The following is a 115,343-nucleotide window of genomic DNA, read 5'->3' on the forward strand; positions in this document are numbered from 1 at the left end:
CGCTTGAGAACGGAGGGGCCATTGGATGCCTTCGCGACCTGATGCATCGATCGATTAGATGTCTTACCTGGCTGGCGCTGAGGCCTCCTGCACAAAGTCCGCCACATCCGCGAACATGCGGTCAAGATTGAGTTCCTGTTGGTAGCTGCCGCCTCGGACAGTTGCTTCAGCCTGACCGCAAATCGCAAGAACAGGCGCGTGGTCCAGCTTGGCATCGTATAGGCCGGTGATGAGGTGGGTGGCGCCAGGACCGCCTGTGGACAGACAGACGCCGATTTCGCCCGTGAACTTGGCGTGCGCAACAGCCATGAACGCAGCCATCTCCTCGTGTCGGACCTGAATGAACTCGATCTTGTCGGCCCGCTGCAGGGCTCCTATCACGCCGTTGATGCCACCGGGATATCCGTAAATCCGCATGATCCCCAGGCGTACAGGCGCTCAAGGACGAAATCGCCGACTTTCATGGGTAGCTCCGATGTTCACACGACGCACATTGGGGATGTATTATCAAACCACTGCTGGCCGGAGTTCGTGTTCCAACGCCTCATTCTGAGGCGATTTCCAAGGATAATGGATAATTGTCGTACTGGACGGCCACGAAGCTTTGCCGGGAGGATATCGCTTCAATACGGAACGCTGAGGCTCGACCGCAATTGAAATCTGAGAAAACCTCAGGAGGATCACCATGCCCGCCGACTATCCAAAGCCGCCGTATCCGAGTCAAAAGCAACCGATGCCGGGATCGACTGCCAAAATGGATCCGCGCCCCGACCACGGGGAGACCAGCTACAGAGGTTCAGGCCGCCTGAAAGGAATGAAGGCGGTCATCACGGGCGGCGACAGCGGCATCGGGCGGGCCGTCGCGATCGCTTATGCGAGGGAGGGCGCCGATGTCTTGATTGCGTATCTGAACGAAAACGACGACGCCAAGGAAGTCAAAGATCTGATCGAAAAGGAGGGACGCAGAGCGGTCCTGCTCTCAGGCGACCTTCAGAAATCGGGGCATTGCCGTTCGGTTATTCAGAAAGCGGTCGACGAATTGGGCGGCATCGACATTCTGGTGAACAACGCGGCGCACCAGGCCACGTTCAAGGATATCGGCGATATCAGCGACGAGGAGTGGGATATGACTTTCAGGGTAAACATTCATGCGATGTTTTATCTGGCAAAGGCTGCGGTCCCGCACATGAAACCCGGCAGCGCCATCGTAAACACGGCGTCAATCAACTCGGATATGCCGAACCCGATCCTGCTCGCCTATGCAACGACGAAGGGAGCCATTCAGAATTTCACCGGCGGGCTCGCTCAGATGCTGGCGCACAAGGGCATCAGGGTAAACGCGGTGGCGCCTGGACCGATCTGGACACCGCTCATTCCCTCGACCATGCCTGACGAGGCCGTCGCTAATTTCGGCGAGCAGGTACCCATGAAGCGGGCAGGGCAACCGGCCGAACTCGCGACCGCCTACGTGATGCTTGCCGATCCGCTATCCAGCTACACGTCGGGAACTACGGTTGCCGTCACCGGCGGTAAGCCATTTATCTAAGCGATGATGGATGGAAGCAAACTGCAACTGGATGGCCCGATACGACAGCAGGTTGCGGATTGGGCAGTTGAAGGCTACCCAAGCACGACCTTATGAAGATTGCGATGAACTGACCAACCCATCGAGCATCAAGGCCGTCTGCATCTACATCGTGGCTGCTCTCAAATAACTCGGTTCCTTAAGAGCATTACCAAGCATGCGGATGGTGATCGTCCAATGGTTTGTTTGGCGTCTCTCCTCGGTCAGGGAGGAAAAAAAGAGCGCAGCGTCGCCAATTTTGGCAATGATTCTGTCGTCCTCAAGGTTCAAAGTGAACGGAAGGGGCGAGTTGTTATTTAACTCCTGCAAGCTCACTCCATGAAGGTGCTAAAATTATCTTACGCCCTCGAAGGCAAATAAGTTCCCATTCAATATTTCCCGGCTGGTCAGCTGTAACAGCGGCGGCATCAGATCCCAGATCGCCGGCAGCGGAAGCGACGTACCGGCGGGCTCCGCTCGATTTGGCCCACGCCATTACGGCCAGCACTTTCAGCCAAAGGTCGCTCTGAGTAGTTCCGTGAAAATCCACGCCAAGAAAGACGCTATCGTAGCAAGAATCAATGTTTGATTGCGGGCCTTAGCAATCTCATTCCTGATATAGCGCCATAAGGAACCCATTGCCCGCGTCGCTCAAGGGTTCAACTTTCCGGACCGATCTGAAGTTCGAGCAGGGCTAACCGCTGCAGCACCTTTGGATCGCGTTCACCGTCACGGGTGACCCGAAGGATAGTTTCGGCCAAACGATGGATGACATGAGAACTCACCGGCTCCGGAAGGGTATCTACTGAATCCTGAAGAGCCTGCGACATCAATTGGATTGCTTCCGGAGAAAATGACGTGTCCGAAAAATCCTTCATTTTACTACACGGCAAGAGTTGAGAAGCCTGTACAACGGGAAAAAGTGGCAATGGTTCCCCAACGTATCGCGTTTGACGTAATGGGCTGGTCGCAGGCCTCGCGCCCTCGGCAGTCCGCGAGAACCTCAAGGCTCCCACTCCTGGCCGTTGGCAAAGTGAGTCGTCGACAGGCTTAGATAATCCTCGTCGAGTAGCGGAACGCCGGCTTGACGGCGGGTCCAGCGTGAGCTCGGTCAGGAAGCGTGCTCGCGAAGGATATCCTGATGCGATTTGCTCGAGGGGAGCAAATCAGCCCGCAGCCCCATGCTCGACTGCACGCCGCTGCTAAGGACTGAGGGTTCAAGGTACGCGGTCGCCGTCTTCACCCTGGGTATCTATTCATGGGCCTGCATAGCGATGGTCGTTGGTTCCTGCCATGATTGTGACCCGGATCTCTGCCGTCATTGACTTAGGCTTGGCTGCAAAGGGCCGCGGGGTCACCACGGCCCTTTCTCCTGGAAGGGTTTGCCGTTACTCCGTGCAGACCTTGGTCTTCTTCATACCGGCTTCGGCTTCAGTCTTGGTTTTGTAGACGCCGTTGTCGACGACCGTAGTGGTCGTAGCGGTCGGCTTGGTCTCGACCACCGTGCACTTCTTCGTGGCGCTGTCGCGAACGACGTAGAATTCGGCCGCCGAGGCGGTTTCGGCCATGGTGGTTGCGGCAAATGCCAGTGCGCCAATCATCATAAATTTCTTCAAGGTGTCCTCCTCCAGTTTTTTGCGATGCGAGTGGCAACTCGAAGACAAACCAATTGTTCCGCTTATTCCCGATCGGAACGCGGTGAGACCGTGACAAGAAACCTAATCCGGCGAAGCCGCGCCGGATTGGTCGAGCTTCTTGAGATCTTTGAGGCCGTCGACCACCAGCAGTTCTGCCTCCTCGACGCCCGCATCGAGCCTCTGCCGGATAAGGCGCTTTAGCGTCGTGGCCCGCCGCGCATCGTTCTCGTCGACATCCTTGTTGATCGGCAAGTAAACGTTTCACGCGCGCGCAAAGGCTATTCCAGCGACATCGGGTCAACCATCGATTTTCCTCCGCAGAACACATCCAACAGCCTATTGCCACGTTTTCCGATATTGTTGCCACCCTGACAGCCTGCCCTCAAATGCGCGTTCTTGTTTCAGGGAACCATTGCGTTGCACCGGGACACTTGGGGTTGGTCGTAACAACGGTGGTGGGCATGCCCCTCGGTCGATACTTCTTCTATATGGGCACCCTGCTGCTCGCGCTGCTGTTCCTCGCGGACTGGTACATGCCGCAACCGGCCGCGCCAACGGCGCGCCCGGAGGTCGATCGAACCGTCATCCGTCTTCATTCCCGGGATAAGTGGCCCGAGCGGATCGTGATCGATACAAGTCTGCCGACAATCGTTCCACCGCCTGCGAAGATTGCCGAAAATCCGCCGGAAAGATCGCCGCCCCCCGTTCGATCGCTGCGGGCGGCTTTCGCGCAGGTAACGCCGCCTCAGGCCGCTGCACCGGCGATCGCTGTCAAATCTGCTCCGAAGCGCCGAACCCGAACGGTGCGTGCGGGTGCCCTCCTCACCAGCTTCGAGGCGGAAGATTTCCGCCCACTCCAGATGAACTGGTAAAGCGACGGGGCTGGGCGCCGTCTGAAAACGGGAAAAATTGGCAATCCGACGCCTTCAGCCCAACCCCATCTCGACGGCGATCCGGATCAGATCGGAATGATTCTTGGCCCCGAGCTTCTGCTTGAGCAGCGACGTGGTGTTGGCCCCCTAGCGCATCGGCGACTTCCACAATCTTGTCGCCCCGCCGATGTCGACGGCTTGCTCTCGCAGACCGCTTATCGAGTGATCCAGGAAGGTGTGACCAATGTTCTCTGGCACGCCAATGCGCATGCGCTACGGGTCTGGGCGTCGCTCGAAGACGCGCACGTCGCGGTCGAGATTTCCGACGACGGCGACGGATTTCCGCCGAGCCAGCCGTTTGGCCGCGGATTGACCGGCATGCACGAGCGCGTCCGGGCCCTTAGCGGGACTTTTGAATTCAAACGGGAGAACGGTCGAACCTACGTCCGTTGCCGTTTGCCGACCACGGTGTGAGGCGCAACGTTCGGCAGCGGATTGCGCCGGAACGGCGATAAGGGCTCAGGCCGGCAGCTCGGACGTTCAATCTTGCCCGCCGCGTCGAGCTGAAATGAGGACCCGGACCGGCGGTAGACCAATGCGATCCCGCTTGCGTCGGGCCAGCGCTGCTCATGTCTAAAGGGACCGCTCGATGATCCTCAACGCACGCGGCAATTTGTCCGCCCTGGCACCGTAAGTCGCGGAAGGGTCGGCCCTTTCAGCAATATCTGGCACGTAATGGTCGAGCGGGAAAAATTGGCAAGTAGGTTCGTAAGCGGGAACCGTTAATGCTGCACTGCGTTGCTCATGGTCGCCGTCAGTAACAGTAGGCCATTTTGTGAACCGCAGACACTTCCTCGCAGCCTCCACCTTGCCGCTCCTCTCCTTGGCGGTGCCAGGAGTGGTGGCCTCCGCCCCCGCGCAGCCGGCACCGTTTGACAGATCCGTTGTGCGGCAAATGGCGCGTGACCTGGCCGGCAAATCGTTTAAGGCCCCAGATAATAAACTGCCGGATAATCTGAAGGACCTGGACTACGATCGTTACCGGGCGATACGGTTTTTGCCGGAACGCGCGCTCTGGCGTGGCGAAAAGCTACCTTTCGAGGCGCAATTCTTTCATCGCGGATTTTTCTATAACAATCGAGTCGACATCTATGAGGTGAAGAACGGCCAAGCCACGAAAATCGCCTATCAACCCGACCTTTTTTCATTCGGGGACTTGGCGCCTCCAGGGGCAGGTGTCGACCTCGGCTTTGCGGGCTTTCGGCTCCATGCACCGGTCAACAAACCCGACTATTATGACGAGGTTTGCGTCTTTCTTGGCGCGAGCTACTTCCGGGCTGTCGCCAAGGGCCAATTGTATGGTCTTTCGGCGCGCGGGCTTGCGATCAACACCGGCGAAGCCAAGGGCGAAGAATTCCCGTCGTTCAAGGCATTCTGGATCGAAAAGCCGGCAGCCAACGCCAACTCCATTGTCGTGCACGCCTTGCTCGACAGCGAAAGCGCGGCGGCGGCCTATCGCTTCACCATTCGGCCCGGCGATACGACCGTCTTCGACGTGGAAATGGCGATCTATCCCAGAATAGATCTGGAGCGCGCCGGCCTCATGCCGATGACCAGCATGTTCTTTTTCGGACCGAACGACCGCAAGGATGTCGACGACTTCCGGCCGTCGGTACATGATTCCGACGGGCTGGCCGTGTTCAACGGCCGCGGCGAGGAGCTCTGGCGGCCCCTTCACAATCCAAGAGATCTTCAGATCAGTTCATTCGCTGATCTCAACCCACGCGGTTTTGGATTAATGCAGCGTCAGAAGGATTTTTTCGCCTATCAGGACCTCGAATCCAGTTTCGAACGCCGGCCAAGTTTGTGGGCGGAGCCAATCGGAGACTGGGGTGAGGGTGCGGTCAAGCTAATCGAAATTCCGACCAAGGAAGAAGTACACGACAACATTGCGAGCTTCTGGCAGCCCAAGTCAGCGCTGCAGGCAAAGGGCGAGCACACCTATACCTACCGGCTGCACTGGGGGCCGGACACTCCAAAACCGACCGCGCTCGCGCGATTTTCCCGAACCGGCATCGGCGCGAGAGGCGATAACGCGACGCTGTTCGTGCTGGACCTGATCGGCGACAGGTTGAAATCCGTCGACCCAAAGACTCTGCGGGGCGTTGTGACCGCAGAGAAGGCCAAGATCCAGAATATCGTCACCCAGCCGAATCCAGCCTCCGGGGGCTGGCGCCTGAGTTTCGAGCTCTTGAAAGAGAAGAATCCCGTCGAGATACGCGCATCGCTCATGCAGGAGAACGAGCCGATATCGGAGGTTTGGGTATATCGATGGACACCCTAGGGAAAGCCCACGGATCGGTTCAGCACAGCGATCCTCCACTGAACCAATGCCTTCCTCGTGAAGCGCCCATGGAAATGGCGGTGCAGCCATTGCCGACGTCCCGGCCGCAAGCTCAGGTTTCAGAGTTTGCGCGGGCATGGCCGCGACGTACATACCTCCTTGCGGGCACCTTCTTTCTGACCCTGGCGGGCAGCTACGAGATGTACGAAGTACTCCAGGTGGGCGGCGTGACGATCCTGGAGGCGATCATCCTCGCTTTGTTCGTCCCATTGTTCGCATGGATTGCGTTTTCCTTCATGTCGGCCATTGCCGGTTTCTGCGTGCTGCTGTCGCGACGGAAGGACGAACTCGGCATCGATTCCAGTTCGCCCCTACCGGCGATCGAAAGCCAGACCGCGATTTTGTTGCCCACCTACAACGAGGACCCCTATAGCGTTCTGGCCCGGCTGCGGGCTGTCTATGAATCGGTCGAGGAAACCGGATGCGTCTCCAAGTTCGACTGGTTTGTTCTGAGCGACACGACCGATCCCGCCATCTGGATCGCTGAAGAAAAGTGTTTTCTTCGACTCCGAGACGAAGCTGGGCCAACGGCGAGAATTTTCTACCGTCACCGTCCGGAAAACACCGCGCGCAAATCCGGCAATATCGAGGATTGGGTCAAGCGGTTTGGTTCCAGCTATGAATACATGCTTATCCTCGATGCAGACAGCCTGATGACCGGCGACACCATCGTGCGGCTTGCCGCTGCGATGGAGCAACATCGAAACGTAGCGCTGATCCAAACGCTGCCAATCGTGGTCAACGCCAAAACATTATTCGCTCGGTGGCAGCAATTTGCTGGGCGGTTATATGGTCCGCTGATTGCCGCCGGCATTGCATGGTGGCATGGATCCGAAGGCAATTACTGGGGGCACAACGCCATCATCCGGGTCCGCGCTTTTGCCCGGGACGCCGCCCTTCCCGAACTGAGGGGCCGCAAGCCGTTCGGCGGGCACATCCTCAGCCATGATTTCATCGAGGCTGCGTTCATGCGACGTGGCGGTTGGGCCATCCACATGACGGCAACGCTCGGCGGCAGTTACGAAGAAAGCCCGCCATCGCTGCTGGATTTCGCCGCGCGCGACAGGCGATGGTGTCAAGGCAATCTGCAGCATCTGGCAGTGCTTCCGGCGCGCGGCCTTCATTGGGTCTCGCGGCTCCATCTCCTGACCGGAATTGGATCCTACCTGACGGCGCCGCTCTGGTTCATTTTTCTGGTCGTCGGAATCCTGGTATCGTTGCAAGCGCAGTTTGTCAGGCCCGAGTATTTTCCAAAAGGGTTTTCGCTATTTCCGACATGGCCCGCACAGGATCCAATCCTGGCGGCGTGGGTGTTCGTTGCCACGATGGGCATGCTAATCCTTCCCAAGATGCTCGCCTACATCGTCATGCTCACCCATAAAGACGAACGAAAAAGGTTCGGTGGCAGCTTTCGTGCCTTTGCCGGCATCCTTGCCGAGACGTTTCTTTCAGGCCTGACGGCACCGGTGATGATGATCTTTCAATCGTCCGCGGTCGTAGGAATTCTGCTAGGACACGATGCGGGGTGGCAGGTTCAGCGCCGTGACGACGGCGCGGTGTCATATGAGGACACGCTTCGGAAATACTCGGTTCCGACGCTTTTTGGGATTGCCATGGCCATCAGCGCCTACGCGGTATCATTGGCGCTGCTGCTATGGATGATGCCGGTTATTCTCGGCCTCCTGCTCGCCATTCCGCTTGCCTTGCTGTCTTCCTCAGTAAGCGCAAGGTCGACTTTGTTCAAGACACCGGAGGAGACCTCACCACCGCAGGTCTTGCTGAGGGCTAACGAGCTAGCCAACACCTTGCACCGGACGGTTTGCTGCCCGCTTCTCGAACTCCACCGCGATGCCGACCTGCGCGCGGCGCATCTCAATAATCTATCCGGTCCAAAACCGCGAAATCGTGGCGAGGTCGATCCTCACCTCGCGATTGCGCGCGCCAAAATCGAAGACGCTGAAACCTTCGACGAAGCGGCCGCATTCCTCACCCCGCGCGAGAAATTTGCCGTCCTTAATTCGCCGACCGTCCTTCGCGCGCTGTTGGCCTTGCCGCGCTCCTAAACGGCACGGCTGGCTGAAGTTGTTTGGCGGCGTCCAGTCGGGACTTCGTGGAGGAGTCCACGGGGCTCCCTGCGACCCGCTTGGTGCATCAGCTCGAAATTCGATTTCCGTCAGACTTTCGGGTCCATCTCACTTCAAGGCGAAGGAAACGCCTGCCGCCGTCAAGCGGTGCCGTTTGCGCGGCGCTCAAACACATCGCTGAATTCTAAAGGTAGAACTACGAGCGCCCAGGCGCTAGCCCCGATCGCAGCCTTCATCTTCGTTATGCGCATGTGAGAAAGGCTGCAGATTGCTCCGCAGCCTTTCGTTTGCTCTCGGCTTTTTCGCGCGAAACGTTACCAGCGCGGGCCCACGCCAAAACCGACGCCCACGCCGCCGGGTCCCACGCCGATACCGACGCTCGGACCATTGTCGTAGTAGCCGCCATCATAGTAGCCACGGCGTTCAATGTAGCGCTCACGCGGGAGATAGTTGTAGCTGTCGCCGTAGTCCTGCTGAATGACGACCCGCCGACCACCGCGCGTACGGTAGCAGCGACCATAGTCATCGCAGACCAATCGCACGTTCTCGACGCCGTTATCCGGCAGTACTGAGGGGCTGACCGACAGCGGCGCGGCATTGGCGCCGGATGAAAGCAACGCGCCGACACCGATAGCGAGAGAAATAACCACATATTTCATGACCTGACTCCTTCCGCTGAGAATGCGGTCAACCCGTCGGATTGCCGAATGTTCCCGAAGGAACTCAATCCAATCGGGAACGATAGCCAGCCTGCGAAGCAACGGGATAACTTCCACTGCACGACAGTTGCCACGTGTTGTCATTGGAACCATGCGGCCCCTCCGGTCGTTCAAGCAAAACCGCCACCCGAGGAACCTAACGGAGGAACCTAAGATGAGAACACGTTTTCTGATAAGCACGGCCGTGGGCCTTGTTTTCGCTACGGCAGCATTCGCCCAATCGCCGAGCTCGACGACGACCGCCCCGACCACGTCAGAAACCCAGACACCCACCACCTCGGCGCCGGCGACCCAGAAGGCGCCTGACACGACAACCCAGACGCCGTCCGTTTCCACGACTACGGCTCCCGGCGCGTCCACCACGTCTCCGCGGGCGCAAACCACCACTCCCACGTCTCCGACCGGGACGTCCCAGCCGACGCAAGCGCAGACGAACACCGCGACACCCGCCACCGGCCAGCCGCAGCAGCCTCCCGCCAGCAGCCAGGCCCAGCAGGCTCCCGCCAGCGGCAACGCGAACACGGCCGCACAGCAGCCGGCCACCCAGCCGTCAACGGCGACAAATTCGGCTCAGTCGTCTACTAACGTGAATGCTTCCGTCAACATCAACGACCAGCAGCGCACGCGTGTAGCCGAGTCGATCACACGGCTGAACGTGCAGCCCCTCACCAACGTCAACTTCTCGTTGACCGTAGGAACCGCCGTTCCCCGCGACATTCGTCTGCAGACGCTCCCGGCCGACGTCGTGGAAGTCGTGCCGCAGTACCGCGGGTATAGCTTCTTCGTGGTACGCGACGAAATCGTCATCGTCGAACCGTCCACCTACCAGATCGTGACCGTGCTGCCGCGCAACGGCGGAGCGACGGCCGCTGCGCCGGCGCCGTCGCATTCAAAGGTCTCGTTCACCGACAAGGACCGCGACGTCGTGCGCAAGCACGTGAAGACGAGGGCGACCGAGCGCCAAACGACAGGCAGTACAGCAAAGGTCGTCATCCGTCGCGGCGAGCGTCTGCCTGACTCGGTCGAGGTCGAGGAATTTCCGGAAACAGTATACCGGGAAGCTCCTTCACTTCGTGAATACCGGTATATCCATCGCGAAAACCGGACTTATCTGGTCGACCCGGGTGAGCGCAGGGTGATCGAAGAAATCGACTGAGGCGATTTCACCAACCGGTGCACGAAGGCGGCCCGGTGGGCCGCCTTTTCGTTTGTTGCTTCATTCGGCGGAGCCAAGATTCGGGAATTTTCGGCAATGCCAGAAGGACGTCTATATTGTGCATTGCCCAACGCATTTCTCTGCCGCAAGGAGTTGGCGGCGGGTTGCATCTCCAACGGCAACGACCTAGTCGGCTTTGCTTCCATCAAACCCAATGAGGACAAGACCCTCCAAAGCGGAGACATGATCGCCCGGGAAACGATACCGGAAGTCGTCAAGGGCGTCGACGAAGGCAATGTCCGACCAAGTCCCGAACGTCGATGCGTTCAGCGGGTTTCAGAGGGGAGGAACTTTCGTTTCATTTGCGCATTTTCTGGGCGGCCAATCTCGGCTGCTGGGAGGATCATATGGAACAGGCAATTCGGCAAGCTACGCAGGCAGACCTCGTTGAACCGTCGGTACCGGGAATTTCCTGGGCCGCTGTCCTTGCGGGCGCGGTGGCATCCCTCGCGTTGACACTGGTGCTCATTTCCTTTGGCGCTGGTATGGGCTTCTCCGTCGTCTCGCCATGGGGCAATTCCGGCGTTTCGGCATCGACCTTCAAGATCGGAACAGGCCTGTACTTCATCGTCATGGCGATGATTTCGTCTGCCATCGGGGGCTATCTTGCGGGACGCCTCCGCACGAAATGGCTGGGCGTGCAGACCACCGAGGTGCACTTCCGCGATACGGCGCACGGCTTTTTGGCCTGGGCAGCCGCGTCAGTTCTCGGCGCCGTCCTGCTCGCCTCGCCCGCAAGTTCGCTGATAGGCGGAACGCTCTCGGGCGCGACCCAAGCCGCGGCTAATTCCGCGCAGTCATCCCCGATGGACGGCTATGTCGATCGGCTGCTCCGCTCCGACAACCCATCGGCGCAAGGCCAGCAGAATCCGTCTGACGCGCGGGGCGAAATGGTCCGCCTCTTTACGAGCAGCTTCCACAATGGAAACGACCTCAATCCCGCCGACCGGACCTACGTCGCCAAGGTCGTGTCTACCCGAACGGGATTAAGCCAGGCCGATGCCGAGAAACGCGTCAACGACGTCGTCACCCAGGTGAAGGCCGATCTAGATGCTGCACGTAAGGCCGCCATGCAAATCGCAATCTGGCTGACCTTATCGTTGTTCATTGGCGCGTTCTCCGCATCGCTGGCCGCTACCGAAGGCGGCGGCCTTCGCGATGGCACCTGGGGCAAGAAGGCTTATGGCACCCCCGCAATCAATCGCTAACCCCTCGAAAACGAAAGGAGAGACCCCATGCCTATTTTGCTTTGGCTCGTCGGAATTCCGATTCCGCTGATCATTCTCATCATGCTGCTGCAGCACTGAAACAGGACGACGTGGGCGCCTGCAGCGCCCACGTCGCCGAGACGTTTCATTCATCTTCAACGGAGGAAACATGACCAAATATCTCGCAACCGCTTTGCTGACAACGGCCCTCATCACCGGAGCAGCTTATGCCCAAAACAAGACTGCGACGACCGACAGCGCCGCCACGATACACCGGGAGGGCGAATGGCGCGCTTCCAAGCTCGTCGGTGTCAACGTCTACAACGAGGCCAACGAGAAGATCGGCGACATCAGCGATGTCATTCTCGACAAGTCTGGCAAGGTCGAGAATGTTGTTCTGGGCGTCGGTGGGTTCTTGGGTATGGGCGAGCATTACGTCGCCGTCGCCTATGACAAGCTGAAGTGGGTAAACGAGCCGGTTCGTACATCGACCACCACGCCCTCGGCCGACAAGCCCACAGTAGGTGTTAACAATGCCGGCGCGGCGACGGGAGAAGTCAACCGTTCCAACCGGCCCGTGCGCGCAGCTAACGAAAACTGGTATCCCGACCACGTCGTCTATAACGCGACCAAGGACCAGTTGAAGGCGATGCCGCAGTTCAAATACTGAAGCTGAGCAGCCGCCTCGGCAACGCGTGTTGAGGCGGCTGCTCATAAACAGGTTCCCGACATGGCCTTCGAAATCGAACAACCGGGTGATCTCGATGGCGAAAGCGCTGTTGTCGAACCGACTAAGCCGCGCTTGCTCGGGGTCTTGGGTCCCGGCCTGATCACGGGTGCTTCTGACGACGACCCCAGCGGGATCGCGACGTACTCGCAAGCGGGTGCGCAGTTCGGGTACGCGCTGACGTGGACAATGCTCTTTACCTATCCGCTGATGACGGCGGTGCAGATCGTAAGCGCCCGCGTGGGGCGCACTACCGGGCGAGGCATCGCAGGCAACCTGCGGCAGCATTGTCCGCCTTGGCTACTGACAGCAATCGTCACAATGCTGCTGATTGCCAATGCCATCAATATCGGAGCGGACCTCGGCGCAATGGCCGACGCTTCAAGACTGGTGCTGGGCGGCCCGCAGATTCTCTATGTCCTGCTGTTCGCGGCTATCTGCATCGCACTTCAGATTTTTCTCCAGTATTCCCACTATGTGTCAGTGCTGAAGTGGCTGACCCTGTTCCTGTTTGCCTACGTGGCCACCCTGTTCATGGTGAAAGTCTCGTGGACGGAGGCGCTGCACAGTCTGGTCGCCCCCTCCTTACATTGGGACAAGGATTACCTGACGACCGTCGTCGCCGTGCTGGGCACCACGATCAGCCCGTACCTGTTCTTTTGGCAAGCGTCCCAGGAAGCCGAAGACGTTCGAACCGCCCCGGCCCGGCAAATCCTCAAACGGGCGCCTCATCAGGGTGAAGGTGCCCTCAACCGAATTCATCTCGACACCTTGGTCGGAATGGGATTTTCGAATTTCATCGCACTTGCGATCATGATCACGGCGGCGGCGACGTTGCACGCCAATAACGTGACTGACATCCAGACGTCCGCCGAGGCTGCCCAGGCGCTGCGGCCCATTGCAGGTTCGCTTGCCGAAACGATATTCGCCCTTGGTGTCATCGGCACCGGCTTGTTGTCCGTTCCCGTCCTAGCCGGATCGGCGGCGTACGCGGTCGGCGAGGCGCGCAAGTGGCCGACGGGCCTCGCCCGCCAGCCTATGGAAGCCAAGGCTTTCTACGCGGTCATTTGCTTCGCGACGATCGTGGGCATGATCATGAACTTCACTCCGATCGATCCGATTCGGGCCTTGTACTGGAGCGCTGTTGTCAACGGCGTGGTCGCCGTTCCGGTCATGGGGCTCATGATGTGGCTGGCAGCAGCACCGAAGGTCATGGGCGAGTTTGTCATTGTCGGTTGGGTCAAGGCGCTCGGTTGGGGGGCAACCGCGATCATGGCGCTCGCGGTGGGGGCGATGTTGGCGACTTCGTAAGACCAATGGCCCGGCTGCTTGCTCCAGAAAAATCTCCGCGGGGCCGGCCGCGAAACCTGGAACGAAAACTTGAAACCGAAGTTGGGAGCGCATTGAAACTCACGTATGAGGGAGACAAACAATGGCGGACAAGGATCTGAACGACCTCTTCTTGGATACCCTGAAGGACATCTATTTCGCGGAAAAGCAAATCTACAAGAACCTGCCGAAGATGGCCAAGGCCGCGGCTTCCAATCAGCTTCGGGCGGCCTTCGAAAAACACCACGGCGAAACTGAGGTCCAGATCGAGCGGCTCGAGCAGATCTTCGAACTGCTTGGCAAGCCGGCGAGGGGAAAGACCTGCGATGCGATCCAGGGAATCCTTGAGGAAGGCAAGGAAATCATGGACGAGTACGAAGGTACGTCCGCGCTGGACGCCGGCTTGCTGGCCGCCGCGCAGGCCGTCGAGCATTATGAGATCTCCCGTTACGGCACCCTGAAATCATGGGCCGGAAAGCTGGGCATGAAAGACGCGGTCCGGCTTCTCGATCAGACGCTGTCCGAGGAAAAGAAAACTGATGATGCGTTGACCAAGCTTGCCGGTAGCGAAGTGAACGCTGAGGCGGCATAAGGGCGACGAAAACAGGCGCCCCTCAAAGAGTAAAGGCGGTTGACGGGCGGATGTACCTCGAAGGACTGCCGGCAAGGTCCCGGAGCAAATCCGGGACCTTGCTTTTTACGTTGCAATTTTCTTGACCGGGACTTGCCTCTGAGCGGAGCAGATTATTTCACGAGGCTGGTTTTCCGCCTGGTTGTCCCCGACATTCATCGTGCACCGACAGGCGGCGGCCCGATGTCGTGATTTGAGTTCCAGCGGAATGACGCACCAAACACCGTCATCACCAGCCAGCCGAGACCTGCAATCGACGTCGAAATTAAATTCGTGAGAACCTTGTCGAATACGACGTAGAGTTCGGCCGCGACAGCCAGTGCCAGGAGGATCGGCGGCATAATGAGAGGTGTGCTGCCTAGCCTCAGGAACGTCTCTGAGTCCTTCCCGCCGAACGAAAAACGGTGCGGCGGCGCCCTTCTCCTACCGGCGAACTAGCAAAGCGTTTCCACGCGAAAGAAGCGGAACGATAGGTCAACCCGCCGGTTGCTTTACGGAATTTGGACGCTTCGAATGACCGCAAGCGAAAAGCCGTTTTTCACCCGCCAGCACATTGGCGGCAGTGCCGGAGTTGGATTGGCGGCTTCGGTCGCACCCGCATTAGCGCAAGGGGCCAAATCAATGAAAGACCAAGGATTGCAAAATCCGGCCGACAAGTATCCCAAGCCACCCTACAAGAAGCAGTCGCAGCCATGGCCCGGGCTCGCAAGCGGGATGGAACCACGTCCAGACCATGGCGAGACCAGTTACAAAGGGTCTGGCCGGTTGGCCGGGCGTAAGGCGCTCATCACCGGCGGTGATTCCGGCATGGGTCGCGCGGCGGCAATCGCCTACGCGCGCGAGGGCGCCGACGTCGCCATCAATTATTTTCCGACCGAGGAGCCCGACGCGAAGGAAGTTATCGACCTGATCAAGGCGGAGGGCCGAGTTGGTGTGGCAATTCCCGGCGATCTCCGGGACGAGAAATTCTGTCAGGAACTGGTCGCCCGCGCAATTGATGGCCTCGGCAGTCTGGATATCCTTGTCTGCAACGCAGGACGGCAACAGGCCCATGACTCGATCCTCGACATTTCGTCCGAAGATTTCGACGCGACGACGAAGACCAACATCTACGCTCCGTTCTGGATCATCAAAGCGGCGCTACCGCATCTCAAGCCCGGTTCGGTCATCATCGGCACCACGTCCGAACAGGCCTACGATCCGTCGCCGGATTTGTACGACTATGCGCAAACGAAAGCGGCGACGATGAACTACATCAAGGCGCTAGCAAAGCAACTCGGGCCGAAGGGCATCCGGGTGAACGGCGTGGCGCCTGGCCCGATCTGGACGCCCCTGCAAGTTTCCGGAGGGGCATCGATGGAGAAGCTTGAGAAGTTCGGCGGCCAGACACCTTTGGGACGCGCTGGCCAACCGGCGGAGCTTGGGTCGATCTACGTTCAGCTTGCGGCAGCGGATGCCAGCTACGCCACGGGTCAGGTCTACGGTTCGGCCGGTGGTTCCGGGCAGCCCTGAGCGATTGCGTGGGTCCTAGGCTGTCTCCATCAGCGCGCGATCCTGACCGGCTTCCTTGAGCTCTTCGGTCGTCACATTGAAGCGGACCAATTGTGCGGGACCGAAGGCCGTGGAAATAGCGACGTCGGCCGCATCACGTCCCCTCGCAATCAGTATGCGCCCAATTCGGGGATGCTTGTGCCTCGCATCCAAAGTGAACCAACGACCATCAAGGAACACCTCGTACCATGCGCTGAAGTCCATGGGGGCGGGATCAGCGAGAACGCCGATGTCGCCGAGGTACCCTGTGCAGTACCGCGCCGGGATGTTCATGCATCGGGAAAGCGTGACGGCAAGATGCGCGAAGTCCCGGCAGACGCCGCGACGTTCTTCGTGGCCTTCCGAGGCGGTCCGGTCTCCCCGCGCGTGATGGTAGCCGAACTCGATGCGCTCGTGAGCGTAGTTGCAGATCGCCTGTGCTCGCTGCCAGCCGCCCTGGATGCCGCCAAAGAGCGACCATGCCAGGGTCGACAGCTTTTCGGTGTCGCAGTAGCGACTAGCCAACAGGAAGGGAAGAACCTCACCGGGCAATTCGGCTACGTCCCACTGTTGCGCCGCGGGGCATACCTCATCCGGCAGTCCGCTGTCCTCCACAACGAATTCGCTGCGGACTTCGAGCAGTCCGGGTGGGGCTACGAGCCGGGTGCAGATGTTGCCATAAGGATCGAAATAGTCGCGCGCTTCGACACGCGGCGAAAACTGCATCAACTGATCGCTGAGAATGTTCCCATCGCGCGACGGGTGAGTGGTTAGCATGAGGACCATGGGAACCGCGTAGGGACATTGAAAAGCGATGTCGTAACCTGCCCGAATCTTCACAGACGCCTCCGTTGAAATAGCTGCGCTTGGAAAGCGCAACCGGCGAGGTTCGTTCCGATGAGCAGTGATTGAATTTTAGGCCAATTCTGGACAGACCCGATTTGTAAAACCCGATCTAGTCCAAGGGGTGCGTTGGCGGATTTTTATGTCGAAGATCCGGTCGCATTCCAAGACCTGGACGCGTCACCTGAAATGCCGCGCCTTCACCTCGATGCCGTCGATGTGAAAGAACGTAGATGTCACTCGGCTTGGACCCCTCGGCCGCAAGCTGCGTACGGGTACTGCCATGATGGAATTCGTTGCGGCGCCCGTGCGGCACGGGAACCGTGGTCGCACGCCGATGGCGGCGAGATCGGCGGGCGGGTTGGTCAGCCGGTTGGCGACCAGAAATTGCGTATCGAAAGGGACCAAGTTCGAAACCTGTGGCGGCCAAGCGGTGCCGTGCTATCAATTCCAGGGCGGCAACGCCGGGACTCCAATTGAACGGGACATTTCATGGCCACCCCTCCGGGGCAGGAGTCGGTATTGGCTCCCGTCGCAGCGACCGCCGTGACAAGGCAGGAACTTCCATACCGTTTGCGGCAACAGTCCTTGCTGGGCGAGTTTGGCCGCTCGGCGCTACAAACCCGCGATATCGGACAAATCCTGCAGCGCGCCACCGAACTTTGCACCCAAGGCCTCGAAACGCCTTTTGCCAAGGTCCTGGAATATATGCCGGATGAAAAGCGGCTGCTGTTGCGCGCGGGGGTCGGCTGGGCGCCAGGCACGATCGGCCAGGTGTCACTTGGGATCGATATGGAGTCCCCCGCCGGCTACGCGTTCCATACCGGCCAAATCGTGATTTCCAATCACCTCCAGGAGGAAACGCGCTTTCGAACGCCCAAGCTGCTGTCGGATCACGGGATCAAGCGGGCGATCAACGTCCTGATCGCGCGGGGCGGCGAAGGCAATCTGCCGTTCGGCGTCCTCGAAGTCGACAGTCCCGACTCCGGCCAATTCGATCTCGCGGATGCGGACTTCCTTGCCGGCTTCGCGGGGTTGCTTGGCATCGCCATCGAGCGGCAACGTGCTGATGCGGACCTCGAGCAAGCCCTCGAACACCAGGCGATGTTGACGCGCGAGATGAGCCACCGCGTCAAGAACAGCCTCGCATCGGTCGTGGGGCTGCTCCGCCTGCAGGGCCGCAACGCCCAGTCGGAGGAAGTCCAGAACGCCCTCAAGGACGCCGCCTCGCGCATCACCACGATAGCCCAGGTCCACGACCATTTATGGCGTAGCACCAGGATCGGGTTTGTCGACATCGCCGACTTCGCGGGCGAGCTTTGTAGGAAGCTACAGGAAACCGTTGCGCATAAGGTAAGCTGCACCTTTGGTCATCTGATGATTTCTGCCGACAAGGCGATTCCGCTGGGCCTTCTGGTCAACGAGATTGTGACGAATTCCGCCAAGCATGCATACCCCGACGGATCCGGAGAAATCCAGGTATCGGGCGAACGGCGCGGTGCGGACTTGCATGTGGAGGTGTCGGATCAAGGAATCGGTCTTCCGAATGATTTCGATATCGACCAACCACGGGCGAGCCTGGGCTTCAAGGTGATCAAGAGCCTGCTCGCACAACTCGACGGCCGCATTGCGGTGGCCTCCAACACGCCAAAAGGCGTAACCATCCAACTTGATGTACCATTGGAAGCCAGCGCCGATTGAGCCGCTGAAGCGCAGTGAAGGTTCAAGGCTTAAGCCGGCGTTACGGCGCTGGACATCCTTCAACGTAAACCCAGTATTGCTCTGCTGTTCACTGATCTCGGCCTACCGCGCGAATGGACGGAAAACTGGGAGCGAAGACCAGGGGGCAGGGCCGTCTGCGGGCGTCTTTGCACTGCAGCTAATGTACGGGGATCGCCTTGGAACTTTTCCTGCGTATCTGCGTTGGGAAATGTTTTAGCTATACGCCGGCATAGCGGGATCTTGGCGGAATACGCGAAGTTTCCGTATACTGCGGATGGCAATCACGGTGTCGGGTTCGATGCAACGAAAGAGCAGTGGATGAACGTACAGCAGCCCTTTCCAAGGTCGAGTGTATTGAACTCCTTGGAGCGTACGAATGGCGAGCCCCTTGTCACGCCTCCTACGAGTCCTAATGATTGGATTCAAACGCGAGATTCGAGGCTCGCGGCAACCTACGAACACGTAGGAGCCGGCATCGTCGAGGTCGACGAAGACGGGCGAATGTTGCGTGTCAATCAGCGACTCTGTTTGCTTACCGGTTATTCGGCGCCCGAACTTCTAGGTCGAATAATTTTTCAGGAGACGCTGCCCGAGGATGCCGATGCCGACCGGGAGCAGTTTCGGCGGCAGTTAGCAGGGGAAATCGATCGCTATACGATTGAGAAGCGAATCTATCGCAAGAACGGCGAACACTTCTGGGCGGAAGTCGCTTCTTCCAGCGTTCGAGACGCCGCGGGCAAATTTCTGTACGCCGTGCGTGTTCAGCACGACATCACGGCCCGGAAGCGCGCCGAACACGAACTCGCACGCCGGACGGATGAGCAGGCCGCGCTCTTTCAATTCTCGGAGCGGCTTCAACGCGTAGCTGATCGCCGGGAGATCCATGAATTAGCCTTGGTTGCCATCATGCGCGCGCTCGCATGCGAACGGGCTTCGATCCTTCTTTTTGATTCTGGCGGCGTGATGCGTTTTGTGGCATGGCGAGGCCTTTCGGACGCCTATCGTATGGCTGTGGAAGGGCACTCACCGTGGACAAAGGAAGAAAAAGATCCTCAGCCGGTCTATTTCGAAGACATCGCCGCGTCTGATTTGTCCGTTGAACTGAAGGAAACGATCGCGGTAGAAGGAATTTGCGCCGTCGCTTTCATTCCCATCGTTGAAAATGGTCAGCTCGTGGGTAAGTTCATGGCTTACTACGATAGGCCGCATCAGTTTTCTGATCCTGAGCTGGAGGTCGCTCTCACGCTCGCGCGCCTCGTGAGCTTCGCCAGTTCCCGTCTCAAAGCGAGGGAAGCGCGAATTGCGACAGAGCGAGACCTCCTCCAGTTAGCGTCGATCGTGGAATCTTCGGATGACGCTATCATCAGTAAGGACCTCAGCGGCATCATTCAGACATGGAACGCATCGGCCGAGCGGCTCTTTGGTTACACGGCAGAAGAGGCCATAGGCTGGCCGGTGACGATGCTCATCCCCGCCGATCGCCAAGACGAAGAGCCAGGAATTTTAGCGCGCATTCGTGCCGGGGAACGCATTCATCACTATGAGACGGTTCGCCAACGAAAAGATGGCGGCCTCATCAATATTTCGCTTACGGTTTCGCCCATGCGCAACGGAGAAGGCCGGATCGTCGGCGCTTCGAAGATCGCTCGGGATATAAGCGAACGTATACACGCGGAGCGGAAGCTTCGGGCAAGCGAACGGCATCTTCAGGAGCTGCTTGAGGCGATCCCTGCGGCGATCTACACCACGGATGCCGACGGCAAGATCACTTACTTCAACCAAGCCGCCGTTGATCTTGCGGGCCGCACGCCGACCCTCGGCAGCGACGAATGGTGTGTGACGTGGAAGCTCTATTGGCCGGACGGAACTCCATTGCCACATGATCAATGTCCCATGGCGGTGGCGCTCAAGGAAGGGCGACCGATCCGCAATGCCGAAGCCATCGCAGAGCGGCCTGATGGTTCGCGGATTCCCTTTATTCCCTTTCCAACGCCGCTGCGCGACGCCGCCGGAAAGGTCGTTGGCGCCATCAATATGTTAGTCGATATCAGCGAACGGCGTCAGGCTGAGACTCAACAGCGGCTCCTCCTCAACGAACTCAATCACCGCACAAAGAATAATATGCAGATGCTGCAGTCGTTGCTGTTCACAGCAGCGAAAAAAGCCACGAGCGACGAGGCGCGTCACGTTCTCAATGAAGCAAGCGGGCGCATTGCTGCGATGGCGGCAGCCCAGCGCGTTCTCTATGGAACGTCGGACACGACCCGCTTTGCGGCGGACGAATTCCTGCGGTCGGTGTGCGAGACGGTACGACAGACGTTACCCGCCAGTGTCACTCTAACGTGCCAGCCGGCAAGTGGGGTCTTATCGACAGATGCCGCAATGCCACTCTCCCTTATTCTCAATGAACTCATCACGAACGCAGTGAAGCACGGTGCCAAAAATCAAAGACCCGCTGGCATTCGCGTCGAGATGATGAAGCGGGGTGTAGAAGTCGAATTATCGGTCGAAGACAGCGGCGAAGGATTTGAGCTTGCGACAGTGCGCAAAACATCGTCGGGTTTGCAACTTGTTCTTGGGCTCGCGCGCCAGATTCACGGAACAATCGAAGTAACGCGCGATCCATCTCGTGTTACGCTACGTTTTTCCGCGGAACGCGCATCATGACGTCACAGCCCGATACACCCACGCGGTTGGCCTTTCCGCAGCGATCGCCCGGGACGGGCGCGCCGCTTTCCGACGACGCGCGATCGGCGGACGCGAAAGTAGAGCCGGCCCGGATTTTGATCGTCGAGGACGATTATCTCATCGCGATGCAAACCGAGGCGGCATTGACGGCGGCGGGATTCAATGTGGTCGGAACGGCGACGACAGCCGAGGAAGCCGTGGCACTTGCCAGCGACGAACGTCCATTCCTCGTAGTCATGGATATTCGTCTCGCCAGCAGAAGGGATGGGATCGATGCCGCGCGCGAACTGTTTCACAACCTAGGCATCCGTTGTATTTTCGCCACTGCTCATGACGACCCAATCACACGGGGTCGCGCGGAGCCTTACGCCCCACTTGGGTGGCTTGCCAAACCTTATACGATGGGCTCTCTCGTGGCATTGGTCACCGAAGCCTTGGCGAAGCTAGATTGAGGCGGGCAAGCGGGCCTTTCGTATAAAAAGGGCCCCGGAGCTATTGCCCCGAAGCCTTTTTGCAAAGGGTACATCCGCCCTCGTTATGCGGCGTTGGACGCTTTCGTATTTACGCCCTTGCGCAAAGCGACGGTATTCAGCTTGGTGTTAGCGGCATGCTCCTCGTTAAGATTGGTGGTGAGAAAGCGTACGATCTCATCGTGTCCAAGGGACTCTGCCCATGCGATCAGCGTGCCATACCGACAGATCTCATAATGCTCGACAGCCTGCGCGTTCGCGACAATCGCCGCATCAAGCACGGATTTATCCTCGATCTCGCCGGCGGTTTCGTCGGCTTCCTTGATCAAGCCATCAATCGCGGGGCACTGCGTGCCGCTCGGTTGCTTTCCAAGCTTGGCGAAGACGTTTTCCAGACGTTCGATTTGCTTTTTGGTCTCTTCGAGATGATTCTTGAGGCTGGTCGAAAGGTCACGGTTCGTCGCCGTATCGATCATCTTCGGCAACGCCTTGGTAATCTGCTGTTCGGCGTAATAGATGTCCTGCAGGCCGTGAAGCAACAGGTCGTCCATCGTTTTAATATCTTTGGTGAATAGTCCCATGGTCTCTCTCCTCAAGTGCGGGAACTATGAGGCCTTAACTGAGCGAAAGCGTCTTTGTTCCTGGACCGTTCAATGACAACTTGCTCACTCTACCTCTGGATGTCCGTATCCCGTCACGACTCGCAAGGTTCGTTCAAGGCCAATGCCCACCGCGAAGCCGACGGCGACGTCACTGACCCAGTGGGCCAGCAAGACCACGCGCGTGAGCACCAGCGCCCCGCTTAGCGCCCAAACAGCGTTCCGCTCGCACGGCGGAAGCTCCGTCGCGGCAGAGGCAAGCGCACCCATATGAACCGCATGGCCTGAGGGAAACGCGTCATATGTTTTTCCGGAGAAGGGTATGCCGCGGAAATGCCCAAACACGGTCTCCCTGTCGGGCCGTTCTTGGTCAAATATCCGCTTCAGGAGGTGCGGCAGGAGCGAGGACGCGATCGTCGTTGCGAGAACATGGGTGCTAGCGCGCTTGAGATCAGGGCTTCTGTTTCGGCAATACAGCCACCAGGCGGCGGCCAATACGCCGAGCACGTGCTCGTCAGCGCCCCAAGTTAGGGCTTGTGCGGCTCGTTCCGTGCCCCCGCTCGTGTGCTTGGCAAGGACTTTTGCAACCTGTCGATCGGATTTCGTGGGTGGCACCGTGATCCAAGCCATATAGCTAGACTCCTTCTATCCAGTGCAGATCATCGTGACCTGGTGGAGGCCTTGAGCTTTCTGCCGCCCACCGGGCTGCGGTTTCGCGAAACCCGCAAAACGATCGGAAGCGCGTACCAGCAGAGCGCAATAGCAAGGAACGTCGCGCAGGCACCCCCGGCGCTCCACCTGGCGTCCTCGATGACTTTTTGAAGCACGACATACGCCTCGGTCGCGATGCCGCCCGCGAGGAAGATGGGCGCTGCGATGACGAGGGCCGAACCGATGCGCAGGAATTCCCCGGACTCGCCACCACCATAAGACAACCGGTGCAAAGCCGCCGGCATCATGAGAAGGACGATATTTATGGCGATAAGGCCAAGCGCGAGCGCATGCATGACTTTTGACGCTTGGGGCAGGCGATCGAAGCCAGCGGTCAGCATCGCGACGAATTGAAACCCAAAAAGCGCTTGAGCGCCGGGGATGATGACCCGTGCTTCGGTAAGCAACTGTTCGATTTTGGTTCCAAGCGGGGTTTCCGTCGTGTCCATGATTTGGTTCTCCGGTGCTAGCCCAATCAGATATTCCAAACCGAACCAGGCTATGGCGGACAAGATGCCAAGGCCGAGGCCACCGATTAGTCCGGCCGCAACGCCGAAATGTCGACCGATGACAACGTAGGTCGAAAGGGTGAGGCTCAGGGCCAAGGGCGCGAGACCAAGTCCCGCGTAGAAACTCGTGGCTCCGATAAGCCGTGTTGAAGAGCGTCCTTGTTCTACCAGCCGATGTTGCATCGATGGGACAAACAGGAAGGTAACCGCAAGGACGATGGATACGAGGCCGAAAAGGCTGAGATATCTGGAGTGCTGGCTTAGCTCTGAGAATCCGTCCTGAAAGAATGCCTGAAACTGGAAGCCCAGGAGCACCTGCGCACCTAGAATCAGAAGCCGCGTTTCGTTCAGGGCTGTCTTTAGTTTTTTGTCCAACTCTCTCGACATGTTGTCGGTACTCGCGCGCACAACGATAGACTTGTGAACCCAGTGTCCCGCCCTCGAGTTCCCTGGAAAACACGTATCCGCGGCCCGGCGCTGAAGCTTCGTGCAGTAGAAAATACGGGAAGCCCCATGCTCCCTTTCGCCGCGATGCACGGCTCAGGAACCCTTCGCGTCCATACACGTTAAGCGACATGACAAGCCCGCGGAAATGGCCCGGCATCCTTCCACCGGTGTCGGGCGTTTTCTCTACGGGCCCGCCTGTCTATTTGCATCACGTAGAATTTGATCAACGGTGATCCTAGTCGACGAGGACCCCCTGGGATGACCACTCCGAGCCCCAACCAAACAGTAGAACGAGACGGGGATATGAGGCCGGCCAAGGCGCAGATTGAGCCGATTTCAAGCGCGGTCCATGTTTGCATCGATATGCAAAACATTTTTTCCAAAGGAGGGCTTTGGGAAACGCCATGGATGGAACGTGTGCTGCCGACGATCGTAACTCTGACGGCTTGGCAAGCGGAACGAACGATTTTTACGCGGTTTATCCCGCCTGAAACGCCTGACCAGCGGCCCGGTCGATGGCAGAAATACTTCCGCCGCTGGGCCCAAGCCACCCGGGCCCATCTTCCCCTTTGCCAGCTTGAACTGGTTTCCGAGCTTGCCCGGTTTGCCCCGCCGGCCCTGGTCGTCGACAAACCTGGTTACTCGGCATTCTCCGCGCCTCAGCTTTATTCGCTGCTGACCGAGAGACATATCGGAACGGTCGTTCTTTCCGGGGCGGAGACAGATGTTTGCGTGTTAGCGACCGTGTTAAGCGCGGTCGATTTCGGCTTTCGTGTGGTGATCGTCGAAGACGCCCTATGCAGTTCGCTCGATGTGGGCCACGACGCGCTGATGACGCTCTACCGCAATCGGTTCAGCGAGCAAATTGACTTGGTGACACTCGATGAGTTGAATTCTCTTTGGCAGTGCGAAGAGCACACCTCTGTCGCGTAGCAATAAATCCGACCCCCCCTATCACGTCGAGCGACGCCTATTTATTTCGGAGGCTGGAGCCCGGGCGAATTGACCCATTCGCTGACATGGGCGGTCGTGTCAGTTTGACTCGCCCTTTTCACGAACGCATCGCGCTCCTTGCCGGGCGGCACGATAAGCGTGGGCGCTTTTCAGATGCGATACGACGCCATCCTGGAACCTTTGGTCACACTGCACATTATTGCGCCGCTTGTTGCGCTATTTCATTTCGCCATTTTTGAGGAGACCATTTCTTGATGGACACTGTGTCGTCGCGCCGACCGCTCAGACGTCGCGCGGGGCGGGCGCGCGGTATATACGAGGGGTAACAGCATGTCCAGCGATCTTGACGATCGTATTCGCAACCGCGCGCATCAGCTCTGGGAAGAGAGCGGCCAACCCGAAGGGCGCGAAATGGATTTCTGCCTTCAGGCCGAGAAAGAAATTAGGGAGACCGATCCCCCGCCAACCAATGCCTCCATGCCTCTCGCCCCTGATTAGAAAGAAACAGGCTCATTTTTCAATTGGAGCTTCTAATGGACCATAAAAAGGAGACGCCGGATCGCAGCAAGATCAATATGAGCGATCCTCGCGAGCTGAAGTACTGGTGCAAGGCGCTAGAGGCGTCGGAGGAGCAACTTGCGAAGGCAGTCGATAAGGTGGGAAATTCGGCTGCGACGGTGCGAAAGGAATTGGCTATGTCCACCAAGCAGGCCGACACCGCCGAAAATGGACGGACGTAGTCCTGAACTGCAAAGGCGCACTACATGCGCTTCCCGCACTTCGAAAATGCCGTTGTTCAGGCGGACCAATCAGTTGGCAGACCGGTCTAAGGTCGCGCCCCGTGTAGGTCCCAGCATCGGGGCCGAAAGTCGCAGGCACTCGCGCCCCGTGCTGACCAGAATGCTGCTCGGCTGGCGCGAATTGCTGCGGGTCAGCTGGAGCGCGTCCTCGTTAGGTGGCGTCCAAACGCCAACCAACCCTGATGTCCACCGGCGACCGAAATTGAAGGTTGGCCAGTACTTGGATGAGCCACGATGGATTTCATGAAAGGGATTGGAGGCGAAACGCCAGTCTTTGGCCGTAGCCCAAATGGTGGGTTTTGGCCTAAGAAGGTCGAAAATGCTTGATCTTTCAATGGGGATTGACTGACACTCTCTCCGCCGCTGTCCTCATCGCCTTTGTATCCGATCGTTCGAACCGACAACAAAATAACGAGTAGCGCGACAAAGGTTTTGCGGTTAGTTCCGCGATGTTACCCCTGTCACCGCGCTAACCGCAGCTTCTGAGCGTGGGGTCGGAGGACGGATTTCGCGAGTGGGGTCAAAGCTCAAGCCGCTCGACGTCGAACGCCGAAATTCGGGACGATCTCTACCTCATCGTCTTCAGCGCCCACATCGACTGGAGCTACCGGTACTGGAAGCACGGCAGGCAGTGCTGGCTATGCTTAGGCTCCCACTTGGCTCCCCTCGAAAGCGCGAGCGCGAAACGAGGAGCATTCGATTTTCTCCGCGCATTCGATCTCGCGCCCTACGAATGACAGCACGCCCTCGACCAGGCAAAGGGCAACAATCCGTATGTCGGAAGCGGTATCGACGAGGTGATGGATCGGGCGTGGCCGTGGTCGTCAAGTTTTATCCCGACGACCTTTTGCAGTTGAAGGAGCAGTTGCTGAAGCCCGACGATGGCCCGAACGAGCGCGAGCCCTCAGGGCAGGCCGGTCGAACGTGCTGTTCGAGGCTGGGCTGGCGATGGGGCGGCGTCCCGCCAAGACGGTAATGGTCAGGCCTGTCGGCCATATCTCTCGGTTACCGCCGCCGCGACGAACTCTCTGCGTCCGGCGCTGCCCGGGCTTGTGCCATGGGCGAACAGACAGCAGAGAACGACGGCCCAAACAATGGGGCGTCGCCAGTTGGCTATTGAAAACATGCATCTCGATATTGACTTTCTGCCGAACCCCTTCCGGACTACTTCCCCACTAGTGGAGGAGTGGTTCCGGACTACTTCCCCACTCCGTGGAAGGAATGGTTCCGAACCAATGGAGTGCCCGGTTGATGGCCCGTAAGGCCTCGCAGGCGTTATTCAGTAGGTGCGGCCGTCTGGTTGTTTTTCAGCCCCTGTCCGTCTGGTTGTTTTTCAGCCCCTGTCCGGCCGCACGCCGTCAGTCGAGGGCAGGCCCAGCGTCTCTCTCAGGTGGGACACGGACCCCTTTCCGAGATCCTGTAGGCCCAACAGCGTCTCGTCGGAAGCCTCACGGATTTCGCCGACGGTTTTCCAGCCCGCGGCCGTCAGCGCGTTGCGGATCCGGGTAGAAAATCGGACCTTTTCAATTGGCGTGTCATCCGGCAATTCGGGCGCGGGGTAAAGCATTGGTCCTTCTACCGCCTCCCGCGCCAGGCGTTCTGCCTTCAGCCGTTCGCGGTTGTTAGAAAAAGCTTCCTCCGCAGTCTCGTGCTCGGTCATTGCCGCCTTAGCATCTCCTTCGCGAAATGCCTTTCGCGCTTCGCGCTCTGCTTTGGTGACCAATTTCGGCTGTTCGAAGTTGCCCGGAGGCTTAGTCATCTTTTCACCTGTATGCGGCAAAGCCGACCACTTAGTCGCCGACCTCAATCAGTTTCGTTTCCTTTTGCTGACCACGAAGCTTTTTGCCCCCCGTTTTCTTGGATTTCTTTTTCGCGTTCGCAATGAGCCGGTCAGGTTTCCGCTCAACCTCAGCGATGAGCTTTTTCATAACTTCGTCGCGAGCTTTTTTGCTCAGTGCATACCCGCTGATTGTTATCTTCAGCTTGTCTTTGCCGGCATGATACTCGTGCTCGATCTTCGGCTTTTTTTGACATTTCGATTCCCCGCGGCGCCAGGCGACCTATTAGCGTTTCACCTTCGACTTGGTAACGCGAGCCGGTCCGGTCTTTGGCAGCACAATGTCGGATTTAACGGCCATCTTGCGAATGCCCTTCGGTGTCCTACCGGTACGATCAACAATCTCCTCAAACGACTTCGACGTCATGGCAATTTCCAAGAAGCGGCGCTGTTCCGCAAAGGACCATCGGGCCATCCTTCAGCCCGAGCTCGACCAGCGGGAGGCATTCGCTAATATGTCAGCGGCAGCACTCGTTGCACAATCGCACCGAGGCAAACGAGCACCACGAGCAACTTGAGCAGATTTGCTAGTCGACCGTCGGTGGCGAACTTGTCGATGGCCCAAAAGCAGATTGCGCCGACGACGACGATAATTAAAACCCCTATCAGAACTGAAATCATGGTGCCCTCGTTATGCTGTCAAACTTTATTTCGTCTTCACCTTCGGCTGATCCACGCGAGCCTCGCGAAACTCTGTCGGCCCCTTGGTGAGCCGTCGCCGGCGTAGGGCTCGTTCTTCCGGCGGCGCGGCGGGATCGATAATCTTTTCGATGGCCTTTGTGGCGAGCTCCTGAGCGCGCAATCTCCGACCGGGCTTGCCGATGGGCTGTCCTGACGTCTTGACCGTGAGCCCGAGCTCGACCAGCCGGCGGATGGCTTCGGGGCGCGAAAGATCTGGCTCTTTCTGTTTGTCTATCCAGAAATCCAATGCAGCCAAAGGCGCGTCGAGCATCCGCACGCCGATCGTTGTGCCCGTCCCAGTGGTAACGGGGCGGCCTTTTCTTTTCGCGCTAGCGCTAATTGACTTTGCCATCATTTAGCGCTAGCACAAAATCAAGCCGAGGGGAAGCAGCGAACGTCCGCCCCGGCTCGGCGGCTCGGCCTGTGTCAGCGTGATGCGGTCGAGCGGCTCATGACTTGCTGGATCGTCTTTGTGGCGACGCGGGTATAGAGCGCCGTGGTGTCGAGCTTGGCATGGCCGAGCAGGACCTGGATCACCCGGATATCGATGTTCTGCTCGAGCAAGTGAGTGGCGAAGCTGTGCCGCAAGGTGTGGAGCGATACGCGCTTGTCGATCTCGGCTCTATCGGCGGCGGCATGGCATGCGCGGTTGAGTTGGCGCATCGTCAGTGGGTTCAGCCGGTTCTGTCCCGGAAACAGCCAGCCTTGTGGCCGCGCCAGCTTCCACCAGGCCCGCAGCAGAGCGAGCAGATGCGGGGACAGCATGACATAGCGATCCTTGCGGCCTTTGCCTTGCTCGACCCGGATCACCATGCGCTGGCTGTCGATGTCGGATACCTTCAGTGCCACCACTTCAGAAGCACGTAATCCTGCTCCGTAAGCCACGCTCAACGCCGTCTTGTATTTGAGCGATGGTGCCGCATCGAGCAGGCGCGCCACTTCCTCCGGACTCAGCACCACCGGCAGCTTGCTGGGTTCATGGACGAATGCCGTGCGCTCCACGATATCCGGCCGCCCGAGCGTGACCTTGAAGAAAAACTGCAGCGTCGAGATGGTCTGGTTGAGAGTAGGAACACCGGCGCCGCTCCCCGCCAAATGGAGCTGGTAGCGACGGAGGTCTTCGAAGTTCGCCGTATCGGGCGAGCGGCCGAGATAGGCGGCGAAGTTCTTGACCCTTTGAAGGTAGTCATGTTGGGTCTTCGGCGCGAACTTCCGGATCGTCATGTCTTCGATCATGCGCCGGCGTAACGGGCTCATTGCCTGGTCGGTCATGGGGAGGCTCCTGTCTGGAGTGAGGGTTGCAACTCCTCATCTTCAGACAGGACGCGCCTCTTATCTCTCCCCACCCCGCGCGGTTGGCTGCGGAGCGCTACCGCGCGAGCGGTTTAGACCGTATGTCCCTTTCCATGTGAAGGCGACTCGCCCTCGATGTGATGACGAGGGTTGCCCGGATAGGCCGGGTAGAGCCTCACACAAGGAGGGCGAGTCATGGAGCATCATAGCGAAGCGTTCGTGGCGTTGGACACTGCGAAATTGCGCAATGCGGTGGCGATTGCCGATGCCGGTCGAAACGGTGAGATTCGCTATCTCGGCGAGATCGACAATACTGAAGCCGAGACACGTAAGCTCGTGGCAAAACTCGCGAGCAAACATGCTCGATTGACGTTCTGCTACGAGGCTGGCCCGACAGGTTACGGTCTCTACCGCTTGATCAAGAGCATCGGCCATGACTGCATTGTGGTGGCACCGTCGCTGATCCCATCCAAGCCAGGTGATCGGGTCAAAACCAATCGGCGCGACGCCGTCAATCTCGTGAAGCTGCTCAGGGCCGGTGAGCTGACGGCGGTCTGGGTGCCTGATGAGCGTCACGAGGCGATGCGGGACCTCGTGCGGGCTCGCGATGCCGCGGTTAAGGACTACAGAATCAAGCGCCAGAACGTCTCCTCGCTTCTGCTTCGTCTCGGCCGTCACTATCCGGGCAAGAAAACCTGGGGGCGGACGCACATCAACTGGCTCACCGGCCTCAAGCTTGAGCATCGCGAGCAGCGCATCGCCTTCGAAGAAATGCTGTTGGCTGTACGACAGGTCCGGGAACGGATCGAGCGGTTGGAACAGGCCATGCGCGAGGCCGTGGCGGACTGGACTCTGGCACCAGTCATCGAGGCAGTGCAGGCGATGCGTGGCATCGACATGGTCGGGGCGATCGCGTTCTTGGCCGAGCTTGGCGATCTGTCGCGCTTCGAGAACCCCCGTCAGTTGATGGCCTATCTTGGCCTTACCCCGTCAGAGAGATCGACCGGGGAGAGCGTCAAACGCGGTGGCATCACCAAGGCCGGCAACACGCGTGCACGACGGCTGCTCATCGAGGCTGCGTGGAGCTACCGATTCCCGCCACGCGTCAGCAAGGACATGCAGACCAGGATCGGGGCCGCGCCACGGACGGCCCGCGAGATTGCCTGGAAGGCGCAGATGCGGCTTTGTGGCCGCTTCAGGACACTGACGCGGAAGGGCAAGCGGCCGACGATCGTGGTGACTGCGATCGCCCGCGAGCTGTCAGCCTTCATCTGGGCGATCAACCGTGAGTTCGTAGGATCTCATGCGACGGCGAACCGGTAGACCGGGGTCATGGACCGCTCGAGCTATGAAGGGCTCGACCGGCCCACAACCCCTCCCGTCCTCACACGTAGCAACAGGCTAATATCAGCGGAGCATCATCGAACATCAATCGTGCAGCAGCGAGGGCGGGGCCACGGCAGGGGAACTCCCGCTTGGACTATGTGGCCGATCGCAAGATCGATGCCCGCGTTTAGACAGGGACAGCCCCGGACGAACAAACGGAAATGCGGTACCCAACCCGCGAATCAGAGTTTGATCACCGACGTCTTCAGGTCCCGCCCTCACCCCTGCACGATCTATCGCCCAGACCCTCAAGCCAGAATGGCAGTAAGAGGGCGATCAATCGCGCGTTCGGCGCTTGACGAGGGACATCAGAGTCTTTTGACCCCAAGCCGACATCGGCGCGGACAAGGAAATCCGTCCTGCTCCGCTACCACGCTGTTGGTGCTCTCTCTAAACCAAGTTCCCAAGTTCCCGAAGGCTCGTCACCGTAAGGGACCTCATACTTTCCATCGAGCAGCCTTGCTTTGGTCAAACCGGCATGGAGTGTAACAGAACGTCGTCCGACCTAGCGTAAATCCGCCGGCCACCTCATGGCGGTGACATTGAACTGGGTACCGAATGGATACCACGCTGAACCCGAAGCAAACCGATATGCGCCATGGCCTGGTCGCTGACGCGGATCAAGAGCTCGCGCGGGCTTATGAACAGATCACGCGTGCGGATGAACAGCTCGTGCGCGCGGAGGAACAGCTTTCCAAACTAGAACACGATGCCGCGCCTCGACATCGGCTGGCCCGCATGAATCGCCGTGGGCGGGCGGTACGCGGCTTCACTGGCTTGCTGTTGGCAGCCTTCATCGGTATCGCTGCCATGGTTTCGCAATCTTCCTATGGCGATACAGCTAGGCCGATTATCGCGAGGTGGGTGCCGCAATACGTCCCGAGTTCATCGCTGGCGCTCGAAAGCCGGGCGCTGCCCGCGCAGCCAGGCCTAGCTACCGTTCAGGCGGCGGCCGTGGACACAGCATCTCCACAGCCAGCGGCTCTGGCTCAGAGCGCACCGGAAGGCGCGGCGCCGACCACCGCCGGCCTGTCGCCCGAGTTGACGCAGCTGCTTCAGTCGATGACGCGCGATCTCGCAACCGTGGGGCAAGGAATCGAGCAGCTCAAGGCCGGCCAGGAACAGATGGCCCGCGAAAATGCGAACGCCGCCGAGCAGCTCAAGGCCATCCAGGAAAAAATGGCCCGCGTCGTTGCCAAGGCTTCCGAGCAGAATCTACGGCCCACATCGGCGCCTCCACTGCGGCCGATTGCCACCCCGACGCGTAAGCCTGTGCTGACGCAACAGTCGCCGCAAGCCAGGGCGCGGCCGCAGGCCCCAACGCAGTTGCAGCCGGACGACCAGTAGTAGTTGTCCTTCGGCGCTGCGACGGAACCGGGTCGGATCAAGACAAAGACGAAACTTCAGAAGCCGTGAAGCTTCTCTGACCAGTATGGCGTGAATCACCAATCAGTCTGGCAAGGGCTGTTACGTGCAAGTCCGTTCCTGGCAGATACTGTTGAAAAAGTCGAAAATCGAACGACCCCAAAAATCTCGCAAATGCTGATTTTTGGACAACTCTATCGTTAAGATGCGCCGTAGCGCCGATACGAAAGGCCGCGGTCGTTTTTCAGAGATGCGACGAGGCCCCTCACATCGTCGCGCACGAAGCGCATCAGCGGCTCTAGAAAATTTCGTCCGCCGCCCCCAAAAGACTTTTTCAACAGTATCCGCACGAAGCTGCCGAACCGGGATGTCCGCAGTTCGGTCGCTACCGAGAGGAAAGCGGACGTTTCCCTGATGGCCCAATTTGGTCGAGAATGACCCAAGGCAGACCTCCGCGAGTCTTTTGTCGCCGGCTCATGGACCCGCTTAATCAGTCGCCGGCGTCGACCACATCAGCCTGGTTGCGTAACGCTGCGAGCGGGTTCCAGCATTGCTGCCGAAATCGGGCGCGTACAGCAATCCCACCGTTCTCTTCATGCCATGCCCTGCTTGGTACGGGTACTGATCACCACCTTGGCAAAAATCGAGGGGCCAGCCGCAGCCGAATTGCCGCAAACAAGACGTAATATTGCGACAACGTTTCTATTGCTGTGGTCCAAAATTCGGCTAGCCGCTAACCAGACAGTCGGTGGAGCCAATGCAGCAGATTGCGGACTGGCTCGAGAAGCTTGGGCTTGGGCAATACGCGCTGCGTTTTGCCCAGAACGGGATTGATCTGAGTGTCCTTCCCGAACTAACGGACCAGGACTTCGATAGGCTCGGGGTCCTGCTCGGCCATCGTCGTAAAATGCTGCGCGTGATCGCCGAACTCAATCAAGCCGAATTGGTCGCCGAGCCGGCGCGTCGGCACGATGCCGAGCGACGCCACCTCACCGTAATGTTCTGCGATCTGGTAGGCTCGACTGCACTCTCGGCGCGCCTCGATCCCGAGGACATGTGGGAGGTGATCCGTGCCTATCGGGCCGCTTGCGCGAGGGTCATTGCCACTTATGACGGCATTATCGCCAGGTTTGCGGGCGACGGAATACTCGCCTATTTCGGCTATCCCCGCGCACACGAGGATGACGCGGAGCGCGCAGTGCGAGCGGGGCTCGACATCATCGCCGCGATAGGTCCGCTCGAAACGCGCGCGGAAGAACGGGTTGAGGTGCGGATCGCCATTGCGACCGGGCTTGTGGTGGTAGGCGACCTCATCAGCGGAGGCGCGTCAGAGGAGCAGGCAATGGTCGGCGATACACCGAACGTCGCTGCCCGGCTCCAGAGCTTGGCGGAGCCGGGGGCGGTTGTCGTTGCTGATTCGACGCGCCAGCTGCTTGGCGATTTATTCACTTTTCACAACCTCGGCCGCCGCGAGGTCAAGGGCATCTCCCAACCCATCGCGGTCTGGGCGGTCGAAGGTGCAGCCGCATCGGAGAGCCGCTTCGAGGCGGTGCGCACCGCGCGCTCGATGGGCTTTGTCGGCCGCAAGGCAGAGATCGCGTTCGCGCTCTCGCGCCAGCGGCTGGCGTGGCAGGGCCAAGGCCAAGTGGTGTTGATTTCTGGCGAGGCAGGGATCGGCAAATCGCGCATCGTGGCAACGCTCTCCGAGAGCCTCGCGTTGGGGTCGCACCGCCGGGTGCGCTATCAGTGCTCGCCCTACCACACGAACAGTGCGCTTCATCCCTTCATCGCTCAGTTCGAGCGCGCTGCCGGCATTAGGTCACAGGACACGCCCGGGCAAAAGCTCGACAAAGTTGAAGCAACGCTGGCGCTTGGTACGCAGCAGGTGGCTACAGCGACGCCGCTCATTGCCGCGCTTCTTTCGATTACAACCGGCGAGCGCTATCCGCCGCTCGGCTTGAGTCCAGCGCAGCAGCGGCGACAGACATTCGCCACCCTTCTCGACCAGCTTGAGGGCTTGGCACGGCAGCAACCGCTGCTGATTGTCTGCGAGGATATGCATTGGGCTGATGCTACGACGCTCGAGCTGTTCGACCTCTCGGTCGATCGGATCAGGGGACTGCCGATCCTCGTGCTCATGACATTCCGGCCCGAGTTCGAGCCGCCTTGGACCGGCCTTGCCAACGTCAGCCTGCTGCGGCTCGATCGGCTCGACCGGCAGGACACGCGCGCTCTGGTCGAGCAGGTGACCGTCGGTCGGCAGCTGCCAGGCGAAATGATGACGCAGATCATCGACAGGACAGATGGTATCCCACTGTTCGTCGAGGAGTTGACCAAGATGGTGCTGGAGTCCGGACTGCTCGTGGAAGATACCGGACGCTATCGCCTCGATAGTCCGCTACCACCGCTCGCCATTCCCGCGACGCTGCAGGACTCGCTTATGGCGCGGCTCGACCGGTTGGCGCCGGTCAAGGAGGTGGCACAGATAGGCGCTGCCATTGGCCGCGACTTCTCATACACACTGCTGCGATGTGTGGCGGGGCGCGATGATCTGGCGCTGAGCGCCGCACTGGGGCAGCTCGAAGAGGCCGAACTGCTATTGCGCCGCGGAACGCCGCCGGAAGCGAGCTATAGCTTCAAGCATGCGTTGGTTCAGGAAGCGGCTTACGAGAGCCTGCTCAAGAGCCGCCGGCACCTGCTTCATAAACACATTGGCGATGTCCTGCGCGATCGGTTTCCAGTCATCGCCGAGACCGAGCCGGAAGTCGTGGCATACCACTTCACCGAAGCGGGGCTGAGCGAGGTAGCCTTCGAGTGGTGGCGCAAGGCGGGCCAGCAGGCGTTGAAGCGCTCGGCATATTCTGAGGCAATCGCACATCTCGCTAAGGCGGTTGCCATCGCCGATGAGTTGCCTGATGAGCCGGGCGGGCCCATGAACCGGCTCCATCTTCAAATCGCATATGGCCGCGCGCTGCGGGGCAGCCTTGGGTACAGCGCCCCCGAAACGGTGGCCGCATGGACGCGCGCCCGACAGTTCGCAGCTGACATCAATGATCCGGTTGAACTGGCGCCGATCAATTCGGGCCTATTCAATGCCAGTTTGAATCACGGCGAGATCGCACCGATGCGGGAGTTGGCGGAGGCAATAATGAGCGCCGCCAACCGGCGACCGGAATCGCCGGTGGCCGCAGTCGTCGCACACTGGACAAGCGGGGTGACCTGCTGGTTCGGGGGCGATTACTTGAACGCGAGAGTGCATCTTGAGCAAGCACTCGCGATCTATGGTGCCGAGCCGAATCCCGCGACCTTCAAGGCGTCGACGCTGGACCTGCCGTCCGTTATCATCCGGTTTCTTGCTCTGGTGCTTTGGCCGCTCGGGAAGATTGATCGATCGCGCCGGCTCGCCGAGGAAGCGGTGAGTGCTCCGGGAGAAAAGCGCGCGCTTGCTCAAGCCAATGCGCTCGTTCATAAGGCCGTTTTCGACGGACTATGCGGGGTGCATCCTCGCATGTTGCAACAAACAGAGACGATCCTTTCCCTCGCCCGCGAGCACGCGATGCCGCTGTATGTGGCCGCTGGCACGCACCTAAGCGGCTTGGCAAAGTGGCGTGCCGGCGACCGAATGGGTGGACTCGCGGAAATGCGCCGAGGCTGGACATTACTTCACGAAAATGACTGCTACCTTTGTGAACCATTTTGGGGGATGCAGGTTGCCGTGGCGAACACAGAGGCAGGGCAACTCGAGGCTGGGCTGCAAATTTTAAGAGACTTGATCGGCTGGGCGGAACAAACCGGCCAGCATTGGCTGGATGCCGAACTGCATCGTGTTCGTGGTGAGCTTTTGTTGCGTAGTGACCAGCCGAACGTTTCCGCCGCCGAAGCTGCCTTCAATAGAGCCTTGGAAATCGCTCGAAGCCAACAGACGAAGACTTTCGAGCTGCGCGGCGCACTTGGACTTGCGCGCCTTTACATCACAGATGGCCGAGCGGCGGCTGTATCCGAGGTGCTCGCGCCAGCCCTCGTCGATTTCGATACGGGGCAAGATCTCCCCGAAATCGAAGAAGCGGAGAAGCTGCTCAAGCAAATGTCCGGTATTGGCAGATAGTGTTGAAAAAGTCTTTTTGGTGCCCACGAAGTGATCTAATGATTTCGACGACTTCCGAAATTGGCGTGCGCCGTGACAAGGCGGGCGCTTTCCAGTGGGTGCAAGCCCCACCCGGCAACCGCTCCAGCCGGAAGCAATCGGAGCAGGCATGGAGGTAACGAAGTGGCTGAAGCCTTCGATTAGCGTGTCACGAATTGGTGACAGCGCGAGTGTGCAGGCCGCAACGCGAGTGAGTGCGCCGGGAGACTGGCAAGGAGTATGTGGTGAAAGTCCACTGCGATGAAGGAGTAGCAACCCACGTCGCCCCCGATCCGTGCGCAGGCGTCCGCGAGGACGTCGGCGAAGCGTCGGTAGGGGAGCGTATAGGCCAGCCATTGAGCCGCGAAACCGTTATCAACCCGGTTGCCGACGTTGTTCACTTGACGGAAGGCAAAACCGGCAGGCGCGTTATTGCGAGCGCCTGTCGGATCCGGCGTGGTCTGAGACCCTGGCATGTACGGACGCTCCTTGTTGCGGGAACCGGGAGATCTCTGGATCGGCCGTAGGCCCTGTTGGGGTCGGATGGTCCGTAGCGGGAAGGTGAGGAGCCGTAGCCGTTGATGCACGATTCAGAGAAGTCTGACTCCGGCATAGTAGTGACGAAGCCGACGAACAAAGCCGGGCGACCGGTGGCGGAGCCGGTGGAGCCAAGGCCGGGGACCAAGGGGAACGCGGATCAGCAAAGCACGCACCGGGCGCAGAGCCGGGCTCGCGTGACCCAGGCGCTGGGCCGTGTACGGCAAGCCGCAAGGCAGAGGAAGAAGGAGAAGTTCACCGCGCTCCTCCACCATATCAGTGTCGATACGCTCCGGACGGCGTTCTACGCGCTTAAGCGCAAAGCCGCCCCCGGTGTGGATGGTATGACGTGGCAGGACTACGAGGCGGACCTCGAACTCAGGATCGAGGATCTGCATGGACGGGTCCACCGAGGAGCCTATCGGCCGCAACCATCCCGCCGGGCCTACATAGACAAGGCGGATGGAAAACAACGGCCGTTAGCGATCGCCGCGCTTGAGGATAAGATCGTCCAGGGCGCGACCGTCATGGTGCTCAATGCTATCTACGAAGGCGACTTCGTCGGCTTCTCTTATGGGTTCCGACCCGGACGAGGACCGCATGATGCGTTGGACGCACTTTCGACCGCGATCAAAACAAGAAAGGTGAACTGGATACTTGACGCCGACATCCGGAACTTCTTTGGGGCTGTTAGCCAAGATTGGCTAGTTCGCTTCGTTGAACATCGGATCGGTGACAAGCGCATCATCCGCCTGATCCAGAAATGGCTGAGAGCGGGTATACTCGAAGATGGGGTCGTAACAGTTGATGACCGGGGAACTGGCCAAGGCTCGGTGGTCTCGCCGATCCTAGCCAATATCTACCTGCATTACTGCTTCGACCTCTGGGTTGAGCGCTGGAGACGGCAGGAGGCCCTGGGCGATATGATCGTCGTGCGATATGCCGACGATCTGGTTGTCGGCTTCGAGCATGAGGGCGACGCCCGTCGCTTCCTTGATGCGATGCATGACAGGCTCGGGGAATTTGCACTGTCGCTTCATCCGGACAAGACACGCTTGATTGAGTTCGGCCGCTTTGCTGCGAACGATCGCAAGCTGCGCGGGCTTGGAAAACCGGAAACCTTCGCGTTCCTGGGCTTCACCTTCATTTGTGGTCGATCTCGCCGCGGCAACTTCCAGCTTCAACGGAAGACCCGACGCGACCGCATGCGGCGGAAGCTTGGGGACATCAAGGCGGAGCTACTGCGCAGGATGCATCAGCCAATTCCAGAGCAAGGGAAATGGCTGAGGCAGGTCGTAGCTGGCCACTTCGCCTACTACGCGGTTCCGACAAACAGTCGGGCGCTCTCGGCGTTCCGGCATTATGTGACCGATCTCTGGCGACGAACGCTTCGGCGGCGCTGTCAGAAAGATGGGTTCACATGGGAACGCATGACGAAGTTGGTCGCTCACTGGCTCCCCCCGCCGCGTATCCTTCATCCCTGGCCTGACGACCGCTTTGACGTCAGACACCCAAGGTAGGAGCCGGATGCCTTAGTCGGGCGAGTCCGGATCTGTGCGGGGGGCGGCCAGCAATGGCCGTCCCTACCGCGATACGTCGAGCAAGCCTCGAAAAGGAAGATGTGTAGGCCGATCCGACTGCCATATCGGGGAAGGCTGAAACAGCTGGACGAGTTGAGCGAAGAGTACGGCCAGTTGCTACACCGGGGTATTGGCGGCGGCATGTACACAAGGAAAGCGTACGCAACACGGGAAGCCCCAAGGCGAGGTCAGCGATAACCAACCGAACGCCCGCGAGGGACAGGTCGGTCGCCATGGGGTGGCGGAGAGGTTCGTATTACCGCTGAGACCGGGTAACTCCGGTGGAGGGAAGGGACCTCAGTTCAAGACAGACGCAACAAGTGGTGAGGGATTTGGAGATTGGGCAACCTATCAACTCCGAAAACTGTTCAGAAACTGCAGAAGGCGTTGCACGCGAAAGCGAAGGCAGAAGCCGGCTATCGCTTCTACGCGCTGTACGACAAGATCAGCCGTGAGGACATTCTGGCCCATGCGTTTGCCCAGTGCCGTTCCAACAAGGGCGCACCGGGGGTCGACGGTCAGGACTTCACGGACATTGAGACGTATGGCGTAGGGCGATGGCTTGGCGAACTGGCGCTTGCGCTCCGGGAGGAGCGCTACCAACCGGATCCTATCAGAAGAGTGTTCATCCCGAAGGCCAACGGCAAGCTCAGGCCGCTGGGCATCTCGACCGTGCGGGATTTTCCGCATACCGAACTTCTAAAGTCGGTAGCGCGCCGGATTGTTGATCGGCGCGTGCTGCATCTGATCAAGATGTGGCTGGAATGCCCCGTGGAAGAAACCGATGATCGAGGAAGGAAGACACGCACGACCGAAGCCCGGGACAACCGGCGCGGCATTCCGCAAGGCTCACCCATCTCACCGTTGCTGGCGAATATATACATGCGCCGGTTCGTACTGGGATGGAGGAAGCTCGGACTGGAGCAACGCCTCGGCAGTCGTATCGTAACCTACGCCGATGATCTTGTGATCCTGTGCAAGAAGGGCAATGCCGACCAGGCACTGCAGCAATTGCGCAAGATCATGAGCAAGCTGAAGCTCACGGTCAACGAGGAGAAGACACGAATCTGCAGGGTCCCGGAAGGGGAGTTCGACTTCCTGGGTTACACGTTCGGACGGATGTTCTCAGAGAGAACCTGCCAGGCGCGCCTGGGTTACCGGCCATCGAAGAAGAGCATCAAGCGCATGGTTGAGAAAATCCACGCACTGACGGACCGAACGGGGACATGGCAAGAAACCACAAAGCTGGTGGGCAAGGTGAACCGCACGCTGCGCGGATGGGCGAACTACTTCCAAGTAGGCACCGTCAGCAAGGCGTATCGGGCACTCGACAGCTACGCAGCGATGCGGTTGCGCCGGTGGTTGCAGTTCAAGCACAAAACCAGGCGTCGCAAGGGCGGGACCTATCCACTCCCGCATCTTTACGGGCACTTTGGGCTCGTACGCCTGACCAGGCTTGGGCACGACGTGCCGTGGGTGAAGGCGTGAAGTTTTGTCCGAGAGCTGGATGCGGGAAATCTGCCTGTCCAGTTCGATGAGCGGGGTGTGAAAACGGGGCCATGGTGGAACCAGTGAGGCACCGCCAAACGAAAAGGGCGGAAACAGATATGTTCGAACCTAAAGCTACCGCGTCACACCTCGACTCTACACGATACGGACCAACCGAGTCGGTCGGATAATGTCCGGTTGTTGGGTGCCGGGCAAGACCGGAAGCAGCCGACGCATGGTCAAAACGGCGCTTTTGACCGAAAGTCGGCCTCTGGGCAATGGTCACAGCGGCGCCGATGTCCCGCCGCTCTTTGAGCCGAACCTTTTTGGAGCCCCGCACGACGCATGTTTGAGGTCCCCCCATAACCTCACAAGCCCATCGACAGAAGGCCCCGCTTTGGCGGGGCTTTCGCTTTTGCTCCCGGCAACGAAAAGCCCGGCAAACCGGCCGGGCGATCGCAGTAAAACCCGGTAATCGCAACGCGGATATTCAAACGTCCGCGACTCGATTCCGTCCGTTCCCTTTTTAACGACGAACCAACATTGCCTTAAAATTGCTAGGTTGACTCCGCCCGGGCCGGCGCCAATCGCAGTGACACGTTTCACATGGCTGCGTCATCGTCGAGACGTGAGGCTGTGGCCTACCGCCGCGCCGCGAGTCGGTTCGAGGGTGCCCGCTTGCAATGCCGCGCGCCTCTCGACGATGGCGTGATTGAACAGTTCGAGCACCAGGCCAAAGGCCGCCAGTTCCTCTTCCTCGATGGCGCCGTCATCGTAGCATTCGAGCGCTTCACCGATGATGGCGTCGACCTCGCGCTGCATCGCCAGCAGTTCCTGGTTGGATTCCGCGGTGCGCACCCTGGAAACTATGGCCAGGATTCTGTTGCGATGGCTGGTGTTTTCCTCCCTTTCGTCCCGATTCAAATAGTGGCGCAACCAGGCGCCGGCCGAACCGATCCCGGAGAGAAGCAGGAGCGCAAACCAGAAGTAATCGCCGTACCTGTCGAGAAAGGTGCGTTCGGTGCCGTCGATGACGGCCGCCGCTCCCCGATGTACCGGCAGCTCGGCGTCTTTCTCGGTGTCCGGCTTGGTGATGTGCGCAGCGCTAGGCGCTTGCCTGGCAATCGCCTGACGGAGGGCGAATAGTTGCCGGAAAAATGCCGCCACCGTCGTTTCAGACAAAGCCTTCCGCGCCACGATCAGGTGGCTGACGCTGACCGTCTCGACCTTGTCATCCGGCCAGGCCGGATTCGCATTGAAGACGCTGGGTGGAATTTCCTCGGATTCATAACGCGGGTGCTTCAGGGCGATGGCTTCCGATGCCTCAATCGCGAGAAACTTCGGCTCGCCTCGCGCCCGAGCCGTCGCGGCGATGGCGTCGGAGGTGATTTTGCTGTCGAGTGGACCGACCGCCATGAATGCATCGAGGGTCGGGTCGCGCGCCAGCTCCTCGATTTGGTCCGTTCCAAATTGCGTAACCGCGACCTTGTCCGCCTCCACGCCGGAGGCGCTCAGGATGACCCGCAGCAACGCGGCGTTCGCCGGCGTCCGGCCGATCACGCCGACGGTGTGCCCTGCGAGATCGGCGATCTCCTTGATTTTCGGCGCGGGCTTTCTTTTGGAATTCTTGCCCGCAAGTCCGGAAGGCGACCACAGCACAAGGAAGTTCTTGCGCACGATGGCGACGGTCTGCGCGTCGGCCGGCATCTCCAGATCGCCACGACCGACTGCAAGGTCGGCCTTGCCAGCACCAAGCAGGGCGAGGGCTTCGACCGCTCCGTCGGACGTGATCAGAGACAGCCTGACGGTCCTGCTTTCGCTGGCGAAGGCCTCGGCCATCGCCTGAATCACTTTGTGATCGTCGCTTCCCGGCGGTCCGACGGCAATCCGGAGAGTTACCGGCCGCAACGCATAATACAGTGCGCCCGCGGCGGCGCCAAAAACAAGAAATCCAACGGCCAAGACCAGCAGTAAGGAATTGCTCCTTTTCCGCCGTCGGCGGGCTGCGTCACTGGTTTCATTTGTACCATCGGACGAGGACATTGCTGCTGCCAGTCGGAGATCAAAAGCGCTTCCTGCTTTGCAGGAATACCACGTTTTTCCAAGGGTAACGTCGGAGCAGCGGCCCTGGTTTCAAGAGCGGAATACCACCTGGCAGCCTGAAAAATGCGATCAAGGTGCCAGCTCTCTTGGTGAACGGCACATTAGCCGCGCGTGGATGGCCAACGTGAGCCAGTTTTACTGTGGTCGCTTTAACGGCTCAGATGGCTTTGCTGATTGAATAGCTTTAAAACTATACGCATGTAGGTATCCAACCTCAGCGGCGCGGCCATCCGCTCTTCAACAGCATTCTCCACTGGTGGGGAACTGGTTCGCTCCAGGTGCGGAACGGGTTCGCACGCGACAAGCCGTTCGGAATGCGACAGCCAAACGGAAATGGCGCTTCCGTTGTTGATGCTGTGGACGGCTCCTCCACCGGCACGAGAGTGCCACGGATGTGGGGGCTGTTAAGGCTCCCACGATTCAGAGGAGCGAGCCATGCAGACGGTTACGACAATCGGTTTAGACATCGCCAAGTCGGTTTTCCAGGTTCACGGCGTTGACGCTGGCGGCCAAGTAATTGTTCGCCAGCAATTGAAGCGTCGCTATGTCTTGACGTTCTTCCGGAAGCTGTCGCCGTGTCTGGTCGGTATTGAAGCCTGCGGCTCGGCGCACCATTGGTCACGCGAACTCCAGGCACTTGGTCACACCGTCCGGCTAATGCCGCCGGCCTACGTGAAACCCTACGTCAAGCGGCAGAAGAATGACGCGACTGACGCAGAGGCTATTTGTGAGGCAGTCACCAGGGCCAACATGCGGTTCGTGCCGACCAAGACTCCCGAGCAGCAAAGCGGCTTGGTATTGCACCGCACGCGTCATCTGTTCATCCGTCAGCAGACCTCCGTAATCAATGCGATCCGGGCTCATCTTGCCGAGTACGGGATAGTTGCGCCGGTCGGGCGTCAAGGTGTCGTAGAACTGCTCACTGTCGTCGCCGATCCGAACGACAGAAGGGTTCCGGAGATCGCTCGTGCGTGTCTTGCGGCACTCGGGGCTCAACTGCGCAGGATGAAGGAGCAGATCCTGGAGTTCGACCGGTTGATCAGGGCATGGCATCGGTCCAACGAAATGAGCATGCGGCTCGAAGAAGCCCCCGGCGTCGGTCCAGTGCTGGCCACTGCTTTGGTCGCTGCCGTTGCTGATCCAAAGTCCTTCCGATCAGGGCGCAACTTCTCGGCCTGGATAGGTATGGTACCGAAACAGCACTCCAGTGGAGGCAAGAACAGGCTCGGCAATATAAGCAAGCAAGGTGACCGCTATTTGCGCGGCCTGTTTGTGGCCGGCGCGCTTTCTGTCATCCGTTACGCCAAGATCCACGGCGCCAAACACCGGCCCTGGCTCACGGCCTTGCTGGCCAGGCGGCCGACCAAGGTTGCGGCTATCGCGCTCGCCAACAAGATCGCGCGGATGGTCTGGGTCATGATGGCCAGGGGCGAGCGATACAACGAACCCGTCGCGCTTGCGCGATGAACGAGATCGCGCCGGGCAACTGGCGTGATGTGAAGGTTGGGAGGGCGAACAGCACGTAATGCAGAGCCGGTCGATCCGGCGATCAGGACAACCCACATGTGCCAAGGCATTCTTGAATGCGAGTTGTTGGTCGGGACCTGATCCGCGGAGGGCATTATGGCCAGCGGTCATGTGAACCGCGTCTAAAGGCCGAACACATGGCTGCACCGACCAATGCTGCAAAACGTGAAAAATCTCTTGCCAACACGGAGCCAATGGTATGGACCCCGCCCTCCAGGCGAGTGAAATCTCGAACGCCAACTGCAACGAAGGAGGATATCATGCAGATCGTTCGAATAGGTCTGGATCTTGCGAAGTATGTGTTCGAGGTTCATGGCGTCGACAGTCTCGGAAAAGCCGTGGTGCGAAAGACGTTGCGTCGCGATGCGGTAGCCCATTTTTTCGCCAATCTGCCGCGATGTCTGGTTGGCATGGAGGCCTCGAACGGAGCGCATTACTGGGCAAGGGTGCTTTCCGATCTCGGCCATGAGGTTCGGCTGATCAGCCCTCAGTTCGTGACACCATATGTCAAGTCGAACAAGAACGACCGGAACGATGCGGAAGCTATCTGCGAAGCGGTCGGCCGGCCATCAATGCGTTTTGTGCCGCCGAAGTCGACTGATCAACTGGCGGTTCAGGCAGTTCATCGAATTCGTCGGCGTCTGGTCGCCGACCGTGTCAGACTCGTCAATCAGATTCGTGGCCTCCTTTCCGAGCATGGGATTGTCATTGCGCGTGACATCTCGCAGCTGCGACGCAACCTTGCGGTAATCGTCGGGAATGGCGATGACGGCCTCAGCGGCATGGTCCGCTCGCTCATGAAAGAGTTGCAGGCGGAAATGGCCGAAATTGATGATCGCATTGCAACCTATGACCGGCGGATACGTGAAATCTTCCGGACCAGCGAGCAGTGCCAGCGGCTTGGAAAGATCGAAGGCATCGGCCCTGTGACGGCAACCGCCTTGATTGCTGCCGTGGGCGATAGAACCTGCTTCAAGAACGGCCGTCAGTTCGCGGCTTGGCTCGGCTTGGTGCCGAAACAACGATCCAGTGGGGGGCGAGCCCGCCTGTTCGGTATCAGCAAACGTGGCGATCGCTATCTGCGCACATTGATGATCCATGGCGCTCGCGCTGTGCTCGGCAAAGCAGCCGGCAAGCAGGATCCCCGAAGCCTCTGGCTTGGGAAGTTGCGGCAAAGGCGGCATCCCAATGTCGCGGCTGTCGCGCTCGCCAACAAGAATGCGAGGATCGTGTGGGCCATGCTCTCGGGCGGCACATTCTACGAGCACGCACCGTCGGTGAAAGCAGCTTGAGGTGAAACAGCAAACGAAAGAATAACAGAAGGAGGTCTCGCCCGGCAATTGCAGCAAAATGGCAGGAGATGATGAAACGGTCATTCCGTCGCTTCCCGAACCTGGTGTGTGGACCGGCATGGCTTCGGCCAATGTCTCGGGGCCGATGAGGTGGAAGCGCGCGAAAATCCATCGGGGCTCGCGGCGAAGACGTTGTCCAGCCGCATAAAGAAGCCGGATATACGTCAGCAGTTGTGACCGAGGATCTTGATCCAGCCGACCTGTTGCAATCGGGCGGGGTCCATATACGTCCACACATGGCACCAACCGGACCAACCAGGCGCGTCTGGCGATGTCCGTTCATAGGGGGTAACTCGGAGTGCGCCGGGAGACCGGCAAGGAGTAGATGGTGGAAGTCCATCACGATGAAGGAGTAGCGAACCGCATCGACCCCGAGTCATGCGCAGATGCCCGCGAGGGCCTCGGCGAAGCGTTGACAGGGAAGCGCATAGGCCAGCCATTGAGCCGCGAAAGTACCCTCATTCTGGGTGCCGACGTCGTTCCGGTGACGGAAGGCAACACGGATGGGCGCGATAACGCGAGCGCCCAGACGGCCCGGCGTGGTCTTAGACACTGGCATGTGCGCACGCTCTTTGCTTGGGAACCGGGAGATCTCATGGTCGGCCAGCACCAGTATGCGTGCTGCACTGGCCCGCGTCGGGAAGGCGAGGAGCCGTAGCCGATGATGTACGATCATGAGAAGTCTGACCCCGCCATAGTAGCTGTGAAGCCAACGAACAAAGCCGGGCAACCGGCTGTGGAGTTGGTGGAGCCAAGGGCGGGGGCCGAGGGGAATGTGCGTCAGCAAAGCACGGGCCGGGCACAGTACCGGGGAACCGTGTCACAGGCGCTGGAGCGCATACGGCAAGCCGCAAGGCAAAGGAAGAAGGAGAAGTTCACCGCGCTCTTCCATCACGTCAGTATTGACCATCTCGCAGAGGCATTCTCTGAACTCAAGGGGAATGCTGCAGCTGGAGTGGATGGGCTGACATGTCGGGATTACGAGCAGCACCTTGAGCGCAATCTTGAGGACCTGCATGCTCGCGTCCATCGGGGAGCGTATCGGGCACTACCGTCGCGGCGGGTTTACATACCCAAACCGGATGGTCGGCAACGCCCGATCGCGGTCGCCGCCCTTGAGGACAAGATCGTCCAGAGGGCCACGGCTGCGGTGCTGAGCGCGATCTACGAGGAGGATTTCCTCGGGTTCTCGTATGGGTTCCGACCCGAACGCAGCACGCACGATGCGATGGATGCGCTCATGGTCGGGATCACCAGCACAAAGGTGAACTGGATACTGGACGCTGACATCCGCTCGTTCTTCGACACGGTGAGCCAGGAGTGGCTCATCAGGTTTGTAGAACATCGCGTCGGCGACCGACGTATCATCCGCCTGATCCAGAAATGGCTCAAGGCAGGCGTCCTGGAAGACGGAATCGTGACGGTCAGTGACAAGGGGACCGGGCAGGGATCGGTGATCTCACCGCTTCTGGCCAATCTCTACTTACACTACGTTTTCGATCTCTGGGCCGAGCGCTGGCGACGGCGTGAGGCAGCGGGCAATATGATCATCGTGCGCTACGCCGACGACCTCATTGTTGGCTTCGAGCACGAGACCGACGCCCGTCGCTTCCTCGACGAGATGCGTAAGCGGTTACAGGAGTTTGCACTGTCGCTTCATTCGGAAAAGACCCGGCTGATCGAGTTTGGACGCTTCGCGGTGGAAAACCGCAAGCGGCGCGGGCTCGGCAAACCGGAGACCTTCACCTTCCTGGGCTTCACCTTTATCTGCAGCAAAACTCGTCGGGGCAAATTCCAAATCAAACGAAAGTCCCGGCGCGATCGCATGCAGGCAAAGTTGCAAGCCATCAAACAGGAACTGCGACGGAGCATGCATCAGCCGATTCCCCAGCAGGGAAGATGGTTGCAGCAGGTCGTCACCGGTTACTTCAACTACCACGCGGTGCCGACAAACAGTTCGTCACTGTCCGCGTTCCTATTCCACGTTACCAATCTCTGGCGGCGAACGCTGCAGTGGCGGAGCCAAAAAGATGGGATGACCTGGGAGCGGATCAAGCGGTTGGCCGACCACTGGCTCCCGAAACCGCGAATCCTTCATCCGTGGCCAGAGAGTCGCTTCGCCGTCAGACACCCAAGGTGGGAGCCGTATGCCCGAATTGGGCCCGTACGGATCTGTGCGGGGGGCGCGAGGTAACTCGCGTCCCTACCGCGGAAGTCGCGTTTGGAGGCCGTCAGGACCGCCTTTGACCCAACTAGGACATCGATGTCATAGGAAGGCCCACTCGTTTCGTTCCACTTGCGGCCGACGTAGGCGAACTCACGGTCAGTCCGGAAGGCCTGCATTTCGGAGACCCTTGGCGAACGTTGCGAGGTCCTCTGCTCGGCGAAATGGTGTTGAATTTATCAGGTTCGAGGCGCGCAAATCGGGACTACGTTCGAGTACCCGTACCATGGCTTTCTGTGCTGGCTCAAGCCGCCCGGCGAGCGCATTGCTGGCTGCGGAAATGCACATCGCCAGAACGAAAGTCGGATTGTCGCGCGTCGCCTTCTCGGCGCATGACGACGCCATGTCATAACGGCCCGCGAGAAAATGCGCATACGCCATGGCTCCGTGCATGCTGAAGATGGACGGATCGAGTGGGCTCAGGCGCATGGCATGCGCAACGTGATCGAGTGCGACGTCGGGCTCACCTCTCCAAACTCTCAGCCAGGCACTAAGATTCCAAGCTTGAGCTAAGTTCGGATTGACCGTCAGTCCCCGATCCATGAAAGCCACAGCGTCGTTGAACTCATGGGCTACAAAGGCGAGTGAATATCCGCCCATACACAGCGCTACCGGGTCATCTCCACCGAGATGAACTGCTTTCCGGGCCAGCCGCGTAGCTTCGGCGCTCTCCTGCACATCCTCGATCATCCAGCCGCGCGCCTTGCGCTGCATGTAGCACCAAGCGGCCATGCCGTAGGCGCAGGCTAGATGAGGGTCAAGCTCGATCGCCTTGCAAAAGAGCTGGAGCGCCTCGCTGTTCGCGTCCCTGTTCCAATAACGAGCTTTCGCCAGCCCACGCAGGTAATAGTCGTATGCGTCCAGATTCTCGGTTGGTTTGCGAGTGGCCCGCTTGATATCCTCACTCTGCAGCTTCGGGGCGATTGCACCCACGACGCTGGAAGTCACATGGTCCTGTAGATCGAACATATCTTCGAGCGCACCATCAAACCGGTCCGCCCAGAGATGCGCTCCGGTTTCGGCATCGATAAGCTGCCCTGCGATTCGAATACGGTTTCCGGCCTTGCGCACGCTGCCTTCGAGTACGTAGCGCACACCAAGCTCGCGGCCAATCTGCTTCACGTCCACGGCACGGCCTTTGTAGGTGAAACTCGAATTACGTGCGATCACAAACAGCCAACGAAAGAGCGACAGCGCCATCGTGATATCCTCCACGACACCATCTGCGAAATACTCCTGCTCCGGATCGGCACTAAGGTTCTGGAAAGGTAGCACGGCAATCGAGGGTTTGTCCGGGAGCACCAACGTGGGTCTTTGTTCTGCTGCCGCAACACGATCCTTCACTCTGAAAACCCGGACTGGTCGCTCAATGTTCTTGAGCTTCTGCTCGCCGGCATCATCAAAGACAATATCGATTTTGTCGCGGAGTTGCCGGTAGGCATCATCCGAGACACAGATGCCGCCCGGCTCCGCCAGTCCTTCCAGCCGTGCCGCCACGTTCACGCCGTCGCCGAAGATGTCGCTACGATCAATGATGATGTCGCCGACATTGATCCCAACGCGAAACTCGATCCGCTTCCCCTGCGGCACGTTTACGTTGCGCTCCACCATGCCACGCTGAACATCAAGAGCACAGCGCATGGCGTCGACCACGCTGCTGAACTCGGCCAGCATTCCATCACCGGTGTTCTTGACAACACGGCCGCGGTGTTCGGTAATCTTGGGATCGATGAGGGTGCGTAGATGATCCTGGAGCTGGACGTGCGTGCCCTCTTCATCCAGGCCAGTTAACCGACTGTAGCCAGCCACATCGGCTGCCAAGATCGCAGTGAGTCGACGCTCGACGCGCTCGCTGGCCAAGGCACGCCTCCGAGATAGGTGGGATACAGTTTACGCCTTCCAGTTCCGAGAGCCAAGTAATGAGAGACAGTGTTTGGCATCCACTGAGCCCAGCGCCCTGAGGGTCCGTCCGTGGCTGATCATGTCCGGCGTTGGCACTAACAGACATGAAAGCCGATCCGATTGATGTCTGCTTTCGCGGACCGTACCCACCAACCGGATTTACAAGCCGACGCGCCCTAGCCCTTCGGGAAATCCTTGCGCATCGCGATTTCGGCGGCGACGCCGGGCGACAGTACGTTGCCGTCGAATGCCGGCTGGCGTTCGGTGACGATGTCGTAGAGCGAAATCTGCTTGATCGGCTTGGCCAGCAATTCCCGGATGCAGTCCGCCAAGGTGCCGTTGTAAACCATATACGGCGTCTTGCTGGTGACCCGCTGGTTGTTCAGCGACGGCCACTTCTTCAGGTCGGCAGGTGCGTCATAGGCAATCGCGATGTTTTCCGCGAACGTGCCCGGTTCCGGTATCTCGAACATCCCCCCGAGGCTACCAACGGAATAGTAAACAGATCCCAAACCGGAGGGGCCGTGGCCTTACTTCCGGTGCCGGCTGCCCAGCGCTTTTGCGATCGATTCCGGGTTTTCGATGCGTTCGATCAGGAGGTCGATCCGGTCGCCGCCCCAGAACAGTTCGCCGTTGAAGACCATGGTCGGCACGCCGAACACGCCGAGCGCTTCCGCCTCGTCGATGATGCGGTCATGCTCCGCGCGGGCAGGTCCCCGAACATAGGTTTCGAAGTCCCTTGCCGAACCTCCGACCGACGCAATCACGCCCGCAATCTCCGACAGTTCGTCGATTTCGAGGTCGTGGCTCCAGAACCGCCGGAACACCGTATCATGATAGGGGCGGAACAGGCCGTGCGCCTGTGCGAACAGCATGCCGGCGCTGGAATAGAAGGCGTCATAGATGCGCCGCGGGCCTTTCATGGTGAGGCCCTGTGCGTTGGCATAGCGCCGGGCGTCCATATAGGCGTAGCGCACCTTGCGCCAGAAATGCGGCGTGCGCTCTTCCACCGTTCCCATGAACTCGGCAACGCGCAGCGTGTAGGGCAGCCATTCCAGCTCGACGCCGTACTGTTCCTCGAGTTCGAACAGCCGCTTGTTGGCAACGAAGGCGTAGGGGCTCTTGTAGTCGGTGTAGACGCGTACGCGCGGCTTTTCCATTGCGGGTCCTTGTTCGGGCCATTGTTCTTGGCATTCTTCTTGGCCGAATAAAGCACGGAAACATGCATTGGGTCACGTGCCCAAACCGGCAACGCCAGTCGCACGATCGAAATCCTGACGACTGAATTTGGTGACTCAAAATTTGGTGATTAAAACGAGTGGGCCCCGGTGCATCTAAGGCATCGCGGGGCCCTGCTTCTTCGTTTTAGCGAAGGATGGCTGGTAAAAACCAGTGAGACCCAAGGATCCGGAAAGCGCGTGGCCTTTGCGCTCCAGTCCCGCCTGTATGTTTGAATTTTAGACGGTGCAACGAGGTCAGCAGCTGCCGTTCACCTCATCCGCGCCGGAACCTTGCGTTGAGCAAGGTCACCAACTGATCCGGTGGCGTCATGCTCCTCTCCAAGAGTTGACCGACGGACATGCGTCCGTTGCCGCTGCGTGCCGTCACGACCACATGATCGAACGTCAATTCCTGTGAAGCTCGGAGCCCGCGCGCTCCGTGACTTCGAAGGGTGCAGCGAGGAAATGCTGCGGCAGATGTCGGCGAGTGTCAAGCGGAGTCGCTGCCGGTTCCGCTATGGCTTTTGGCCAAATGCTGCAGGGGTCCTGACCCAATGCAGCGGCGATCAGATTTTGGTTTGCCGGTATTGAGTGAAATCCGGATCGTGCGTCATCGACCAGTAATCGACGAAGCGCCACGGCATCGCCGAGAACACCCGGCCTTGTCCGTTGCGGTAGTAGGTGGTCATGCCGGGATGGGTCCAGATCAACTGCTCATGTTCGGCATCGACTTTTCGGATGTACTGATCGTGCGCGGCGGGATCGACATCGATCGCGGCGACGCCTTGCTCGATCATCGCGACGAGACATGACGAGATGTAACGGCTCTGGCACTCGGACTGGAAGATCACACTGCCGCCATGCGCCGGGCCGGAATTCGGTCCGAGCATGACGAAGAAGTTTGGAAAGTCCGGTACGGTCAGGCCGAGATAGGCGGTCGGATTGTCGTTGGCCCAGGCCACTTTCAGATTCTTGCCGCCACGTCCGCTGATGTTGAGGCGCGCCGCCATCTCCGTGACCTTGAAGCCGGTCGAGATGACGATGATGTCGGCGGGCCGCAATTTTCCGTCTGACGTGACGATGCCGTCGGGCACAAAGCGATCGATGCCGTCGGTGACCAGTTCGACATTCGGCCTGGTCAGCGTGCTGAACCAGCCATTGTCGAGCAGGATGCGCTTGCCGTAGGGCGGATAGGTCGGCACGCATTTCTCGATGAGGTCGGGACGGTCTTTCAGTTCGGAATGGATGAAGTTCGTCAATTCCTCGCGATGGCGGTCATTGCCCTTGTTGACGGCACGATCGGGATGCGGCCAGTCCGGATCCTTGCGCAGGAATGGCAGCAGGCCGTCGCCATAGCGCCAGAACATGTTGAAGCGGTACCACTGCACATAGAACGGCAGATGCGCGAGCAGCCATTGCGCGCCGTCGGAGATGGGGTCGTTCAGTCCTTCGACCGGCCGGGCCCATTGCGCGGTGCGTTGATAGACGGTGACCGATGCGACACGGTCGGCAATCGCCGGCACCAGTTGCATCGCGGTCGCGCCGGTGCCGATCACGGCGACGTGCTTGCCGTCGAACTCGATGTCGTCGGACCACAAGGCCGAGTGCAGCGTCTCTCCCTCAAAGGTTTCTTCGCCCTTGAAATGCGCGGGCGAGGGGTCGTTGAGCTGGCCGATCGCACTGACGAGCGTGGTCGATTCGAAGATCTCCTCGCCGCCCGCTGTCTTCAATATCGAAATCCAGCGGCGCTTGTTCTCGTCCCAGCGTGACGACGTCAGTTCGGTATTGAGGCGAAGATGCTTTCGGATGTCGTATTCGAGCGCGACCTTCTTGAGGTAGTCGAGCAGCTCCTGCCGCTTGGCGAAATATCGGGTCCATGGATTTCGCGCGCCGAACGAGAACGAATAGGAATGGTTCGGCGTATCGACGCCGCAGCCGGGGTAGCGGTTGACATACCAGGTGCCGCCGAGTTCGGCGTTCTTCTCGACAATGGTATAGGGGATGCCGAGCCGGCCGAGCGCTACGCCGAGCGCAATCGCGCAGACGCCGGCACCGACGATCAATACGTGTTGTCCGGCCAGCTTTTCGCTTTCCGGAGGTTTGCTCCACCGTGCCTCGCGCGGAACAAATCCCATTTCCTCGCGCATCAGCGGCGCGTATTCGGGCGCTACATTCTCGCCGCCGAGCGTCGCGCACATCATGCGCAGCATCAATTTGTTGCCGGGGTCCGTCATCACCGGTTGGGGCGCGCCGTTCTCGAACAGCTTCAAAACAGCGGCGCGGATTTCCGCCTGGATTTCCGGCGGGACGCCGGCTTGCGGATCGGGGATCAGGCGAACGTCACGCTTCGGCTTGTACGGCGGCTCCAGCCAGCGCTCGTCGCCGGTCATGTGCACCAGCACCATCAAGAGCACGCGGATATCGCCTTCGGCGATGGCCGATGCGAGATCGAGCTTCTTGCGCGGCAATTCCACGTTCATGCTGACGCTCCCGGTGCTTTCGGCAGGCCGCCATAGGCGGCCCAGGTCGTGCCTGCGATATAGCCGGCATCGACCGGTAGGTTTACCCCGGTGACGCCGCTGCTCATCGGCGACAACAGCCACACGATCGCCTGCGCGACCTCTGACGGTTCGACCAGCCGGTTCATCGCCGTCGGGCTTTCGAGCAGTTGCCTGTTCAGCGCACCTGAGGCGATGCCGGCTTCGAGGGCGGCGGTGCGGGTGAAACCCGGCGACACCGCATTGACGCGCACGCCGGCGCGGCCCCATTCGGCGGCGAGCGTCTGCGTGATCTGGATGACGCCGGCTTTCGCGGCGGTATAGGCGTGGATCGGGCCGGAGCTCATGCCGGCCACGGAGGCGACATTGACGATGGCGCCATGGCGGCGTTCGGCCATTTTTACGCCGACGCTGCGGGCGACCAGAAAGGTGCCGCGCAGGTCGATATTGACCTCGCGGTCCCATTGATCCATCCGCACCCGTTCGATCGGGTGCATCTTGCCGAACACGCCGGCGGCATTGACGAGGCCGCTGATCGGGCCGTGCGCGGCCTCGATATCGGCGATCCCGTTCACGACGGCGCTTTCGCTGGCGACATCGAACGGCGCGGGCCACAGGATTGTGTCCGTCCCCGCAAGCGTTTCCGGCTTGATATCCGTGATCACGACGCGGCGGCCTTGCTCGGCCAGCAGCACCGCGGTCGCAGCGCCAATGCCGCGGCTGCCGCCGGTGACGAGAACGATACCGTCAGCGGTCATGGCGGTTGCCTTTGTCGGATGTCGTGAAGAGCCCGCGTGTCATCAGCTTTTGATAGGCCGAGATGACATGGTCGGGGACGGCGGTGACGGCGCCGCCGGAATAGGAATAACGTTGGCTGAGATAGCCGCGCGCACCCATCAGCATATAAACGACGGCCTCGAATTCCTGGTCGCTGAAATCCTCGATCGCGCCGGCGTCGCGCGCCCGCTGCAGAATTCGGACGTAGGCGGTGACGATATTGTCAAGGTGTTTCTGGTAGCCGGTTGGCGCAAAGAATTCGGCCTCGTTGAGGATGCGCAAAAATTCCGGCACCTCGCGAATGAAGTCGAAGAACGCGCCGAACCGTTCGATCTCCTGCCGCGCCGCCTGCGCGGTGCCGGTGCGCTCGCGGATGAAGCGCACCATGTCGATGCCGATCTTCGGCAGCAACTGATCGAGCAGTTCCTGGCGGTTTTCGAAATGATTGTAGAACGTGCCCTGGGCGACGCCGGCTTGCTCGGTGATGCGGGCCACGGAGGCTTCGGCGTAGCCGTGCTTGCCGACGATCTTGGTGGCGGCGTCGAATATCTTGCGCTTGGTCCAGGCGTTGCGCTCGACCCGGTTGAGCTTTGCCACCTTGCCCGATACGGCTTGCGAAGTTGGCGTCATGCGTGGGCCTCCAGTTCGGCGCGCAGCACGCGCTTGAGCACCTTGCCGGACGGATTGCGCGGCAGGCTGTCGCGGATGATCAGGTGTTTCGGCACCTTGAAGCCGGCGAGGCGCGCGCGGCAGTGGTCGGCGAGGGCGGTCAGATCCAGCGCGGCACCGTCGCCGAGCACCACGATTGCGACCGGCTTCTCGCCCCAGCGCGGGTCGGGCATGCCGATGACGGCGACTTCGCGCACCTGCGGCAATTCGTAGATCACGCGTTCCACTTCCGAGGACGCGATATTCTCGCCGCCGGAAATGATCATGTCCTTCTTGCGGTCGGTCAGATAGAGAAAGCCGTCGTCGTCGAGATAGCCGACATCGCCGGTGCGAAACCAGTCGCCGAAGAACGCGGCCGCGGTCTTTTCCGGATCCTTCCAGTAGCCCTGCGTGACCTTCGGCCCGCGCAGGCAGATCTCGCCGTTCTCGCCCGCGGCCAAACGATGGCCGGCATCGTCGCGGATCTCGATCTCGACATGGGCAATGGCGCGTCCGGTCGACCCGATCTTCTCGATCTCGCGGCCGGCGTCCATGAAAGTGTCGCCGCCGCAGCTTTCCGTCAGCCCGTAGGCGTCGATGTAGCGGGCATTCGTAAAATACTCCGAGAAGGCGCGGATGCGCACTTCGGGCGTCTTCTCGCCGCCGCCGATGGCCCAGCGCAGGCTCGAGACGTCGTAGTTGTCGCGGGCAGGGCAGGTGAGGATCGCGGTGGTCATGACAGGCGCGAACCACGCCGCGTTGAGTTTCTCGGCTTCGATCGCCGCCAGTGCTGCCTCCGGTTCAAAATTGCGATGAATCGAAAGCATGCCGCCATGCCAGAGCACGGCGATTCCCGGCAGATCCAGCGCGCCAACGTGATAGAGCGGGCCGACCACCAGCAACCGCGTGTCCGCGTTCAGTCCTAGCACCAGCGTCTGGTCGGCTGATTTCCAGTAGATGTTCTCGTAAGTGAGCATTACGCCCTTGGGCCGGTCCGTGGTCCCTGACGTGTACATCAGCCGCATCAGGTCACGCGGTTGGCGGACGTGCATCGGGGCAGGCGCGATATCCGGCGCCAGCCGCGTGGCGGTCGATTGCGCTGATACATCGAGCAGCACCACCGGTGCGCCGCCGGCCGCAATATCGGCGAGTTCTTCATCCGCCATCAGAAGGCGCGCGCCGGAATTGCCGACGATGTAGCCGACCTCGTCGGCCGAGAGGCGGTAGTTGATCGGCAGAAACACTGCGCCGATATGGCTCGCGGCAAACACCAGTTCGAGAAATGCCGCGCTGTTCTTCATCAGCACCGCGACGACGTCGCCGGGACCGATGCCGCGCGAGATCAACCAGCCGCCGACGTTCCGGATGCGGGCATCGAACGCGGCATAGGAGATGTCTTCGCCGCGGTATTTCAGCGCGGCGCGATCCGGCGTCCGCCGGGCGTGAAAGGCAATGAAGCTGGATAGGTTGATCATTATCCCACGCAAAGGGCCGGTTTCCGGCTCATTCCTCCCTGAAGTCCGGTCCTGACCGGGCTTCCATTTTTGTTTTGACGCGTTTTCCTGGGGTGAACCGGTACCCACTTCGCTTGAAAACGCTTCCGATGAATTATGAGTCGTAATTCATCTTTGTCTTGACGTCACCCCCCTTGCTCTGAAATCTTGTGCGCACGGAGGCAACACGATCTCCGGCAGGATTTGGGACCAGAAACCCGACAGGGAGGAAACAATGACGAGAACCCGCAAGCCGGGCGTCAGCCGTCGCGCGACGCTCGCGATGATGGGCGCCGGTGCCATGACCTTTGCTGCGCCATGGGTGGCGCGCGCGCAGGCCAAGACCATCAAGATCGGCATGCCGACCATTCTGTCCGGGCGCGTCGCGCAGCTCGGCACGTCTTCGCGCAACGCCGTGATGATGGAAGTCGAGAAGGTCAACGCCGCGGGCGGTCTCGCCGGCCGGCAGATCGAAATGGTGATCCGCGATTCCAAGGGACAGCCGCAGGAAGCCGCCCGCATCGCGCGCGAACTGGTCAACACCGACGGCTGCGAACTGCTGTTCGACGGCGAGGCCTCGTCCGGATCGTTCGCGGTCCATGAGGTGGCGCGCGATCTCGGCGTGCTCTGCATCCATACCTGTTCGGAAGCCTCGTCGCTGACCGCCGATCCCAAGCAGCACATTCCGAACGCGTTCCGCTCGGTGCGGCAGGGCATTCACGATTCCATCGTCGGCGGCAGCTATGCGGCGGCGATTGCCAAGGCCAAGGGCCTGAAGAAGTGGGCGACCTGCGCGCCCGACTACGCCTATGGCCGCGACACCACGGGCGAGTTCACGCTGTACCTGAAGCGGTTTGCGCCCGACGTCGAGATCATCAGCGAGTCCTGGCCAAAACTGTTCCAGCCCGACTACACCGAAGTCGTCACCAAGATCCTGCAGGCGAAGCCGCAGGCGCTGTATTCCTGCCTGTGGGGCGGCGATCTCACCTCCTACATCGATCAGGCCAACATCTATGCGATGTTCAGCGCGATGGAAGTGTTCGCAGTCAACATGGCCGATTACACCGCGCTCACGGTGGTGAAGAATCTGCCGAAGGGCATCCATTCCGGTAACCGCTACATCAAGACCTATCCGGCGACGGCGGAGAACGCCGCCTGGGGCGATGCCTACAAGGCCAAGTACAACGAATATCCGACCAACTGGTCGTGGCAGAACGCCACCGCAGTCATGCTGTTGTCGGAGGCGGTGAAGAAGGCCAACTCCACCGACGGCAAGAAGATCGCCGACGCGCTGCGCGGCCTGACCATCAAGTGCCCGTTCGGCGCCGACGGCACCGTCACCATGCGCGCCGAAGACCAGACCCTGGTCGGCTACGCCATCGGCTGGGGCACCACGATCCCGCAGGAACCCTATGTGCCGGAGGTCAAGCCCGGCGACTGGAAGACCATCTTCGAACTCGAAGCCGAGTGGAAGAAGAGCAAGGGCTACACCTGATCGATCGACAAGCGCGGAGGCGGCATCGGCCGCCTCCGCCTTTTACTAGTTGGCTTTTCGCGCGCGGAAAATTCCGGCGCGCCGTAACGGATATCACCCCTTGGATCTCGACGCGCTCACCGGCTGTCTCGCCAGTTCCGCCTGCCTGGTGACGCAAACCACCAGTGGCTTCATCATCGGCATGCTGCTGTTTCTCGTCGCCGTCGGGCTGACGCTGATTTTCGGCGTGCTCAAGGTGGTGAACTTCAGCCACGGCGCCTTCTATATGTTCGGCGCCTATTTCGCGATGACCGCCTATCAGTTCACCGGCAGCTTCGCGCTGGCGATGCTGTGCGGCGCCGCCGGCACCGCGCTGCTCGGCCTTGTCTTCGAGCGCGTGTTCATGAGCCGGGTCTATGGCGGCGACGTGCTGATGCAGCTCCTGGTCTGCTACGCCTTCGTGCTGATCTTCGACGACGTCGTGCGCATGGTCTGGGGCCCGGAATTCAGATCGATGGGCATGCCGGCGGCGTTCCAGGTGATGCCGCTGTTCATCGCCGGCGGCGTGGTGCCGCCATATTATCTGCTGCTGATCGGCGTCGCACTGGCGATGGCCCTGATCCTCGGGCTCGGCCTTGCCCGCACCCGGCTCGGCAAGGTGATCCGGGCCGCGGCGCATAATCCCGGCATGGTGTCGGCGCTCGGCATCAACACCGGGCTGATCTATGGCGGTGTGTTCGCGCTGGGCGGCATGCTGGCGGGCCTTGCCGGCGCGCTCGCGGCCCCGGTGCGTTCGCTGACCCCCGGCATGGGATTTTCGGTCCTGATCGAATCCTTCATCGTCACCGTGATCGGCGGCATGGGCTCCATCTTGGGCGCACTGATCGGTGCGCTGTTGATTGGCATGATCCGCTCGTTTGGATCGCTCGGCTTTCCGCTGTTCACCGAAGGCCTGATGTACCTGTTCATGGTGATCGTATTGGTCGCGCGGCCCACCGGCCTGTTCGGCAAGGAGGTCGCATGACCGAATTGCAGGCGGGGCAGGCGGCCGCGGTTCCGCGCATCGAGGTCAAGGCGCGGCGCCTGCGCTATCGCGATGTGCTCATCGCGCTGATCGCTTTTGCCGTGCTGGCCAGCCTTCCGATGTTCTTCGGCAGCAAGGCGCTGCTCGATTTCGTGATTCGCTGCTCGGCCTTCGGGTTATTTGCGACCTCGCTCAACCTCTTGGTCGGCTATACCGGCATGATCTCGTTCGGCCATGGCATGTTCTTCGGCCTCGGCGCCTACGGTTTCGGTCTGATCATGCAGCGCACCGGCGTGCCGGTTCCGGTCGCCTTTGTCGCGACGCTGATCCTGACGACCATCATTGCGGCCGTAATCGGCGCGATCTGCGTGCGGCTGAAGGAAATCTATTTCGCGTTCGTGACGCTGGCGTTCCAGATGCTGATCCACTCTACCATCCTGTCCTGGGCCTCGCTGACCGGCGGCGACCAGGGCCTGCGCGGCGGCATTCCCCGGCCGGTGTTTCTCGGCATCGATCTGTCGAACCACGTCCATCTCTATGTCACGAGCTGCGCGCTGCTGGTGATCGGACTGCTAGCCATGCGCCAGATCGCGCAATCGCCATTCGGCTATACCTTGCGCATGATCCGCGACAACGCCAACCGCGCCAGTTTTATCGGCATCGATGTCTGGCGCGCCAAGCTGACGATCTTCGTGCTGGCGGCGCTGTTCGCGTCCACCGGCGGCATCATCATGGCGCTATTCGTCTCGGGCGCCTATCCCGAATTCGCCTACTGGACGATTTCGGGCGAGGGCATCTTCATCAACATGCTCGGCGGCGTCACCACCTTCTTGGGGCCGATGGTCGGCACGGTCTTGCTGTTGATCCTCAACGATACAGTGACCCGGCTGACCGAATATTACGGCATCGTGCTCGGGATCGTGATCCTGTTCTTCGCCATCGGACTTCGAAAAGGCCTGATGGATTTTGTGGTCGAATGGTACGCGCAGCGCCGTGTTGAGCCTGGGGAGCGCACGCCATGAACTCAAAGCAGCGGATCAGCGTCGTCACCGGCGGCGCCAGCGGCATCGGCGAAGCCTGTGCGCGTGAACTCGCAAGCCAGGGCGATCTCGTCGTCGTTGTCGACCGCGATCTTTCGAAAGCGGAAGCCGTTACCGCCTCCATCGGCGGCCGGGCTTATGTGGCCGATGTCGGCGACGAACTCGGCGTCGAGGCCTGCGCCGGCGTGATCGAACGCGAATGCGGTCCGGTCGAGGTGCTCGTCAACTCTGCCGGCATTATTCAAGTGCCGGTGCGGCCGCACGACTTGCCGATGCGGACCTGGGACGACGTCGTTCGCGTCGACCAGCGCGGCACTTACGTGGCTTGCCTTGCGTTTGCTCGGGCCATGATCGCGCGCGGGCGCGGCAGCATCGTCAATATTGCTTCAATCGCCGGCATGCGCTCGATGCCGTTGCACGCCTATGGGCCGGCGAAGGCCGCGGTGATCGCCATCACCGAATGCCTCGCCGCCGAATGGGGACCCTCTGGCATTCGCATCAATGCGGTATCGCCGGGCTACACCCTGACCCCGGCGCTGAAGAACGCCATCGATAAAGGCGAGCGGGACACCTCTGCGCTAACAGCCAACGCCGCGCTGCGCCGGCTGGTTGATCCTGCGGAAATCGCGCGCGTGGTGGCGTTCCTGGCCTCCGATGCGGCCTCCGCCATGACGGGAGCCAACGTGCCCGTCGATTGCGGCTGGCTCGCCGGCACGTCGTGGAGCACCTATGGCGGCCTCCGGGAGGCGGGTAACTAGCCATGCTGGAGATTCGCGGGCTTTCCAAATCATTCGGCGGCGTCAAGGCGACGGATAACGTGTCGCTCGACTTTGCGGACGGGTCGCTGACAGCCGTGATCGGCCCGAACGGCGCCGGCAAGAGCACGTTCTTCAACCTGATCACCGGCGCGCTGAAGCCGGACTCCGGGCAGATACTGCTTGATGGCGTCGACATGGCCGGCCGCACGCCGCCCGATATCGTACGCCATGGCATCGGCCGGGCGTTTCAGGTCGCCAGCATCTTTCCGTCGCTCACGGTGCACGAGACCATGCTGGCCGCGGTCTGTGCCGATCAGCGCCGCGCCGGCGTGCTGCACCGGCGTTTTCCATTGGCCGAAACCCGCGACCGCGCCGAGCACGCCATGGAATTGCTGGGGTTGGCTTCTAAGCGCGACCGCACCGCCGCGACGCTGTCGCATGGCGACCAGAAATTGCTCGATATCGCGCTGGCGCTGGTGCTCGAACCCAAGGTGCTACTGCTCGACGAACCCACCGCCGGGATGGGCACCGAAGAGCGCTGGCGTATGATCGACAAGGTCCACGAGCTCTGGCAGAAGCAGAAGATCACGGTGGTGTTCATCGAGCACGACATGGATATCGTGTTCAAGATTGCACCTGAGATCGTCGTGCTCTGTTACGGCCGCATTCTTGCCACCGGCACGCCGGATGCGATCCGACGTGATCCAGCGGTCATCGAGGCCTATCTCGGTACCGAGCATCAAGCCGAGGCCGCGCTATGAGCGCGCCGGCGATCGTCCAGGTCGAGGATCTCGACGTCTATTACGGCACCAGCCAGATCCTGTTCGGTGTCGGCCTGTCGGTACGGCAGGGCGAGACCATGGCGCTGCTCGGCCGCAACGGCGCCGGCAAGTCGACCACTATGAAGGCGATCATGGGGCTGGCGCCGGCCCGCCGCGGCAAGGTCACCCTGAGCGGCAGGGTCGTGTCCGGGCTGAAGCCGCACCACATCGCCCGCGCCGGCCTCGGCTTCGTGCCGGAGGACCGCCAGATTTTCCCCGAACATACGGTCGAGGATAATCTGGTCATCGGTGCCAAGAAGGGGCCCAATGGCGAGGACGAATGGTCGATCCGGCGTATCTATGACGTGTTTCCGCTGCTTGAGCCGCTGCGATACCGCATTGCGGGACGGCTGTCGGGCGGCGAACAGCAGATGCTGGCGATTGCACGGACATTGATGGGCAATCCGGCGTTGCTTTTGCTGGACGAGCCGAGTGAGGGGCTGGCGCCGATCATCGTGCAGCGGATCGGCGAATTGCTGCGCCAGCTCCGCGGCACCGGTGCCACGGTGTTGATCGCCGAGCAGAACATGCATTTTTGCCTTGGCCTTGCGAGCCACGCGACGGTTATCGACAAGGGCCAGATCGTCTACACATCCGGGATCGAAGAGCTGAAAGCCAACGATAACATTCGTCAGCGCTACCTCGCGCTGTAGCTTTCAGCCCGCCCGGGAGAAGAAATGGTCAAGGAAAACAAGCTATCGCCGACGCATGAGGCGCCGTATCGCGGGCTCCGCGTGCTGGATTTCGGCCAGGGGATAGCCTCGCCCTATTGCGCGATGCTGCTCGCCGTCTACGGCGCCGACGTCATCAAGGTCGAGCCGCCGGAGGGCGACTGGTCGCGTTTCCTCGGCACCACCTATGGCAGCCATACGACGCTTTCGGCGGTCTATAATCGCGGCAAGCGCAGCCTCTGCCTCGATATGAAGCACAAGGACGGCATCGCCATCGCACAGCGGCTGGCAAAGGACTGCGACGTCCTGATCGAGGGCTTTCGGCCCGGCGTCGCCGCGCGGCTCGGGATCGGCTACGAGGAACTGGCGCGCGACAATCCCGGCCTGGTCTATCTCTCGGTCAGTGCCTTCGGCCAGAGCGGCCCTTACTCGAAGCGGCCGGGCTCGGATTCGGTGGCGCAGGCATTTTCCGGCCTGGTGTCGATCAATGTCGGCAACGACGGCACCCCGCACCGGGTCGGCACCACGATCTCCGACGTGGTCACCGGCGTCTATGCTTTTCAAGCCATTGCGACCACGCTGTTCGCGCGTGCCACTGTCGGCACCGGGCGCTGGATCGACGTCAATCTCTGCGCGTCGACCTCGGCCCTGCTCGGCCACAAGGTCGCCGAACATATTCTGGAAGGCGGCGCGCCGCGCGCGCTCAACGTGCCCGCGGGCTCCTACCAGACCAGTGACGGCTGGATGATGGTCACGCTGGTGAACGAGCCGCAATACAAGCGGCTGTGCGCGGCCATCGAGCGCGACGATCTCGCCAGCGATCCGCGCTTTGTCGATTTCGCCAGCCGAGCGGATTCCGCCGATACATTGATCTCGCAGCTCCGCGAGGTGTTCCTGACCCAGCCGACGGATATCTGGCTGTCGCGACTGCATGCGGCCGATCTCATCGCCGAGCGAATCCTCAATCCCGGCGAATGGCTGCGCAACGCCCATGTCGAGGCGACCAGGGCCGCGGTATGCCAGGACACGCCGGGTATGGGCCCGGTCTATACGCCGCGCACGCCGGGTATCGCTAGTCTTTCGGAGGACCATCTGCGGCCGTCGCCGGATATCGGCCAGGACAGCTACGAGGTGCTGCTGCAGGCTGGCTTCGAGCAAAGCGCCATTGACGATTGGGTCAAGGCCGGCGCGGTACGTCAGGCAAAAGGAGCCGGGGCATGAGTGCGGATCTCGTTCGTTATTCGGTATCGGGCAATATCGCTGATATCATGCTGGACCGGCCGCCGGTCAATGCGCTGAGCATGGAGCTGATCGATGCGCTGCTGGCGGCGCTGGCCAGGGCGAGGGACGACGACGCGGTGCGCGCCATCGTCATCGGCAGCACGCACAAGGTATTTTGCGCCGGGCTCGATCTCGACATCGTCAGGGGCAGGCCCGGCATCGAGACCAAGAAATTCCTCGAGCGATTGTATTTCGCGCTCAACGACACCCAGTACCGCATGGGCAAGCCGACCATTGCCGCCATCGACGGCGCGGTGCGGGCCGGCGGCATGACGATTGCGATCTCCTGCGACATGATCATCGCCGGCGACGGCTCGACCTTCGGCTATCCCGAAATCGACGTCGGCCTGATTCCGGCGATCCATTTCGTGCAACTGCCGCGGCTGGTCGGCAAGCATCAGGCGTTCGGGCCATTATTCCTCGGTGAACCCTTCGATGCCGCGACCGCATTCCGCATGGGGCTATTGAGTGAAGTCGTGCCCAAGGGCACCGCGCTGGAGCGCGCCCGCGAGATTGCGCGAAAACTTGCCGCCAAGTCGCCGATCGTGATGAAGATCGGCCGCGACGCTTTTATGCGCGCGATGGATGCGGATTTTCGCCGATCGGTCGAGAACGCCGCCGAGAGTTTTGCGCTGGTGGCGACCACGGAAGATTGTCAGGAAGGCCTCAACGCGTTCGTCGAAAAGCGAACGCCCAACTACAAGGGACGGTGATGGCGGGATTATATTTCGAAGAGTTCGAGATCGGCCGGGAGTTTCATCATGAATTCTCCCGGACGGTCACGGAGATGGACAACACGATGTTCAGTCTGCTGACGATGAATCCGCAGCCGCTGCACATCGACGCGCATTTTTCCGAGAAGACCGAGTTCGGCCAGCGGCTGTTCAACAGCCTCTATACGCTCGGCATCATGATCGGCATGAGCGTCTACGACACCACGCTGGGCACCACCATCGGCAATCTCGGCATGACCGACGTCAAATTCCCAAAGCCGGTGTTTCACGGTGACACGTTGAAGGCGCATACCAAGATCATCTCCAAGCGCGCCAGCAAGTCGCGGCCGACACAGGGCATCGTCGAGTTCGAGCACACCATGACCAATCAGCGCGGCGAGGTGGTGGCAAGCTGCCGCCGCACCGGGCTGATGCATTGCAAGCCGAAGGCTTGAGCTGATGAGATCGTTCCTGTTCGTTCCCGGCGACAGCCTGCGCAAGTTCGAGAATGCCAAGAAGACCGCGGCTGATGCGCTGATCCTCGACCTCGAGGATTCGATTGCGCCGGACGAGAAGATCGGCGCGCGGAGCACGGTGCGCGAGATGCTCGCCGCGCGGAACCCGAGCCAGAAGATCTATATCCGCATCAACGCGCTCGATACCGGCATGACGCTCGGCGACCTCGCCGCCGTGATTCCCGGCCGGCCCGACGGCGTGGTCTTGCCGAAATGCGCAGGTGCTGCCGACGTCAACAAGCTGTCGCTGTATCTGGATGCGTTCGAGGCCGCTTCAGGTATCGAGAACGGCGCCACGCGCATCGTCACCGTCGCGACCGAAACGGCGCGGGCGGTGCTCAAGCTGATGGATTTTGAGAACATGAGCCCGCGGCTGTGGGGCATGATGTGGGGTGCGGAAGATCTCGCGGCGTCGCTTGGCGCCTCCAAGAACCGCACCGGCCGCCGCTACCACGGGCCGTTCCTGCTGGCGCGCGATCTCTGCCTGATCGCTGCGGCGGCCGCAGGCGTCGTCGCCATCGATACCATTGCCACCGACATCAACGATCTCGATGCGTTGCGCGAGGAGGCGATTGCTGCGCGGCAGGACGGTTTCCTGGCGAAAGCCGTGATCCATCCCAAGCATGTCGACGTCGTCAACGCCGCCTTCCTGCCGACCGACGAGGAAATCGCCTGGTCGGAGCAGGTGGTCAAGGCCTTCAACGACAATCCGGCCTCGGGGGTCGTGAAGATCGACGGCAAGATGATCGACAAACCGCATCTGCGTGCGGCCGAGAAGATTCTGGCGCTGCGCGCAAAGTAGGACACGTAGGGTGGGCAAAGGCGCCCTTGCGCCGTGCCCACCATCTATCCCCCGCGACGGTTTGAAGGGTGGGCACGCTTCACTTTGCCCACCCTAAGAAACAAGACTCACCAGGAAACAATCACCATGCGACTGACCACCCCACGGATACACCCCGTTACCGCCGAAAAATGGACCGAGGAACAGCGCGAGATCGTAGCGCCGATGCAGGCGCGCGGACGGATCATCAACATCTTCCGCACCATGCTCACCCATCCCGCCGCGGCGAAAGCCTTCCTGACCTGGGGCGGCTATATCCTCAGCCGCAAGTCGACGCTGCCGCCGCGCGAGCGCGAGATCGTCATTCTGCGCACCGGGTTCCTGTGCAAGTCGGGCTACGAATGGACCCAGCATGTGCCGATCGGGCAGAAGGCTGGCCTGACCGATGCGGAGATCGCCCGAATCAAATTGGGCGCCGATGCGCCCGGGTGGAGTGCGGCCGACACATCATTGCTGCGTGCCGCCGACGATCTGCATCGCGAGTACTTCGTCACCGAACCGGTCTGGGCAGAACTGACAAAGCATTTCAACGAGCAGCAGCGCATGGATATCGTGTTCGCGGTGGGCCAGTACACCCAGGTTTCGATGCTGCTGAACACATTTGGCGTCCAGCTCGACGAAGGCCAGACGCTGGATCCGGACTTGAAGGGATTTTGAGCGCCGACCTAATCCCGAGGAGCGGCGCAAGCGGCGTCTCGAGGGGTGGGCCGGCGGCCAGCCACATGGTTCGAAACGCGCGGAAGATGCGCTCCTCACCTTGAGACATCGAGATTGAGTTTCCTAAAGATGGATGTTGATAGCGACCGGTTTTTCTGTCGGCCCGTAGGCATCTGATAGACCGGTGTTTGCTGCGCATTACTTTGGCGCTGGGCCTCTAGGAAAGCGCCGACCGCGGCGCGCTGATTAGCGGCCCGCTGATTATCTAGGTTCATCCGGCATTGGACGTAGGCGTCCCAACCAGGTTTTGCTCCGTATGAAGCGCAGCGAGCGTCGTCGGAAGCAGATATTTGAGCAGCTTGTTCTGCCTGATACTCGGCGCAGCCTACCAGAGACAAGCCAGCAACCAACACAATCGAAATTCCACTCCGTGAGTTAGGACACGCCCGTTTCGGGAACGGATTGTGAATGTCTAGGAACTCCCGCACTGCGGGATGCAATTTACGAGTGTCTACCGTGATTGGAACACTGGCGACAGGGAATCCCAGTCGTGCAGACGCACGCGAAGGCACAAGATGCAGGCGGGGCCGCATTTCCGAAACAAAGCCGCCGCAGGCTGCTCTGGCCACACGGCGGCTCGTCGGAATCACTCCAATCAGAGCGATTTCGGGATGCTGTAACTTAGACGCCCGACGCTCCGGGTCAGGGACCGGGGAGCCTTAGCGATCAATCGCAGACGAGTACCCGCCGCGGCCCGAAGTCGGTCCAAACGGTGTGCCTGCAAAGATTCTGCCTACAACGATGACGCCGCCCCGGGCCCATCTACACTCACTTGGCGAGTGGCCTCGCTACTAGCTTCACATCTAAGGCCAGCAGAACTTCCATCACCCTGTCGACTCCCGCAGACTAGGAGACCTCCGGTCTACCCTCGACAGACTGACATGGTCGGGCTAACGCTGAGGTCCGCTTGGTGCCAACTTGCAACGTCGACGAGGGCGCAATCGTTCACTCGAAATAAGCCGCCCGAAGGTGGCTTCGATTTAAAATCCCATGATCGTAAATCAGGCAGCCATCAACGCCGGTTTCAACTTCCGGTGACTTCGCATGCGCGATTTTCCGATGAGACGCTTAGGTCGAATCTGGAAGTCCTCGAGCGTTTTCCCGGATCTGAGTTGAGCAGTTACCCACCGCGGCTGCTTACCACGGCCCGCCCAAGTCTCCGACGGTTTGTCGGGGTTTCGGTACTTAGGCAGGACTCGCGGATAGGGACGCCGTTTTCGCCCAATTTTTGCTTCAGATGCACCTGACTCTAGTAGTCGCAGTCGCTGGTCAAGTTGATTTGTTTTCGCAGGTATCTTGCGTGTCAGAACCGCATCAATTTCGAGGTGAAGAGCCCAAAGCTCGTCGATAGACATCAATTCGAAATTGGTGAGTTTCATGTTCACACCAAAAATAACGGGTCAAGCAAAGTGGCTCGGATTTATCTGTCTAGCCGAATACAACAGCTTCGGAGCACGGCTCGGTCAATAGCTCAATTGAGTTAGACTATTAGCCAAATGAACTACCCCCAACGGATGAATCGCCAACGAAAGCGCGAAAATCCGTTCGTTAGACGATGGTCAACCAAGCCGACCTCTCGATTGTTAGTTATGGTTCGCCAACTTTGACCAGCTCATTTCCGCTAAGGGTTCAAAAGCTGCCCTGACCGTCCCGAACTGCGGCTTCCGGTTTCCCCAGGAACGGACATCTTCAGACGGACGCGACATGTCCGGTTGGTGCTGGCATTCAGCGCCTTCCAACGATCTATTCAAGTGTCTGGCGACAGTATTAGCGCTCCGCCGCGCGTAATACGGGCTGGGCAGCGCGCGAAGGCAACCGGCTAGAAGAATTTGGAGGCGCGCATGCGTGGGAATGGCCGGGCGGCGGCTTGCCCAACTATAATGCGCTCATTGCGGAATGAAGCATTGCAATTTCGAGGTCGCATTGCGGAGTGTCCAGCCGTAGATCGAAACGATGGGACTGTCCGACCAGAATAGTTGATTGGTTTTCCACTCGGAATCAGAAACTCGTGCTCCGAGTTGGAAATCAGCGGGGCCTCGGACGACCCGACAGATCCGCGCATCGTTATCGAGCCAAAAAAAAGACCGCTGCGAAAGCAGTCTCTATAATCGCGCGTTCGCGCTCAAGGCAGATTGCGGTTCAAGGCGCGTGACGAAGCGCGCACCGCTCCACAATTCAACAGGAGCGTCGTCGAGCAATTGTTTGGCCCATACAATTGCATCATCATCATTCTCGCTTACGAAGGCTCGGTGCCGGCCTAAGTTGCCGGCTTGATCAACAGTTACTATGCGATAATTGGGCATTGCGCGCGCTTTAAACAAAGCCGCCAGGCGGAGTATGATCGCCTGACGGCTTCGCTGGTGTGGGCCCGGACGCTTGGGGAAAATGTCCGGTACATTGATCTTAGAGGGTTTGGCAAAGTCCGCCACCGAACTCGCGTGTTAAGCTGAATGTCGAGCGCGCGAGTTAATTCTGGAACCGAAACAAGAGAACCGCCCGAAGGCGGTCTCCGTGCAGCTGCTGATCGGGGCTGGTGATCAGGCTGCGGGAAGTGCGGGGCTCTGATTGCGACGACGGTAGGCTGCAAAACCGACGCCAGCGAAGCCGAGGATCATCATGGCCCAAGTGGAGGGTTCTGGGACTGCCGGTGCAAGATTGCCTACCGCAGGACTGGTCTCAACAAAAAATCCATCTGGGACGCTGAAAAACGGATCGACTGAGGCTGACCCGTGCTGATTTTGCATCGATACAACAAAGGCCTGCATTGCGATAAAGTAATTAACATTGGTAAGAACCGAAAAAGTCTGATCTACCGAAAATGTCGTACCACCAGAAGTGCAGGAGCTGCACGCAACATAGTTTGAACCAAATAAAAAAAGTGAACTAGAAGCGGCGCCATTGATACCCGGTGTTGAAGTACTCGCGCTTCCGGCAGCTTGAACATGCACGGACACATTAGCGCTCGGGCCCGAGAAGCGAACGTAATAATCCAGTTCAGTTTCAGCGGTTGCCTCGATCATACTAGAGCTGGATGCAAAAGTTGAAACAGACGGTGTGGCGAAGTTGTTGCTGATGCTTGCTGTCGCCCCGGAATTACTTACCGTCAGATTTGTAAGCGGCGTATATACGTCGTTGCCGACCGAGTTAATTTCCGCGAGGTTAAAGTAGGATGCTGGCGGAGGTAAAAGTACAGGAGTTGCCTTGGCGTTTCCGGCAAAGATCTGTGCGGCTAAAACCGCGGATACGAATAAAATAGGCTTCATAGCGCCCCCCAAAAAAAGAAAAATGTTTCATTTTAACGCTGCGCTGTCAAATGGTTTGCAGCGCGAAACGCAAAATCAGCAAATCGCTAGATTTAATTGTTTCGATTTAAAAGAACTGCGTGCTCTCGATAAGGCACCAAGCGCTCCCCGGGCGATCTGCCCATAGATCACCCCCTCGGGTCATGGCTCGCCCGCCGAGGTTTCGCGTCATTTAGCGCTGATAACCGGCCGTGCTTGCCAGCAAAAGTGCCGAGAGACCACTCAGAGCAAGTGCTTTCTTGTCCATCGATTCTTCCCAATTGATTTCAGCTATTCAGATGGTTTCGAGTAATCTTGACGCCCGCTAAGCACTTTAGTTCTAAAACAGTCCATCCGGTCCAACGGCAGCGAGATTCAAAAGAGGAGCACTGAGGTAGCGCATTGTCGCGAGGTCGTCGGTTTATTTCGTTCGGGTGACCGTCGCTTTAAAATTGGCGTCAACTGTTATCGTAGTAACTGTTGGCAGCCCGAATAGCAGGGGGTCATCCCGGAAAAGCCGCTCGAACCGAATAAATTCTCCGCCCACCGTGCCGGCAGGCGTACCGAAATAGGATACGCGCTGCGAAGAAAGAATCATTGCGCGCCTTCGGGCAATCTCGACTACTGCACCGTTAGCGCATGTTCCATCTAGTGCTCTTAATCCAGGGCATCGTTGGGTTTGAGCCGAGACGACAGAAGACGCGGCGACCCACAACACGGTGGTCAGGACGAGACATTCAAGCAATCGCCGTGCCCGCTGCATGCGCGAGGCCCCTTCCATCTTTTTAGAATTGACCATGAGCAGCTAATCCTCCTGACCAACCGGTATAATGAAGGCCTGGCGGCTCCAGCATTCGTTCGCTCACGAACTGTGCGGGAAAGCCAAATTTCTGAAATTCGACAGGCAGAAACGGACCATCTTGCTGCACCACCCAAAAATGAGCCAGTCGAAAATCAAACTTCAATTTATCGGTGGCTGCGTATGCGAGCGCGATACCCGCGGACTGCTTGAGCTTGGCGGGTACAAACTGCTCTTGCACAGCATCGTAAGAATTGGCGTTTCTATATAGCAAGCTATAGTTTACTCCCACTTTGAAACGGTTTGTCACCATGTAATTGGGCTGCGCGGATAGGATGAATACATTGCTGTTGGAGTTTTTGAGTTCGTCGACGAGCGAACCGAGTACCGGATCTGCCACTTTATCGCGCCCGAGATAGCTCCACGACAGGTTGCCTTCAAAGTTCCAGCGGTCGTTGATCCCGTAAACGGCCACGGCGTTGGCGACGAACCGATTGCCCTTCCGGCCCACTGGGGCTCCATTCTGCAACAGGTCGGTCTGCCATGTATGCAAAGGATCCGGCAATCGTGAGGTTTTGTATTGCTGTTGTGATCGTGCCGTTAGCGGTGAATGTATCGCCGGGCTTGACGCGCTCCATCGCGTCGAAGATCCCTGTCGTAAGATCGACTGCCTCTCGCGTGCCGGACTTGAGCCCCATGACATGGGGCACGCTCCGTTCCCACATCAGGAGGTTGCCGTCGAAACCTAGACCGTAGCTTACCCCGACGGGCGAACGCGCGGCAAGCCGCGCAGGGGATGCACCAGCACCCGCAGGCTTTCCGCAGGTTCGAATCGTATCGGGCGCGCCAAATTGCCACCATTCAGAATAAAACCGCGAACCCGGTTACTATGCGGCCCTGAGATCCTTCAACAATGAAGCGGCTAGAGCTTCTTCAGCTATGGAGAGTTCATGTCGCTGCATGGCCGTCATCAACCCTTCGTCCCAAAGGGCGCGGGCAGCCTTTCCCGTGAGAGCCTGTCCAAGACCTGAGGCCCCTTCGACGGCGGCCTCGTAGTCGCTCGCCCCAAAGCGCCAGGGTTGGGCGCCGTGCTCGCACATGACGTGGTTGCCGATCCGCACTCCCGGCCAATCGAAATCGCCATGATAGAAAAGCTGCGCCCGCGCTTTAGCCAGTTGCGACAGCAGGCATCGCTGTGCTGCGGCGGGCATGCCGTCAGTGCAGACTAGCGGCGCGCAATCGGAGCCCCAGTGATCCGCGGCGATCGCGACCAGGTTGGGATTCTCACAGACATAGACCCTGCAATCCGCCACGTCCCACGACGGTGGAGAGCGCAACAGCGACCGCAGCGAAGCGTAAACTGGTTCTCCCGGCGACTGGTAATTTCCCGCGTCGCGCACGGGAAGGTTCAGGAACAGCACCGGGCGCGCCAATTCATTGACCAGCACGCCGGCCTTGGCCCAGACGTCGCGATCGCGCTCAGCACCACCGCCCAGCTCCAGTTCGCCGTCTCCCGTCGGCTCGCTATCGACGTCATCATTGCTGTAATCAGTCCGAGCGATTACCTGACGCCAGACCGTCAGTGCCAAGGTTGCCGTGGGCTGTCCGCTGTCGAGCGCGTGGGCGTCGCCCAGCACGTCGGCTGCCAATTGCGAACGTGTGATGCCGCTCGCGGGCAGGCGCTGCAATACTGCTTCGACACGGCGACAGAGTTGGAGCGCCGCCGGTGGGCTCTGTCGTGCAAGGCGCTTGAGAAGCCCGATGCCCGCCGGGGCCTGGAGCAGTCCGATCAGTTCGCGGTGAGTGCAGCCGCCCAGCACATCCGACCACATCGTTTGCAGCTCAAGGCGCGTCGTGGCGAGATTCGCAATCGGGCCATCGAGTTGTTCAAGTGCGTCGCGCAGCGAAGCGGCGATGCCGGCATTCTGGAAGGCGGTATCGATGAGGCGAACGTCGACCTGTAAAGAATTGGTGTAACGGAGCGGACGACCGAGTAGAGAAGCCAGTGCGGCATGTTCCTCCGCGGTGAGCTTGCCGATGCGAAAGTTTTCAACCGTGGCGTCGAGCGGTGCCCGTTCGAAACGCTGACGCAGGCGCTTGCGCAGCAAGGCGTAACGGTCACCGCCAAGCAGGCGTTGCAGGCGTGGGTCGGTCGAAGAAATCATGTCGGCGCAAACCTGCGATCTGGATCGTCTTCGCGTGTCTTGGCGCGACCGTCCCAGCTCCAACGCGACACGAACACCGCGTCGATGCCTTCACGCCGCTGCAACTGGCAAATGGCGACGCCGGGCAGTTCGGCATAGCAGGCCCACTCACGCTCACTGGTGATGACGAAGTCGAGATCGAACTCGCGGATCAGCCCCATGCAATGGGCGCGTGCGGTATCATCGATGCCGGCGAACGCTTCATCGAGTAGCATCAGGCGCGGCGCCAGCGCGTAACTGCCCTGACTGTAGAAACTGGCGACCGCGGCGAACAGCGGCACGGTGAGGCCGAGCGCCCGCTCTCCGCTGGAGGCCGGACCGGAGAGTTTGCGCCAGTGCCCGTCCTGCCAGCGCTCGACGCGAAAGCGGTGCCAGCGGCGATAGTCCAGCGCGCGGGCGAGTTGCTCGATCAGGCTGCCGCCCACATCCTTTCCGGTGCCCGAATCGGCGCGCTCGCGCTCGGCGGCGATGCGCTGCTGCAACATCGCGCCGACCACTCTCCGGTCGTCAGCGGACCAAAGGTCTGCACTGGTGTTGAGTAGGCGTTTGCGCGCTGCTTCGAGGCCGACCGGAGCACCTTCTTCTTCCGCCAGCGGCTGCCAAAGCAGACGATAGCGTACCCCGGTGGATGTCGGGCGATCGTGCAATTCTCTATTGATCGCATCGCGCTGAGTTTCGGCCGCCTGCAGCAGGCGCTGCACTTCGGAGGCGATTTCGGCCTGCAGATGGTTCTCCAGCACCGCGCGCTCGTTCGCCGTCAGCAGTTCACTGCGCTGGGCAATCTCTTCGGCGAGGCGCGCGGCAAGGCGGTCCGGCGGTTCGGGTCGGTTCTGATAGACGACGCGGACGATAAGCCCCCAATCGCTCTGTTCTGCGTGCGCCTGGTGGCCGAGTGCGCTGAGGGCGCGTTGCAGCTCCGTCAGGTCTTCGCCGATCTGCCGTTGCAGGCGTGTCCAGGCGTCGTCGTCGTCCTTGAGTTCGGATAAGGCCTGTTCCGCGCGGCGAGCCAGAGTAAGCGCGGGGTCGATCGTCCACGGGCCGCCCATGTCAGGCAGGTCGGCTTGGGGTAGCGCAGCCGCGAGCAGGCCGGTGGCCGAAAAGTGCTGGAACTTCGCGATCGCTTCGGCGCGCGCGTCGCTGCGTTGTCCGAACACAGTGCTCGCAGTCGCTGCCTGTTCGTGCGCGACCGCGCGCACCTCGCCGGATTTGCTTAGGACGTCGCGCGCGAGCGTTAGTGCGGAATTGCTGGCCTCGACGGCGGTGCCGGCATCGGCCAGCCGCCGTTGCAGCGCCTCGACCCTGGTGCCGACGGATCCGCGCAACACCTCGAACCGGACGGCGGCTTCTCCCGCCTCAATGCGGGCAGCCGCAAATTGTTCATCCTGCTTCTTCAGATCGTCGCGGGTTTCGTTCTCGCGGTTGCGTTGCCGCTGCAACTCGGGCAGCGCCAGACGCACCTCGTGAACAGCCTGGGTGAGGCGGAGTTGGGCATCGTGATAGTGGTTCAACGCCATCTCGACCGCCGGCAATTCGGCTGATAATGCGGGAAGGCGCAGATCGACGGCGTCGGCGGCGAGTCGTTGCCGCACCGTCTGCAGGGCTTGTGCGGCCTCTTGGTATCGAAGATCGGCCTCGCTCAATTGCTGGCGGGCGGTCCGGGCCTCGCGCGCACTGGCGGCCGCAGCAAGATGGGCGTTGCGCAACGCCTCTTCGAAGGGAACCAGACGCCATTCATCGGCGGCTTGGTCCTGATCGCGCGTGAGTTGCGCGTCCATCGCCTGGATCGCAATGAGTTCATCGGCGATTTGTATTAGGCGGCCGGCCACGTCGGCCAGTCGCTGCTTGCGGGCCGCGGCGCGGGCCGCACGGCCGATATAGACCGCCGCCGGTTTGGCCCAGGCTCCGACCAGCGCGGCAAGCCGAAAGCGACCGTCGGGGGCGACCCAAGCTTCGCTGTCCGCGGGATCGTCGTCGGTGCAGGCGATGCCGGACAGCAGGCGTTCGACGAGCGCGGCCGGTACGGCGCTATCGGCGGGCGTGTCAGCGTGCAGCCAACCAACGAGCGAGAGCTCATGCGACCGTCGCTGCAGCATCTGGGTGTCGTGCAACAACTCCACTCCGTCGCCGGCCTGCAGGTGGCCGTCGGGCGAGACCCATGCGTCGAGCAGGCCGGCGGCTTCAAGCGCGGCCTCGAGGCCGGCGCGCTGAGCGGCCGTGACCTCTTCGCGAAAATCGACCAATTGCCAGAGCGGCGCACCCTCGCGTGCACCTCTGGCATCGGCGCTACGCGTATGCGGGTGGGGCGGCGTCGCATCGACGCCGGCTTCGAGACGGCGGCGTTCGTCTTCGAGGGTGTTGAGCTCTGTCTCCAGCGTCTGGCGTTGGCCGTCGAGCAACACGCGACGCTGCGCCAGACGCAGGCTGGCGTGCTGCTGCGCCGTTTGCACGCAATGTCGCGCCGGATTGTCGCCATCCAGCCCAGCAACCCAGTCGGCGAGGGCCGTGAGCGCTGCGCGGCTGTCGTCGTGGCTGACCTGCAGTTGCTTCAGGCTGGCGAAGTAGCGCTCCCATGCCTGAATCAGGTTGCTGCCCTCGTGATCGACTTCCGTATCGGCTTGCTCGCGTCGTTTTGCCGTGGCCTCTACGGTGCCCTGTCTTTCTTCACGCGTGTTCTGGCATCGTGTATGCAGGGCTTCGGCCTCCGTCACCTCGGCATGTCGTCGCCGCAACAATGCGATCTGTTCGCGTCGATCAACGATCAAGGTACGAAGGTCGCCGCATGCATTGTCGAAGGCTTGTGGCGTCAATGCGACCAGATCGGCGGCGGCGAGCGTTGCGAGCGGGCTACCGGCGTGCAGGCCGGCGATACCTGCCGCCTCGGCATGCGTCGCGCTGTTCTGACGCAACTTCGTCATCACACGTTCGGCTTGCGTCATGCGCTGGACGGCGTGCCCGGTCTCCTCAGTGCTGCGCTTTAATCGCCGTCGCACCTCATCGACCGCCGCGGTGGCGACTTGCAGCGCATGCTGCCGCGCCAAAGCGTCCCGCTCGGCGGATTCGAGACGGTTCGCGTCCTGCATGGTCGGGTCGGCGCGCAGTATATCAAGCCGAGCCTGCTCGCGCTTGAGCGCAAGTTCCGCGTCGTCGTGAGTTATCCGGGCGAGCGCTTCCGCGGTCTCGGCCGTCTCGAGCCGTGCCTGCGCATCGGCGCGCGCCCGGCTTGCGCTGTCGAACTCGGTCTGGGCCTGGCGCAGCGCGCGGGCCTGCCGCCGGCTCTGGGTGCCGGCGTAGATCCGGTAGCGCTGGTCGAAGCGCTCGACGGCTCTTGCCAGCGCCTGGTATTCTTCGAGTTGGCGGCGATCTTCCTCCAACTGGCCCAGAGCCTCGGCGACGTCCCCAAGCAGTTCGGGTGCGAGCGGCGGCAAGGCCTCGGTGAGTGCGTCCGAGAGCGCGGTTTCGTCGGGCTTTTTCGACAATTGCGGCTGACGCAACTGAATCAGCGTATCCATCAAGGCGTCGTAACGCCTGGTGCCGAGGTGGAACAATCGCTCATCGACCGCGCGCCGGTAGCTGACGGCGGTATCGAACACCTGGCCGCGGCCGTGCAGCGCGTCGCGCAGGCGTTCCCGGGTCAGGACCACGCGCTGATCGCTCATCAGCCAGATATCCTGATTGATGCGCGGAGCGCCAATGGAATCCTCCAGCACGAAGAACCAGCTGTCCACCTGGGGACGCGCAGCGACCGCGGCAAGCCCGGCGCCGAGTGTGAGGTAATGCGGCGTTCCGTCGTCGGCGAGGCGGCCGAATTCGATCCAGGCGTAGCCGATGCGCCGGTCATAGCTGCCCATCAACAGATTCCAGGACATCTTCTTGCCGCTGTCGCCGTCAGGTTCGATGCGCGAGGACTTGAGCTGTGCATCGAGCAAGAAGGGCAGCGTCAGCGACAGCACCTTGGATTTGCCGGTGCCGTTGTTGCCCCGCAGCAGCAGATGCCCGTCGCGAAACCAGAACTCCTCGCTGTCGTAGTGAAACAGCTCCACCAGTCCAAGGCGCAAAGGCTGCCAGCGTTGCCGCGTCGGGATCGGCAGCGCGGGTCTCTCGGAGAGTGCAGCAAATGAAGCCGGCCGGTCGTTCATGTCGGACCGACCAGGGCATTGTCAACCGCGGTCGGTACGCCGCGTGTTTCACGAAAGTTGCGGACTTCGGCATCGCCGAGCGCGAAACGGGCGAGCGCCGGGCGCGGGTAGACCGTCTCGGCATCTCGCACTATCAGTTGAAGCTTTTCCAGCCGATCAAGGGCGATCTCGGCAAGCTCGCGTTCGGCGCCGGGTTCACGCGCAGATTTGCGCCAATATTTGCCATAGCGGGGCTTGCTCTCGCGCAGGTAATCGACGACGTCTTGTTCCCTGATCACACCAGAGAATGGTTGGGTCGCGCCAGCGGGATCCGTCTGCCGCTGCCTGTAAACGGTGGCCAGGAACTCCGCGACCAGCAGCGTGACATGGGCATCGGTGCCTTCGGCGGGCATCGCCACATCTGTCAGCGAGCCAGCCTCATCGACCAGCGCCAGACCTTCGGCGCGTTGCTCCGCGACCAGGCCGGTTGCGTCGGACAGGCGGGCCGCCATGGCGCCACGCTGGTTGACAAAATAGGCCCGGGACTCCGCGTCTAGTGTGTCGGTATAGACTACCGGATCGTCGAGCAGCCGCCGTGCCAGTTGGCGGCGCAGAACAGTGCGTCGGCCCTCATCGCTGTCAGCCACATGCTCGTCGGCCAAGGCATGTAGTCGCTGGTCGAGCGTGACCGGCGCATCCTCCGGCCGGAAAGTCGACGGCCCGCGCACGGCGGCCAGCATACCGGCGAGCGCGCGGCGCTGCACGTCGTAGAGCGCATCGGCCTGATCGCCCCCGGCATGCACGAAGGCGTCTTCGTCGCCGGCGATACGCTGCAGCACGCCCAATTCGAGCAAGGTGCGGCAGACCGCCACCAGTTCACGCCGCTCGTGAGGAGCGCCGAGCGTGAAGCCGAAGCCGGAAGCCGTCAGCGTCGGTTCGGCGGCGAATTGCAGCAGCCGCTCACCCAGCAGTCGCAACGTGATCTGCGGGTCGGCGCGTTCGAGCACCGCGCAAGCCAAGCACAGCAGCACGTAACGGCGGCGATCATAAAATGGCAAGCCGCGCATCGTGCTGGCGAGGTCCGCCGGCCGCTTATAAAGTCGAGCACCCTCTTGTTCGACGTGCAGCGCCCAGCCGGTTTCGCGCCCAAACCAGTCGCGCAGTGCGTCGGCCTGACGGCGGATCGCCGGAAAATCGTCGTGGTCCGGACTCATCAGCGGTGTCATCAGCAGGGCGCGCACGGCGCTGCGAAATTCCTCGTTCTGGAACCGACGCTGTTGCTGGTCGATGCTGCGGCTGTCCCTACCAACGCTGGCGGCCATCGGCTGTCTCATGTCGGCGTGATAGTGATCAAATGGTCGCGCCCTGCAAATACGCCCCGCGGCGTACTGATCACAGCGCGGCTATCGACTGCGAGTGGCGTGAGGTTGATATGCAATAATCCGTCGCCGGTTCGCCGTTCGGCGCTAGTGTTCGGACCGGCCTGTTCGGTCAGCACCTCACCGAGCAATCCCAGGAACAGACCGAAGGCATGGATGTCCAGCTCGTCGAGATCTGAAAGGCGTGTGGGCTTACCGGTGGCGAGGTGCTTGCGCGCCGCCTCGACCTGCAGCGACTCCTCGGCGAGTTCGCGCGCCAGATGTGCGCGGGCCTCACCGCGATCACGCACCCGGGGCATCGCGCCGCGCGGCGCGGCCTCACCGTATTCGCGTAGCCGCGGGTGAATCGTCAGCGGTGGCGCGTCGGCCCAGCGTGTCGAGGCCGGTAGATCGGCGTCGGCGTCGGGATTCAGCGAGAAATGTCGTGCCGGGTTGAGCGCGAAGGCTGCGCGCGCCAACCGGTGCGCCTCGCCGTCGTTGCCGCAGGCAGCGAACCAGCCGGCGAGCATGCGGAAATCCGCGGAACGGTCGCTGCGCCCGCTGCGGCGCTCGTTGAGCGCGGCGATCGCTCCCAGCAATTGCGGAATTGCCGACCGTGCCCTCGCCCGCAACAGTTCGGCTTGCGAGGGTTCGTGGCCGGTACGGAAGAACCAGCCGCGCAGACCTCTCCAGCGTTCGCGCCAAGCATTCAAGTGAAGGGTCCGCGCGTCGGCCCGATCCTCCGCATCGCCGGGGGCTGCATCGCGTGCATCGCGCGCGGCGACCTGCTGCAGTAATGCGTCAATGCTCGGTTCCAGGGCGAGGATATGTCTGGCGATGGTGTCGGAGCGGCGCACCAGATCGCCCATGAACCGCTCCAAATAGTCGATCAGCTGGCGTTTGTAATTCGCCACCGCAATCGCCTCGGCATGCTGCAACTCGATGCTGCGCGCGACGCCCGCCATGAAAGCCTGCGCATTTTCAGCAAGACCCTCGAAAACGCGGACCAAATCCCGCAGTGTTTCGTGGATCTTCGCGACGTCGGCTTCGGTTTCGTCAGCCAGCGTTTGAAGCGCCTGCAACCGGTTCGCTATGTCTTCAAGCGCGACCGTTTGCAGTTCGGCGCGCCGTTGCAGTGTTTGCACGAAAAGCACCAGCGCCGCTTCGACAGCCTCCCCGCCCTGCGAGAGACGATACAGGAAGCGTGCGCGGTAGAAATCGCTGAGGCTGGAAACCCGCGCCGTGTCAGGATGCGACTCAAGATTGCCCCAGGCGGCAAGCTGGGCGAGCGCGGTGTTGACGTCTTCGATGCGGGGCGGAGTGTCAGGCCAACGGGCTTCGGCAAGCACCTCGTCGGGTCGGAGCTGCAGGCGATATTGCCGTTTGGCCGCGGCGAAGACATCCATGATGCAGCGGTAGAAAGCGGCTTTCTCGGCACTCACATGCCTGAACAGCTCGGCTGAATCGCTCACGGCTCGCATGGGCTTTTTCCCAAGGGTCTGCCACTGGAATTGCCAGTTCGCACGATATGTTAATGCATTTGCCCGTTCGCTGCAGCCATATTGGATTACGTCCACGGTTCCGGGGGTGTGCGCGGCCGAGATGCACTTTGCTTCGGTCAGACCCAGTTCTCAGCCCTGATCCCTGGCATGCGCACAAACTCGCGCATGTTGTTGGTGACGATGATCAACCCTTCGCTGCGTGCGTGACCGCCGATCTGCATGTCGTGCGGGCCGCAGGGCGTTCCCGCACGTTCCAGCTCCGCTCGAATCTGGCCGTAGTGCGCCGCCGCTTTGGCCTCGAACGACAACACTTCGAGACGCGCCATGAAATGTTCAATGGCCGTCAGGTTCTCGATGCGACTTGCTGATTTCTCCGCACCATAGTGCAACTCGCCGAGTGTGATGCTCGAGATGCAGAGTTGCTCGGCCAGTGAATTGAATTTCTCCCGTAGGTTCAACGGATAATTCTTCATCACATATATACAGATATTGGTGTCGAGCATGTAGGTGAGCATCAGAGCGGCTCGCGCTCCTCGGCCGGTGGCTGCTCGCGCTCGGCCATGAAATCCTCACTCGCGCGTGGACCGTTCTGAAACAGATCGTCCCACCGTTTGCCCTGCGGCACAATCACTCGGCTGCGACCGATCTTCAAAATATCGACCTGATGCACGTCCTCCGGAAAGGCGACGGCCTTGGGCAGTCGCACGGCCTGGCTGCGATTGCTGGTAAACACCGTGGAGCTTGTCATGGTGTCCTCCCCTATGTATATCCAATTGGGATATACATATATGAGCTGTTGTATTTTGCAAGGGGCGCTTAAGGGTCGGGTTGTTGGGCCTGCAATGGCTCTCAGGCGATTTGTTGTGAGATATCGGGTCCGTGCGATTTGTTATTCGGTGAGGTTAGTCACTTCGAACGCCCCCTCAAGCGCTGCACGATAATCAGGGCGTCATTAATTACAATGTAATTTCAATGACATAAGGGTTCGCTGTTTTATTCTGAATGGCGCGCCAAATTGCCACCATTCAGAATAAAACTGCGAATCCTGCGCGGATGTGGTTCGCGGTTTAGCCCGATGCGGCGAAGGTCGCGTCGCTGAAAGCATTCGCGGCGGGAGGATATCTCGCCGTCTAAACCAGGCTTTGGATGTCGCATCGGGTATCAAGCTATAGGCTGCAAGATACCCGGTACGCGCGATTTGCGTCGCTCTCACGCCGCCTCGTAAGACGCAATCTTCCTGATCTGCGGCGCGAGCACCTCTTCGGCCGTTTCGAGATCGAAGCGCGCCTGAATGTTCATCCAGAACGCAGCGCCGGTCTTGAAGTACTTGCCGAGCCGCAGCGCGGTGTCGGCCGTAACGGGCTTTTCTTCGCGCGCGATGCGTTCGATCCGGGTGCGCGGCACGTTTAGCGCGGCCGCGACCGCGTAGGGTGTCAGCTTGAGCGGAACGAGAAATTCTTCCCGCAGGATTTCGCCGGGATGAATCGGCGGAAGTTTCTTTGCCATGCGATTTCCTATTCGGCGGCCACATTCGGCCGGGTCTGGCGAGTGATAGTCGATTATCTCCACGTCTTCGGGACCCGCATCGGTCCACTTGAATACGACCCGCCATTGATCGTTGATGCGGATAGAGTGCCTACCGGCCAAATCGCCCTTAAGAGCTTCAAGGTGGTTGCCGGGTGGCGAGTTCAAGGCCTCAAGAAAGGCGGCGGCGTCCACCATAATCAGTTTCCGGCGCGCTACCCTGGCGAGATTTGCCGGGAAACCCTTCGGGACCATGCGGCCCTGAAGGATCGGCTCGGCAAATTTCCCCTTGAAGCTCCTGATCATGGGCGCAACGTATCCCATCAGGATACTCATTGCAAGACCTTCGTATCTCGATGAGATACCACTGGCGACGCCAAGGGCGCCGATTTTGTGAGTGGATATCGCCGGCTCTGAAAGGAACGAGGCCAACTCCCGGCTATCATTGCAAATGATTCGCGGAGGCGCCTCGATGAGCCGAGCCCAGACAAAATCCTCGCCGACGGATGAGCATGCGAGACGGATCGCGCAGGCGATCGCCAAGGGGCGGCCGCCCCCATTCAATGATGCCCTCGAGCGGTACTGCGAAAGCTCCCCACGCGAAATTTTTGCCGCTTTCACGGGCGCGGCTCGCCACATGCCTCCGGCCGGTGACGATGAGCCGCTTGCGATCGGTTATCTGTTTCTGCTGCAGCGGCTGCTGGAGCATCTACGTTATCGCACCGATCGGGGCTACGCGGACGCAAGCCAGCTGATCGCGGATTTTCAGGCGGACGTCGTCGCGCAAGTCGAGGCAGGAAACGTCGATGGGCGCATGCTCGATTTCGTGGGAGGAGCCCTGCATCAGTCGAAAATCCCCACATCGCCGGAGTTTGCCGCGGCGTTGGCAAAGCAGCCCGTCGATCGGGACGAGGACGGACCGCTTCCGGCCGACGTCCACGGCGCTCTCGCCGGCATCCTGGATGCCTGCGACGGCGATCCGTTCATGACCGTCGGAGCGCTAACGGAAAGCGGTCATTCCATGCCGGAGGACGCCCGCGGCGCTCTGGCCGGCGCCTTGGCGCTTGCTGGTATCCCCAAAGCGCGCAGCGCCGCGGTTCTGTTCCTGCTCGATCCAAATTCGACGGTGCGTCGCGCGGTTGCCGGAGCGCTTGCGCAGGTCGGCGCCTCGCTGACGCCGACAGAGGTTCGGCGGTTGATCGCGATGCGCAACTGGCGACCCGAGAACGAGCGAACCGAAGTCGACGCGATCATCCGCAAGGCGCGGGCGGCTGGGATCGATTGCGCGCCATGGGAGGCGGGCAGCGTCGAGGCAATCGTCGCTACGACCGTCGATGGCGCCGCAACGCAGGGATTCCTGCTGATATCCCCGGTCGGACGGAAAAAGCGGATCTCGTCGGTCCTGACCAAAGGCGGGATTGCGGATGCCTGGAGCGGCGAGCCGGAATCGCGCCGCCAGATCGAGATGAGCCTCGCCGCCGCCGGGATGGAAGCCCCTACGCTTGCCGTATCCCGTTCCTATCTCGACCGTTCCGTGGCGCACCATCTGGCGCTCAGCATCGAGAAACGGGAAGCGCCGCCGTTCGGCCTGCTGCAAGTCGCCGAAACGATCGGCGGTGCCGATTGGCAACCCGCGCGTATGGCCTTTGGTGAAACGCTCGCCGGGCTGATCGCCGAGGTCCCCAAGGCGATGTGGGAACCCGCCACGCTCGCATCGGTGCTGCGGAAGAGCAACGAACTTGCCGAGCTGGAGGCCGTCTCACAATCCTGGTTCGAGGACGACTCGCAGGTCGCCCAAGCGGTGGAGCACGCCCACGGCCGTGGTCGCGCCAAACTTGCGACCTATCTATTGCAGAGCGTCATTGCGCGACATCGCGATAGATGGGCCGACGTTGTTTTGCGCACGGCCCTATGGATGCGCGAGGCTCCTCCGGAGGCCGGCCTGTGCTGGCGCCAGCTCGCGATCGTTGCAAAAGCGCTCGCGGACGGACGGGATATGACCGAGATCGGATTGATGCGCGATATCGCATTGCGGACGATCGCGGTGCTCAGGGACGCTGGGCGGATGTGAGCGAGCCGCTGACGCGTTTTGCGCCGCCTATTCGCCGAGTTGAGGGACGTGGCAGGTGAGGTGGTGCTCCCAACGGTATCGACGCAAAAATTATAGAGCAATTTCAATTACATATGAGTTCGCAGTTTTATTCTGAATGGCGCGCCATCATCCCATGAAGCTCTGATAATTCAAAAACATACGGCAACAGAAGGCTTTGACTGCTCGCTGGTGGTAGCACCCGGGGGTCATATTGATGCGTGCGCTGATGGGGCTGATCAAGGATAGGCATGGCACTTGGTGCGCTCAGCAGAGGGTGCCTAAGCGCTTGCAAGTCGCGGTGGCGCGCCTACTCGGCAAGGGGAAGCCAAAGCAGGTCTATCTCAAGAGGTCGCTGGCCACTAAGGACCTCCGTTCTGCGAACATTCGCGCAAAGCCCGTACAGATGGAATTTGATCGCATCCTCAGGGATGCTGGCGCGACAGTGCGAAAACCATCTGGCGCACCCCAAGCGCGATCAAGCCTGAATGCGACGGAGATAAGGTTGATGGCGGACTACGTGTACGCCACGACGCTCGCGTGGGACGAACGGTGGAGAGTTGGTGGGCGGGAGGAGTTGAGGCGCTCAGAAGCGGAACTTCGAGAGATACTCAAGCACGACGGTCGTGAGCTGGGCGCGTTGGCGTATTCCTATCAAGAGTTGCCACCGCATGGCTGGTCAGGCTCTCAGCTTGCGAACAGCCGTGCAGAGCTGGACGAAAGCTTACCCTCGATGCGAGAAGCGCTCGCGCTAGGCGACGTATCGGCGGTGCAGGATGAAGTTCTGCTGGCGCTACACGCGTTCGGGATTGATCTCGCACTGGACAGCCTGTCACGGCCGTTGCTGGGTATTGCCATCTTGCGCGCATACGTTCGGGCGTTGCAGGCGATAGGACAGCGGAATGATGGCAGTCCTGTTGAGACGCCAGAGGTGCTCATAACAGCCAAGAGCGCTCCTGAGGCCGGTGGAACCTCGCCGAATTTCTTGATGATCGTTGCATCACCAAAATCACCGGTGGCCGGATCGCCCGTCCGGCTGAAGGCCACGGCTCCAACATGTCCCGGCTTGCGCGACAAGGCTCCGCGCATGACGACCGCGGTCGGATTGAAACACTCGGTTGGTTCGCCGGCCGCAATGCCGTCGTCGGCCGCGACGAAGGGCAGCGCTACGAAATAGGTCACTTCCGCCATGGTATGCCCTAGCCGGTATAGGTATGAAATATCCCTCGCACATAGCCGTGAGAGACGGCCTTCATCAGCTCGCTCACCTCAGATTCCAAAAACTCGTTCGCGACAATCAGCGCGCGGTCCAACCGCGAATGTTTCGCAAAGACGGCGGCAGTTTGCACGTGCGTGCGTCGCGTCAGGGACAGTGAGATCAACCTCAGTACTCTTCCCCTCCGCGCATCACCAGGCCCTCGGCTGAATACCGATGGACAAGGAAGCGTACACAATGACGTCCTGCTCTAAGCCGCGCGGCTATACCCCTCGTCGCCGAACAGATGGACCTTGTTGCGGCCAGCGGCCTTCGCATCATAGAGCGCGGTGTCGGCTTCTGCGAACAGTTCGGCGATCCGCCGGCGATGCGGGCGCCCGACGAGGGCAGCTCCGATCGAAGCACCGACCTCGAGGCGAAGACCGTTCCAGAAAAGCGGTCGGCTCAGCATTACGACGGTCTGCTGCAGCACGTGTGCGATCCGGGCAGGGTCTGCCGGAGCGCGCAGAATGAGCGCGAATTCGTCGCCGCCGAGCCGGGCGACCAGGCCGGCATTGCGGAAGGCCCGCCCCAGACGCAGCGCGACCTCGCACAGGCATGCGTCTCCGGCCGGATGGCCGAACGTATCGTTGAGCTCTTTGAAACGATCGAGGTCGATCAGGACAAGTGCCGACGCGAAACCATGATTCAGGCTGTCGCCGACAACCTCGCGATAGCGCGCCTGGAAAACGGAGCGATTGGCGAGCCCAGTGAGCGGATCCGTTTCGGCTTGCCGCCGCAGGTTCTCCATTGCCTGGCGGTCGGAGGTGATATCCTGTTTGGAGCCGAAGATCCGCGCCCGCCGTCCGTCCCCGCTGTCCTTGTTGATCAAGAGGCGCATCCAGCGCCTTTCACCGCGCCAGGTCCTGATCTCGGCATCGAGCGTCACCGCGCGGCCGCTCCGGATCACTTCGGCACGAGCGAGTTCCATGTTGCGCCGCGACTCGTCGATATAGAGATCGACGATGCTCGCGCGCCGCAGCGGGTTGCCCATCGGATAGCCGAAGATGTCATAGACGCCCGGAGTCCAGGTCAGGCGCTCCGTCTCGAGTTCACATGCCCAGGCGCCGATGCGAGCGAGATTCAAGGCCTGATCGTAGAGGCGTACGCGAACCTCGTCCGACAGAGCCGTGGCAGCATGGTCTGCTTCATCTCTCATCGATGATCCGGCAGCATTTCTGGATTTTTCCCGGTCTATGGACTAGGGCTGCAGTGTTAACGAACTCTATACTTCCGCCCGCAGCCGACCGGTTCGGGCCGCAGATATCGAGGACGGACGCCTTCCTTGACCACCGCTTGGCCGCAATGAGTGTGCCGAATTCTACCAGCGTCTTTCAGGAGGAAGCGGGGTTCCAGTCGCTGGCCGCGACCGCAGCCGGCCAGCGAACCAAAGCTCGCTCTCGCCCCGGCAGAAAATGTGCTGTCTTAGATTATATTTCAATTATGAGTTCGCAGTTTTATTCCGAAGGGCGCGGCAAATTGCCACCATCCAGAATAAAACTGCGAACTCGTATAATCAGGCGATTTCGATCTCTACAACGCCGGCAGGTTCGGGATCTTCTAAAATCGGGAATACCTCGGTCGAGGGTAAACCAGGCTTTCCGTGATTTTAGTACGCTGAGCGACGCCTGTCCGGGGCGACGAGACTTTGTAGCGGTAGGTGGAGGTGTCGACCTCAAATACACGGCAGGTCCGGCGGATCGAAACGCCCCACTCGCCGCGCATCTCGTCAACCAGCTTGCGCTTCCGGACAGGCTTCAAAGCTTTCGGCGGACGGCGTCCTGAAGCATCTCTTTGTCGAGGCTCAGATCGGCAACCATCCTCCGCAGCTTGGTGTTCTCATCCTCAAGCTGCTTTAAGCTCCGCATCTCGGTCGGCAACTAGCCGTCGTACTTCTTCTTCCAGTTGAATTACGTCGCAGGGCTGATCCCGGCCTTCCGGCAAATATCCGCCACCGGCATTCCATCGGAACCCTGCTTCAAAATAAACGCCTTCTGGGCGTCTGAAAACCTCGATGCCTTCATCGCTCTTCGCTCCTCCCAGGCGGGATTTGAAAAGCTCTAACCAAGAACGATCCAGTTTGTCGGCCTCAGGTCAGCACGCAGATTGAGTCAGGATGCCTTTTGCCTCAGTTTGCGGGTTTGGAGAACAGTAATTAACTCATCCCGGGGCGTCGGCTTGGCGAGCAGATAACCTTGCGCAAGATCACAACCCATACCATGCAGGGCTCGCAGATCAGCCGCTGTCTCTACGCCTTCCGCGACGGCGAGGCTGCCGAAGCCATGAGCAAGATCAACGATAGCTTGACACAGGGCTTTGTTCGTCGGGTCGCTCGCGCAGTTCGTCACGAAGCTGCGGTCCAGCTTGATTTCCGCGAACGGGAGCATCTTTAGGCGAGCGAGCGATGAGTAGCCCGCACCGAAATCGTCGATGGCGAGTGTGGCACCGTAGATCCTCAGTTGCGTGGCGGCTTCGTGTGCGAGCCCCACGTCGCGAAGAAACTCGTCCTCCGTCACCTCAAGAATAATACCCGGCCAGCGCGGGTCTCGGGGACGTTCTGCGCGCAGGATGGCCGCTATCGGTGCCTTTAACAGAGCACAGACCGGTACATTGATAGCCTGCTTAACAAAGAGATCGGCGGCAGTAAAGTTCTCCCAATCGCGATGGGCCGTCACCAGCGCCCATTCGGTCAAAGCGATAAGAGCCTCCTCACCGGCATTCGGTAGGAAGGAAGCAGGGGATAGGACACCGTGCTTCGGGTGGCGAACCCGAGCCAGGCCCTCGGCGCCGGAGAACTGCATAGTCCTGAGATCGATTTTCGGCTGATACCAGAGTTCCATCCAGTTTTGATCAAGCGCGTGCTGGAGATCAATGCGGCGCGGTGCAGCGCTCCTGCGATCGATCCCGACGTCATTGGCGACCGCACGGATGGCTTCGAGCCGAAACGGCTTCTGAAGGGGTGGCAGCATAACGAGGCCGTGTCGCTTACCCACCGTTTCGATTTCAGTAAGCAGGGTTGTGTCGCGACCGCTCATCAATTGTACGGCGCCACTATAGCCCGCTGCGCCGAGCTGCCGAATGACGTCGATCGCATCGGAACCATCCAGCGCGACGTCCAAGAAAACTAGCTTCGGCTCGTCAACTTCCAGGCCCGCAACGAGGTCTTTGGCACTCGCGAACTCCTTCGGCCTTCGCTGCAGCTGGCCGAGGGCCGAGACGATCATGCGTCTGAGCTCGGGCTCGTCGTCCACGATGAAGACATCGCATCCTACGCCTCGGTCAGCTAACCCCGAGGACAAAGCCTCTGGGGGACTTTGCGATGACTGATCGCCGAAGCATCGCAGGATCCGGTCGATCATCTCTGATATCTGCATCACGACACTTTTCGTTAGTAGCGAACCCAAAGATGACAGCGTAAAGCTTAAAGCTTGGTATAATAGAAGATTGCACGGACGCCGGATTTACACTCAGAAGACGATTTTGACCCTAAGCACCGTTCTGGCGTTGCGCAGCCGGAGAGCGAGAGAGGGCCGCCTGTATCGCCAGCGCAAGTTCGCTCCGCCGGTAGGGCTTGCAGAGAACGGGCACCCCCAAACCGACGCCGCCGTGCGCGGGCAGCACATCGTCCGCATACCCGGAAGTGTAGAGAACAGGAAGATCCGGCCGCAGCGCCGCAGCCCGGTTTGCCAATGCGACGCCACTGATGCCATTCGGCATGACGAGATCCGTAAACAGCAGACTGATCGCGGGATCGGCCTGGAGCCGATCCAGCGCCTCGTTGCCGTCGCCAGCTGTAACCGACTCGTATCCGAGGCTTGCCAATTGCGTCGCGACAAAAGATCGGACGTCCGGCTCATCCTCCACCACCAGAATGCGCCCTTGTCCGTTCAACGTTGTGGAAGACGGCTTCTCCGGGGCCAACGCGACGGAGTCGGCACACGGGAGCAGCAGCGAGATCGATGTACCCTTGCCGAGGACGCTGTCGACGTCGACACGGCCGCCGGATTGCTGCGCGAAGCCATAGACCATCGACAGGCCGAGGCCTGAACCTTTCCCGACCGGCTTTGTCGTGAAGAACGGCTCGAAAGCGCGAGACAGGACCTGCTGCGACATGCCGATTCCACTGTCGATGACGCTGATCCTGACGAATGCTTCGTTCGGCTCCGCCAAGGAGCGCTCATCACTCGCACGCGCGTCCGACGCCCGGATGGTCAATAACCCACCGTTCGGCATCGCGTCGCGGGCATTCAGGGCGAGATTGACCAGGGCAGTTTCGAGTTGGGTCCGGTCGACATAGGCGCGGCGAACGCCGGGGTCCACCTTTATACGAAGCGTGATGTGTCCGCCCAGCGTGCGTCTCAAGAGCCCGCTAACATGCGCAATCGCCTCTGCGAGATCCACCGGCTCGGGCAGCAGGGTCTGCCGGCGGCCAAAGGCGAGGAGATGCTGCGTCAGGTTCGCGCCCCGTTCCGCGGCGTTCTGGACCGTCAGGGCGAGGCCCCTTAGTTCGGGATGATGCTGCGCCGCTTCAACCAGGAGTTCCGAATTGCCCAGAATGATCGTCAGCAGGTTGTTGAAGTCGTGGGCGATCCCGCCGGTGAGCTGCCCGACGGCCTCCATCTTTTGCGCCTGCCGCAACTGCTCTTCCATCACTTTGGTAGCGGTGTTGTCGGACATCGTCCCGCGATAGCCGGCGAGGCGGCCGTTCCCATAGAAGAACGGGCGACCGCTCACGAGGGCGTGCCGAACGCCTCCTGCTTCATGAGGAAGCTCGTATTCGAAGTTGCGATAGGGTCGATGCGCCTTGTGGTCCCCGATGTGCTGCGCCCAGCGCGGCGAACTGACATCGGCACCCGCGACTTCCCATCGCGTGCGCCCGATGACCGCGGATGTCGGAATGCCGAGAACATTCTCGGGATCTCCGATCAATCGAGTGAAGCGGAACTCCTCGTCCATCTCCCAGAGCCAGTCCGAGGATACCTCCGCGAAATCGCGGAACTGAGCTTTCTTCTCCCGCAGCGACGTCTCGAGCTCCTTGCGCTGCGAAATGTCGAAGCAGACGCCCGCCAGTCGCTGCGGCGCTTCCGGCTCCGCCGTGGTCAGACGGCCGGCCTGGGAGAACCAGCGCATTTCGCCGTCGGGTCGGAAGAATCGAAACTCGATCTGATAAGGGGTGCCGTCCCGCATCGCCAGCTCGAGGGCGTCCTCGACCACGGATCGGTCTTCCGGGTGAACGAGATTGACGAAATCCGTGAAATGCCCGGACTGGATGCCAGTCGCTTCATGGCCGTGATCCGACAGCGTCGTCAGTCCGGTTTTGAGGTCGATGTCAAACGCGATCATCCGCCCGGCCTCGAGCGCAAGGCGCCATCGCGCTTCGTTGGCGCGCAGCACCGCCGCCGCCGCATCATGTTCGGTGACGTCATGCACGATGCCGGCGGCGCACACTGGCCGGTCCTGATCTTCCTTCAGGACCTCGCCTCTGGACAGCAGCGTTCGAATTTCGCCGTCCGGACGACGGATTTTATATTTAATATCGAACGGACGTTTCTGCTCTCTGGTCGCCGTACAGAATGCCTTCACCGTCGGAAGATCCTGAGGGTGAACCGCCTCAAGGAATCGTTCGAGGGACGGTTCGGTGCGCTCAGGGTCGAGGCCGAGCAGGCGATAGATCCCATCGGACCAGCGCACGCGGTCCGATTCAAACTCCCACTCCCAATGCCCGATCGGCGCAATGCCCTCGGTCTGGGACAAGGCGGACCGCTGGCAACCCAGTTCGATCTGTTGCGCCTTGACGACAAGCGCTGTCTTGCGATGTCGAAGGGTGTCCACGGCGAGAGCAGCGAAGTGCCGCAAGGTTGTGCGTTGGTCGGAATTCAGCGGGCGGGGTCGGTAGTCGACGAGGCACAATGAGCCGACGCGCAGGCCTGGCTGTAGCGAAAGAGGCACGCTTGCGTAGAACCGTATGTGAGGTTCGCCGATTACCAGAGGATTTTCCCCAAACCGGGAATCCTTGAGCGCATCCTCGACGACAAAAACATCGTCCGAAATGATGGTATGGTTACAGAAAGCTATATCGCAAGGAGTGCCAGACGCGCCGATGCCACATCGGTCTTTGAGTACCTGATCGTCGCTGTCGATGAAGTGGACAAAAGCGATCGGGACACGAAAATGATCCCGCGCGATTTCGCAGAGGGCATCGAACCCCGGTACGCAATTTCCGTCAAGTATTTTGAGGTCACGCAGAGCTTTGAGGCGCTCGGCCTCGTTTTGTGGGATCGGAAAGCTCATACTAAGGCACCCGTTCGGCAACAGAGGTCGCTCTTGCACGATGGTAGGCGCAAAACCCTTAATGCTCCTTGCGTTGTCAGCGCAACTCCATGGACCGCAACTAATTTCGTAGTCTTTCTTAGTCGGTTTTGAATTAAATCGCGTGCAACGCCACAGGCATATTCGAAAGCTTTGCGTGCGGCTTCAGCTTCGGTCAACATTCCTGCACCTTTTTATTTTTTTAAGTTCAGCAAACATAAACGCAGATTCGAGTTGTGAATGGATGGTAGATTTCATTCGAGTTTTTCTAATATTAAGGTCCGAAGTCGTCATTCGAAGAGAGAGTACAACCAAGGGGGACATAGCATTTTTGCGCAGAGCCCCGTTTTGGCCCAAGAGGCCGTAGCTCACGTGACCTGCCACCGCAAACTTCCTCCACGCGGAGTTAGAGTCCGGCCTTGTGAAGGACGGACAGATGAAGCGAGCCAGGTTTACGGAACAGCAGATTATTGGCGTGCTGCGGGAGCATGAGGCGGGCGCGAAGACCGCCGATCGCACCGCAACATCGGATCGGCTGCGCAACCCGGACCAGCTCCGCCGATCGCACGTTGCTCTACCCGCGCCAGACGGCGTAAAATCCGCCGAGACTCTAATCGCCGCTGGATGAAAGTTCAGTGGCAGGTCACCCTGACGAGCATCATCCGCGCGCCGCATCTTGCGCAAGGCGTCCCCCCAAGATTAGCGCGCACTTTCGGGGAAACCTTTATCGAAGGCACGATCGCTGGTACATGGTGCACGCGAGTGGCAGTGAGGAAACCAAGATCGGTGTATCAAAAAACAACTCATACTTTCGTCACGAATCGCGGAACTATTGCGCGCCGCGCTGTTCCAACATGCCGCCAGATCTCTTCGCGGCGGAACTTGCCAACGCGTGCCATTCTATCGCCAGTTGCTCCCTTCCAGCTCGCTTCAGGGGTGCCGCGTGCCGACGCATCCGCGCCGTCGTTCTTTCGTGCAAGCTGGTCAGCCCCTCGGAAACCGAGCATGGGCAATTTGCCGCGCAAACTTCCTGCGCTCCATCGGTTTTCCAAAATAACACCCCTGGGCCATCGCGAAACCCAATTCCCTGACCGTCAGAAAATCGGCTCGTGTTTCCGCCCCTTCCGCGACCGTTCGTGTTCTGCCTTCGGACAATTTCAAAATCCTCCTGCAGGCCGCGCGCTTTAACCCGTCGCCTGCGCACCCATCGATAAATTTTCGATCAACCTTTAGCTCAAAGAACGGCCATTCCTCCTGGCCAAGGAGCGAGGGCCATTCTGCACCTAAACCGTCAACGGAAAGGCCGATTTTGTGGAACTTCAGCCAATGCGCGGCATCCCTTGCGAGCTTGAAATCACGCAGAAGTTCCGTGCCATCGATCTCGACAATCAATCCCGGAAAGGTCGGATGCCTGGGAAGAAGCCGCTCAATTGTCGCAAGCGCACCGTCGCTCGTGAGGAACGAAAGTGGCAGATTGATAGCAAGTTCAATTGGCCCGAATTCTGAAACGAAGCAGTGCCAGTCCGCCACCGCCTGGTTGATAAGGAATTCGGACAAAGCTGCGTAATGCGGGTCTCTGTCGTCCGGTTTGAAATAGCTGGGAGAGACCATACCCCAATGAGGGTGTCTGATACGGACGAGCCCTTCGGCACCGCCCACGGACAGAGAGCGGGTGTTTATCTTGGGCTGATACCAGAGTTCAAGCCAGCCATTATGAAGCACCTCTGCGGCGTCAACCGGGGGGCGCGGCGGCGCTGGCAAAGGCACAAAGTCAGCAAGGCTTGCCTGCAGTTCGACCTCGCCAAACGGCGTTGCGAGGACGGGAAGCATAGGCAGGCCGAGTTGGGCTCCGAGGTTCGCCAAGGCCAGTAACGCATGCGAATGACGGGGCCCGAACAAGAGCACGTGGCCACCAAAGCGCTCGTCGGCGAGTCGCTGCAAAACGCGAACCGCTAACATGCCCTCGCCAGCAAACCCGAGCAGAAGCAGATCAGGGATGTCGGCGTTGATTACCCCGGTTGCTTCGGCCGGGTGAGCGCATTCACAGGTGGTGAATCCGAGTTCTTGAAGCGCTTCACAAAGAAAAGATCGAACGTGTTTCTTTGAGTCAGCCACGCAGGCGCGAGGCACGATTTTTCGTTGGCCAAACCTGACAAGTTTGACTTCAGTTTCGTTTTCCAAAGCTCGTTTCCCACCCCAAACGTCCCACACTGCCTGTTCAATACCGCAAGAACGAAGTGGTTGCCGTCTCAGTTTTGAGATTGAACCGTTAGGCTTAATCGCCACAATGAAAGTAAAATTGGATGTGTTGTCGCCGCGCGGAGTCTTGTTCCGCATTCAATCGTCTCGACGAGCTTGCGCTCGCCGCTCCTCATGCATTTGAAAGTCCGTGCCTCGGGTGGTCAACCGGGCTCTGATCGCACCGCCACCATACGCTCTTTGCAGTTCGGACAACGCGGGCGCTCAAGGGATGAGATTGACATGCCGAATCCGCAAATGGAACACGGGTAGATTATGGCCCGCGCGAGGAGCAGAACTTGAATGAAGCCGTTCCGGTTATACTGGTCGTCGAGGATGACGAACCGGTTCAAAGTCTTGTGGAAGAAGCCCTCAGGGAAGGCGGATTCGATCCGGCTCTGCGCCGTCCGGCGGAGAAGCGGTCACCTTGCTGCAGTGAGTGAGAAAGCGCGTACCGTGCCCTGGTGACTGACATAGTTCTGCGCGGCAGAATTGATGGCTGGGAAGTCGCAAAGCGCGCCCGGCAGATCGATCCGGAGTTTCCGGTCATAGACATGAGCGGCGCGGCCGCCGCAGAATGGCCCTTCAAGGGCGTGCCCAACAGCATCATGCTCTCTTCGGCAGGGACCAGCGACAGGCGGGCGGTAAGAATCCTTCGACGCGCGCAGGCTTAGTCCAATCTCGGCCGGAAGCATAGGGTCGGCAGTGATGCTGCGCTGAGGGGGCCGCTGAGAGAGCGTATGAAGGGCTCCGCTTCTTCTAAACGTTACTTCGCTTTGTAAGGATTAAGAATACGCAGAGTTCCCTTGCGGGTTTAACATCATCCCGCTTGCCGCTGACCGCTCAGCATGGCTTCTGAGGACAAAACCAAACGCTCGGCTTAGCGGGCTCGCAGGGAATGCCTCATGATCATCTTTTTGATTGCCTTGGCCGCGAGCGCTTTACTCGGGCTGACGACCGGCTTTGTGTTTCGGGTTTGGGCAAACCTGGTAGTTGCTCCGCTTGTGGCTTTCGGTTCAGCGGTTGCTCTGTTCTATCATGGCTTCGGATTTCTTGAAGGGATATTCGCTACAATCGCATGTCTTTTCGCCAGCCAGGCGGCCTACCTCCTGGGTGTGTTCTTGGTAACCCCCGACGCGGGCGTCCAAAGCTTCCTAGCGGAACACGTGTTCGACAATGAGCCAGGCGAGAATTGCGAGCGCGACATTACCGGCAATCAACAGGAGAAGCGCCACGAGCAACCATCGCGGTCCCTTCCGCCTGACACGTGATACCGCTGAGCGCTGAAACGAGCGCCGCAGCCAGGTGCCGCGGCGCGGCCTTTTGCTGGCCGAGCGGCAAGCTGTATCGGTCTGGGGCATTGCCGGGTTCATTGTAGCACACATTCCTTGCTGTTTTCGGGTCCTGCAGGTACTTCAGCAAAGGTGATGCCAGCTTCGGACGCCGTTGATCTCGAAGCTTGGCATGGCGATAGGTGTCCGGCCTTATCGAACGTTTGAAACGTCTCCCTCCGGTGTGGACCGCCTTTCCAAGTTAGGTTGAGTGCTGTGTAACAGTCCTTATGCAGCAATAAGTTCAGCACTCAGGTTGAACGGCTGGGAGTTGTTGAAACCGGCCGACGTCGGCGCTGCACTAATGACGAGAAGCTCAAGATCGTTCTGGAGAGCATGCAGAGTCCGCGGGCGGTCTCGTCGACGGCGCGGCGGGCCGCCCCACCGCTATTTCTTCGCCTTCGGTTCCGCGGCCTCTCGTGCCAGCCGCTCGGCCTTGAGTTCAGCTTTCTTCAACCGTAACTAGGCGGTCTTCAGACCTTCGGGGTGGGGGGTGGTCAATTCTCTGGCGCGAAGAGGATGCGGACCGGTGGGCCTGGTTCATACCCAAAATCTTTGATTTTTTTACAAGGAAAAGCCCACTTGCGGCTTCGGTGAATGTCCGCTGAGGATGGAAGAGCGGACCTGAGCATTAGCGGCTCGAGGCCGGCCTTTGACCCAAACTCGACATTGGCGAGGCAGCATCCAACGAATGCAGACACAGGTGGGCGTATCGCTTTTCAAGCTCGCCCAGGCGTGAAGCCGGGTTATTCATGCCAACCGAGGCTTTGCCAGTAACGAAATGGTCCCTGGGCATTTTGCAGGGACTGGTTCTGTGCTCGGGCATCCTGGATGGGCCGAACCGCCACCCGCGTATTTTGATCACGCCGGACCCTCGCTCGGGGATTCCGCAGATTCTGGATCTCTGCTCGTGTATCTTGGACGGGCGGACCCTTCAGTGCTTTTGAATGGGAAGGACGCGTGCCTGAGCATTTTGCAAAACCTGTGCTCGTGCATCTTGCGCGGGCCGCACAGTCTCGATTTGTGCGCCTGCATCTTCCTTGGCCGCCCAATCTTGCAATTGTGTCAACAAGGCTCCAGGCGGTGCCGCCCTGATTTCTGCCTGGCTCTGATGGGCGGTATCAAAAGTGGTAGCAATTTCGTCGCGGGCTGGCGCGCCCCATACAGTCGGCGTCGTTTGAACGGTGTCAGGCTGAAGGGCCGAAATATCGGTCAGCGAAGCCTTGATGTCCGCAAAGACCTTCGCCGGATTTCCCAACGATAGGAGAATCGCCATACCGACCAGTGACGCCACTAGAACCAAAATACTCGCATTGAGGAGCAGCAACGAGCCGCGTTCCTCGTGCTCATCAGCATGACCGAAGAGAAAGAAAGGCAAAGGGTGGTTCTGATCAAAGCCATCTCTTATCGGCATTGGCTGAACCTCCGCTTGCTGTTCTTGCCGACCATACCGTGATATCGAGGTCCAAAAGCGGAGAAATCTTGATCTCACTAGGGCCCCGGGGGGAACCCGCTCGATGATGCTGCGGCTGCCGATGCAGCCCTTATCTGTAGGTCCCGCATTTGGTCGGCTCCCGGCCCACACCGACGAAATCCCGCGCTCGTCCAAATGTCGGCTGTTAAGGGTCGACCGGAAATGTCTAAACGACGCGACTGGCGAGCAGGCTTCTGTAATTTTGCCCCGGCAGGCCGTCGTCAGCGGATATTTGGGCACAAGGAGGTGCGATATGGCGACAACAGCTACCCAAGTCGTTCTTGATACGCCGGCGGCGGAGTTCCGGCTTCCGGCCACCGACGGCAAGACTTACGCACTGGACGACGTTGCGGGCGAAAAAGGCACGGTCGTCGTCTTCATCTGCAACCATTGTCCCTATGTTAAAGCGGTGATCGACCGCATGGTTTCGGAGGCCCGCGTGCTGATGTCGGAGAGCATAGGCTTTGCGGCGATTTGTTCGAACGATGCGGTGAGCTATCCCGAAGACTCATTTGAGAATATGAAGCGTTTCGCGAAGGCTCATGATTTCCCGTTTCCATATCTCCACGACGAGACCCAGACAGTCGCTCGGGCGTATGGGGCGGTCTGTACGCCGGACTTCTTCGGTTACAATGCCGACCGCAAGCTCAAGTATCGCGGCCGGCTCGACGAAGGCCGCACAACTCCGCCTCGCGCGGGGGCGCCCCGAGAGCTTGTCGAGGCCATGCGCGCGATTGCGAACACCGGTCTGGCGCGGGCTGACCAAAAGGCGTCTATTGGCTGCTCGATCAAATGGAAGGACGAATAACCGGACTACCCCGCGACATCCGGAAGAGAGCTGTCCGTGAGGCGTAGCGCAATATCGCAGCCCGCCGCCGCTTTGCCGATTTGGGTGTGTGGCGGACGCCGGCATCATAGCGCCACGGCGAAACAATAGTGCCCATCTTCATCGACCGTGGCGCGCCACTCTAGGCCAGAGCGCTACAAGCGCCGGGCAGGCACCCTTCCTGCGTAATCGTTTTCGCCAAGCCGAGTTCACGCGGCCGCGGTATCAATCGAGCGGCGTATCACCTGCTGCACCTCCGCATTCGACAGGAACAAATCGTGGTTGATGATACCCCAGCCTGCCTGGGAAGCATCGATCACACGCACCCCGAGCTGCTCGATGGCGGCCTTCTCGGCGGCGCCGACTCGTGTCATCCCGCCAGCGATTCGTCCCGACAGCGCCAACGCGCGATCGTTCGTCGCGGCGATGACGGTGATCTTGCCGGCGAGCGGTCCGATGCGGTTGATCGCCGACGAGAATACGTCCATATCGATGTCCGGTGCGGCAAACACTACCGCGCCGATCCTTCCCGCAACGGTGTCTCCGTATCGCGCATAGAGCTGACGCAAGCTTTCGAGCGTCAGCATGGTTCCCATGCTGTGCGCGACGATGTGGACGCGGCCGCCGCCCGGAGCCGACACGATGGATGAGAGCACGCGTTCGAAGTCGTCGCGGGACCACATCGCACTTTCGCGGTCATAGGCGTAGTCGAACAGTCCCGCCTTGGAGGGCCAGGAGAATAGCATCGTCCGGCCGCGGAACTTGATTGCATCGGAGAGGTGCGCGGCATCGAGCGCCGCTGTCTCGAACGTCTGTTTGAAGCCGTGCACGTAGATCAGGACGTCTGGTCCGCCGCCGGCCTGCGCAAGAAGATCGCCGACCTTCCCCGACACCGGCTCGACCTCATCAAGACGCCAATCGCCAAGTCCGACTGCGGCGAGAGAGAGACGGCCGTCGTCTGGCGGCACCAGCTTCGCCCGTGCGACCGTTATCGCAGAAGCCCGCTCCGGCCCGAACCACGGCTTCGCGCGCCCGCCGTTCACCCGCTTGCGTGTGGTTGTGACGAGCAGTGTAGGATCAACTGAAAGCGACGAAGCGTCGAAGGACGCGCCCGTCGCGCCTAAGCCGGCGCATCCCCCGAGTGCGAGCACGCTGGTTGCAGAAGCAAGCCCGCCCAGGACCGCGCGGCGGGATGCAATAGCCTCGTGTTGCAGCAAACGTCGGACGATCACGCGGAACCCTTCAGGAACACTGCCCGCCGTAGGGCTCGCCCCCTGTTGGCTCCCTAATGGCGGCGAGAAGAGGGCGGGCGGGCCCCGCCGGAACCAGGCGCGTCGTCAGACCCTCGGGGTGGGGGGTGGTCAATTCTCTGGCGCGAAGAGGATGCGGACCGGTGGGCCTCATTCATACGCAAAAATTTCTGAATTCAATCCGAAAAGCCCACTTATGTGAGTTGCGTCACTTCGACTTGTCTTCAGTCTCGATTTTTGGCTCTCACCTGACGTGCGGTTTCAATGTCCGTTGTTGGGTGGGAAAGCGGACATGGCGGTTACGAGCGCCGACTTCCGAGTTTGTGAAGGTTTGCGGATGGCGGCCCCATGATGGTGGCGCGGCGGGTACGGTGGGGCCGGCGTACGCAAACCTCCAATGGAGGAAACCGCGGAAGGTGTGGAGGCGAGGTCTTGCGTCAGGCGCTATGGGGATTTCGACGCTGGCGGTCTGTTGCCGAGGTGCGTTGAAGGCTTGTTTGGGAAGCGATTGAGGGGGCGACGAACGCGGTCGGCCGATTGCGATAGGCAGAATCGGCGTCGCGCAGCGGACGACGGCTATCGAGAGCGACGCGAGGGCAAGCATGATCATTGCCAGCCAAGAGCCGGCGAAGCAGCAGGGCCGCGATGGGGTGTGGCCGCGAATCTGATCTGATCATGATGTGTCGATCCTGATCACGATTGGGGATGCCGCCGGCCGGTAACGCGGCGAGGCGCCGCGCTGGAACCTCTCGATGACGATCATGCGACCGCCGCAGCACGGACACGGGTTCGGCTTGGGTTCGGTGGCCTCGGGGCAGCTGGTATCGCCAGCCTCGGGCTGTGCCGCCGTCACGTCGAGCATGCGGCGCGCTTGAGCGATGTTGTCGGCGCGGGTTCCGCTGGCAAGCAGGCCGTAGTGGCGAATGCGGTGGAACCCTTGCGGCAGGACGTGGATCAGGAATCTGCGGATGAACTCGACGGTGGCGAGTGTCATGACCTTCCGGCGATCACGACCTTCAGCGCGATAGTCCTTCCATCGGAAGGTTACGCCGTTGCGGTCGCAGGCGATCAGCCTGCTGTTGGCGATGGCGACGCGGTGGGTATAGCGCGACAGATAGGCCAGCACGGCCTGTGGGCCGCCGAACGGACGCTTGGCATAGACCACCCATTTGGCTTGGCGCAGCGGAGCCAGATGACCCGCGAACGCCTGTGGGTCGGCGAGAGCGGCGTGAGCGCCGAAGAACTGGAGACGACCGGCCTCGTGTGCGGCGAGGAGCTTCTCCAGAAATAGCCGGCGGAACAGTCGCGAGAGCACACGCACCGGGAGGAAGAAGCCGGGGCGGCACGTCACCCAGCGCTCGCCGTCGAGCGAGATGCCGCCGCCCGGCACGATCATGTGCACGTGCGGATGATGGGTCATGGCGGAGCCCCAGGTATGGAGGACCGAGGTGATGCCGACGCGGGCGCCGAGGTGCTTGGGGTCGGCGGCGATGGTGCTCAGGGTCTCGGCCGAGGTCTTGAACAGGAGGTCGTAGACGACCGCCTTGTTGTGATAGGCGATGTCGGCGACGGCCGCTGGCAGCGTAAATACGACATGATAGTACGGCACCGGCAGCAGATCGGCTTCGCGCGCGGCCAGCCATTCCTTTGCCGCCGCGCCCTGGCACTTCGGGCAATGCCGATTGCGGCAACTATTGTATGAGATCTGGCTGTAGGCGCACTCCTCACAGAGCGCGACATGGCCGCCGAGGGCTGCCGTGCGGCAGCTCTCGATCGCCGACATCACCTTCAATTGGCCCAGGCTGACATGGCCGGCATTGGCCCGGCGCCATGCCGGGCCGTGGCCGCGGAAGATATCCGCGACCTCCAGCGATGGACGCGACACGAGGAGCCCGCGTCAGGTCGGCGGCTCGGCCTGTGTCAGCGTGATGCGGTCGAGCGGGCTCATGACTTGCTGGATCGTCTTTGTGGCGACGCGGGTATAGAGCGCCGTGGTGTCGAGCTTGGCATGGCCGAGTAGGACCTGGATCACCCGGATATCGATGTTCTGCTCGAGCAAGTGAGTGGCGAAGCTGTGCCGCAAGGTATGGAGCGATACGCGCTTGTCGATCTCGGCTCTATCGGCGGCGGCATGGCATGCGCGGTTGAGTTGGCGCATCGTCAGTGGGTTCAGCCGGTTCTGTCCCGGAAACAGCCAGCCTTGTGGCCGCGCCAGCTTCCACCAGGCCCGCAGCAGAGCGAGCAGATGCGGGGACAGCATGACATAGCGATCCTTGCGGCCTTTGCCTTGCTCGACCCGGATCACCATGCGCTGGCTGTCGATGTCGGATACCTTCAGTGCCACCACTTCAGAGCACGTAATCCTGCTCCGTAAGCCACGCTCAACGCCGTCTTGTATTTGAGCGATGGTGCCGCATCGAGCAGGCGCGCCACTTCCTCCGGACTCAGCACCACCGGCAGCTTGCTGGGTTCATGGACGAATGCCGTGCGCTCCACGATATCCGGCCGCCCGAGCGTGACCTTGAAGAAAAACCGCAGCGTCGAGATGGTCTGGTTGAGAGTAGGAACACCGGCGCCGCTCCCCGCCAAATGGAGCTGGTAGCGACGGAGGTCTTCGAAGTTCGCCGTATCGGGCGAGCGGCCGAGATAGGCGGCGAAGTTCTTGACCCTTTGAAGGTAGTCATGTTGGGTCTTCGGCGCGAACTTCCGGATCGTCATGTCTTCGATCATGCGCCGGCGTAACGGGCTCATTGCCTGGTCGGTCATGGGGAGGCTCCTGTCTGGAGTGAGGGTTGCAACTCCTCATCTTCAGACAGGACGCGCCTCTTATCTCTCCCCACCCCGCGCGGTTGGCTGCGGAGCGCTACCGCGCGAGCGGTTTAGACCGTATGTCCCTTTCCATGTGAAGGCGACTCGCCCTCGATGTGATGACGAGGGTTGCCCGGATAGGCCGGGTAGAGCCTCACACAAGGGGGGCGAGTCATGGAGCATCATAGCGAAGCGTTCGTGGCGTTGGACACTGCGAAATTGCGCAATGCGGTGGCGATTGCCGATGCCGGTCGAAACGGTGAGATTCGCTATCTCGGCGAGATCGACAATACTGAAGCCGAGACACGTAAGCTCGTGGCAAAACTCGCGAGCAAACATGCTCGATTGACGTTCTGCTACGAGGCTGGCCCGACAGGTTACGGTCTCTACCGCTTGATCAAGAGCATCGGCCATGACTGCATTGTGGTGGCACCGTCGCTGATCCCATCCAAGCCAGGTGATCGGGTCAAAACCAATCGGCGCGACGCCGTCAATCTCGTGAAGCTGCTCAGGGCCGGTGAGCTGACGGCGGTCTGGGTGCCTGATGAGCGTCACGAGGCGATGCGGGACCTCGTGCGGGCTCGCGATGCCGCGGTTAAGGACTACAGAATCAAGCGCCAGAACGTCTCCTCGCTTCTGCTTCGTCTCGGCCGTCACTATCCGGGCAAGAAAACCTGGGGGCGGACGCACATCAACTGGCTCACCGGCCTCAAGCTTGAGCATCGCGAGCAGCGCATCGCCTTCGAAGAAATGCTGTTGGCTGTACGACAGGTCCGGGAACGGATCGAGCGGTTGGAACAGGCCATGCGCGAGGCCGTGGCGGACTGGACTCTGGCACCAGTCATCGAGGCAGTGCAGGCGATGCGTGGCATCGACATGGTCGGGGCGATCGCGTTCCTGGCCGAGCTTGGCGATCTGTCGCGCTTCGAGAACCCCCGTCAGTTGATGGCCTATCTTGGCCTTACCCCGTCAGAGAGATCGACCGGGGAGAGCGTCAAACGCGGTGGCATCACCAAGGCCGGCAACACGCGTGCACGACGGCTGCTCATCGAGGCTGCGTGGAGCTACCGATTCCCGCCACGCGTCAGCAAGGACATGCAGACCAGGATCGGGGCCGCGCCACGGACGGCCCGCGAGATTGCCTGGAAGGCGCAGATGCGGCTTTGTGGCCGCTTCAGGACACTGACGCGGAAGGGCAAGCGGCCGACGATCGTGGTGACTGCGATCGCCCGCGAGCTGTCAGCCTTCATCTGGGCGATCAACCGTGAGTTCGTAGGATCTCATGCGACGGCGAACCGGTAGACCGGGGTCATGGACCGCTCGAGCTATGAAGGGCTCGACCGGCCCACAACCCCTCCGTCCTCACACGTAGCAACAGGCTAATATCAGCGGAGCATCATCGAACATCAATCGTGCAGCAGCGAGGGCGGGGCCACGGCAGGGGAACTCCCGCTTGGACTATGTGGCCGATCGCAAGATCGATGCCCGCGTTTAGACAGGGACAGCCCCGGACGAACAAACGGAAATGCGGTACCCAACCCGCGAATCAGAGTTTGATCACCGACGTCTTCAGGTCCCGCCCTCACCCCTGCACGATCTATCGCCCAGACCCTCAAGCCAGAATGGCAGTAAGAGGGCGATCAATCGCGCGTTCGGCGCTTGACGAGGGACATCAGAGTCCTTTGACCCCAAGCCGACATCGACCGTTATTACACGCGCGACACCGGGCGGCAGGTGGCGACGCGGTATGACCGGCACGAGAAGTTCATTCGGATGAGCCGAGGCGAGCGCTCGCGCTATTTTTGCAACAACAAGCCGAAAAATCGTGAGACCACCATTATAACACAATGGAACCGCGACTCCGGGTCTAACGTTCGCGTGATTACGAACCGAGGAAATCCGATGCGCACCAACGGTCACAGGTTTTCGTTCGCCCCCGCGTCGGTGCGGGCATCGTCTGAAAAGCCGTCCGGAGTTCGGGGCGCTGTGGCGGTACTGGGCCTGATGGGAGCGACACTGACTTCTCCCAGCCATGCGCAGCAGGCGCCGTCTCTGGGGACGGCCGCGAGCTTCGCAGTTCTGGCCGGCTCAACAGTTACCAACACAGGCTCGACTGTGATCAATGGAAATGTCGGCGTCAGCCCTGGCTCCGCGGTCACTGGGTTTCCCCCTGGCATTGTAAACGGCGTCATAAGTGCGGCCGATGCCGTTGCCGCTCAAGCTCAAATTGATAACATTACCGCCTACAACGTTTTGGCAGGCAGGCCTGTTTCGACTAATCTGACAGGTCAGGACCTGGGAGGCAAAACGCTGATAGCGGGCGTCTACGGTTTCAATACGTCAGCTCAATTGACTGGCACTCTCACACTTAATGGGCAAGGCAACCCGAACTCAGTCTTCATCATCAACACCGGAAGCACGCTGACCACTGCCAGCGGTTCGAGCATTTCGCTGATCAACGGTGCTCAGGGTGGCAACGTATTTTTCAGGGTTGGCAGTTCGGCGACGCTTGGCACGAGCACATCGTTCGTTGGGGACATTCTCGCACTGACGAGCATCACGCTGAATACCAACGCCACCATCAAATGCGGTGATGCTTTGGCACAAAACGGTGCGGTCACGTTGGATACCAACACCATCACAACATGCACGACCACCACGGCCTCGGCTTCGTCTGCGCTGACCTCCTCAGCCACGAGCAATCAACGCGCGGTCGCAAATTCCATTGATACCTTTATTAGAAGCGGCGGCACGCTGCCGCCGGCATTCTTCGGCCTGCTCTCGTTCCTGTCACCCAGCCAACTGCAAAGCGCTTTCACACAGCTTTCAGGAGAAGTCGCTACCGGCCCGGCGCAAGCAGGAACCCAGGCGATGAACTCATTCCTGTCGCTGGTGACCAACCCGTACGCCGAAAATCGCCCGTTCGCCCCGAACCGCCCCGTCTCTCCAATGTACGTCAAGGCTGTCCCGCGCGCTGCCGCGTGGAACCCCGATCCGCGCCTTTGGGGCGTTTGGGCTGCGGCCTATGGTGGGCAAACCAACGCAAATGGTGACGCGTTGGGTGTTGGAAGCCACGACAGGTCAGTGAGCGACGTCGGCTTTGCCACTGGCCTCGACTATCGGGTCACGCCCAACACCGTGGCCGGCTTCGCGCTTTCGGGCGGGGCCACCCGTTATGGCTTGTCGGAAGGTTTAGGCCGCGGACGCAGCGACATGTTCCAGGCGGCCATCTACAGCACAACGCGTGTAGATGCGGCCTATGTCTCGGCCGCAATCGCCTACGGCTTTCATCAGTTTAACACCGACCGGTTCGTGACCGTGGCGGGTACCGACCATCTGGCCTCCGATTTCGCCGCTAATGACATTGGTGGCCGGCTCGAAGGCGGATATCGCTTCGCCATTCCGAGTATGGGTTGGCAGGGTCAGTCCGGGGTCACTCCCTACGCCGCTGTGCAAGTGCAGAGCTTCCGAACGCCGTCCTACAGCGAAACCGCGCTCTCCGGCGCGTCGGTTTTCGCACTTTCCTACAACGCCAGGACGATCACCACCACCCGCACGGAGCTTGGCTCCTGGCTCGACTGGAGCATTCCGGTTGACTACGACACCACACTGTCCCTGCGTGGCCGTGCCGCCTGGGCTCACGACGATTGGTCCTCGCCGAACATCACCGCCGGGTTCCAAGCGCTGCCTGGATCAATCTTCGTCGTGACCGGCGCGGCGCCGGCCACCGATTTGGCACTTGTGTCGGCTGGCGTGGAGATCGGGTTCAGGAACGGGTTTTCGGTCGGCGCGCGGTTCGACGGTGAATTCGCCGAAAATTCGACGAAATACTCCGGTATGGGCCGGCTGCGTTATACTTGGTGAGAAATCAAACTCACAAGATTCGGCCGCCGGCGTCCTGATTAGCTACCGCGCGGCAGTATTACGTTCGTGCGGCTGGAAGGCATCTACACCGGACGTATTCTCACGGCCGACTAGCCCCGGTCCGGACTGCCAGTCCCGCAAGTCGCGACCAAGGCCGAGCTGATCATCAACCTCAAGACCGCCAAGGTCATCGGCCTCACTGTGCCGCCGCCGCTCATCGCACGTGCCGACGATGTGATCGAATAAAGCTGTTGCTGCGGTGCATGAGTCTCCTTGTGGCACATAGCGTCAGTTTGCGCAGGTGCAAGGCCATGTCCGGAGTTGGGGGTAAAGCCGACCTGCCGGTTGAACGCTCGGACTTCTCACTTTGACCCAATGTATGGTCCGGCCGCGCGTTGCAAGAGGTTTCGTCAACCTGGCAGATGCGGTCTTGCATCAATGTATCCGGCCTCTGATTGGAGCGTGTTGTGCTCCGGGCCATCATGGATATCAGCGCGCATTCGAGCTAATTAGCGGACAGGCCTCGAACGGGCCATTCGGGTCACCAGTGTTCGCATGCGCCGGGAAGACCGATCCTCCATCGTCGTCTCATCCTCTCGCAGACCTCGGCGGGTAAGGGATGTTGGTTACGTCATCGATAGCTCCTCACTTCGCACTGTTCCTTCGTTCGTGCCTGGCGGCCGTTCCTTCGTCCCGGCCTGCGCGCGCAGACGCGCCGCGCGCAAGGGCCGTCAAGGCCGGCCGTCGTGCTGTCCTGACGTCTTGCTCTACCGCTGCCAGGCTGCGCCTTGACGGCCCCGAGCACGGCGCGAGGATCAGGCAGGCCGGGACGCCATCTCATCTGTCTTGACGCACTCGAAGGCGCGCCCCTTGTTGAGAACCGCCCAGGCGATCCGGGCGAGCTTGTTGGCGAGCGCAATCGCCAGCACGTTGTGGTGCAATCGTTTCTTGGCGGCCTCGATCCAGGATTTGAGGCCATAGCGCTCCCAACACTTTACCTTGACCAGCACAACCCACGCGGCTTGCACAAACAGGACGCGCAGGTAGCGATTGCCGCGCCTTGATATCTTGCCGAGGATCGTGCGGTCGCCTGTCGATATCTGCTTCGGCACCAATCCGAGCCAGGCGCCGAAGTCGCGGCCCTTCGAGAACACGTCTCCAGTGCCGATCGCGGCTACCATCGCGCTCGAGATGATCGGGCCGATGCCCGGGAGTCATCAGTCGCTCGCAGCCTTTGTCTTGACGAGCCAATGCTTCGATTTCGCTGCAGAGGTCCTCAATGCGCGCGTCCAGTCGGCGCCAGTCTGCTGCCAGGTCCTCGATGATGCGCAACATGCGAGGCGCGAGGACATCGGTGCGCGTCGCGAGGATATCCGGCAACTCGGACCGCAGCGAACGCAGGCCTTGCCGCACGGCGATGCCCCGCTCCAGCAGGAACGCACGGATCTGATTGATGACGCCGGTACGCTGACCGACCAACCGCTCGCGCACGCGGTGCAGCGCCTGCAGGTCGAGCTGGTCGGCGGTCTTGGTCGCGACGAACTTCATGGTCGGGCGTTGGACAGCCTCGGCGATGGCTTCCGCATCACGGAAGTCATTCTTCTGTCCCTTCGAATAGGGGCGCACGTATTTCGCCGGCATCAGGCGGGCGTCGTGGCCAAGCATTTGCAGCTTGCGACTGAGATGATGCGCGCCGACGCCGGCCTCCATGCCGATCCGACACGGCGGCAGATTGGCGAGTCGGGCCTCCACCTGGCCGCGTGACCACTTCTGCCGCAGCACGATGGCACCGCGCTGATTCTGGCCAATGATGTGGAACGAGTTCTTGCCGATATCGATGCCGATGACGGCGGGCGAAGTGTCGAGTTTCTCTGACATGGCGTGCTCCTTGTCTTTGGCGCCCCTTGCCAGCTTCGCTTGCTGGCGGGGCAGGAGCACGGCCGGACCATCCCATTAGCGGTCCTCTGGGCCCGCATCCTGAGGGTACCGTGTTTCGATCGTCGCGCGTCCGAATCCGGTCAGCCCACTGCAGGCTCACGATCGGTTGAGCGCCTCCGCACGGCATAAGTCATCACGGGTTTAGTGAGTCCCTTGACTGGCTCCGCAGGCATGGGCACGAGCACGAAACCAGGATCGAGATCGTCGCGCACCGTCTCGGTAACAAGAATGTCCACCTGATGAATGCGCGTCAGGGCTTGTACCCGCGCCGCGAGGTTCACGGAGCGTCCGATAAATGCGTACTCCTTCCTATCGCGGGAACCCATAAGCCCAGCCAGCCCCGGGCCGCGGTCGATGCCGATACCTATGGAAAGCCGCGGCAGCCCCTCGCGATCGAGTTCTCCATTGTACTCGTCAATGGCCGCCCGCATGGCTAGGGCAGCGCGTACAGCATCGTCACACTGCCATGGGTTCGGCTGGGTTGCACCAAAGTAGGCAACGATGCCGTCTCCGACGAAGCTTCCGACCTGCCCACGGTGCTCGTCGATGGCATCGCTCATGCGCTGATAGTAGCCGTCGAGCACGCGCGCCAGGACTGCTGGCTCCAGCCGCTCGCTCATAGCGGTAAAACCCACAAGATCGACAAACAGTGCAGTCGCGACTTTGCGCTCGGCCTTAGGCCCCGTGCCGGGCTGTACCTCATCCGAGATGAGCCGCTGTACCACACCCGCCGGCGCGAGCCGGGAGCACGCTTGCTGAAGCTGCTCGAGGTTGGCGGCCGCCGCTTCGAGCTGCGAGCGGAGATTCTGATTCAGCCGCCGTTGGCGATAGAGCGCGCCGCCGAGGATAGCGATGATAACGAGCACGGCGGCTGTGACGACCGTCCACGTCATGAGTGGCCCATCACCGTGGCGCCGAGGCGACAGAGCCCATTGGCCAAGGACGCCACGCCTATGGCCTCCAGAAGCTGCGGGCCTGAGAGGTAATCGCGCAAGCCGCGGGTGCGGCGCTGGAGCGCCGCCGGCTCGAACCAGATGGTGTCCCGCGCGAAGCGCACGAGCAACCGCTCGAGGACATCCAGGTCCGGGGCGTCGAGATGAGTCAGGACCTGAGTGAGCGTCGGCTCGTGCAGGCCTTCGCGTTGCAGGGCCTCGCCCACCTCGAACGCGCATACCTGGCAGCCCAGCCCACGGGCGACAACAGCGAGCATTAAGAGCTTGCAGCGTCGGGTGAGATGGGAGGATGCCCACATCTCCTCGATCGTCTGCCCTAGCGCTGGTGCGATCGGCGATCCCGCGTACGCCTTGACAAGGCGGACATAGGGATAAGACGGCAAGCGTTCCAATGGCGTCGCCCGCCCGCGGAATCGATGCCTTTGCAGGACGCGGTTGATCAAAGGTCGGAGCAGCCGCATGTGCATCTGTTCCGGCATCTGCTCCAATGGACGCGAGGGAATCGCAGGAATTGAGAAAGCGCGTTAAGGAAATCCGTGGTGGCCACGGTGAACGCGATCTCCTTCATCTCGTCATCGCTGAAACCCGCACTGCGGAGAGCTTGCAGGGCCTCCTGCGCTCCCGCGGGGCCGACACGCGACTGACTCCGCCCGAACGCGATGGCTGCGACCGTCCGCGGCACGAGATCCGCGCGGCTCAGGTTCTGCTCGACGCGTTGGATGCGGGCCTCGCTCATCCCCTGGGCCCACAGCAGCGCCCGTTGGGCTGCGTAGCAGAAGCGGCAGGAATTCTCCTGACTTACGACCAGCGTGAGGACGTCTGCCGTGTGCTGATCGAGATGCATCAGAAGCCCGTATTCGGGGTGCAGATCTATCAGCGCTCGTGCCAACCATGGAACTGACGTGAAATAGCGGATGGATGGAACGGGCATCCCCATCTTCCGCCGGGCGTAGGATTCGAGCGCCCGGTCGCGGCGGGGTTCAAGTAGGCACGCCTCCCAGGCGACATGGTCAAGGGCACTGGCCATTGCGTCACTTTAGCGCGAAGTTGCAGGGAAAGCACGCAGCGCGCCTCTCCCAAGGTGTCCCATATTCGTGCGACGCCCAGCTGTAAAAAACAACGCAAGCGGCCGTGCGGTTGTCGAACCAATCAGTGTGCATTCCGGCCGAACGCCGTTGGTGCCATGCACAACACTTTCGACGCACTCGATGCTTGCCCACTTCGGTTCGGCCCTCACGTGATGCGCGATGTCGGGTCATGGCAGATATTGTTGCAAAAGTCGAAAATCGAACAACCCTAAAAATCTCGCGAAAGGTGACCTTTGGACTTCTCTACTGCTGCGTCGCCTTTCAACTCCACTATGGAGGTCCGTGATCGATTTTGGGTGAAACGATATGGTCCCTCGCGTCGCCGCGCGTCAGACGCATCAGCGGCTCTAAGAGTTTTCGTTCGCCACCCCAAAAAGACTTTCGCAACAATATCGGCACGAACCGGACGTGAGGGACCACGTTGGCGATGTCCGTACCTGAGGGCAGAACGGACCTCCAGGATACGAGCGCTGACTTCCGAAAATGACCCATTCTGAGACATCGGCGACCTGCTCAATGACATGTGCCTGAGACACACTTGGGCCCCTTCCAAAGTGCTAGTTTTGAGCCGATAATATACCTTGTCCTGGGCCTGGGACGGACATGAAGCGACGTGAGGTCATCACACTTCTCGGCGGCGCGGCGGTCGCATGGCCGCTTGTCGCTCGCGGACAGCAGCCAACGATACCCGTGATCGGATTTCTCAGTAACAGCTCGCCCGATAACTCCGCGAGTCGGGCGACTGCATTCCGCCAAGGTTTGAAGGAAGCCAGCTATGTCGAGGGCCAGAGCGTAGCGATCGAGTACCGTTGGGTCGAAGGTCACTACGAGCAACTAACGGCATTGGCGGTTGAGTTGGTCCAACGTCGGGTGGCAGTGATCGCCGCTGACGGCATCAACCCGGCCATCGCAGCCAAGGCGGCGACCTCAACTATTCCGATCGTCTTTGTTACCGGCAGTGACCCGGTCAAGCATAGCCTTGTTGCCAGCCTCAACCGCCCAGGCGGCAACGTGACGGGCATAAGTGTGCTCACTGTTGGGCTCGTGGCGAAGCGGCTGGAGGTGCTGTGTGAGGTTATTCCTGCGGTCAGCACGATTGGCTTACTTGTGAACCCAACCCAAGCGACCACCGAACTCCAGTTGCGAGCCATGCAGGATGCTGCGCGCTCGCTCGGGCGGCAGATCGTGGTTTTAAACGCCAGCAGTGACAGCGACATTGACGCGGCCTTCGCGAAGCTTGTCCAGCAGAAAGCCGGCGGGCTCGTCGTCGGTTCCGATGGTTTCATTACCGGCCACGCCAAACAACTCGCCGCGCTGGCGGCACGCCACATGATCCCTGCAATTGTGGAATGGCGTGAGTTCGCGGCGGCCGGCGGCCTGATGAGCTACGGCCCCAGCGAGGCCGATGCGTTTCGCCAGGCCGGCGTTTACACCGGCCGTATTTTGAAGGGCGAGAAGCCCGCCGACCTGCCGGTCCAGCAGTCCACCAAAGTCGAGCTGGTCATTAATCTCAAAACGGCTAAGGCACTCGGATTGACGATGCCGCTGCCGCTACTCGGCCGTGCCGACGAGGTGATTGAATGAGGTTGGTCACTTCCGTTTGTGGCACATTTGCGACATGCCGGCGGAGACTGAGAATGTCCGCTTATTGGGGGTGGACCGGAGTGCGCCGGGAGACCGGCAAGGAGTAGATGGTGGAAGTCCATCACGATGAAGGAGTAGCGAACCGCATCGACCCCGAGTCATGCGCAGATGCCCGCGAGGGCCTCGGCGAAGCGTTGACAGGGGAGCGCATAGGCCAGCCATTGAGCCGCGAAAGTACCCTCATTCTGGGTGCCGACGTCGTTCCGGTGACGGAAGGCAACACGGATGGGCGCGATAACGCGAGCGCCCAGACGGCCCGGCGTGGTCTTAGACACTGGCATGTGCGCACGCTCTTGCTTGGGAACCGGGAGATCTCATGGTCGGCCAGCACCAGTATGCGTGCTGCACTGGCCCGCGTCGGGAAGGCGAGGAGCCGTAGCCGATGATGTACGATCATGAGAAGTCTGACCCCGCCATAGTAGCTGTGAAGCCAACGAACAAAGCCGGGCAACCGGCTGTGGAGTTGGTGGAGCCAAGGGCGGGGGCCGAGGGGAATGTGCGTCAGCAAAGCACGGGCCGGGCACAGTACCGGGGAACCGTGTCACAGGCGCTGGAGCGCATACGGCAAGCCGCAAGGCAAAGGAAGAAGGAGAAGTTCACCGCGCTCTTCCATCACGTCAGTATTGACCATCTCGCAGAGGCATTCTCTGAACTCAAGGGGAATGCTGCAGCTGGAGTGGATGGGCTGACATGTCGGGATTACGAGCAGCACCTTGAGCGCAATCTTGAGGACCTGCATGCTCGCGTCCATCGGGGAGCGTATCGGGCACTACCGTCGCGGCGGGTTTACATACCCAAACCGGATGGTCGGCAACGCCCGATCGCGGTCGCCGCCCTTGAGGACAAGATCGTCCAGAGGGCCACGGCTGCGGTGCTGAGCGCGATCTACGAGGAGGATTTCCTCGGGTTCTCGTATGGGTTCCGACTCGAACGCAGCACGCACGATGCGATGGATGCGCTCATGGTCGGGATCACCAGCACAAAGGTGAACTGGATACTGGACGCTGACATCCGCTCGTTCTTCGACACGGTGAGCCAGGAGTGGCTCATCAGGTTTGTAGAACATCGCGTCGGCGACCGACGTATCATCCGCCTGATCCAGAAATGGCTCAAGGCAGGCGTCCTGGAAGACGGAATCGTGACGGTCAGTGACAAGGGGACCGGGCAGGGATCGGTGATCTCACCGCTTCTGGCCAATCTCTACTTACACTACGTTTTCGATCTCTGGGCCGAGCGCTGGCGACGGCGTGAGGCAGCGGGCAATATGATCATCGTGCGCTACGCCGACGACCTCATTGTTGGCTTCGAGCACGAGACCGACGCCCGTCGCTTCCTCGACGAGATGCGTAAGCGGTTACAGGAGTTTGCACTGTCGCTTCATTCGGAGAAGACCCGGCTGATCGAGTTTGGACGCTTCGCGGTGGAAAACCGCAAGCGGCGCGGGCTCGGCAAACCGGAGACCTTCACCTTCCTGGGCTTCACCTTTATCTGCAGCAAAACTCGTCGGGGCAAATTCCAAATCAAACGAAAGTCCCGGCGCGATCGCATGCAGGCAAAGTTGCAAGCCATCAAACAGGAACTGCGACGGAGCATGCATCAGCCGATTCCCCAGCAGGGAAGATGGTTGCAGCAGGTCGTCACCGGTTACTTCAACTACCACGCGGTGCCGACAAACAGTTCGTCACTGTCCGCGTTCCTATTCCACGTTACCAATCTCTGGCGGCGAACGCTGCAGTGGCGGAGCCAAAAAGATGGGATGACCTGGGAGCGGATCAAGCGGTTGGCCGACCACTGGCTCCCGAAACCGCGAATCCTTCATCCGTGGCCAGAGAGTCGCTTCGCCGTCAGACACCCAAGGTGGGAGCCGTACGCCCGAATTGGGCCCGTACGGATCTGTGCGGGGGGCGCGAGGTAACTCGCGTCCCTACCGCGAAAGTGATCGACGCAGGGTCAAACCGACGCGTCTGACCCAACTGTATGGACCGGCCGTGCGTTGCAAGCCGAATGTGAACAAATGGAGGGGGCTGGTCTTGCGCATCTGTATCCGGCCCTTGCATGGAGCGTTTATGCTCCTGGCCATCATGGATATCCGCGCGCACCCGATCTCATTCTGAGAAAGGCCCTGAGAGGCCGCTTGGGTCACCAGATCACGGGTACGACGGCGAGACCGTTTCTCCATTTCCTCCATCCAACTCGCAGACCTCGGCAGGTATCAGTTACGTCAGGGATCAGCGTCGGACATCCCCTCGGCGAGTTCGAACATGTTGATCCTATGCGACCTTTGGCTCGACGCGCGCTTCGTAGCTGCGACCTTGTGCCAACACAGTCCAAGCGATCCGCGCCAGCTTATTGGCAAGTGCGGTTGCCAGGACGTTATGGTGTAAGCGTTGTGCTGCGGCGGTGAGCCATAACCCAAAGCTATGCTTCGCCCAGTTTGCTGGCCTGAGCAAAATAACGCGAGCACCCTGCATTAACATCGTACGTAGATAGCGATTGCCGCGCTTGCTGATGCGCCCGAGGATCGTCCGATCGCCGGTCGACATTTGCTTCGGTACCAAGCCGAGCCAGGCGGCAAAGTCACGGCCCTTGGCAAAGGCAGCACCATTGCCAATGGCCGCTACCATGGCGCTGGCGATGAGCGGGCCGATGCCCGGAGCGGTCATCAATTGGCGGCAACTCTCGCTGCTATTTGCCAAAACCTCGATCTCTTCGGTGATGTGCTGGATACGCTCATCAAGACGCCGCCAATCGCCGCTGAGATCTTCTATGATCCTGATCATGCGAGGTGACAGCACGTCGCCGCGTTTTGCCAGGATGTCTGGAAGCTGTTGGCGGAGGAAGCGAAGCCCCTGACGTACCGCAATGCCATGCTCCAGGAGAAAGCCGCGGATCTGATTGATCACAGCCGTTCGTTGGCCGACCAGGCGAGATCGCACCCGGTGCAGTGCTTGTAGATCAAGCTGATCGTCGGTCTTAACTGGAACGCAGCGTGTCGACGGCCGCTGCACAGCTTCCGCGATCGCGTGGGCGTCTCTGAAGTCGTTCTTGTGGCCTTGCCGGAACGGTTTGGCATAAGCTGGTGGTACCTGCCTTACGTCATGACCGAGCGCAATTAGCTCGCGAGCCACGTAGTGGGTCGCCATGCCAGCTTCGATTCCGATCAGGCACCGCGGCACATTGGCGAACCGGGCTGCGATCCGGCCGCGGGCGATCTTCTCCCGCAAAACGATTGCCCCCTTGTCGTCGAGGCCGATCAAATGCAGGGTGTTCTTGCCCGTATCGATGCCGATGGTGTGTGCGCCTGTAGCGGCTGTCTTATGGGACATAGCGATGTGCTCCTCGTGCTGCTAAGCCCCCCGCTCATTCTCTGAGCGGTTCGGGGCGGGAGCACGGCCGGTCCATCCCATTCTGAGACATGGGTTCCAATCTCCCGCCCGATCAATGCTGATCGCAGATTTAACTAAGCGCTAACCACTTCGCCAGGGAGTAGGGGCCGCCTAGTACAATCACTGGTTTCGACAGTGGCTGAAGGGTGCAGACACGCTGCACGACTTAACGAGGACAACAACAAGTGCGCTAACGGCCATTTTAGGCAGAAGCAGACGTAGTGGAACATCATCTCGCCAGATACGCTCACGCAGTCGATTTCACAACTCAGCCCGCCGAATATTTTGCTTATCACGACCTACTCACTGGTTTGCCAAATCGTACGGCGTTCAGCGCGCATCTGACACGTACCGTCGAAGCGGCGTCAGCGACGGCAACGAGTTTTGCGGTCGTTTGCTTCGATCTCGATCGGTTCAAGGACATCAATGATACGTTTGGGCACGCTGTTGGCGACGATGTTCTCAACGCCGTAGCGACTCGCCTAAAGCTTGCCGCGCAAGACCAATTTCTAACGCGAATAGGCGGCGACGGTTTCATCATGATTGTCCCGGATCCTATCCAAGCCGACCTGCGGCGGCGGCTCATAGCGGTCCAACACGCGGTGGGCGCCGAACTGAATATCGCTGGTCACACGCACCGAATTAGATTCAGTGCGGGCGTAGCGATCTTTCCGAACCACGGATCATCCAGCGAAATCGAGATAGTCTCAAATGCCGATGAAGCGCTTCGGCAAGCCAAGCGGGATGGGCCTGAGTCGATCCGATTCTTCGACACTGAAATGGAGCGGCGAATAAGGCACAGGGCCTGCATCCAGCGAGACCTCCAGTCGACCATTGAACGAAATGGACTGGACTTGCACTACCAACCCGTTGCCCTAGACACGGGTGAAGTCGTCGCATTCGAAGCGTTAGCTCGTTGGTATCATCCGAAAAAGGGAAACATTTCGCCGGGCGATTTTATCCCGATTGCAGAAGAATCCGGCCAGATTCTTCAACTATCACGCTGGGTGCTTCGGCAGGCGTGTCAACAAGCGGCGTCCTGGAAGCGACCGTTGGATATCGCCGTGAATCTTTCTCCGGTGCAGTTTCAACATGAAGATTTGCCCGCGTTGATCGGGTCAGTGCTTTCGGAAACTGGGCTCGCCCCGAAGAGATTGGAGCTAGAAATCACCGAGGGGGCGCTAATCTTGGACTGTGATCGCGCCCTTGTTACGCTGACAAAACTCAGGAAAATTGGTGTCCAAATCGTGTTGGATGATTTTGGGACAGGATATTCGTCCCTTTCGTACCTGAGGGATTTTCCGTTTTCCAAGATCAAGATCGACCGAAGCTTCATAGAAAAGATTGGGGTGCAAGACTCTGCGAAAGCCATCATTCACGCCGTTATCGGGCTAGGTCATTCGATGAAGATGGCAGTCACAGCGGAGGGCGTGGAGACCGAGGAGCAGCTCAAATACCTCAGAGATGAAGGGTGCGATCTGATTCAGGGGTACTTGATCGGACGACCAGCTCCAATCGAATCATACGCGACGCTCACCGGGAATATTGTAAGCCCGAATAGATCTATTTATTGTTCGGGCGGTAGGCTGGAAAAGGCCAGTCTAGCGGGGCTCGGTTTTAATTATACACTATGAGTGTTAGCCCGACAGTTCAACAATTCGGACGCCGAACGTTGCGCGGGAATGCTCATCGCCACAAGTTGATTCACGAAAGTCCAGGGCGCTACCATGACGTTGATTCTTGTCTAAAACGCGATGGCACCGTCGCGAAGCGCAATGGCCACTGCGTTGGTCCGCGTTCTCGCATCAAGCTTTGCAATCGACCGCTGCACGTGCCACTCAACAGTTCTGTCCGAGAGGGTCAGAATTTCACCGATCTCAATGACAGATTTTCCTGCGGCTATCCAAGTAAGTATCTCACGTTCGCGGTCGCTGAGTTTGACATTTTGCTTGGCCGTGCCATTAAGCCGCTGGACGTGAGCGAACGCGTAAAGTGCCATCAAATGCAGTGATGGTTTGTGACGGTTCAGTATCTGAAACTTATAGCCGCCCATCCAGACATTGCCGATGTTCCCGGCTGAGCCGGGGATAGGAACGACAAATCCGGTTCCAATACCGAAGTCGCTTGCGCGATGGACCACCTCCAATGCGCGGGGTTCGCGCTCCGAATCGTAAGGAGCATCCTTCCAGTCGTAGGGACGCACGACACGTTTGCTATGGCGTTGCGAAGGATCGTCCTCGCTATAGGCCTTTTCCTTATACAGATTAATCCAATCTGAGGGCAATTTGCTGGCGAGTATTACCTCTTCAAATTTTTGCTTGGGCGTGGCCAACAGGTTCATGCAGAAACAATCAATGCCAATGTCATTCAGCGCGCTTGCCATCGCTTCGAGCACGCATCCGGCGGTCAGGTGTCTGCTGACCGTGTCGACAAATTGCGCGGCCCGATTTTGCATCAGTCATTCCAAAATGCACCGCCGGCGGCAGCAATCTCCCCGCTCTCGCTCAACTAGCTATTGAAGGCGTTAACGATCCCTTACTTATTCCGGAGGAAC

88 protein-coding genes and 10 pseudogenes (1 of these 98 cut by a window edge) are annotated in these 115,343 nt (G+C 60.3%); 46 read left to right on the top strand and 52 right to left on the bottom strand.

Going from position 1 to position 115,343, the window contains the following annotated elements; translation table 11 throughout:
* Positions 1-68 (bottom strand): annotated as a pseudogene (locus BLR13_RS41390) (DUF763 domain-containing protein) (its annotated part extends 521 nt beyond the left edge of the window); the annotation flags it as partial.
* Positions 38-464: pseudogene (locus BLR13_RS41395) on the bottom strand (thiamine pyrophosphate-binding protein); the annotation flags it as partial. The pseudogenes BLR13_RS41390 and BLR13_RS41395, both read right to left, overlap by 31 nt.
* A 221-nt stretch (positions 465-685) precedes the next feature.
* On the opposite strand from BLR13_RS41395, the gene BLR13_RS27550 reads away from it, so the two are divergent.
* A complete protein-coding gene (locus tag BLR13_RS27550) occupies positions 686-1,546 on the top strand; it encodes an SDR family oxidoreductase (RefSeq protein WP_074817464.1) in 861 nt (286 codons plus the stop codon).
* 677 nt (positions 1,547-2,223) lie between these two features.
* On the opposite strand, the gene BLR13_RS27560 is transcribed toward BLR13_RS27550, so the two are convergent.
* From BLR13_RS27560 to BLR13_RS40450, 3 genes are all read right to left on the bottom strand, one after another.
* Complete coding sequence (locus BLR13_RS27560; protein ID WP_074817460.1) at positions 2,224-2,442, bottom strand: hypothetical protein; 219 nt, start codon at positions 2,440-2,442, stop codon at positions 2,224-2,226.
* 510 nt (positions 2,443-2,952) lie between these two features.
* On the bottom strand, positions 2,953-3,168 hold the full coding sequence (locus BLR13_RS27565; protein WP_091976787.1) for a hypothetical protein: 216 nt from the start codon (positions 3,166-3,168) through the stop codon (positions 2,953-2,955).
* Between the two features lie 114 nt (positions 3,169-3,282).
* A complete protein-coding gene (locus tag BLR13_RS40450) occupies positions 3,283-3,453 on the bottom strand; it encodes a hypothetical protein (RefSeq protein ID WP_157793726.1) in 171 nt (56 codons plus the stop codon).
* Between the two features lie 236 nt (positions 3,454-3,689).
* Between BLR13_RS40450 and BLR13_RS27570 the strand changes: the two genes are divergently transcribed.
* On the top strand, positions 3,690-4,073 hold the full coding sequence (locus tag BLR13_RS27570) for a hypothetical protein (RefSeq protein ID WP_074817453.1): 384 nt from the start codon (positions 3,690-3,692) through the stop codon (positions 4,071-4,073).
* Between the two features lie 54 nt (positions 4,074-4,127).
* Here BLR13_RS27570 and BLR13_RS42450 read toward each other — a convergent pair.
* Positions 4,128-4,257: pseudogene (locus BLR13_RS42450) on the bottom strand (DNA-binding response regulator); the annotation flags it as partial.
* A 38-nt stretch (positions 4,258-4,295) separates the two neighbouring features.
* On the opposite strand from BLR13_RS42450, the gene BLR13_RS41145 reads away from it, so the two are divergent.
* The 3 genes from BLR13_RS41145 (at position 4,296) to mdoH (ending at position 8,540) form a co-directional block, all read left to right on the top strand.
* Positions 4,296-4,547, top strand: coding sequence for an ATP-binding protein (locus BLR13_RS41145; RefSeq protein WP_349532525.1), 252 nt, complete (start codon positions 4,296-4,298; stop codon positions 4,545-4,547).
* A gap of 361 nt (positions 4,548-4,908) precedes the next feature.
* A complete protein-coding gene (locus BLR13_RS27585) occupies positions 4,909-6,417 on the top strand; it encodes a glucan biosynthesis protein G (protein WP_074817447.1) in 1,509 nt (502 codons plus the stop codon).
* Positions 6,405-8,540, top strand: coding sequence for a glucans biosynthesis glucosyltransferase MdoH (mdoH, locus tag BLR13_RS27590; protein ID WP_074817443.1), 2,136 nt, complete (start codon positions 6,405-6,407; stop codon positions 8,538-8,540). The genes BLR13_RS27585 and mdoH overlap by 13 nt, the downstream gene beginning before the upstream one ends.
* Before the next feature lie 335 nt (positions 8,541-8,875).
* Here mdoH and BLR13_RS27595 read toward each other — a convergent pair whose 3' ends face one another.
* Positions 8,876-9,220, bottom strand: coding sequence for a hypothetical protein (locus BLR13_RS27595; RefSeq protein ID WP_074817440.1), 345 nt, complete (start codon positions 9,218-9,220; stop codon positions 8,876-8,878).
* Between the two features lie 214 nt (positions 9,221-9,434).
* Between BLR13_RS27595 and BLR13_RS27600 the strand changes: the two genes are divergently transcribed.
* The 5 genes from BLR13_RS27600 (at position 9,435) to BLR13_RS27620 (ending at position 14,352) form a co-directional block, all read left to right on the top strand.
* On the top strand, positions 9,435-10,436 hold the full coding sequence (locus BLR13_RS27600; RefSeq protein ID WP_074817437.1) for a DUF1236 domain-containing protein: 1,002 nt from the start codon (positions 9,435-9,437) through the stop codon (positions 10,434-10,436).
* A gap of 407 nt (positions 10,437-10,843) precedes the next feature.
* On the top strand, positions 10,844-11,704 hold the full coding sequence (locus BLR13_RS27605; protein ID WP_074831034.1) for a hypothetical protein: 861 nt from the start codon (positions 10,844-10,846) through the stop codon (positions 11,702-11,704).
* Between the two features lie 169 nt (positions 11,705-11,873).
* Positions 11,874-12,374 carry a PRC-barrel domain-containing protein gene (locus tag BLR13_RS27610; protein WP_074817435.1) on the top strand — a complete coding sequence of 167 codons (501 nt, stop codon included), beginning with the start codon at positions 11,874-11,876 and terminating at the stop codon, positions 12,372-12,374.
* 60 nt (positions 12,375-12,434) lie between these two features.
* Positions 12,435-13,742, top strand: a complete 1,308-nt coding sequence (locus tag BLR13_RS27615; protein ID WP_074817432.1) for an NRAMP family divalent metal transporter — start codon at positions 12,435-12,437, stop codon at positions 13,740-13,742.
* Between the two features lie 121 nt (positions 13,743-13,863).
* The gene (locus tag BLR13_RS27620) at positions 13,864-14,352 is read left to right on the top strand and encodes a ferritin-like domain-containing protein (protein WP_074817429.1); all 489 of its coding nucleotides are present in this window, start codon (positions 13,864-13,866) and stop codon (positions 14,350-14,352) included.
* Between the two features lie 194 nt (positions 14,353-14,546).
* Here the strand turns inward: BLR13_RS27620 and BLR13_RS27625 are convergent, their stop codons facing one another.
* Positions 14,547-14,732, bottom strand: coding sequence for a hypothetical protein (locus BLR13_RS27625; RefSeq protein ID WP_074817425.1), 186 nt, complete (start codon positions 14,730-14,732; stop codon positions 14,547-14,549).
* A gap of 280 nt (positions 14,733-15,012) precedes the next feature.
* Between BLR13_RS27625 and BLR13_RS27630 the strand changes: the two genes are divergently transcribed.
* Positions 15,013-15,903: an SDR family oxidoreductase gene (locus tag BLR13_RS27630; RefSeq protein WP_244525282.1), complete on the top strand. Its 891-nt coding sequence runs from the start codon at positions 15,013-15,015 to the stop codon at positions 15,901-15,903.
* 15 nt (positions 15,904-15,918) lie between these two features.
* Here the strand turns inward: BLR13_RS27630 and BLR13_RS27635 are convergent, their stop codons facing one another.
* On the bottom strand, positions 15,919-16,761 hold the full coding sequence (locus tag BLR13_RS27635; RefSeq protein WP_074831032.1) for a transglutaminase domain-containing protein: 843 nt from the start codon (positions 16,759-16,761) through the stop codon (positions 15,919-15,921).
* Between the two features lie 495 nt (positions 16,762-17,256).
* On the opposite strand from BLR13_RS27635, the gene BLR13_RS27640 reads away from it, so the two are divergent.
* The 3 genes and pseudogenes from BLR13_RS27640 to BLR13_RS27650 all read left to right on the top strand — a co-directional run bounded on the left by BLR13_RS27640 (position 17,257) and on the right by BLR13_RS27650 (position 21,626).
* A complete protein-coding gene (locus BLR13_RS27640; RefSeq protein ID WP_074817416.1) occupies positions 17,257-18,465 on the top strand; it encodes a sensor histidine kinase in 1,209 nt (402 codons plus the stop codon).
* Positions 18,466-18,897: 432 nt separating this feature from the next.
* A pseudogene (locus BLR13_RS27645) lies at positions 18,898-21,153 on the top strand (PAS domain S-box protein); the annotation flags it as partial.
* Positions 21,150-21,626 carry a response regulator gene (locus tag BLR13_RS27650; protein WP_074817411.1) on the top strand — a complete coding sequence of 159 codons (477 nt, stop codon included), beginning with the start codon at positions 21,150-21,152 and terminating at the stop codon, positions 21,624-21,626. The pseudogene BLR13_RS27645 and the gene BLR13_RS27650, both read left to right, overlap by 4 nt.
* Before the next feature lie 83 nt (positions 21,627-21,709).
* On the opposite strand, the gene BLR13_RS27655 is transcribed toward BLR13_RS27650, so the two are convergent.
* The 3 genes from BLR13_RS27655 to BLR13_RS27665 all read right to left on the bottom strand — a co-directional run bounded on the left by BLR13_RS27655 (position 21,710) and on the right by BLR13_RS27665 (position 23,850).
* Positions 21,710-22,225 (bottom strand): ferritin-like domain-containing protein, encoded by a 516-nt coding sequence (locus BLR13_RS27655; RefSeq protein ID WP_074817409.1) that lies wholly within the window; start codon positions 22,223-22,225, stop codon positions 21,710-21,712.
* A gap of 84 nt (positions 22,226-22,309) precedes the next feature.
* Positions 22,310-22,873 (bottom strand): phosphatase PAP2 family protein, encoded by a 564-nt coding sequence (locus BLR13_RS27660; RefSeq protein WP_074817406.1) that lies wholly within the window; start codon positions 22,871-22,873, stop codon positions 22,310-22,312.
* Between the two features lie 29 nt (positions 22,874-22,902).
* Positions 22,903-23,850 (bottom strand): DUF6328 family protein, encoded by a 948-nt coding sequence (locus BLR13_RS27665; protein WP_074817404.1) that lies wholly within the window; start codon positions 23,848-23,850, stop codon positions 22,903-22,905.
* A gap of 363 nt (positions 23,851-24,213) precedes the next feature.
* Here BLR13_RS27665 and BLR13_RS27670 point away from each other — a divergent pair, with 363 nt between their 5' ends.
* The 3 genes from BLR13_RS27670 (at position 24,214) to BLR13_RS27680 (ending at position 25,604) form a co-directional block, all read left to right on the top strand.
* Positions 24,214-24,843: a cysteine hydrolase family protein gene (locus BLR13_RS27670; protein ID WP_074817401.1), complete on the top strand. Its 630-nt coding sequence runs from the start codon at positions 24,214-24,216 to the stop codon at positions 24,841-24,843.
* A gap of 351 nt (positions 24,844-25,194) precedes the next feature.
* Positions 25,195-25,362 (top strand): DUF2934 domain-containing protein, encoded by a 168-nt coding sequence (locus BLR13_RS27675; RefSeq protein WP_074817398.1) that lies wholly within the window; start codon positions 25,195-25,197, stop codon positions 25,360-25,362.
* Between the two features lie 35 nt (positions 25,363-25,397).
* Positions 25,398-25,604, top strand: a complete 207-nt coding sequence (locus BLR13_RS27680; RefSeq protein WP_074817395.1) for a DUF3606 domain-containing protein — start codon at positions 25,398-25,400, stop codon at positions 25,602-25,604.
* 1,393 nt (positions 25,605-26,997) lie between these two features.
* On the opposite strand, the gene BLR13_RS42455 is transcribed toward BLR13_RS27680, so the two are convergent.
* The 5 genes from BLR13_RS42455 to BLR13_RS27705 all read right to left on the bottom strand — a co-directional run bounded on the left by BLR13_RS42455 (position 26,998) and on the right by BLR13_RS27705 (position 29,454).
* On the bottom strand, positions 26,998-27,423 hold the full coding sequence (locus BLR13_RS42455) for a DNA-directed RNA polymerase subunit alpha C-terminal domain-containing protein (protein ID WP_074817387.1): 426 nt from the start codon (positions 27,421-27,423) through the stop codon (positions 26,998-27,000).
* A 31-nt stretch (positions 27,424-27,454) separates the two neighbouring features.
* Entirely contained in the window at positions 27,455-27,592 is a 138-nt protein-coding gene (locus BLR13_RS40455; protein ID WP_157793727.1) for a hypothetical protein, read from the bottom strand.
* 359 nt (positions 27,593-27,951) lie between these two features.
* Complete coding sequence (locus BLR13_RS40460; protein WP_154070762.1) at positions 27,952-28,122, bottom strand: hypothetical protein; 171 nt, start codon at positions 28,120-28,122, stop codon at positions 27,952-27,954.
* A gap of 25 nt (positions 28,123-28,147) precedes the next feature.
* A complete protein-coding gene (locus tag BLR13_RS27700; RefSeq protein ID WP_244524948.1) occupies positions 28,148-28,453 on the bottom strand; it encodes a hypothetical protein in 306 nt (101 codons plus the stop codon).
* A 155-nt stretch (positions 28,454-28,608) separates the two neighbouring features.
* A complete protein-coding gene (locus BLR13_RS27705; protein WP_074817379.1) occupies positions 28,609-29,454 on the bottom strand; it encodes a tyrosine-type recombinase/integrase in 846 nt (281 codons plus the stop codon).
* Between the two features lie 216 nt (positions 29,455-29,670).
* On the opposite strand from BLR13_RS27705, the gene BLR13_RS27710 reads away from it, so the two are divergent.
* The 5 genes from BLR13_RS27710 to BLR13_RS27735 all read left to right on the top strand — a co-directional run bounded on the left by BLR13_RS27710 (position 29,671) and on the right by BLR13_RS27735 (position 39,954).
* Entirely contained in the window at positions 29,671-30,798 is a 1,128-nt protein-coding gene (locus tag BLR13_RS27710; protein ID WP_074817250.1) for an IS110 family transposase, read from the top strand.
* A 621-nt stretch (positions 30,799-31,419) separates the two neighbouring features.
* A complete protein-coding gene (locus BLR13_RS27715; RefSeq protein WP_074817377.1) occupies positions 31,420-32,208 on the top strand; it encodes a hypothetical protein in 789 nt (262 codons plus the stop codon).
* A 775-nt stretch (positions 32,209-32,983) separates the two neighbouring features.
* Positions 32,984-36,331, top strand: a complete 3,348-nt coding sequence (locus BLR13_RS27720) for an adenylate/guanylate cyclase domain-containing protein (protein WP_074817375.1) — start codon at positions 32,984-32,986, stop codon at positions 36,329-36,331.
* A 752-nt stretch (positions 36,332-37,083) separates the two neighbouring features.
* The gene (ltrA, locus tag BLR13_RS27730) at positions 37,084-38,406 is read left to right on the top strand and encodes a group II intron reverse transcriptase/maturase (protein WP_433994233.1); all 1,323 of its coding nucleotides are present in this window, start codon (positions 37,084-37,086) and stop codon (positions 38,404-38,406) included.
* Between the two features lie 399 nt (positions 38,407-38,805).
* A complete protein-coding gene (locus BLR13_RS27735; protein ID WP_143039652.1) occupies positions 38,806-39,954 on the top strand; it encodes a reverse transcriptase domain-containing protein in 1,149 nt (382 codons plus the stop codon).
* A gap of 615 nt (positions 39,955-40,569) precedes the next feature.
* On the opposite strand, the gene BLR13_RS27740 is transcribed toward BLR13_RS27735, so the two are convergent.
* On the bottom strand, positions 40,570-41,997 hold the full coding sequence (locus tag BLR13_RS27740) for a TAXI family TRAP transporter solute-binding subunit (protein WP_079585751.1): 1,428 nt from the start codon (positions 41,995-41,997) through the stop codon (positions 40,570-40,572).
* 495 nt (positions 41,998-42,492) lie between these two features.
* Here BLR13_RS27740 and BLR13_RS27745 point away from each other — a divergent pair, with 495 nt between their 5' ends.
* The 3 genes from BLR13_RS27745 (at position 42,493) to ltrA (BLR13_RS27760) (ending at position 47,130) form a co-directional block, all read left to right on the top strand.
* On the top strand, positions 42,493-43,524 hold the full coding sequence (locus BLR13_RS27745; RefSeq protein ID WP_074817367.1) for an IS110 family transposase: 1,032 nt from the start codon (positions 42,493-42,495) through the stop codon (positions 43,522-43,524).
* 320 nt (positions 43,525-43,844) lie between these two features.
* Positions 43,845-44,876, top strand: a complete 1,032-nt coding sequence (locus BLR13_RS27750) for an IS110 family transposase (protein WP_074816356.1) — start codon at positions 43,845-43,847, stop codon at positions 44,874-44,876.
* A 721-nt stretch (positions 44,877-45,597) separates the two neighbouring features.
* Positions 45,598-47,130, top strand: coding sequence for a group II intron reverse transcriptase/maturase (gene ltrA / locus BLR13_RS27760; RefSeq protein WP_171944931.1), 1,533 nt, complete (start codon positions 45,598-45,600; stop codon positions 47,128-47,130).
* Positions 47,131-47,259: 129 nt separating this feature from the next.
* On the opposite strand, the gene BLR13_RS27765 is transcribed toward ltrA (BLR13_RS27760), so the two are convergent.
* The 7 genes from BLR13_RS27765 to BLR13_RS27795 form a co-directional block, all read right to left on the bottom strand.
* Positions 47,260-49,020, bottom strand: a complete 1,761-nt coding sequence (locus tag BLR13_RS27765; RefSeq protein ID WP_244524949.1) for an adenylate/guanylate cyclase domain-containing protein — start codon at positions 49,018-49,020, stop codon at positions 47,260-47,262.
* Between the two features lie 218 nt (positions 49,021-49,238).
* The gene (locus BLR13_RS27770; RefSeq protein WP_074817364.1) at positions 49,239-49,535 is read right to left on the bottom strand and encodes a hypothetical protein; all 297 of its coding nucleotides are present in this window, start codon (positions 49,533-49,535) and stop codon (positions 49,239-49,241) included.
* Positions 49,536-49,592: 57 nt separating this feature from the next.
* The gene (locus BLR13_RS27775; protein WP_074817359.1) at positions 49,593-50,222 is read right to left on the bottom strand and encodes a 2-hydroxychromene-2-carboxylate isomerase; all 630 of its coding nucleotides are present in this window, start codon (positions 50,220-50,222) and stop codon (positions 49,593-49,595) included.
* A 626-nt stretch (positions 50,223-50,848) separates the two neighbouring features.
* On the bottom strand, positions 50,849-52,762 hold the full coding sequence (locus BLR13_RS27780; protein WP_074817356.1) for a flavin-containing monooxygenase: 1,914 nt from the start codon (positions 52,760-52,762) through the stop codon (positions 50,849-50,851).
* Complete coding sequence (locus tag BLR13_RS27785) at positions 52,759-53,538, bottom strand: SDR family NAD(P)-dependent oxidoreductase (protein ID WP_074817355.1); 780 nt, start codon at positions 53,536-53,538, stop codon at positions 52,759-52,761. Before BLR13_RS27785 ends, BLR13_RS27780 begins: the two co-directional genes overlap by 4 nt.
* Positions 53,528-54,187 (bottom strand): TetR/AcrR family transcriptional regulator, encoded by a 660-nt coding sequence (locus BLR13_RS27790; protein WP_074817351.1) that lies wholly within the window; start codon positions 54,185-54,187, stop codon positions 53,528-53,530. The genes BLR13_RS27785 and BLR13_RS27790 overlap by 11 nt, the downstream gene beginning before the upstream one ends.
* Positions 54,184-55,680, bottom strand: coding sequence for an AMP-binding protein (locus tag BLR13_RS27795; protein ID WP_074817346.1), 1,497 nt, complete (start codon positions 55,678-55,680; stop codon positions 54,184-54,186). The genes BLR13_RS27790 and BLR13_RS27795 overlap by 4 nt, the downstream gene beginning before the upstream one ends.
* A gap of 253 nt (positions 55,681-55,933) precedes the next feature.
* Here BLR13_RS27795 and BLR13_RS27800 point away from each other — a divergent pair, with 253 nt between their 5' ends.
* From BLR13_RS27800 to BLR13_RS27850, 11 genes are all read left to right on the top strand, one after another.
* Positions 55,934-57,193 (top strand): ABC transporter substrate-binding protein, encoded by a 1,260-nt coding sequence (locus BLR13_RS27800; RefSeq protein ID WP_074817343.1) that lies wholly within the window; start codon positions 55,934-55,936, stop codon positions 57,191-57,193.
* Positions 57,194-57,293: 100 nt separating this feature from the next.
* Positions 57,294-58,196: a branched-chain amino acid ABC transporter permease gene (locus BLR13_RS27805; RefSeq protein WP_074817340.1), complete on the top strand. Its 903-nt coding sequence runs from the start codon at positions 57,294-57,296 to the stop codon at positions 58,194-58,196.
* The gene (locus tag BLR13_RS27810) at positions 58,193-59,218 is read left to right on the top strand and encodes a branched-chain amino acid ABC transporter permease (RefSeq protein WP_074817337.1); all 1,026 of its coding nucleotides are present in this window, start codon (positions 58,193-58,195) and stop codon (positions 59,216-59,218) included. The genes BLR13_RS27805 and BLR13_RS27810 overlap by 4 nt, the downstream gene beginning before the upstream one ends.
* Positions 59,215-59,994: an SDR family NAD(P)-dependent oxidoreductase gene (locus BLR13_RS27815; RefSeq protein ID WP_074817334.1), complete on the top strand. Its 780-nt coding sequence runs from the start codon at positions 59,215-59,217 to the stop codon at positions 59,992-59,994. The genes BLR13_RS27810 and BLR13_RS27815 overlap by 4 nt, the downstream gene beginning before the upstream one ends.
* 2 nt (positions 59,995-59,996) lie before the next feature.
* Positions 59,997-60,755, top strand: a complete 759-nt coding sequence (locus BLR13_RS27820; protein ID WP_074817331.1) for an ABC transporter ATP-binding protein — start codon at positions 59,997-59,999, stop codon at positions 60,753-60,755.
* Complete coding sequence (locus BLR13_RS27825) at positions 60,752-61,468, top strand: ABC transporter ATP-binding protein (RefSeq protein ID WP_074817328.1); 717 nt, start codon at positions 60,752-60,754, stop codon at positions 61,466-61,468. The genes BLR13_RS27820 and BLR13_RS27825 overlap by 4 nt, the downstream gene beginning before the upstream one ends.
* A gap of 24 nt (positions 61,469-61,492) precedes the next feature.
* Positions 61,493-62,707, top strand: coding sequence for a CaiB/BaiF CoA transferase family protein (locus BLR13_RS27830; RefSeq protein ID WP_074817324.1), 1,215 nt, complete (start codon positions 61,493-61,495; stop codon positions 62,705-62,707).
* Positions 62,704-63,480, top strand: a complete 777-nt coding sequence (locus tag BLR13_RS27835) for an enoyl-CoA hydratase/isomerase family protein (protein WP_074817320.1) — start codon at positions 62,704-62,706, stop codon at positions 63,478-63,480. The genes BLR13_RS27830 and BLR13_RS27835 overlap by 4 nt, the downstream gene beginning before the upstream one ends.
* Positions 63,480-63,935 (top strand): MaoC family dehydratase, encoded by a 456-nt coding sequence (locus BLR13_RS27840; RefSeq protein WP_074817317.1) that lies wholly within the window; start codon positions 63,480-63,482, stop codon positions 63,933-63,935. Before BLR13_RS27835 ends, BLR13_RS27840 begins: the two co-directional genes overlap by 1 nt.
* 4 nt (positions 63,936-63,939) lie before the next feature.
* Positions 63,940-64,797, top strand: a complete 858-nt coding sequence (locus BLR13_RS27845) for an HpcH/HpaI aldolase/citrate lyase family protein (protein WP_074817314.1) — start codon at positions 63,940-63,942, stop codon at positions 64,795-64,797.
* A gap of 126 nt (positions 64,798-64,923) precedes the next feature.
* Complete coding sequence (locus tag BLR13_RS27850; protein ID WP_074817311.1) at positions 64,924-65,493, top strand: carboxymuconolactone decarboxylase family protein; 570 nt, start codon at positions 64,924-64,926, stop codon at positions 65,491-65,493.
* 1,061 nt (positions 65,494-66,554) lie between these two features.
* On the opposite strand, the gene BLR13_RS27855 is transcribed toward BLR13_RS27850, so the two are convergent.
* From BLR13_RS27855 to BLR13_RS42460, 11 genes are all read right to left on the bottom strand, one after another.
* The gene (locus tag BLR13_RS27855; RefSeq protein ID WP_074831026.1) at positions 66,555-66,932 is read right to left on the bottom strand and encodes an H-NS family nucleoid-associated regulatory protein; all 378 of its coding nucleotides are present in this window, start codon (positions 66,930-66,932) and stop codon (positions 66,555-66,557) included.
* A 723-nt stretch (positions 66,933-67,655) separates the two neighbouring features.
* On the bottom strand, positions 67,656-67,982 hold the full coding sequence (locus BLR13_RS40465; RefSeq protein WP_143039651.1) for a hypothetical protein: 327 nt from the start codon (positions 67,980-67,982) through the stop codon (positions 67,656-67,658).
* A gap of 108 nt (positions 67,983-68,090) precedes the next feature.
* Positions 68,091-68,816 carry a PEPxxWA-CTERM sorting domain-containing protein gene (locus BLR13_RS27860; RefSeq protein ID WP_143039650.1) on the bottom strand — a complete coding sequence of 242 codons (726 nt, stop codon included), beginning with the start codon at positions 68,814-68,816 and terminating at the stop codon, positions 68,091-68,093.
* 803 nt (positions 68,817-69,619) lie between these two features.
* Positions 69,620-70,144: a transporter gene (locus BLR13_RS27865; protein ID WP_074817308.1), complete on the bottom strand. Its 525-nt coding sequence runs from the start codon at positions 70,142-70,144 to the stop codon at positions 69,620-69,622.
* 376 nt (positions 70,145-70,520) lie between these two features.
* Positions 70,521-71,798 (bottom strand): TIGR02679 family protein, encoded by a 1,278-nt coding sequence (locus BLR13_RS27870; RefSeq protein WP_074817306.1) that lies wholly within the window; start codon positions 71,796-71,798, stop codon positions 70,521-70,523.
* Positions 71,795-75,973, bottom strand: coding sequence for a TIGR02680 family protein (locus BLR13_RS27875; RefSeq protein ID WP_074817303.1), 4,179 nt, complete (start codon positions 75,971-75,973; stop codon positions 71,795-71,797). Before BLR13_RS27875 ends, BLR13_RS27870 begins: the two co-directional genes overlap by 4 nt.
* Complete coding sequence (locus BLR13_RS27880) at positions 75,970-77,274, bottom strand: TIGR02678 family protein (protein WP_079585737.1); 1,305 nt, start codon at positions 77,272-77,274, stop codon at positions 75,970-75,972. The genes BLR13_RS27875 and BLR13_RS27880 overlap by 4 nt, the downstream gene beginning before the upstream one ends.
* Before the next feature lie 8 nt (positions 77,275-77,282).
* Positions 77,283-78,791: a TIGR02677 family protein gene (locus BLR13_RS27885; protein WP_074817297.1), complete on the bottom strand. Its 1,509-nt coding sequence runs from the start codon at positions 78,789-78,791 to the stop codon at positions 77,283-77,285.
* A 137-nt stretch (positions 78,792-78,928) separates the two neighbouring features.
* Positions 78,929-79,327 (bottom strand): type II toxin-antitoxin system tRNA(fMet)-specific endonuclease VapC, encoded by a 399-nt coding sequence (gene vapC, locus BLR13_RS27890; protein WP_074817294.1) that lies wholly within the window; start codon positions 79,325-79,327, stop codon positions 78,929-78,931.
* Positions 79,327-79,560 carry a type II toxin-antitoxin system VapB family antitoxin gene (gene vapB, locus BLR13_RS27895; RefSeq protein ID WP_074817291.1) on the bottom strand — a complete coding sequence of 78 codons (234 nt, stop codon included), beginning with the start codon at positions 79,558-79,560 and terminating at the stop codon, positions 79,327-79,329. The genes vapC and vapB overlap by 1 nt, the downstream gene beginning before the upstream one ends.
* Positions 79,561-80,021: 461 nt before the next feature.
* On the bottom strand, positions 80,022-80,879 hold the full coding sequence (locus BLR13_RS42460) for a HigA family addiction module antitoxin (RefSeq protein WP_349532529.1): 858 nt from the start codon (positions 80,877-80,879) through the stop codon (positions 80,022-80,024).
* 94 nt (positions 80,880-80,973) lie between these two features.
* Between BLR13_RS42460 and BLR13_RS27905 the strand changes: the two genes are divergently transcribed.
* Positions 80,974-82,407 (top strand): hypothetical protein, encoded by a 1,434-nt coding sequence (locus BLR13_RS27905; RefSeq protein ID WP_083387571.1) that lies wholly within the window; start codon positions 80,974-80,976, stop codon positions 82,405-82,407.
* A gap of 247 nt (positions 82,408-82,654) precedes the next feature.
* Positions 82,655-82,843, top strand: a pseudogene (locus BLR13_RS42655) (DUF6538 domain-containing protein); the annotation flags it as partial.
* A gap of 530 nt (positions 82,844-83,373) precedes the next feature.
* Here BLR13_RS42655 and BLR13_RS41910 read toward each other — a convergent pair.
* The 5 genes and pseudogenes from BLR13_RS41910 to BLR13_RS27935 form a co-directional block, all read right to left on the bottom strand.
* Positions 83,374-83,616 (bottom strand): annotated as a pseudogene (locus BLR13_RS41910) (hypothetical protein); the annotation flags it as partial.
* Positions 83,617-83,891: 275 nt separating this feature from the next.
* Positions 83,892-84,839 (bottom strand): sensor domain-containing diguanylate cyclase, encoded by a 948-nt coding sequence (locus BLR13_RS27920; RefSeq protein WP_074817278.1) that lies wholly within the window; start codon positions 84,837-84,839, stop codon positions 83,892-83,894.
* A 460-nt stretch (positions 84,840-85,299) separates the two neighbouring features.
* Positions 85,300-85,704: pseudogene (locus BLR13_RS27925) on the bottom strand (transposase); the annotation flags it as partial.
* 87 nt (positions 85,705-85,791) lie between these two features.
* A complete protein-coding gene (locus BLR13_RS27930; protein ID WP_171944930.1) occupies positions 85,792-87,039 on the bottom strand; it encodes an EAL domain-containing response regulator in 1,248 nt (415 codons plus the stop codon).
* Positions 87,040-87,166: 127 nt separating this feature from the next.
* Entirely contained in the window at positions 87,167-89,971 is a 2,805-nt protein-coding gene (locus BLR13_RS27935; RefSeq protein ID WP_083387570.1) for a PAS domain-containing protein, read from the bottom strand.
* A gap of 517 nt (positions 89,972-90,488) precedes the next feature.
* Here BLR13_RS27935 and BLR13_RS42660 point away from each other — a divergent pair.
* A pseudogene (locus BLR13_RS42660) lies at positions 90,489-90,617 on the top strand (IS3 family transposase); the annotation flags it as partial.
* Positions 90,618-90,973: 356 nt separating this feature from the next.
* Here BLR13_RS42660 and BLR13_RS27945 read toward each other — a convergent pair.
* Complete coding sequence (locus BLR13_RS27945) at positions 90,974-92,326, bottom strand: EAL domain-containing protein (RefSeq protein WP_083387569.1); 1,353 nt, start codon at positions 92,324-92,326, stop codon at positions 90,974-90,976.
* 806 nt (positions 92,327-93,132) lie between these two features.
* On the opposite strand from BLR13_RS27945, the gene BLR13_RS27955 reads away from it, so the two are divergent.
* A complete protein-coding gene (locus BLR13_RS27955; RefSeq protein WP_074817259.1) occupies positions 93,133-93,498 on the top strand; it encodes a hypothetical protein in 366 nt (121 codons plus the stop codon).
* Between the two features lie 994 nt (positions 93,499-94,492).
* Here the strand turns inward: BLR13_RS27955 and BLR13_RS27965 are convergent.
* The gene (locus tag BLR13_RS27965) at positions 94,493-94,972 is read right to left on the bottom strand and encodes a hypothetical protein (RefSeq protein ID WP_074817256.1); all 480 of its coding nucleotides are present in this window, start codon (positions 94,970-94,972) and stop codon (positions 94,493-94,495) included.
* Positions 94,973-95,285: 313 nt separating this feature from the next.
* Here BLR13_RS27965 and BLR13_RS27970 point away from each other — a divergent pair, with 313 nt between their 5' ends.
* Positions 95,286-95,840, top strand: coding sequence for a thioredoxin family protein (locus tag BLR13_RS27970; protein ID WP_074831022.1), 555 nt, complete (start codon positions 95,286-95,288; stop codon positions 95,838-95,840).
* Between the two features lie 227 nt (positions 95,841-96,067).
* Here the strand turns inward: BLR13_RS27970 and BLR13_RS27975 are convergent, their stop codons facing one another.
* The 3 genes and pseudogenes from BLR13_RS27975 to BLR13_RS27985 all read right to left on the bottom strand — a co-directional run bounded on the left by BLR13_RS27975 (position 96,068) and on the right by BLR13_RS27985 (position 99,874).
* On the bottom strand, positions 96,068-97,075 hold the full coding sequence (locus BLR13_RS27975; protein ID WP_244524950.1) for an alpha/beta hydrolase: 1,008 nt from the start codon (positions 97,073-97,075) through the stop codon (positions 96,068-96,070).
* Between the two features lie 706 nt (positions 97,076-97,781).
* On the bottom strand, positions 97,782-98,993 hold the full coding sequence (locus BLR13_RS27980; RefSeq protein ID WP_074817253.1) for an IS91 family transposase: 1,212 nt from the start codon (positions 98,991-98,993) through the stop codon (positions 97,782-97,784).
* A gap of 12 nt (positions 98,994-99,005) precedes the next feature.
* Positions 99,006-99,874 (bottom strand): annotated as a pseudogene (locus tag BLR13_RS27985) (tyrosine-type recombinase/integrase).
* A gap of 216 nt (positions 99,875-100,090) precedes the next feature.
* On the opposite strand from BLR13_RS27985, the gene BLR13_RS27990 reads away from it, so the two are divergent.
* A complete protein-coding gene (locus BLR13_RS27990; protein WP_074817250.1) occupies positions 100,091-101,218 on the top strand; it encodes an IS110 family transposase in 1,128 nt (375 codons plus the stop codon).
* Positions 101,219-101,689: 471 nt separating this feature from the next.
* Positions 101,690-103,780 (top strand): ice-binding family protein, encoded by a 2,091-nt coding sequence (locus BLR13_RS27995; RefSeq protein WP_143039645.1) that lies wholly within the window; start codon positions 101,690-101,692, stop codon positions 103,778-103,780.
* A gap of 815 nt (positions 103,781-104,595) precedes the next feature.
* Here the strand turns inward: BLR13_RS27995 and BLR13_RS28000 are convergent.
* From BLR13_RS28000 to BLR13_RS28010, 4 genes and pseudogenes are all read right to left on the bottom strand, one after another.
* Positions 104,596-105,658: pseudogene (locus tag BLR13_RS28000) on the bottom strand (IS110 family transposase).
* Between the two features lie 140 nt (positions 105,659-105,798).
* Positions 105,799-106,611, bottom strand: a complete 813-nt coding sequence (locus BLR13_RS28005; protein WP_074817242.1) for an adenylate/guanylate cyclase domain-containing protein — start codon at positions 106,609-106,611, stop codon at positions 105,799-105,801.
* The gene (locus BLR13_RS40475) at positions 106,608-107,150 is read right to left on the bottom strand and encodes a hypothetical protein (protein WP_157793729.1); all 543 of its coding nucleotides are present in this window, start codon (positions 107,148-107,150) and stop codon (positions 106,608-106,610) included. The genes BLR13_RS28005 and BLR13_RS40475 overlap by 4 nt, the downstream gene beginning before the upstream one ends.
* Positions 107,111-107,602, bottom strand: a complete 492-nt coding sequence (locus BLR13_RS28010) for a carboxymuconolactone decarboxylase family protein (RefSeq protein WP_172805572.1) — start codon at positions 107,600-107,602, stop codon at positions 107,111-107,113. Before BLR13_RS28010 ends, BLR13_RS40475 begins: the two co-directional genes overlap by 40 nt.
* A 760-nt stretch (positions 107,603-108,362) precedes the next feature.
* On the opposite strand from BLR13_RS28010, the gene BLR13_RS28015 reads away from it, so the two are divergent.
* Together BLR13_RS28015 and ltrA (BLR13_RS28025) are read left to right on the top strand one after the other, a co-directional pair.
* On the top strand, positions 108,363-109,343 hold the full coding sequence (locus BLR13_RS28015) for an ABC transporter substrate-binding protein (protein WP_074817234.1): 981 nt from the start codon (positions 108,363-108,365) through the stop codon (positions 109,341-109,343).
* Between the two features lie 442 nt (positions 109,344-109,785).
* Positions 109,786-111,318: a group II intron reverse transcriptase/maturase gene (gene ltrA, locus BLR13_RS28025; protein WP_171944926.1), complete on the top strand. Its 1,533-nt coding sequence runs from the start codon at positions 109,786-109,788 to the stop codon at positions 111,316-111,318.
* A 355-nt stretch (positions 111,319-111,673) separates the two neighbouring features.
* Here ltrA (BLR13_RS28025) and BLR13_RS28030 read toward each other — a convergent pair whose 3' ends face one another.
* Complete coding sequence (locus tag BLR13_RS28030; protein WP_074817232.1) at positions 111,674-112,729, bottom strand: IS110 family transposase; 1,056 nt, start codon at positions 112,727-112,729, stop codon at positions 111,674-111,676.
* Positions 112,730-113,010: 281 nt separating this feature from the next.
* On the opposite strand from BLR13_RS28030, the gene BLR13_RS28035 reads away from it, so the two are divergent.
* On the top strand, positions 113,011-114,423 hold the full coding sequence (locus tag BLR13_RS28035) for a putative bifunctional diguanylate cyclase/phosphodiesterase (protein WP_074817227.1): 1,413 nt from the start codon (positions 113,011-113,013) through the stop codon (positions 114,421-114,423).
* A 110-nt stretch (positions 114,424-114,533) separates the two neighbouring features.
* Here BLR13_RS28035 and BLR13_RS28040 read toward each other — a convergent pair whose 3' ends face one another.
* Positions 114,534-115,244, bottom strand: a complete 711-nt coding sequence (locus BLR13_RS28040) for a LuxR family transcriptional regulator (RefSeq protein WP_074817225.1) — start codon at positions 115,242-115,244, stop codon at positions 114,534-114,536.
* Positions 115,245-115,343: the final 99 nt, after the last annotated feature.

The organism is Bradyrhizobium ottawaense, assembly GCF_900099825.1.
GTDB classification, from domain to species: Bacteria; Pseudomonadota; Alphaproteobacteria; order Rhizobiales; family Xanthobacteraceae; genus Bradyrhizobium; species Bradyrhizobium ottawaense_A.

Coding starts and splice junctions, on each gene's coding strand:
- BLR13_RS27550 (WP_074817464.1), top strand. CDS start 686: ATGCCCGCCGACTATCCAAAGCCGCCGTATCCGAGTCAAAAGCAACCG.
- BLR13_RS27560 (WP_074817460.1), bottom strand. CDS start 2,442: ATGAAGGATTTTTCGGACACGTCATTTTCTCCGGAAGCAATCCAATTG.
- BLR13_RS27565 (WP_091976787.1), bottom strand. CDS start 3,168: ATGATGATTGGCGCACTGGCATTTGCCGCAACCACCATGGCCGAAACC.
- BLR13_RS27570 (WP_074817453.1), top strand. CDS start 3,690: ATGGGCACCCTGCTGCTCGCGCTGCTGTTCCTCGCGGACTGGTACATG.
- mdoH (WP_074817443.1), top strand. CDS start 6,405: ATGGACACCCTAGGGAAAGCCCACGGATCGGTTCAGCACAGCGATCCT.
- BLR13_RS27595 (WP_074817440.1), bottom strand. CDS start 9,220: ATGAAATATGTGGTTATTTCTCTCGCTATCGGTGTCGGCGCGTTGCTT.
- BLR13_RS27600 (WP_074817437.1), top strand. CDS start 9,435: ATGAGAACACGTTTTCTGATAAGCACGGCCGTGGGCCTTGTTTTCGCT.
- BLR13_RS27605 (WP_074831034.1), top strand. CDS start 10,844: ATGGAACAGGCAATTCGGCAAGCTACGCAGGCAGACCTCGTTGAACCG.
- BLR13_RS27610 (WP_074817435.1), top strand. CDS start 11,874: ATGACCAAATATCTCGCAACCGCTTTGCTGACAACGGCCCTCATCACC.
- BLR13_RS27615 (WP_074817432.1), top strand. CDS start 12,435: ATGGCCTTCGAAATCGAACAACCGGGTGATCTCGATGGCGAAAGCGCT.
- BLR13_RS27620 (WP_074817429.1), top strand. CDS start 13,864: ATGGCGGACAAGGATCTGAACGACCTCTTCTTGGATACCCTGAAGGAC.
- BLR13_RS27625 (WP_074817425.1), bottom strand. CDS start 14,732: ATGCCGCCGATCCTCCTGGCACTGGCTGTCGCGGCCGAACTCTACGTC.
- BLR13_RS27630 (WP_244525282.1), top strand. CDS start 15,013: ATGAAAGACCAAGGATTGCAAAATCCGGCCGACAAGTATCCCAAGCCA.
- BLR13_RS27640 (WP_074817416.1), top strand. CDS start 17,257: ATGGCCACCCCTCCGGGGCAGGAGTCGGTATTGGCTCCCGTCGCAGCG.
- BLR13_RS27650 (WP_074817411.1), top strand. CDS start 21,150: ATGACGTCACAGCCCGATACACCCACGCGGTTGGCCTTTCCGCAGCGA.
- BLR13_RS27655 (WP_074817409.1), bottom strand. CDS start 22,225: ATGGGACTATTCACCAAAGATATTAAAACGATGGACGACCTGTTGCTT.
- BLR13_RS27660 (WP_074817406.1), bottom strand. CDS start 22,873: ATGGCTTGGATCACGGTGCCACCCACGAAATCCGATCGACAGGTTGCA.
- BLR13_RS27665 (WP_074817404.1), bottom strand. CDS start 23,850: ATGTCGAGAGAGTTGGACAAAAAACTAAAGACAGCCCTGAACGAAACG.
- BLR13_RS27670 (WP_074817401.1), top strand. CDS start 24,214: ATGAGGCCGGCCAAGGCGCAGATTGAGCCGATTTCAAGCGCGGTCCAT.
- BLR13_RS27675 (WP_074817398.1), top strand. CDS start 25,195: ATGTCCAGCGATCTTGACGATCGTATTCGCAACCGCGCGCATCAGCTC.
- BLR13_RS27680 (WP_074817395.1), top strand. CDS start 25,398: ATGGACCATAAAAAGGAGACGCCGGATCGCAGCAAGATCAATATGAGC.
- BLR13_RS42455 (WP_074817387.1), bottom strand. CDS start 27,423: ATGACTAAGCCTCCGGGCAACTTCGAACAGCCGAAATTGGTCACCAAA.
- BLR13_RS40455 (WP_157793727.1), bottom strand. CDS start 27,592: ATGAAAAAGCTCATCGCTGAGGTTGAGCGGAAACCTGACCGGCTCATT.
- BLR13_RS40460 (WP_154070762.1), bottom strand. CDS start 28,122: ATGATTTCAGTTCTGATAGGGGTTTTAATTATCGTCGTCGTCGGCGCA.
- BLR13_RS27700 (WP_244524948.1), bottom strand. CDS start 28,453: ATGCTCGACGCGCCTTTGGCTGCATTGGATTTCTGGATAGACAAACAG.
- BLR13_RS27705 (WP_074817379.1), bottom strand. CDS start 29,454: ATGACCGACCAGGCAATGAGCCCGTTACGCCGGCGCATGATCGAAGAC.
- BLR13_RS27710 (WP_074817250.1), top strand. CDS start 29,671: ATGGAGCATCATAGCGAAGCGTTCGTGGCGTTGGACACTGCGAAATTG.
- BLR13_RS27715 (WP_074817377.1), top strand. CDS start 31,420: ATGGATACCACGCTGAACCCGAAGCAAACCGATATGCGCCATGGCCTG.
- BLR13_RS27720 (WP_074817375.1), top strand. CDS start 32,984: ATGCAGCAGATTGCGGACTGGCTCGAGAAGCTTGGGCTTGGGCAATAC.
- BLR13_RS27740 (WP_079585751.1), bottom strand. CDS start 41,997: ATGTCCTCGTCCGATGGTACAAATGAAACCAGTGACGCAGCCCGCCGA.
- BLR13_RS27745 (WP_074817367.1), top strand. CDS start 42,493: ATGCAGACGGTTACGACAATCGGTTTAGACATCGCCAAGTCGGTTTTC.
- BLR13_RS27750 (WP_074816356.1), top strand. CDS start 43,845: ATGCAGATCGTTCGAATAGGTCTGGATCTTGCGAAGTATGTGTTCGAG.
- ltrA (WP_171944931.1), top strand. CDS start 45,598: ATGATGTACGATCATGAGAAGTCTGACCCCGCCATAGTAGCTGTGAAG.
- BLR13_RS27770 (WP_074817364.1), bottom strand. CDS start 49,535: ATGTTCGAGATACCGGAACCGGGCACGTTCGCGGAAAACATCGCGATT.
- BLR13_RS27775 (WP_074817359.1), bottom strand. CDS start 50,222: ATGGAAAAGCCGCGCGTACGCGTCTACACCGACTACAAGAGCCCCTAC.
- BLR13_RS27780 (WP_074817356.1), bottom strand. CDS start 52,762: ATGAACGTGGAATTGCCGCGCAAGAAGCTCGATCTCGCATCGGCCATC.
- BLR13_RS27785 (WP_074817355.1), bottom strand. CDS start 53,538: ATGACCGCTGACGGTATCGTTCTCGTCACCGGCGGCAGCCGCGGCATT.
- BLR13_RS27790 (WP_074817351.1), bottom strand. CDS start 54,187: ATGACGCCAACTTCGCAAGCCGTATCGGGCAAGGTGGCAAAGCTCAAC.
- BLR13_RS27795 (WP_074817346.1), bottom strand. CDS start 55,680: ATGATCAACCTATCCAGCTTCATTGCCTTTCACGCCCGGCGGACGCCG.
- BLR13_RS27800 (WP_074817343.1), top strand. CDS start 55,934: ATGACGAGAACCCGCAAGCCGGGCGTCAGCCGTCGCGCGACGCTCGCG.
- BLR13_RS27810 (WP_074817337.1), top strand. CDS start 58,193: ATGACCGAATTGCAGGCGGGGCAGGCGGCCGCGGTTCCGCGCATCGAG.
- BLR13_RS27815 (WP_074817334.1), top strand. CDS start 59,215: ATGAACTCAAAGCAGCGGATCAGCGTCGTCACCGGCGGCGCCAGCGGC.
- BLR13_RS27820 (WP_074817331.1), top strand. CDS start 59,997: ATGCTGGAGATTCGCGGGCTTTCCAAATCATTCGGCGGCGTCAAGGCG.
- BLR13_RS27825 (WP_074817328.1), top strand. CDS start 60,752: ATGAGCGCGCCGGCGATCGTCCAGGTCGAGGATCTCGACGTCTATTAC.
- BLR13_RS27830 (WP_074817324.1), top strand. CDS start 61,493: ATGGTCAAGGAAAACAAGCTATCGCCGACGCATGAGGCGCCGTATCGC.
- BLR13_RS27835 (WP_074817320.1), top strand. CDS start 62,704: ATGAGTGCGGATCTCGTTCGTTATTCGGTATCGGGCAATATCGCTGAT.
- BLR13_RS27840 (WP_074817317.1), top strand. CDS start 63,480: ATGGCGGGATTATATTTCGAAGAGTTCGAGATCGGCCGGGAGTTTCAT.
- BLR13_RS27845 (WP_074817314.1), top strand. CDS start 63,940: ATGAGATCGTTCCTGTTCGTTCCCGGCGACAGCCTGCGCAAGTTCGAG.
- BLR13_RS27850 (WP_074817311.1), top strand. CDS start 64,924: ATGCGACTGACCACCCCACGGATACACCCCGTTACCGCCGAAAAATGG.
- BLR13_RS27855 (WP_074831026.1), bottom strand. CDS start 66,932: ATGAAACTCACCAATTTCGAATTGATGTCTATCGACGAGCTTTGGGCT.
- BLR13_RS27860 (WP_143039650.1), bottom strand. CDS start 68,816: ATGAAGCCTATTTTATTCGTATCCGCGGTTTTAGCCGCACAGATCTTT.
- BLR13_RS27870 (WP_074817306.1), bottom strand. CDS start 71,798: ATGATTTCTTCGACCGACCCACGCCTGCAACGCCTGCTTGGCGGTGAC.
- BLR13_RS27875 (WP_074817303.1), bottom strand. CDS start 75,973: ATGAACGACCGGCCGGCTTCATTTGCTGCACTCTCCGAGAGACCCGCG.
- BLR13_RS27880 (WP_079585737.1), bottom strand. CDS start 77,274: ATGGCCGCCAGCGTTGGTAGGGACAGCCGCAGCATCGACCAGCAACAG.
- BLR13_RS27885 (WP_074817297.1), bottom strand. CDS start 78,791: ATGCGAGCCGTGAGCGATTCAGCCGAGCTGTTCAGGCATGTGAGTGCC.
- vapC (WP_074817294.1), bottom strand. CDS start 79,327: ATGCTCACCTACATGCTCGACACCAATATCTGTATATATGTGATGAAG.
- vapB (WP_074817291.1), bottom strand. CDS start 79,560: ATGACAAGCTCCACGGTGTTTACCAGCAATCGCAGCCAGGCCGTGCGA.
- BLR13_RS27905 (WP_083387571.1), top strand. CDS start 80,974: ATGCCTCCGGCCGGTGACGATGAGCCGCTTGCGATCGGTTATCTGTTT.
- BLR13_RS27920 (WP_074817278.1), bottom strand. CDS start 84,839: ATGAGAGATGAAGCAGACCATGCTGCCACGGCTCTGTCGGACGAGGTT.
- BLR13_RS27930 (WP_171944930.1), bottom strand. CDS start 87,039: ATGATCGACCGGATCCTGCGATGCTTCGGCGATCAGTCATCGCAAAGT.
- BLR13_RS27935 (WP_083387570.1), bottom strand. CDS start 89,971: ATGAGCTTTCCGATCCCACAAAACGAGGCCGAGCGCCTCAAAGCTCTG.
- BLR13_RS27945 (WP_083387569.1), bottom strand. CDS start 92,326: ATGCGGAACAAGACTCCGCGCGGCGACAACACATCCAATTTTACTTTC.
- BLR13_RS27955 (WP_074817259.1), top strand. CDS start 93,133: ATGATCATCTTTTTGATTGCCTTGGCCGCGAGCGCTTTACTCGGGCTG.
- BLR13_RS27965 (WP_074817256.1), bottom strand. CDS start 94,972: ATGCCGATAAGAGATGGCTTTGATCAGAACCACCCTTTGCCTTTCTTT.
- BLR13_RS27970 (WP_074831022.1), top strand. CDS start 95,286: ATGGCGACAACAGCTACCCAAGTCGTTCTTGATACGCCGGCGGCGGAG.
- BLR13_RS27990 (WP_074817250.1), top strand. CDS start 100,091: ATGGAGCATCATAGCGAAGCGTTCGTGGCGTTGGACACTGCGAAATTG.
- BLR13_RS27995 (WP_143039645.1), top strand. CDS start 101,690: ATGAGCCGAGGCGAGCGCTCGCGCTATTTTTGCAACAACAAGCCGAAA.
- BLR13_RS28005 (WP_074817242.1), bottom strand. CDS start 106,611: ATGACGTGGACGGTCGTCACAGCCGCCGTGCTCGTTATCATCGCTATC.
- BLR13_RS40475 (WP_157793729.1), bottom strand. CDS start 107,150: ATGCCGGAACAGATGCACATGCGGCTGCTCCGACCTTTGATCAACCGC.
- BLR13_RS28010 (WP_172805572.1), bottom strand. CDS start 107,602: ATGCCCGTTCCATCCATCCGCTATTTCACGTCAGTTCCATGGTTGGCA.
- BLR13_RS28015 (WP_074817234.1), top strand. CDS start 108,363: ATGAAGCGACGTGAGGTCATCACACTTCTCGGCGGCGCGGCGGTCGCA.
- ltrA (WP_171944926.1), top strand. CDS start 109,786: ATGATGTACGATCATGAGAAGTCTGACCCCGCCATAGTAGCTGTGAAG.
- BLR13_RS28030 (WP_074817232.1), bottom strand. CDS start 112,729: ATGTCCCATAAGACAGCCGCTACAGGCGCACACACCATCGGCATCGAT.
- BLR13_RS28040 (WP_074817225.1), bottom strand. CDS start 115,244: ATGCAAAATCGGGCCGCGCAATTTGTCGACACGGTCAGCAGACACCTG.